The following is a 115343-nucleotide window of genomic DNA, read 5'->3' on the forward strand; positions in this document are numbered from 1 at the left end:
ATGGCCAGCGGTCATGAGTACCGCACAAGAAGGCCGAACACATGGCTGCTCCGACCAACGCCGCAAGTGAAGATTCTCCTTGCCAACCCGGAGCCGTCCACACATGGCCCATCCCTTTCGCTGACATCAGCCGCCGTTGGCCTCTGTGGTGACAAGATACTGTTAACCCCTCACAATTACCGTTTTAACTCGCAGAATACCAACATCATTTACGCGTTATTCCGGACTCTCTCCTAGCCTGGCCGCAGGGCGGAGAAAGAAATGGACCTCGGCAGAACCTCGAACTTGTTTTCGGTCGGACGCCTTACGACTCCGCTCGATCGGGCGCTGCTGGTGGAGCAATTCAAAATTCTCCGAAAGCAGGTGCCCGTTCTGTACGCGGTCCTGTTGCTGGACAGCTTCAGTGTGGCCTGGGTGCTTCCGCAGGAATGTTCACCTTGGCTGCGGTTTGCGCTGCCTGCAATTCTCATGGCCATCTGCATAGTGCGAATGGCGCAGTGGGTGCGGATGCGTTCGTACGAGGTCAGTCCGGAAGACGCTTTCAGCAACCTCTCGAGAATGCGGATTTTTACCGCTCTTCTCACAGGCGGGTTCGTGTGCTGGATATTGGCGCTTATGGAGACTGTGGAGCCGGCCCTGCGCGCTCCTTTGGCATTGCTGGTGTTCCTCGGCTGCATCGGCACGTCTTATTGTCTGGGCAGCTTCCCAGCTGCCTCTCGGCTGACAATGTTGATCGCGGGCTTGCCGATCTCGGGGCGGCTGCTGCTGTCCGGTGATCCACTGCAGCTTTGCTTGGGGCTGAATCTCGCAATGCTCCTGGTCTTGCTCGCGCGAATGCTCAACATCAATTTCCGCAACCTTGCAGGGCTGATCGAGGAGCAGGCCATCTCGGCGGAAGAAGGCGAGCGCGCGCGGGCGGCGGAGAAGAGTGCGATCGCGGAGAAGTCGAAGGCCGACGAATTTGCAGACCGATTCAACACCGCGTTGAACAACATGTCCCAAGGTCTTTGCTTTTTCGATGGGCAACGGCGCCTCATCGTATGCAACCGCCAGTATCTAGAGATCTATGCCCTGAGTCCGGAAAGCGTGCGACCCGGCATGCTCTTGGAAGAGATCGTCCAACTCCGCTACGGGGTCGGCACTGCGCCGAAGATGTCCAGGGAAGAATACCTAAACTGGCGCACTAGCGCCAGCGTGATCGACCAAACCTCCGACACGACTGTCGAGCTGGCCAACGGCCAAATCGTTCGCATTAGGCATCGCCCGCTGGAGGACAATGGTTGGGTTGCCACCCACGAGGATGTCACGGAGCGGTATCGCACTGAACAAGCGCTCGCCGCGGCCAAGGGAGCCGCAGAGCGGGCAGAAGCCGCTGCACGGGCAGCTCACACCCATCTAAAGGAAGCGCTCGACGTCGTTCCGGAAGGACTTGCTGTTTTCGACAAAGAAGACCGACTGGTTCTGTGGAATCGACAGTACGCCGACTTCTACACGGCCAGCAACGATGCGCTCGCGCAGGGCGTTCGGTTCGAGGACATTCTGAGGGCGGGCCTTCAGCGCGGGCAGTACGCCGAGGCGCTGGGAAGAGAAGACGAGTGGCTTACTGAGCGCCTCGCTCGGCACAACCTACCGCGGTCCTCGCATGAGCAGCGGCTTCCGGGCGACAGGTGGCTGCGCGTCGAGGAAAGACGAACGGCAGATGGCGGTACTATCGGCGTCCGCATCGACATCACCGAGCTCAAGGGGCGGGAGGCGTCCTTTAGGCTGCTTTTCGAAGAGAACCCAATTCCGATGTGGGTGGCGGAGGCCGGGTCGCAGCGATTTCTTGCGGCGAATGCGGCGATGTGCAGCCATTACGGATACAGGCAAGACGAGTTGCTCGGGATGACTGAACTTGATCTTAGGAGTGGCCAAGTCGGGCACTCCTCGGATGGAGAGCAAAAAGCCGCGAGTCACTGCACACGCGCCGGCGAGGAACGGGAAGTGGTCGTTGAACGTCGTTCTTTGACGTACGACGGCAAACTTGCACAGGTCGTGGCTGCATTCGATGTGACAGAGCGCAACCGAAGCCAACGCAGGATCGCTCATCTCGCGTCCCATGATGCCCTTACCGAACTGCCGAACCGGACCGCGCTTGACGGAGCCCTGAATGCTGCGATGAACCGGGCCCAGGAAATGGGCAGCAGCGTTGGGGTGCTCTGCATCGACCTCGACCGCTTCAAGGACATCAACGACCTGTTCGGGCATTCAGTCGGAGACGCCGTGCTGCGAGAGACTGCTCGGCGGCTGAAGGAAGTTGGCAATGGAGCGTACGTTGCCCGCGTCGGGGGCGACGAGTTCATGGCCATCACGGAGCAACTGCCGTTGCCCGGCGCTGCCGAGCTCTTGGCTAAAAAGATGCGCCAGGCGTTCGCCGTTCCGATCGAGACGGACGGCCATTGTCTAGAGCTCGATCTTTGTGTCGGCATCGCACTATTTCCAAGGGACGGGGAAGATGCCGACTCGCTGCTCGCCAATGCCGACGCGGCACTCTACCGCGCAAAGCATGACGGGCGAGGGGCCATCCGCCTGTTCACCAGTGCAATGGATCAGCAGCTGCGCCAACGACGTGCGGTCGAGCACGATCTGCGCTCCGCGGTCGAAGAAGGTCAGCTATTCCTCCATTATCAGCCGCAGGTGGATCGCCTCGGCGTGATAGTTGGCCACGAAGCGCTCGTCCGCTGGCAGCATCCCGTCCGAGGCGTTATTGCGCCGGGCGAGTTCATTCCGATTGCGGAAGAGAGCGGATTGATCGCCAAGATCGACGAATGGGTCCTGAGGCAAGCCTGTCGCACAGCGGCTTCTTGGAGCAGTCCACTCAGGATCGCCGTTAACATCTCTGCCGCTCAATTTCGCCGGGAGAACCTCGAAAGACAAGTGAAAGACGCTTTGAAAGAAAGCGGACTTGCGCCGGACCGCCTGGAACTGGAGATCACAGAGGGCGTACTGATTGAGGACGTAGGGCGTGCAAGAGAGACGCTGAACAGACTCAAACTGCTGGGAGTCATGATTGCCTTAGATGATTTCGGGACGGGTTACTCCTCATTGTCATATCTGGACGCCTTTCCCCTGGACCGCATCAAGATTGACCGCAGTTTCGTAGCGGCGTTGGGGACGAGCGAAAAGTCGATAGGGATTGTTCGCGCGGTGATCGGCCTAACCCACAGCTTTGGCATTCCAGTGCTCGCCGAAGGCGTCGAGACGGAGGAGCAGTTCGCAATGCTGGCGTCGATGAAGTGTGACGAAATGCAGGGCTATCTGATCGGACGCCCTCAACGTCTGCCGCCGGACGGAGTGATTGACCTTTGTGGCCCGCGCGTTCACGCGAGCGCCTGATTGCGATTTGAACCATTCAACTCCGCCTCCGGACTGTCAGGAACGAGCGTGCCTACGCAGTTGAAACATGGAAACGACTTGCGCGATGACTCAGCTGGACGATCTCGAGCCGGAGCACGCCATCACGGTCTCAGGGAAGCCTTGCGGCTGATGCAGCAGCTGAACGTTCCTCTATTGCCGCCAACTTCAGCGTCTGGTTCGCTTTCGTTCTGGGCAGATCAGAAGTCCGGCGCACAACTATTGACGGATTCGGATTACATTCCGCTGGCTCATCTTGCGCGAGTTTCGCAAGGTACGCGTCACACTCGAGTCGATTCACGCCGAACTAACCCTCTTCTGCCGAATGTGCGCCCCCGCGAGAAATATTAACAAGCAACCAAGTTGACCCCTGTAATTTTGCGTCATGCAATTAGGGCGAAAGCAATGACGTTTCTCGCGCAATACATCTATTGGGCATGCGTGGCATTGTGGGTCACGGTGCTCTCAAGCGTCATCTATTTCTATGTTCGCAACCCCCGCGCTTTCGGCCACACGCGGCAGCTGCTAACGGTGATAGGTATCGATACCCGCCCGAAATATCCCAGAGAAGACGTACTTCGGTTTTTACTTCGGCGGTAAGTATGGTCTGTTTCCCGCATTGATCACTGATGTTCTTGGTCGGCCTGAGTTGATCATCCTTCCGAAGGTGACCAACGTGATCGCAGGCTGCGTGGTGTTGGGGTTGCTGCTCTTCCACTGGTTGCCTTCCGCCGTCCGAGAGTGGAAGAAATCGGAAGGAGCGAACGCGAGACCTGCAAAACCTTGCCGCGGTCGATCCCTTGACTGGATTGTTCAACAGACGACACTTCGAAGGGCTGGCGCGCGACGAGTTGGCGCGTTCGCATAGGTACATGCGACCAGTATCATTTCTCATGATTGATATCGATCATTTCAACGGGTCAATGACAGCTACGGCCATGAAATCGGAGATTGGGTTCTAAAGATGGTTGCTAAGACCCTGTGGTCCACCAAACGCGATCCAGACCTGATCGCGCGCTTTGGAGGGGAAGAATTCATCATGATGCTGCCGGAGACCCCCTCGGCCGCCAGCGGGGTGGCCGCAACCGGATATGTCTCGCCAAACTGCCGGTCAGCCAGCTTGCTGCTGCCGCGGAGTGATGACAAACGAGCGGTGAGTTACAGCGGCACTGGCTAGGACGGGGACGCGCGCCGGCAAGACAGAACCCGCCGTGGGCGGCCGGACAATCTGCACAATATCCCTTTGCAACTGGTGGCGCGCAAGCGCTGCCGTGATGGCGAGCCGTTAAAGGGCTCTTCCGCGAAACGCGAGGTAAGACCGTGTTGCAACGTCGGCATTTACAATTGGCACCTGACCACAGATGAATTGGTCGCCGCGATCCCGTAGATCAGCGGAACGATCGAGCGGCTTTGGAAATCTCCTCCGCCATTGCCGCGGCCGTAAATGAGCAGGTGCCGTTACGCAGGAAATCTCCCGAACGCGCAGCAGGCGGCGCGGGGCAGGCACGCGGGAGGTCTCAACCAAGATCACCGATGTACCGAAGGGGCGCAATACAGCTCGACATGTTCCAGTTGCTGTCGGCTGCCGAGTCCCTGTCGAAGTATGGCCCCGGGTGGTGCCTCCTCCGCATCTAGCCTCGAAACACTGGTGTCAGCGCTTCAAATGCCTGGAACCTTTGTTCCATCTGGGCATTTTCCAGGCAGCTGTATCGGCTGCTGGGAGAAACAAATGGCAGAAGCATTTCGAGAAGACGCACAGGTCGGAGTGGTTGAACCGTCGGTAGCGGGGGTTTCCTGGGCTGCCGTCTTGGCGGGGGCCGTTGCGTCTCTCGCCCTTACGCTCGTGCTTCTATCCTTTGGCGCAGGCATGGGTTTCTCTGTGGTGTCACCTTGGGGCAATTCGGGTGTTTCGGCGACGACTTTCAAAATCGGAACCGGCCTGTATTTCATCGTGATGGCGATGATCTCGTCCGCGGTAGGTGGTTATCTGGCCGGCCGTCTTCGTACGAAGTGGGTCGGCGTGCAGGCGACAGAGGTGCACTTCCGGGATACCGCGCATGGCTTTTTGGCTTGGGCAGCCGCCTCCGTTCTCGGCGCTGTGTTGCTGGCCGCTCCAGCAACCACGTTGCTGGGGGGGACGCTTGCTGGAGCCACGCAGGGCGCGGCAAACGCCGCACAGAATTCGCCCATGAGCGGCTACGTCGACACGTTGCTGCGCTCGGATAACCCGTCCGGCCAAGGCCAACAGACTGGCGACGGCTCGCGTGGTGAGTTGGTTCGCCTGTTCACGAACAGCTTCCACAACGGTAACGACGTAACTCCTGCCGACCGCACCTACGTTGCCAAGGTGGTGTCAGCCCGGACGGGATTAAACCAGGCCGATGCCGAGAAGCGGGTCAACGACGTCATCACTCAGGTGAAAACGGATCTCGACGCTGCAAGAAAAGCCGCCATGCAGATCGCGATCTGGCTGACGCTTTCACTGTTCATCGGAGCCTTCTCCGCTTCGCTGGCCGCGACCGAAGGTGGCGGGCTTCGCGACGGCACTTGGGGCAAGAAGGGCTACGCCCCCGCAATCAATCGCTAATCCATCGAAAACGAAAGGAGAGACATCATGCCGATTTTGCTTTGGCTCGTCGGGATCCCGATCCCCCTGATCATTCTGATTATGCTGCTGCGCTAAGTACGCCCACTATTCGCAAAACGGAGAAGGACGCATGTCCAAATACCTCGTCGCCGCCTTGCTCACTACGGCATTGTTCACGTGCTCTGCATCGGCGCAAACCGCTTCGACCAAGCCCGCCGGTGATAATGCCGCCTCCTCGCATAAACAAGGCGAATGGCGGGCTTCCAAACTCGTCGGCGTCAACGTCTACAACGAAGCCAACGAGAAGATCGGCGACATCAACGAAGTTATTCTTGACAAGTCCGGCAAGACTGCGAACGTCATCCTGGGTGTTGGTGGATTCCTCGGTATGGGCGAGCACTATGTTGCTGTAACCTATGACAAGCTGAAGTGGGTCAACGAGCCCGTTCGCACGTCGGCGACCACGCCGCCCACCGACAGGCCCACGGTAGGCGTCAACAATGGTGGTGCCGCGACGGGAGAAGTCAACCGCTCCAACCGGCCTGTGCGTGCAGCCGACGAAAACTGGTATCCGGATCATGTCGTCTACAACGCGACCAAGGACCAATTGAAGGCGATGCCGCAGTTCAAATACTAGAGGGCAAACACGCCGCCTCGGACACCCGTTCGAGGCGGCGATTTGTGGCACGCTTAGTGGCGGCCCTTCGCCTCACGCGCAACGTCGAACACCGACCCTGCAGGTCGCGTCACCGACGTACCTTCATCCTGTGACGGCCCAGACGTGTACTCATGAACGTCGGCTTATCGGGGCAAAGCGAAAGCGGCCACCTTCGGCGTAAGGGCGGTTTGTGACCCGACGCGGACATCTATCCAAGTTAGGTTGGTCAACAAACCGCGAATCTCGATCAAGCGGGCGGCTGGACGCAGGTGATAGGCTTTGCCTGGGAAAGATACCTACAAGAGCCATGGCGGAGGAAGCGTGTTCCAAGTGACGGCTGGCACATTGCAGGCCTATCTCGAATTTGATCCGGAGCGGAAGCATGATCTGCTCAACCTCGACAAGCTAATCGCCCGGGCGGCTCCAGCGCTCAAGCGTTTTTTCCATGCAGGGACGCCCGTGGGAGAAGCGGGTATGCGCATGAAGATGATCGGCTATGGGAAATTCCGCTACGCGATTAAATCCGGGAAGAGAACGGAGTGGCCCGTGATTGGTGTCGCTCTTCAAAAAAATTACATCAGCGTATATGTGTCGGTCACCAGGCAAGGTGCGCCGATCGTCCCCAGCTACGCAGGTCGGCTTGGGGAGTTGCGCGTCGGCGCCAACAACTTCAGCTTCGAGAGATTTGATCAGCTGAAACAGAATGCGGTATCGTCGCTCGTCGCGGAGATTGAGCGCATCTTCACGTCCGATCCAGAGAACCCAATTCGATACATGCAAGGATGATGACCTCCTGGCCCGCCAGGTCGCTGTTGGCCCATAGCCGACCTGCCGGAAGCAGCCCGGCCAGGACTGCTCGTGACCCGAGCCGGACTTGAGGCCTACGACCGCTGCTAAGTGCGTTCAGTCCGACCATTCCAAACGGAACGGAAAGCAGCGATTGTTGCACCTCGGATTCTTTGTACGATAGCCCAGGTTGCTGCGAACCAATCCAGCATCAAAAGCTTGGGTTTGACGATCCTAAAGAGCCGCTCAACGATAAGAAGACTCGCTCCGTAGGCGACTACTATTATCGCTATGCCAGAGAGCCAATGACCCTTCCCCGCGACGAGCAGGGCAGCCATCTTCAACGGCTCAACAAGTGTCAGAGGCATCAGAAGCACGAGAAGAGAAGGGTGCGGCTTCAAACTTTGCATACGGCGGCGCAATCTCACCAAAATTGGCATGGGACGCCTAATACGTGACCGGGTGAATAGAGGCATGGGTGAACCTCGTCGGACGCCGAACAATGCTCTTTTGGACTTGGTTGCGCCGCAAGGGTCACTAGCGCAGCCCGAAGAACGACAAACCGAATCCCGATCACAGGGATCAAGCCGACGATATAGATGGATCCCGTTCATTTCCTCGGCTTCACTGCCCAGGTGCAATAGAGCGTCCCTAGGGATGGTTCCCAGTTCCGACCCAGTAACGGAGTCGATTGGGAAACCTTTCAAGGAACGAGACGAGACGTTCCGAGCTTTAACGGATCGAAGCCTCGGAGAATGCCATGAAACTGACCGCTCTTCTCATTGCAGGAGCTCTCACCTGCACTAGCACCTTGACTTTTGCGCAGAGCAGCGGAGGGGGAGGGTCTGGTGGTGCTGGTTCTTCGAGCGGAGCAGCCGGCTCCGGCAGCACGGCAGCGGGATCGATGTCGAGCAACGGTATGGTGAATGGTACAGGAGGTTCGCCGGGACCCAATACAAGCAATGCTCTCAGGCACGGCACAACAGGAGATCGGCCTGGCAACCCGAGTGCTTCCGAGAACGCCTCTTCGTCGGCATCAAGCGGCTATGTAAACGATAGTACGATGAACAAGGCTGTACGGGATCTGGGAAATACAAACACGGGCATTGTGGCGCCCAATCGCTAAGCCTCCGCCCGGTCGTCAGGTTTAACAAAGCTTCGGGTGAGCCCGCGGCTGCATCGGCAGTACGCCATTTCACAGCGCAAAGACGGCACGTCCTGCGCCGCCCCGCGGATGTGATTAGCAGCACATATATCAGAGGTGAGGCACGGTATTGCTCTTCTGCAATCAACCAGCCAGAAGGATATTCACCCATGAAAACCACCCGCACCGCTCTCTTAGTCTTAGCCGCCATAGTTGGAATAAGTGCGTTCGGTACCTCGACGCAGGCATCTTACGCTGGCGGCCTGGGACTGGACTGGCTGTCGAACAAACCTTACGTCGAGTGTATTAAGCAGGCACGGCTGTTTGCCGACGTCAGTAGTATTGTGAGAGGCCCCGTGTACCGGGAGGCTAGCTTTGAGCAGGGGCGTCACCAGTGCAATCGACAGTACTACGGCCATGAATAGGCCGACCGCTCACCGCGAGGGCGCTAGCGCCAGGCCGGCGTGTGCCCTCTCCCAAGTTTCTGGTTTCGCTTGGCAGATGTAGGGAGGAGCTACCAATGCGCTTTTTATTCGCCGGCTTAATTCTGATGTCGATAAGTCTCGGAATGCTTCTTTCGGTCGTGCTCGATAACTGGCTTAGAGGTGGCGTTTACGGTTGGTGGCTCTTGCTCGCCCTTCTCTTGTCGTTCGCGATTCTATGCGTGAGTATTACGGTGTTGACCAGGCTCAGGTGAGCCTCACGAAACTGACGAGTGCGTTTCGCAACTCATCCCTCTTGTTCTGACTTGGGATTTGTGCACGCAAAGCTGCCTTGCCGACGGGCGTAATTTGATAACGCACACCGTGAGACCCCACTGCACTCTCGATCCAACCCTTAGCTAACATTGCTGCCACTGTTTTTCTGCCTGCTGGATACAGCTCGTTCAACAGCAACGGCGGGGACGCGCGGCCATGAACGCGACCTGGCGTAATGGCATTGCGGCCGGCGATCCCGTGGAAGTCGTGGCGGACAAGGTGGTGCAGGCTGCCACTGAAAAGGTCCCCAGCATTCGCTATACGCCCGGAAAAATCGCCGGCCGTCTCCGCCTGATGCGGCGCTTCGTTCCCGAAAAGACCTTCGACAAGAGCTTCCGCAAGCAAATGGGCGTGGCTGATTGATCTCTCAAGTCGAGCGATCGCCAAGCCAACAGATGCGTCTCTTTTATTCGAGGAGCGACCGATGAAGTACTACCTCTGCAAGTATATTCCGCCGCGCCCGGATTTTCTGGCAACCATGAGCGCCGACGAGAAACTCTGGATGAAGCAGCACGGCGCGTTCCTGGATGATTTGCTCGCGAAGGGGCAGATCGTCGCGCACGGCCCCGTGATGGACCGGAGTGGCGGTTATGGCGTGTCGCTCTACGAGATCGCGGACGATCTCGACATCGAGGCGATCACCTCCGAAGACCCTATCGTCAAGAACGGCGCCGGTCACTATGTACATCATCGGATGCTCCATTTGAAAGCGCGCGGCTGACGTCCCGCCTGGATCATTTTAACAACACTCATTGAGGGAACATCCATGACGACCGCACTCATTACCGGCGCATCGAGCGGCATCGGCGCCCTCTATGCCCGCCGCCTGGCCGCACGCGGGCACGATCTCGTGCTGGTCGCTCGCGCGACCGACAGGCTCAATGCCCTCGCCACGGGGTTGCACAATGCGCATGGCATTGCGGTCGAAGTCATCACGGCCGACCTGGTCGTCGAGGCCCAGCTCGAACCGGTTCTCCGACGCCTCCGCGCCGAGCCGCCCATCGACATCCTCGTCAACAATGCCGGCGCGGCCTTGATCGGTGATTTCGCGACCGCCGATCCAACCAAAATGGACGAACTGCTACGGCTCACGTGCTCGCGCCGACGTTGCTCGCCTCCGCCGTCGTCGGCCGCATGGTCGAACGCGGCAGCGGCGCGATCATCAACATCGCATCAGTATTGGCCCTGCTTCCTGAATACTCCCGCGGCATCTACCCGGCGACGAAGTCGTATCTGATGACGCTGTCGCGAGGCCTAGCAGCCGAAGTCGCGTCGAAGGGCGTCTACGTGCCGGCCGTGCTGCCTGCGGCTACGCGCACCGAGATTTACGATCGAGCGGGCGGCGACGCCAGCCAGGTGCCCAACGTGATGGAGGCCGAAGATCTCGTGGATGCCGCCCTCGTCGGCTTCGATCGCAAGGAACTGGTGACAATTCCGCCAGTGCCCGATGTGGCGGCGTGGGACGCTTTCGAGAAGGCGCGCGGCGTTTTGGCTGCGGGGTTCAGCAACTCCAAGCCCGCAGCGCGTTATCGGTCCTGACGCCAGCGTGCGCCATTCGCGCAAACTCAAGAGTGGGCCGAGTCCTAAGCTAAGGTCCGAAAAGCTCCGGCCGCGCCTTCTCCTTCGAAGCTCCGCCGATATGCTTGTCGAGAAGCTTGGCGGCCCGCTCGAGCGCGCCGTTCTCCAGCAGATCCACCGTGAGATTGCTCAGCGGATTCTGATGCCGCTCCCATGACCTGGCAGTTCGGCATCTTCGTTTTCTTGGTGCTCGCAATCTATTACCTGCCGGTGGCGGCGCGGTAGCAAGTCCAGCTTCTCGTGGTAGCCAGCCTGTTCTTCTACGGGTACGGACAACCGGAACTCCTGCTGCTCTTGGGCGCGGCTGTACTCGGAACGTCTGGCCAGAACCGAGCCCCCTACTCGTAAAGCAGCCGACGCATTGGCGGGGGCCGACACCGAACAGCTTTACCTAAAGCTCGCGGAGGACCGCTTGCGAGGAAAGCTCGCGGACTCTGTCACGGAAGCGGACCTGATGCGTCGCTACGGAATTCCACGCCACACCAGAAACGTCCACCCGTGTCCGGTACGCCGCTGCATCCAGCCTTCATTGACGATCCGCGACAGGATGCGGTGTTGGTGAAACCGAAGCGACTGCCGGCGCTTTCCGGCAGATCGTGCGGGACGAGTGGACGGCCTTCCTCGCGCATGCACGCTGAGATGAGAGGACAGGCGGGCGGGTCAAAGCGGCGGTTCGACATCCCGGCCGCTTACTTCCGGTTGAGCACCGTGAGCGGACATGACCAGTGTGGGTCGGGGAGGCCCGAAGATGAGCCAGAAGCTGCCCTGAAGGCTAGCCGCGGCCGTCTCTACCATTTCGCGCTGTTAATTCCTGGTCCAGCTCCTTCAAGCGGACGAGTAGATTTTCCACTATGTCCATGCAATCGGAATGCCTCAACGATTGCACGCCCCGCGCCGCCAACTCGCGCTCCAATATAGTCGCCATGATGCTTTGGATGCTCACAAATTCTCCTGCCGAGCCATTGCTCCCCAGCTACGGCCTAAAAAGGAATTGGGTTCACTCAACGAAAAGCCGCAGCGCGGTTCCAGCCCCCGCTGCGGCATTCCGGATGAAGTAAGAATTGGTGCTCAAATCTCGCCCATGTTCCGATGGTAGAACACCCCGTTCCGAAAATGGACTCCGGACAACTACCGGAATCCGGCTTGTACGCGTTGCCGATATAGGGCGTGGCATCGCTTGGCTTCCAGCCCCCAATGCTCCCGGCTGCCGATTCAATTGCGGATCAGAGGGCCGGAGCCTCGAAAGTGAAGGTCGCAGGAACGGCTGAGAGGCTGCTCCTGCGACCGACGCCGCGACGTTCCGCACGATCGGCGCGGTACCGGTGGACTAGCACAGCGCGTGCCAGCATGAGCCGGCTTGAGGCGGGGGACACAAGAATGAACACGCCGCGCCGGAATGGCCTTGGCCCATCCCGAACCGGAACACCGCGGGTTCTATTTCGCCTTGAGCAACTGGCGTCGAAAGCTGCCCTTCGGCCCAAGTCTCCCCCAAGCTGCCATGCAGAAGCGCGACGTATCCTCATTGTATTGTCGAAGTAGTTCGGCTTCGACTTGGCGACGAAACGTCGGCGCTTCTGGGTCGTCGGAAAGTTCGCTCAACCGAGCCGCGCGGGCCTCGTCTTCAATTTCCTTCTGCATGACTGCGTATCGCGGACATGAGTTCGTTAAGCTGACAAGCGACGCCATTGTTATCGCCGCTATGGCATCCTTTTGGGTGTTGTTCAGCGCACCTGCGGGCGACATCCATGACAATGCTATCAACGCTGCAGTTGCGGGCTTCCCAACGAACACGTCTGCCCCCCGTTACGATGATTGGTAGGCCAGCCGTCGTGAGCCGGCGGCCGTGGCTCAACTTCACCATAGTTCGACCGACAGCGTCTCCGCCAGTGGTGTGTTGCCTTCCTTCTACGCTGACGCGTCATGCGAGAGCTTACCTTTCACTCGGCGGCTTCCGCTTTGCCCAAACCATTGCGACGCTACAGGCGAGCAGAACAATGGACACGACTAAACCCTCTGGCCGCAAAACGGCCAAGAGTATGGCAGTGACTAGGTCGGCCGGGACGTGAGTTGGGCCCAAGAGTAAGACAAATTAGACCGCTACTCAAAGGAAAGGAGGCCACTGGCGCCGCGCCGCGTTTTGCGTGCGGCGGATGCGGTAACCGGCGCCCTGAAGTCAAGCAGGATTTCAGCAGTGGCTAGCCGCCTTAATTTGCGGTGCCGAACGTACGTTAGGCGCTCGGTAAATCGCCAAGCGTCCCCTAAGAAGGGAGGGCGCCTGCCGGCACAAAAGGGCGGGCTAGGACAGCTCAGTTTCGCGTGCAATTTCCAGAAAGAGTCTCGACGGGTCCAACACATCTGGGCGGAGCATGGCGTGGCGCAAAAAGCAGGAATCCCGCACAGACCGCGGCGCTGCCGACAAGAAGGGGGATGTCACGCTTTATCATCAGGGCACCAGATTAGGGCCGCGCGCCGAATAAGACAGTCGCTAAATGCTGGCCTGCCCACGCAAGCTCACCAGTCTGAACGAAGGCCTAGCCGACTTTGTGAGCCGGCGCGAGTTTGAAGCTTGATCAGCGACCGGCATCCGATTCTCGCCAACATGTTAGCAGAATTGGCTAGCAGCCTGGCAAATGCCTCTGTGCGCGCCAGCGCGCCCATCTGAGCCGCTGGAGCGCTCATATGGCAGGCTTTAAGTTGTTAATTGCTTGATGAAGGAACGACCCGGGGCTCGCGGGGCTGGCAGCGGACGCGCCCGGGGGATTGCTCCCGCTCCGCGGTTGCGCCTAGATAGGTTGGGAGGAGATGAAGATGAGCGAGCGGGCCAATTTACGGGAGTTTGCAGCCATCGCCGGCCTCATTCTCGATCAGCTTTTGGAGCAGCACCCCATTCGAGTGAACATCAATGATTTGCCGGTGATGCTGATCATGGGAGTCAATGACCCGACCGAAAAGTTAGAATCTGGTCGCATGTTCAAAGAGGTCTTCGGCGCGACGCTGCAATGGCTCAACGAAGAGGAGTTTGTACATAGCGCAGGGCTTACTCCACGCGAACGCCTCCGGTTGACGACCAAGGCGCTCGCCGCTCTCAACGCTATGCCGCCGAACTTAGGCGGCAAGTCAATTGGAGAATCGATCGCGGAAGCAAAGGATACGTCCGAAGCGCGGAGCCGGATCGCTACGTTCTTTGGCGACTTCGTGGGCTCAGCCGCCGGATCTTTCACAAAGTCAGTTGGTTCGGGGTAGCGGCGCGATGAGGAGCGGCTCAGGCATCCAATTTGCCATCGCAGCCACTGTCTGTTTGGCGGGCTGTTCGTCCACTGCCGATCCGCCGCAGTTAACCCAAACACCCGCCCCGAATCTATCTGCGCCAAGTGTAGTCAGCGGTCTTAAGACGGCAGCAGCCCAGGCCAAGCTTCAGCCACCGCTGGAAATATCGGCGCCGATCCCAGCGCCTCCGAACTCGTCAGTACCATGGATTGTCTGCCTGAGAAGCGGAGCTAACGAGCAAACAAAACGCTGGGCTTACAGTATTTTCTTTAATGAGAACGAACTAAAAAACTTTCGATATTCAGCCACCATCGAGCATTGCGAGTCGCAAACCTTCCGCCCGCTCTAAATGGCAGCTTGCGGATCTGACCTCAGGCCGGATTTCAGCAGCGTCAAGCCGCCGCAATTTGCGACCTCGAACGCGCTAAGAACGTCAGTGAGGAGAGACGATAGCCGCGACGCCAAAGGCCACCAAGCAGGCGGCTGCTAATGACCACAACGTTATCCTGATCTCTCTAGGCATGTCCGATAACGCCGAAACTGGAACCGAGTTCCTGAGAAGAAACCTCGCTCCTATTGAGGAGTGTGCCCAGCTCTCGCCAGCGCGGCCCGTAGAACATTCGCCCACTGAAGCGGCCTCAACTGAGAAAACGGTAGCTTCCTCAATATCTCCCGTGCGCGGCCGTGCTGCCGCCACTCCGTAGTGTCCCTTGCTGCGGCCCATTTACGTGGTGCCCGCTGCGGCCTCCGGTAACGCCTGGGTGAACGAAGCCATTTGCCGCGCCGAGCGAAGCACTCCCGAAATGCTCCGGGTCTAGCCTTCGATCATTAACGAGGGGATTTCAGATGATTGCGCTCAAAGCAATTACGCTTGTTGTGGGTGCCGGATTTGTCTTCGCAATGTATTCGGGTGAGTTGGGTGCTGACGTGGTTCTCGCCGTCATCGCCTGCCTCTCGTAGCGAGGACCACGGACTTACACCACGCCGCCGAAGTCGATGCCTTCCTTGGCAAGTGCCTCAGCTTCCTCAGCGGACGCGGTGGGTTTCGTTTCGATATATGAATGGTCAGAAGCCGGCAGGATTGTGCGGATCTTCTGGCCATCGGTTCGGGTGATACGCGCCACCCAACGCTTGGGCCCGTGCTCAAATCGCTCGATGTGGTACTGCTTGTATGTAATCATAACGCTCAAAACGCAACTGTTACTGACACCGCGATTATTCTAATCCAGCATGGCATCGCCGCACAACGATTTCTTAAGGTTAGGTTAAGGGCCGCCAGCGGGGACCGGCGGGCCTCCACCTCGGTCTTGTCAGTTCACGCCCAGAGGCTCTCTGAGACAATCTCGACGCGCGACATCGTCCCGTCGAGGTAAGTTGGCGCGTCGAGAGGCAGCGGAGAGTGAATGTCCCCGTATGCCTTCATAGGGTTTTCCTTGTTGAAGGCGGCAACCAAGCGTGTCGCGCACGCCGGGACGTCGGTCCGACTAACACGACGCTCCGAAAGCTCGATCCAAAGCTCTCCTACAATATCATCGCGAGCGCTTTTCCGAAGGTATCGCGGCGTGAGACTGTACAGCCACTCGTAATCGCCATCTTGCGGCATGTAGAGCGGAATGTCATTCCGAACGAAATCAGCCGGCATATTGAGTGACAATCTCTTACTGTCGGCAGACATGGTCGCAATTTGTGGCTCATGAACGGATCGGCGGAACACGTGCACCAGATCGAAACCAATGACCTGATCGAGGCCCGGCGTAGCCGCTACGCCCAATATCGAGGACTAGTTGCCACTCTGACGTTTGGCCGCGGGACGGTGAGAGGCATAGTCAGATCAGTCAAGGAAGACAGCTCTTGTACCCCAGTTTGATGGCTGATCACCATCGCGTCAATTACGAGAAGTGATCGGCTCCGAATGACAACCAGCGCGCCCGCCCGTCTCATGGGTTCACCTAAGGTGCCGCAAACGAGAGACCTGAGTACACCGAGGACGGTAGTCGCGAGCTGGCAGCTCCTACAGGAACATGCGCGCGAATTGTGGCTCTATGGCTGCCTTGCTGAGCCTTTCTCGTGCTATGTCAGCTAGCCGACCGCCTAAGTCCCGACAGACCTCCGAACGAGCCTGCCATACATGCATTCGGCCCCAGGGGGGCCGGCATGAGCTCTGGCGCCTTGTTAAGAAGCCCTACCGCTAACCCCGGCGGCAAACCTTCACTATCACCCGAGCGGACCTGCGCGGTGCGTGCCGCGCTTCTCGGCCGCCGAGGGTTTCAGGTCTGCTGTGAGAGGCAAACCGGACGCCGATCAGGCTTGGTGTCTACCGCCGCTTTTGACCCCATAGCGGACCTGGGGCCAGCGCGTTAGATTTAGACCGAAGAGGGCGTCGATGATGCCCTGCGGCCCGGCCCACTCCTTGTAGAAGCGCGTCTTGAGGAATTCGTCCCTCGGGATGAGGTCGTCCGAGCAGTACACCACCCCCGCATCGACGAAAGTGGCGACCGGAAACGCGGATTCAGCGGCATGTATAAGTCGAAATACAGCAGCGTGTAGTGCGGGTCCTCATTGAACAGATTAAGCACAGAGCTTTCACTTGCGGCGTCGTGCCAGAACAGGGCGAGGAAATCCCTCCGACGAACCTGCAGGAATTTTCCAGCGCGCGTCCACAATGTCGGATCAAGCGCGGCGTCGTAGACGTCGCTGATCAGCCTTGAAAGTGCGAACTTCGGACGTCGTGTGGAATGCTCAAGGGTGTTGATCCCCAAGCTCGGATCAGGTGCCGGATCACAGATATCTTCGATCAGGTTCGACAGGGGCGGGGGATTCGGGCGTCACGACAATCTGGTATCCACTGCTGAGGCCTGCCGCGGCTCGAAGCCGGCGACCAATTTCACCAGTTCGCTTTGGCGGCTGGTGCCGGTCTTGCGAAAGACGTTATGGAGATGCGTCTTCACCGTCGCTTGCGACAGTCCCAGCAGATCAGCCAGCCCCCGCACGCCGCTGACCCTCATGACACCGTCGAGGACGCGGACCTCACTCGTCGTGAGCTTGTAGAACCTTGTCAGCGCTTCCAGCGGCAGCGGACTCGCGGGTGACGTCTTGCGAACGAATACGGCGGCGACGGCGGAATGGAGCGAGCCGACCTTCTTCTGGCGATCACCCGATGTCAGCGGCAGGACATGCGCGAACCAGCGTCCGCGCGGAGACGTCGAAAGCGGAATCGACATGCCTCTCCGGCCGGCCGGCGTGTCAGCATTTTCTGCGGCCAGGAATATGTCCCGCAGCATGCGCTGCGCCGCGGGTTCGACCGCCGCAAGCGCGTTTCGGCTCTCGCGCAGCAGCGTACCCTCGTCGAGCATGACTCGACCAGGTGCGTTGGCGAAGACGATATGGCCGTTCGGGCCAACCAGAAATATCCCAGCCTCGATGTTTTCGAGCGTTTCCGTAAGCACCGCCTGGGTTGCCCTCGTCTGATCAAACAGTCGGCCGATCGAGGCCGCACGCTGAAAATGAGGAACGATTAATGCGGCGCGGCGTCGCATCTCCTGATCGACGTTCCCTTGCTCCTCGTTTCTTCGGATCGTCAGCACCGTGGAACTCGCCGCACCTTTTTCAAGATTCGAGGCGACACAGCCAACGATCCCCTGAGGCCTCAGCCACTCCTTGTAAAACCGGGTCTCGGTGAGTTCGGCCTGCGGGATCATTTCGCTGGGCGTGTAGACGACGCCGCGCTCCACGAATGTCGCAGCCGGAAACACCGGATTCATCGACCAGTATTTCTCGACATAGAGCCGGGTGTAGTACGGGTCATCGTTGAAGGGATGCAGTGCGGCCGAATTTTCGCCGGCAACGTCATGCCAATGGAGCAACGCCGAAGAGGCGCCCAGGAACGCGCAGGAACGGCCGAGCGCCACCCTCCATAGTGCGGGCTCCAGTGCGGCGTCATAAATATCGCCGATCAGTTCTGAAAGCTCCGATGCTTCGAAGGTCATGGCCGGCTCGTACCGTATCGAACATGCATTGGGCATTCTGTATCACGCGAATGCATTGCGAATTTCGCAACGACCCATGCGGGAATAAAATCGATTACGCTCATGTGCTGCCTCCGCGGCAGCACGAATGCAATGCCTCGCGCATGGCGATATTTCGACGCTGACGATGTGACATGCGAGAACCAGCGTCGGGACCATGTTCCAAGCCAGAGACAGATCGACTTCTCGCAGGGGATGTAATTCGGCAACAGCGAACGGGAAAACGGCGGCACGGGTGAAAGACCCTCCGACTTCAACCGAACGGTTGATGTGCGATCGGCGCTCTTGCTCCAGCTTCGCGCAACGTCGGACGAACGAGATGAGCAAGACGTTATTCGTCCGGCATGCCAACCGACGGGTCACTGCCGGCCAATGACCTTCTAAAGCTGTGAGCACAAATGCCTAGCCTCGTCACTCAAGCGACATTCAATCTGGTCAGACCTTGCGCACGCGCCGCCACGTCTCCGCGGTCAAGGCGATCATCCATCGTCATCGCGGTTGCGACTCTCTCCGCTGCTGTCTCGATGTCCATCCTGGCGCTCGCTCCGGCGCCGGTCGCTGCGCAGGCGGTCTGCGGCCAGGCCGGGACGGGAAGCCCCCTCGGTTCCGCGACAGGCGTGGCAAGCTTAGCCTGTGGAGGCACCGCAAATGGCCTCGGCAGCACGGCGGTGAGCGTGTTCAGCACTGCAAGTGGCGCGTCAAGCACGGCGGCCGGCTTCTCCAGCTCCGCGAGCGGAGACTATAGCAGCGCGTATGGGTCCCTCTCGGAGGCCACCGGCCTTGCCAGCACAGCTATTGGCGGGGGCGCGGCCCTTGCTGGGGGTCCTGGACCTCAGGCGTCCGGCGCTTATAGCGTAGCGATTGGAGGTGGCGGGAGCGGAACTGCTGGTGTTGGCGCCCACGCCAGCGGCGCTCAGTCCATCGCGATCGGTCTCAGCAGTTCAGCGGCGGGCGCGTCATCGACGGCCATCGGCAGCAGCGTGAACGCCAGCGGCACGAATTCCTTCGCGGCCGGCAACAACTCCAGCGCGACGGGGGCAAGCGGCGTCGCAATCGGCGACGGCGCGACCGCCGGCACTGGCGCGAATGCCATCGCCATCGGAACCGGCGCCGTCGCCACCGGTTCCACCGCGATCGGCGCGGGTTCAGCGGCGGGGCTCGGCAACACCGCGATCGGCGATGGCGCCACCGCGAGCGCGGCCGCCGGCAGCTCCGCCTTCGGCAACGGCGCGGTCGCGTCTTCGACAAACAGTACCGCCCTGGGCACGGGCGCCGTTGCATCGGGAACCAACTCGGTCGCACTTGGCGCCGGATCGGTCGCCACCGCCGCCAACACGGTTTCGGTCGGCTCGGCGGGAGCCGAGCGTCGTATCACCAATGTTGCCGCGGGAATCAACCCGACCGATGCCGTGAACGTCAGCCAGCTCTCCGGCATCACCACCGGCTTCCAGAGCCAGATCACCAACTTACAGAGTCAGGTCACGGACAATCTGCGCGAGGCGCGCGCGGGCATCGCCCTGGCGCTGGCGGCAGGCGCGCTGCAATTCGATCAGCGGCCCGGAAAAGTCTCGGTCGCGGGGTCGTACGGCTACTTCAAGGGTTCGTCAGGCCTTGCCGTCGGCGTCGGATACGCCGTCACGGACCGTTGGCGGTTCAATGCAACGTTCTCCGGCTCGCCCGATCAAAACGCCTACGGCGGTGTCGTATCCAGTTCGTTGACGTTGAACTAGCCGCGAGATCAAGGTTGGGAATAGTGCATCTTCATACTGCACGCCGGTGGCGGGGAGCCGTCGGAGTCCTGGTGTGCGTCGTCCATTGCGGCACACTGGCGCGGGTTGAGGCCAGGCCGATCGGGCGCACTCTGCTCGTGCAAGCGCCAACTCAGCCGGAACGGCCGCCAGGCCCGAACGGCCCATGGCCGCTCGCGGAAGCGGTACCGAAGCCGCAGTCAAAGGCGCCGCCGAAAGCGGCGTCGCACCCCGCGCCAGCGGCACCGCGTCCCGCAGCATCAATCCCGGTCAATCCCGATGTCGGGAGTCTCAGTCTGCCAGACAAGCCGGAGCCTGTGCTTCACGCCAGGAAGGCCGGTCTCGGTCCATGCGTCGGCGCCGTCGAGCGCGGATCGAGGTCTGCAATCGAGGCGCCACACCGCGCCTTTTCGAACTGGAATGCCGGCGCGCCCAACCTGCATGTCTTCGAATCCATCGCCATCCAAGCATATCCGAGCGCGGTTGCGCCGCGCGCGACATCGGTGATTTTGGCGAGCCCTTCCGCCAATGGTTGCGATGCGACCGCCGTTCAGGTGTTTCCGTCGGCGCGTACCTGCAGCGACGTGGAGAAGGACATCCTGAAATCGTCCGCTTTGATCGGCAAACTTTCAGGACTTCCCTTGTACCGGAGCGGCGCCAACGAACACCGGGTTCTGATGCCCACGGCAGGCAACGGATGCGTGATCATCGGCATCAGCATCCAGTATGTGGCGGGGGTGACCACAGAGCCGACGACGGCCCAACCGTTGCCTGCGCCGATACCTTCACCGCCGTCTTCAACGGGCGCGGTGAAATGACTCTACGTGGCGCCGACGTCCCGCCTAGTTCAAGTGCGATCTCCTGGCCCGCTAGTCTGCGACCACGGCTTCCGAGCCGACGGCGACGCCTGCGTCAAGATCACTTTCCACGCGGGCCTCCGCGTCAATGACGACAATGAGTGCGAGAAGGTGCACGACGAAAAGCTTGCTCCGCCGTTAGAATCTAAACGAGACGTCGAACGTAAAAAGGTCGAGTCTACGCCGCCAAAACCGCAATCGTCAGGTCAGATATTCTGCAGCAGCGTTGTGATCCCCAAACTGACGTCAGGCGGCGCGGCATGTCAGCATCCCTTTAGCTGGGTTCCTGTATAATGCTGTCAACGTCGGCCGGCTCCCCTCCCTGGTGCTGTCAATGCGAAGGCCTATAGCAGCCCCGCTGAGCCGTCTCCTCAGCTAGCTGGCCCGACACCACGGAGCAATCGGTAAAGTGTCTGCACGAAGCTGCCATAGCGGCGCAATGTGCCTCAACTCAACGCCGTCTTCCCATTTGGGGTACCGGGTCATGGAGTTTGACAAGCGCCCGCCAGTTAGTCCCGTCCCATTGCTGATATGCGACAAGCCGGTGAGTTGGACCAAGGCTGTCGCAAGTCCCTCGCCCAGCAATCTGCTTGCAATGGGAGGCGACGGTCTTGCGACAACACGCCTCAGAGATTTGGGCCGGTGCTAGTGAACAACGAGGCTGATCCACGTCTCCGATTTTCGAGGCAGTCAATTCGGGCTCTTCGCCTAATGTATCTCGCCAGCATTTAACGTAGTGAACGTGTCCACAAACCTCTAACGGTGGCGTACCGGTATCTTTCCCGAACCCTCCGCACCACCGCCCGCAATTGGCGGACTTTATCCCTCTCCCTGGGTTGACTGGGTAGTACCATTCCGGGTTGCTGGTCCAGGTGTACAGCGGGCTGCGCACGAACATCTGCCAGGCCCCGAGGAAGAGTGCGAGCCCGAACACGGCCAACGCTAGCCAGAAATGCGCGAGGACGAGCCTTCTATTCACCAACACAGCTCAGCCTCCCGCCGCTCTTCGCCTTGGCGGCGAATTCCTCTTTGCCGATCACCTTGACCTTGCCCTACGTGCCTTCGTGCCGAAGCTGCAGAATTCCCTGGGACGGCATCAGATAGTCGCCGGGTTTCTCGAAGCGCATCAATTGCTCGGAGACGTAGCCTGGCACCAGCATGGTGTTGACGTTGGTGCCCTGGACGATGATCCCATGGACCACGTCGGCGCTGGTTGCGCGCAACGTGATCGGCGTTTGGGCCGGCACCAGGATGCAGCCCGGCGTAAAGGAATACTGCTGGCCGATGGCACGGACCGTCAGCGCGCCGTTCGGCTCCAGCACGCTGCCGAGATTGGATTCGACGAACTCGCCTGAGAGGCGCAGCCGCGTCGGATCGATGGTCTCGACGCGCGGCTGCGGCACCGTGACCTGGTGGATGCCGGCGAAGGCCGCCAGTACAGCAAGCACCACGATGATGATCACCGAGATGGTCGCCCAGCGGCGCTCCGTGCGCGCGGCGACCTCGGCGCCGCGAGGGGCATCATGGATGGTCATTGCAGGGCCCCGCGAGGGAGAAAGACGAAGAGGTAAAACGCGAACCACATCCCGACGACCAGTGCCGTAGCTATCCCGGCCACCGTCAGTGCCCCGCCTGGTCCGGCCGCCACGATGCGATTGACCCGCTCATCAGCGGTAGTCTCGGTCTGCTCGGGGAGCTCCGTGTTGATCATCTGGGCCTCAGTTCAGGGCGCGGAGCGTAGTTCGTTGGCGTCGCGCACGCTGACCGGGCGCCGCGATTGCCCCATGCGGTGCGGATGTAGGAGACCACGCCGGCGACCTCGTTGTCCGAGAGAAGCCCGGCAAAATGGCGGCATGCCGTAGGGGCGAGGATTGCCTTCCGTGCCCGGCGGATATTTCAGCACCATCCGGATCGCGTTGACGGCGGACTCCATCTTGATCGACTGGTTGTTAGCGAGCGGTGCCAGTGTGGCGGCTTGCCCTCGCCTTGAGCGCCGTGACAGCTCGCGCAGCGCGCGTCGTAGACCGTCTTGCCGAGGCTGATCAGGAGACTGCTCTCGGTGGTCGGCAAAGTCGCAAACGCTGTCGGCGGCCGCGACGCTGGTTCGGCGATGCTCTTCAAGTACACCGCCATCGCGTTGGTATCTTCGTCGGTCGTGGGAGCTTCGGTTCGTGGATGATCGTTATCCCGCGTTAGCCTTCAACCCCGAGGCCTGGATGCCCGCTATCGCGCACGCCTCGTCATTGTCCGACGTGTCGCCGGAGACGCCGACAGCGCCAAACAGTGTCGTGCCGTCCATGATCAGCACGCCGCCGGGGACCGGCACCAGCGCGCCCTTGGCCATGGTGTTCACGGCGTCGATGAAATAGGCCTGCTCCTGCGCGCGCTGAAACAGGGCGCGTGAGCCCATGCCCAATGCGAGCGCGCCATAGGCCTTGCCGTGCGCGATCTCGGCGCGCATCAGGCTGGTGCCGTCCTGCGCCGCGGCGATCTTGAGCACGCCGCGGGCGTCGAGGACGGTGACGACGAGCGGCTTCAGCTTCAGCTCGGTGGATTTCGCGAAGGCGGCGTCGAGGATTTTGCGGGCGGTGTCGAGGGTGAGGTCAGCCATGGCTGGTTTCCTTTGCAAGGGGAGTGGTTGTGGATTGGGTCTTCGCACGATCAATGCTCATCGCCAGCACGCGCGCGACGTGAAGCGCCTCGCGCTGGGTGCCGTCGTGGATCTGGTGTCGGCAGGAGGTGCCATCGGCGACGAGCAGCGTATTCTGATCTGCGCGCCGCACCGCGGGTAGCAGCGAGAGCTCGGCCATTTCGATCGAGGCATCGTAGGTGTCCGCGCCATAACCGAAGGCGCCGGCCATGCCGCAGCAGCTCGACTCGATGGTCTCGACCTTCAGGCCGGGAACGAGGCGCAGCACCTGCTCGACCGGCTTGTGCGCGCCGAAGGATTTTTGATGGCAATGGCCGTGCACCAGGGCTTTGTCGGCGATCGCGCCGAGCGGCAGTTGCAGCCGGCCGGCCTCGGCCTCGCGCACCAGGAATTCCTCGAAGGTCAGCGCGTGGGCGCCGACGGCCTTGGCATCATCGTCCTTGCGCAGCGAGGCGAGCTCGTCGCGCAAGGTCAAAAGGCAGCTTGGCTCAAGCCCGACGATCGGCACGCCGCGCGCGGCGAACGGCGCGAAGGCAGCGACAAGACGATCGAGCTCGGACCTGGCTTCGTCGACGAGACCAGCGGACAGGAAGGTCCTGCCGCAACACAGCGGGCGGCCACCGCTTGCCGGCTTCGGCAGATGCACGCGATAGCCGCCGGCCGAAAGCACGCGCAGCGCGGCCTCGAGATTTTCGCGCTCATAGATGCGGTTGAAGGTGTCGGCGAACAGCACGACCTCGCGGCCGGTTTCCGGCCCAACGCTGTCCGCGGGCGGCACGAACACATCGCTGCGGAAGGCGGGCAGGGCCCGTCGCGCGCTGATGCCGGCAAAGCGCTCGAACAGCTTTCGCAGCAACGGGCTGCGGTTGCGCAAATTTGCCAGCGGCGCAAAGCGCGACGCGAGGTCGGCATAGCGTGGGAGGTAGCCGACCATGCGGTCACGCAAGGTCAGGCCGTGCGAGGCCGCGCGCGCGGCGAGCACCTCGATCTTCATCTTGGCCATGTCGACGCCGGTTGGGCATTCGTGGCGGCAGGCCTTGCAGGACACGCAAAGCTTTAGCGTCTCCATCATCTCGTCAGAGGAGAGCGCGCCCGCGCCAAGCTGGCCGGAGATCGCGAGGCGCAATGTGTTGGCGCGGCCTCGCGTCACGTCCTTCTCGTTGCGCGTCGCGCGGTAGGACGGACACATCACACCGCCCTCGAGCTTGCGGCAGGCGCCGTTGTTGTTGCACATCTCGATCGCGCCCTGAAAGCCGCCGCCGGCCCCGGGATAAGCCGACCAGTCGAGTTTGGTCTTGAGCTCAGCGACGCGATAGTCCGGTTTGAAGCGAAACAGCGAGCGGTCGTCCATCCTGGGAGCGTCGACGATCTTGCCGGGATTGAGCACGCCATCGGGATCGAAGCGTTGCTTCACCTCGCGGAAGTCGGCGACGAGGCGCTCGCCGAACATCGTTGCGTGGAATTCGGAGCGCACCAGGCCATCGCCGTGCTCGCCGGAATGCGAGCCCTTGTATTCGCGCACCAGTTCGAAGGCTTCCTCGGCGATGGCCCGCATCGCCTTGACGTCCTTCTCCAGCTTCAAATTCAGCACCGGCCGCACATGCAGGCAGCCTTCGGAGGCGTGAGCATACATCGTGCCGCTGGTGCCGTGCCTGGCAAACACCTCGCTCAGCCGCGCGGTGTAGTCGGCGAGATGCGGCAGCGGCACGGCGCAGTCCTCGACGAAGGAGACCGGCTTGCCCTCCTGCTTCATCGACATCATGACGTTGAGGCCGGCGGCGCGGAAATCGGCGATCCCGCTCTGCAGCGCGGGCTCGGTGATTTCCACCACGCCGCCCCATTTGCGCTTGTCATTGTTCCAGCCGAAGCCGAGATCGCCCATCAGCTCGCCGAGCTGCTTGAGGCGCAGAAGATTGTCCGCCTGGTTCTCTTCGGCGAATTCGACCACCAGCACGGCGTCGGGATCGCCCTTGATCGCGGTGGAGATGATGGGCCGGAACATCGCGATGTCGCGGCCGAGTGCGAGCATGGTGCGGTCAACCAGCTCGACCGCGATCGGCTTCAGCTTGACCAGATGCTGGGCCGCGTCCATCGCCTCGTAGAAACGGCCGAAATGGCAGATGCCGAGCACCTTGTTGCGGATCACAGGCCACAGCTTCAGCTCGACCTTGGTGGTGAAGGCGAGAGTGCCCTCGGAGCCGACGAGAAGGTGTGCCATGTTGTTGCGGGCATTGCGCGGCACCAGCGCATCGAGATTGTAGCCGCCGACACGGCGCTGCACCTTTGGGAAGCGCGCGGCGATCTCCCCGGCCTCGCGGGCGCCGAGATCGAGCATGTCGCGGAACAGGGCGCGGGCGCCGTCGTTCGCATCGAGGTCGGAGAGATCGCGCGACACCTCGCCGTAATGGCTCAGCCTGCCATCGGCGAGCGCGGCCTCCATCGACAGCGTGTTGTCGCGCATGGTGCCGTATCGCAGGCTACGGCCGCCGCAGGAATTATTGCCCGCCATGCCGCCGATGGTTGCGCGCGAGGCCGTGGAGACGTCGACCGGAAACCAGAGGCCGTGCTTTTTCAGCTGGCGGTTGAGGTCGTCGAGCACGATGCCCGGCTCGACCACGCAGCTGCGGTTTGCTACGTCGAGCGAGAGGATCCGGTTCAGGTGCTTCGAGAGATCGACCACGAGGCCGTCATTGACGGTCTGGCCGCATTGCGAGGTGCCGCCGCCGCGCGGGGTAACTTTCCGTCCGTCGTCCCGGGCGATCGCCAGCGCCCGCAAGGCCTCGTCCATGGTCCGGGGCACGACCACGCCCGCGGGCACGATCTGATAGAACGAGGCGTCGGTGGCGTAGCGGCCGCGGCTGAAGGGATCGAACAGGACGTCGCCGGTCATTTCCGCGCGCAGGCGCCGTTCGAGCGAGGAGGCGTTTGTCATCCTTGGTCCCGGACTGATCCAGCGAGGCGTGTGGCCGGACTGGAGTATTCATTCTTGTTTCTAGCCGATTATGTTATGAATTCAAAATGAGCAAGCCGGCTGCCCTCAAGGGGAGGCCGGAGCGTCCTCTTGGGGCTCGGTCAGGTGCTCGATCGCGGCCGTCCGCTTGTTGCGCAGGTGCTGGAACAGGATGTCGCTGAGCTCGCTTTCGGCACGGCGGCGCAGCGCATCGAGGATGGCCTCGTGCTCGCGCATCGCTTCCGCCCAGCGCTGCCGCTTGCGGGCGAAATTGGCGGAGTAGCGGACGCGGCGGATGCGGCCCGCAAAATTGGCGTAGGCGGTCTTCAGCGTCTCGTTGCGCGCGGCCGCCACGATGCTCTCGTGGATGCGCTGGTTGATCTGGAAATAGCCGTGCATGTCGCGATGCAGATAGTGGCCGTACATCTCGTAATGCAGCTGCTCGATCGCGGTGATTTCCGCATCCGTAATGGCTTCGCAGGCAAGCCGCCCGGCCAGGCTTTCCAGCCCCGCCATCACGTCGAACAGCTCCTCGAGGTCGCGCTGGCTGAGCTGGCGGACCCGCGCGCCGCGGTTGGGCAGGAGCTCGATCAGGCCCTCGGCGGCGAGCACTTTGAGTGCCTCGCGCAGCGGTGTGCGGGAGATGCCGAGCATCTCGCAGAGCTGCCGCTCGGGAACGCGCGCGCCGTCGGGAATGTTGCCCTCGACCACGTAGTCGCGCAGCCGCAGCAGAATCTCGCCATGAAGCGAGGCCTCCTGGCGCTCGCCGCCAGGGCCGGCGGGCGGGGCAATCGGAGCCCCGTTGTCGGGAATCGTGGACTTCATTTGCAGCACAGTAGTTTGCCCGTTTGGTTGCGTCGATCTCCACAATCGAATACCAAAAATCGATTGAAAGTACAAAAAATGAATGCAAAATAGACCGCACAGCTGGCCAGAATCGCGACCGGGAGGTTTCATGCATCAGGGACGCCATTTCCTTCAGATTCCGGGCCCAAGCCCGGTCCCCGAGCGCGTCCTGCGCGCCATGGACATGCCTGTCATCGACCACCGGAGCGCGGAATTCGGCGAGCTCGGTCGGGCCGTGCTCGAGGGCAGCCAGAAAATCTTCCAGACCGCCGGCCCGGTGGTGATCTTCCCCTCGTCGGGGACCGGCGCCTGGGAGGCGGCGATCGTCAACACGCTGTCGCCGGGCGACAAGGTGCTGATGGTCGAGACCGGTCATTTCGCCACCCTGTGGCGGCAAATGGCGGGACGGTTCGGCATCGAGGTCGATTTCGTTCCCGGTGACTGGCGCCGCGGCGCCGATCCGGCCGTGATCGAAGCAAGACTGACCGATGACACCGCGCGCGCGATCAAGGCCGTGATGGTCGTGCACAACGAGACCTCCACCGGGGCGACCAGCCGCATCGCCGAGATCCGCGCTGCGATCGATCGCACGGGCCATCCGGCGCTGCTGATGGTCGACACCATCTCCTCGCTCGGCTCGGTCGACTACCGCCACGACGAATGGAAGGTCGATGTCAGTGTCAGCTGCTCGCAGAAGGGTTTCATGCTGCCGCCCGGCCTCGGCTTCAACGCGATCTCGGAGAAGGCGCGCACTGCTTCGAAGACCAACAGGATGCCGCGCTCCTATTTCGACTGGGAGGAGATGCTCAAGCCTAACGCAAACGGCTTCTTCCCCTACACGCCGGCGACCAACCTGCTCTACGGTCTGCGCGAGGCGATCGCGATGCTGCTCGAAGAGGGGCTCGACAACGTGTTCGCGCGGCATCAGCGGCTGGCGGCTGCGACCCGTGCCGCCGTCAATCATTGGGGCCTCGAGATCCTCTGCCAGGAGCCTGCCGAATTCTCTCCCGTGCTCACGGCAGTGCTGATGCCGCCGGGCCATGACGCCGACCAGTTCCGCAAGATCGCGCTCGACAATTACAACATGTCGCTCGGCTCGGGCCTGTCGAAGGTCGCCGGAAAAGTCTTCCGCATCGGCCATCTCGGCGAATGCAACGCGCTGACGTTGCTCGGCGCGCTCACCGGCGTGGAGATGGGCCTTTCGGTCGCGGGCGTGCCGCACCGTTCTGGCGGCGTCGATGCCGCGATGAAGCTGCTGGAGCAGCGCCCGCAGGGCAATACGTCGCCGCATCTGAAAGTGGTCGGCACTTAAACCGCGCGGGGACACGCGGTCGACGACCACAAAAGATAGTCAGGGAGGGGTGGAGATGAAAATTCGGTTCAAGGCCACGCATGTCGTGCTGGCGATGCTCTGCGCGATGTATTTCATCACCTATGTCGACCGGGTGAACATCGGCACCGCGGCGAGCGAGATCCAGAAGGAGCTGGGTCTGTCGAACACTCAGCTTGGCCTCGTGTTCTCCGCCTTCGCTTATCCCTATCTGCTGTTCCAGGTGATCGGGGGCTGGGTCGGCGATCGTTTCGGGCCGCGCAAGACGCTGTTCTGGTGCGGCATGATCTGGGCGGTGGCCACCATCTCGACCGGCTTCGTGCATGGCCTTGCCGCGCTGTTCGTCGCGCGTTTCGCGCTCGGCTTCGGTGAGGGCGCGACCTTTCCGACCGCGACGCGTGCGATGCAATATTGGACGCCTGCGAACCGCCGCGGTTTTGCGCAAGGGCTGACCCATTCCTTCGCGCGGCTCGGCAATGCCGTGACGCCGCCGGTGGTGGCGCTGCTGATCCTCTGGCTGACCTGGCGCGGCGCGTTCGTCGTGCTCGGCTTCGTCAGCCTGATCTGGGGCGTCATCTGGGTCTGGTATTTCCGCAACGAGCCGAAGGAGCACGCCTTCATTACCGAGGCCGAGCTCGCCGCACTGCCGCCGCGCCCGACCGGCGAGCGGCCGCAGGTGCCATGGGGCCCGCTACTGGGGCGGATGTGGCCGGTGACGCTGACCTATTTTTGCTACGGCTGGTGCTTGTGGCTCTATCTCAACTGGCTGCCGCTGTTCTTCAAGAACAACTACAATCTCGACATCAAGAATTCGGCGCTGTTCGCTTCCGGCGTGTTCTTTGCCGGCGTGATCGGCGACAGCGTCGGCGGCGTGCTGTCCGACAAGATCCTCGACCGCACCGGCAATGTCCGCCTGGCGCGGCTGAGCGTCACCGTTACGGGATTTGCGGGGGCGCTGCTCTCGCTGTTTCCGATCCTGTTCGTCCACGACATTACGATCGTCGCGCTGTGCCTGTCGGCCGGCTTCTTCTGCGCCGAGCTGGTGATCGGCCCGATGTGGTCGATCCCGATGGACATCGCCCCGAAACATTCCGGTACCGCCTCGGGACTCATGAACACCGGCTCGGCCTTTGCCGCCATCGTATCCCCGCTGGTGGCGGGCTTCGTGATCGACGCGACCGGCAATTGGTACCTGCCGTTCCTGATGTCGATGGGCCTGTTGCTGCTCGGTGGCTTCTCCGCCTTCCTGATGCATCCGGAGCGCCCGTTCACGGAGGCCGAGGGGGGCCTGCCGTCCGGCAAGGTGCTGGCCGCGGAGTAGGGGGCGGCAGCCAGCCCGTTATGCATGTGAGGCGCCTTTAGGAGAGGGGACAAGCCGGTCAAATGGTGCTATTCGGCGGCCATCAAAATCAAGGCAAGACCGGGAAGGACGCCGATGACCGTGCATACTGGAAGGCATTTTCTCCAGATTCCAGGACCGACCAACGTCCCCGACCGCGTGCTGCGGGCGATGGACATGCCGACGCTGGACCATCGCGGTCCGGAGTTCGCCGAACTCGGTTTCGCCGTCCTCGCCGGCATGCAGCGGGTGTTCCGCACCAAGCAGCCCGTGATCATCTTCCCCTCGTCCGGCACCGGCGCCTGGGAAGCTGCGATGGTCAACGTGCTCGCGCCCGGCGACAAGGTCCTGATGTGCGAGACCGGCCAGTTCGCCGTGCTGTGGCGGGGCATCGCCGACAAGTTCAAGCTCGAGGTCGACTTCATCCCGAGCGATTGGCGCCACGGTGCCGACCTCGCGGAGATGGAGAAGCGCCTGGCGGCCGACAAGCAGCACACGATCAAGGCCGTCTGCGTCGTTCACAACGAGACCTCGACCGGCTGCGTGACGCCGCCGCTGGAGGTGCGCAAGCTGCTCGACCGGGTCAAGCATCCCGCGCTGCTGATGGTCGACACCATCTCCGGCCTCGGCTCGATGGAGTACGAACACGATGCATGGGGCATCGACGTCTCGGTCGCCGGTTCGCAGAAGGGCCTGATGCTGCCGCCGGGCCTCGGCTTCAATGCCGTCTCGGAGAAGGCGCTCGCGGTGGCCAAGGCCAACCCCGGCATGCGCTCCTATTGGGACTGGCAGGAGGTCATCTCCTTCAACAAGCTCGGCACCTTCCCCTATACGCCCGCGACCAATTTGCTCTACGGCCTTCGCGAGGCGATCAAGATGCTGGAAGAGGAGGGGCTCGAGAACGTCTGGACCCGCCACAAGCGCCACAGCGCGGCGACGCGTGCGGCGATCAAGGTCTGGGGCCTGGAGACGCAGTGCACCGATCCTGCCGCGCATTCGCCAGCGCTGACCGGCGTGCGCGTGCCTGACGGCCATGACGCCGATGCCTTCCGCAAGGTGGTGCTCGAGGCCTTCGACATGTCGCTCGGCACCGGCCTGAACAAGGTCAAGGGCAAGGTGTTCCGCATCGGCCATATCGGCCATTTCAACGACCTGATGTTGATGGGCACGCTCGCCGGCGTCGAGATGGGCCTCGATCTTGCAAAGATCCCGCACCGGAGCGGCGGCGTGTTGGCGGCCATGGACGTCCTGAAGGGACGCGACGTGGTGCCGATGACCAAGGCTCAGGTGGCCTGAAGGCCCAGGTTGCCTGAACTAACCTAGAGAAAAGAGAGCGCGCGATGAACGCACCGACGACCGCCAACGAAGACCTGCTCTACTCCGTCACGGACGGCATCGCGCGGATCACCTTCAACCGCCCGCAGGCGCGCAACGCATTGACCTTCGCCATGTACGAGCGCATGGCGGAGATCTGCCAGGAGATCAACGCCGACCGCTCGATCAAGGCCCTGATTCTGACCGGCACCGGCGACAAGGCGTTTGCCTCCGGCACCGACATTTCTCAGTTCCGTGCGTTCAAAACGGCGCAAGATGCGCTCGACTATGAGGCCCGCATCGACCGCGTGCTCGGCACGCTGGAGCAGTGCCGCGTGCCCGTGATCGCGGCGATCGCGGGGGCATGCACCGGCGGCGGCGCCGGAATTGCGGCTTGCTGCGACCTGCGCATCGGGACTGAAACGACGCGCATCGGGTTTCCGATCGCGCGCACGCTCGGCAACTGCCTGTCGATGTCGAACATCAGCCGCGTCGTCTCGCTGGTCGGCCCCGCCCGCACCAAGGATATGATCTTCAAGGCGCGTCTCGTCGAGGCACCGGAAGCGCTGGCCCTCGGCCTCCTCAACGAGATCGTCCCTGATGTCGAGACGCTGCAGCGCCGCGCCGACGAGACCGCCAGGCTGGTGGCAAGCCACGCCCCCCTGACGCTTGAAGCGACCAAGGAGGCAGTGCGCCGCATCCGCCGCACGCTGTCGCGCGAAGAGGGCGAGGATCTGATCCTCAAGGCCTATATGAGCGAAGATTTCCGCGAGGGAATGGACGCCTTCCTCAACAAGCGCACGCCGAACTGGAAGGGCAAGTAGCGCGGCCTCTGCCGATTGCGCCGTGCAACTATCAATTGGTTCCGGAATCGCAATTGCGCGCTTCTCCCTTTATGCGAAGCCGGCAGGCCGTTCCCGTTCGTCGACCAGCTCGACGTCCAGGTGCCGCAGACCACGGCGCTGAGTGATGCGGCCAGCGGCCGCGTCAGGGTGATTTTGGGCGTCTCCGGCCAATGGCAGGCGGGGAAGTAGGGCGGCCTCGTCAACTCACGACGTTCGGCTCACCAAGCGTACTTGAACACGCCCTTGCCGGAATAGCTGGCGACGTTGCCGGAGAACTCGCCGTCGAAGGTACCGGCGATGGAGAAGCCGCTCAGCCATTTCATCTCGGCGCTGGCGCTGACGAGCGCGGAGTCGGCGTCGACCCGGGCGCCGTTCACGACGAAGCTGGTGCCCGGCAGGGTCTGGAACAGCGCGGTGACGGCGCGGCCCGGATTGTAGTCGTGGGCCCAGGCGGCGCGACCGCGCAGCGTCAGGACGCCGTTCTGCATCGCGTACGACTTGTCGGTGCGCAGGCCGAGCTCGGAGCGGGTGTCGGTCAGCGATTGCGAGGCATAGTTCAACGCGAACAGTCCGCCGCCATTGAGGCTGACTTCTGAGTAGTTGGGCAGGTTGACGTTCGTGACCTGCGCGGCCGCATAGGGGGTGAGGCCGATCATCGGCGTCGCGAAGCGGTAGCCGCCCTCGAAGCGGGCCGAGAAGCTGTCGGCCTTGAAGCGGCCCTGCAGCTGGTCGAAGCCGACGGGCGCCACGGTGCGGTTGGTGGTGACGTCGTGCCAGCCATAGGCGAGCGCGGCGGAGATATAGGCCGGTCCGAAATTGTGCCGGCCGTAGACGCCGGCCTGGAACAGGTCTGCCGAGCCCGAACCCATCGCATTGGCGAGCGAGTAGCTCAGTCCACCGCCGCCGAGCGCGAAGCCGACCAGCGTGTCCACCGAAACCCTGTAGTCGGCGCCGGCCGCGCCGCCCCAGGCCCGTGCGGTCAGGTCTTGCGAGCCGACCGGCGCATTGCCGCCGACTTGCGCCGATCCGCCATAGCCGGCGGTCCAGAGGCTCCAGCGGCTGGCCGGCTGCGAGACGAGCAGCGGCGCCTTGGTTGCCATCGCATAAGCCTCGCGCTCGCGCGCGTTGGCCGGGCGCATGGACGCATAGGCGGCCGCGTCGCCGCTCTCGGCGAATTGTGCGACGCTGCCGGCCTTGGCGAAACCGCCCGAGCGGCCGATGACGGTCGGGTCGAGCATCAGATTGAGGAACTGCCCGTCGGCATTGATCGCGGACTGGATGATGCCGGTGCCGAGCTCGCCCGAGGCCGTCGTCAGTCCGGCCGGCGTCAGCGCTGCGAAGGCCGCCGGAATGCCGCCGGTCGAGTTGAAGAAGCTGGTCAGCGTGTTCGCGACGTTTTGCTGGTTGACGGTGAGGCCGCCGCCGCTGGGCGCGAAGTTGAGACCGATGTTGAGGAACACATTGTTGGTGCCGTAGCTCAGCGACGCGTTGATCGTCGGTATGTTGGAGACGACGGCTGCGTTGAAGGAGGTGCCGCCGAAGCCGCCGGTCGACGACAGGATCGTGGACTGCTTCTTGATCGTGCCCGAGCCGAACATCGCGCTCACCGTCGCGTTGCCGAGCGTGGCCGCGCCGTTGACGTTGGCGAGGCTGGCATTGCCGGAGGAGACCTGCACGAGATAGGTCGAGGCCGCCGTGAAGCTGAGGGGGCCGTTGATCGTTAGCGGCGCGAACGAATTCGTGCTGCTGCCGGGCGCGAGCGTGCCACCATTGATCGCGACGTTGCCGACGACGCCCTGGCCAGGCAGCGTACCGCCGCCGGCGAGTGTGCCGCCGGCATTGACGGTGATTGGGCTCAGGATCGAGCCGTCCACGACGAGTTTGCCGCCGTTGATCGTGGTGGCGCCGGTATAGGTGTTGGCGCCGGACAGTGTCTGCGTGCCACCGGTCAGCGTGAGGCCGCCGCCCGCGCCGCCGTCGTCGATGACGCCCGCAAAATTGCCGATGCCGTTGGTGATCGTCAGCGTGTTGGCCCCGATGTTGACGTTACCGGAGCCCGCCAGCGACTTGATCGAGGTGCCGGCGCTCAGGGCCGAGATGTCGAAGAAGCCGTTGGCGATGACATTGCGCGAGGTCGCGATGCTGCCATCGCTGCCGCCGAAGTTGATGAGATCGAGCTCGCCGCCGCTCGCGATGGTCGTGGTGCCGGTATAAGCGTTGGTGCCGTAGAGCTGCTGGGTGGCGCCGTTGGCGATGACGACGTTGCCGCCGGTGCCGCCCGCAATGCCGCCATCCTGAATGACGCCGCCGAAGAAGCTGCCACTGGTGATTGTCAGTGTCTTCGATCCAAGTGCGACGATGCCGCCAGCGGTCAACGAGAACAGAGCGTTCACCGACGTGCCGGAGGTTGTTTGCGAGATGTCGAACGTGCCGCCTGCGCCTGGCGTGAACGTCACGCTCGCCGAGTTCGCGATCGATCCGCTGCCTTTCAGCGCTAGCATCGCGCCGGCATCGATCTGCGTCGTATTGGAGTAAGTGTTCACACCGGAGAGGGTCTGCGTTCCGCTAGCGACGTCAAATCCACCGGTGCCCTGGATCACGCCCGCGAACTCGGTCGAGCCGTTGGTGATGAACAGTCCCTTGCCGCCCATGTTCACGACGCCGCTCGAGCTGCCGGCGAGCGTCGTGATCGCGGCGGATGCCGGGGCTATTGCCGAGATATCGAGCGTCGCGTTCACCGTGACGACGCTGGAGCTCGCAATGCTGCCGAAGCCCGAGATCGCAAGCGTCCCCGCCGAGATCGTCGTCGCGCCCGTGTAGGTGTTGGTGCCAGTCAGCGTCATCGTGCCGGTGCCGACCTTGGTCAGTCCGCCGCCGTTGCCGGAGATCACGCCGTCGACCTGGGTCGAGGCGTTGAGGCTGCCTGTGGTGAGGGTCTTGGCGCCGAGCACGTAATTGCCGGCGCCTTCGATCGAGCCCGCGGTCATGCCGGTGCTGGTCAGGCCGGAAATATCGACCGTGCCTCCGACATTGTTGACGAAACGCGCGCTGCCGCCCGTGCTGGAGCCGTCGAAGTTCACCGTTCCGTCGTTGGTGATGGTCGAAGTGGCGGCGGTGGTGGTGTTGTGGAAGTTCAGCGTCGCCGAAGCGAGGTTGTTGATCGTGGCGCTGCCAGCCGAAGCACTGGTGAAGAAATCGATCTGGCCGCCAGCGTCGTTCGTGATGATGACGGCTCCGGCCCCGACACCGCCGCGCGCGGTGCTGCTGTTCTGGAACGCCAGATTGTTGCCGGAGGTGACTTCGAAATTCTGCGTCGTCCCGGAATTGTTGACAATGCCTGCCGCGTTGACGGTGAACGGCTTGCCGATCGTGATGGAGTAGGCCTGGGCGATGCTCGTGAACTGGACCGTGCCAATGACGACGACACCGTTGTTGTTGTCGACGGCCGTGCTTCCGGTGTTGGTGAACGTTGCGGTTCCGTCCGGCACGACCGGGTTGGTTGACCAGTTCGTGCTATTCGTCCAGTCGCTGGTGCCGCCGGCCCAGGTGCCGTCGACGGCTCGCGCGGCGACGACGCCGAGCGCAGTGGTCGCCAGCAGGGTCGCCAAAAAGTGGCGCACGACGGATCGCAGCCCGTATCCGATCCGCTCACCAGCCATCGGTCCGGCCATCCAATATTCTCAATCAACAATGAAATTATCGCGAGCGCGCGACCGTGACCCGTACGGGTGCTCGGCAGTCCCGACATGATCTCATGGGGCCGCAACGGCCTGCAATGAATGGCTATCCATTTGCGCCGGGTTCGGGCCTGTGCCGCTGTGCATTTTCAGCCACCGTGGCCATTGGGCAACATATCCACGTCGCTCGCCACGCGCTCCCGCGGGAAGCGACAGGAGAACCGGTGCGCCATATCCGTCGCAGACGGTCGCGCGAGGAAGGCGAAGATTTCCGCAACGGGAATGGACGCTCTCCTCAACAAGCGCACGCCCAGCTGTAAGGGTAAGTAGCGCATCTCCGGCTCAGCTTCGTCAGCCGAAAGTCATAGGCGGCGCGATGTCCGTGTGCTTGAACTCGTAGGCATTAGTCCGCACAATGCGCCATAAATTCCGGGCAAACAAAGCCAACAATAACCAGGGGACGAAGCTCGTGCGAATTCTAGTGAAAGCTGCTGGCGTTGTAGCAGCGCTGTCGTTCAGCACGCCGGCCTTTGCCGGCTGGGAGCCGACCAAACCTGTCGAGATCGTGGTTGCGGCGGGCGCGGGCGGCGCCTCCGACCAGATGGCGCGGATGATGCAGGCCGCCATCCAGAAGAACAATCTGATGAAGCAGCCGATCGTGGTCTCGCTCAAGGGCGGGGCTTCCGGCGCCGAAGCACTGATGTACATGAAATCCAGCGAGGGCGACCCCAACAAGGTGCTGATCGCCTATTCGCTGATCTACATGCTGCCGCTGTCGGCAAAGATCCCGTTCAACTGGCGTGAGCTGACCCCGGTTTCGGTGATCGCGCTCGACCAGTTCGTGCTGTGGGACAACAGCGCGGGTCCCAAGACGGTGAAGGAGTTCGTCGCGGCCGCGAAGGCGGCAGCCGCGCCGTTCAAGATGGGCGGCACCGGCTCGAAGCGGGAGGATCATGTGCTGACCGTGTTCCTCGAGCAGAAGACCGGCGCGAAATTCTCCTATCTGCCCTACAAGTCCGGCGGCGAGGCCGCGACCCAGCTCGTCGGCAACCACACCGAATCCAACGTCAACAATCCATCCGAAAATCTCGAGGTCTGGCGCGCGGGCCAGGTGCGTCCGCTCTGCGTGTTCGACAAGGAGCGAATCTCCTACACCAGCAAGGTGACGGAGACGCAGTCCTGGGCCGACATCCCCACCTGCAAGGAGGAGGGTGTCGACGTGCAGTATCTGATGCTGCGCGCGATGTTCCTGCCCGGCAAGGTCACGGCGGAACAGCAGGCGTTCTACGTCGAACTGTTCCACAAGGTGACGCAGACTGCGGAGTACAAGGACTACATGGAAAAGCAGGCGTTGAAGCCGATCTTCCTCACCGGCAAGGACATGGTGCAATTTCTCGAGGAGGACGATGCAGTCAACAAGTCGCTGATGACGGAAGCCGGATTCGTCGCGAAGTAGCCGTCTTTACCTCGCCGCACTTGCGGGGAGAGGTCGCATCGGATCGAAGAAGCGATGCGGGTGAGGGAGACTCTCGCGAGTCCGTCTATCACCGTCCTCGTGAAGACTCCCCTCACCCCAACCCTCTCTCCGCAAGCGGGGAGAGGGGATTGGCCACAGCGATTGTTGTTCGTTCATGCCCCAAACCGATCTTGAAATCGTCGTCGACGATCCGACCGCGCCCGAAGACGACTCGCCTTCCGTCGTCTCATCCGGCACGATCGAGATATTCGTCTGTCTCCTGTTGCTCGCGCTGGCCGCCACGCTCGGCTACGACAATTGGCGCACCGGCGCCTCCTGGGATTCGACCGGGCCGGAGCCCGGCTATTTCCCGTTCTACCTCTCCGTCGTTCTCGGTGGTGCCTGCCTCTACGGCCTGATCGTGGCGCTGGTTGCGCACCGCGGGGCACCCGAAACCTTCGTCACGCGCGCGCAAGCCCGCCGCGTGATGGCGGTGTTCGGGCCGACGCTGCTGTTCTGCCTGGCGACGCAGTTTCTCGGACTCTATGTCGCGAGCTTCCTGCTGATCGCGAGCTTCATGCGTCTTGTCGGCAAGATCGCGCTGTGGAAGTCGCTGCTCACCGCTGCTGTATTCACGGCAATCATGTTCGTGACCTTCGACATCGCCTTCGACGTCATCATGCCGAAAGGGCCGCTCGAAGCGGCCTTCGGCCACTGAGGCGGGTCCGCGATGGAAGCTTTCGGTCTCTTGCTTCACGGCTTTGCGGTCTTGCTGACGTGGAAGACGCTCGTGCTGATGATGGTCGGGCTGGTGCTCGGCATCTTCGTCGGCGTCTTGCCCGGGCTCGGCGGACCCAACGGCGTCGCGATCCTGTTGCCGCTCACCTTCACGATGGATCCGACCTCGGCGATCGTGATGCTGTCCTGCATCTATTGGGGCGCGCTGTTCGGCGGCGCGATCACCTCGATCCTGTTCAACATCCCGGGCGAAGCCTGGTCGGTCGCGACCACTTTCGACGGCTATCCGATGGCGCAGCAGGGCAGGGCGGCGGAGGCGCTGACGGCGGCGTTCACGTCCTCTTTCATCGGCTCGCTGGTCGCGGTGCTCCTGATCACCTTCCTCGCCCCGATGATCTCGTCCTTTGCGCTGAAGTTCGGTCCGCCCGAGTTCTTCGCGGTATATCTGCTGACCTTCTGCTCCTTCGTCGGTCTCGGGCGCGAGGCCAAGCACAAGACCGTCATCTCGATGTCGCTGGGGCTGTTGCTCGCCGGCATCGGCATGGACACGGTGTCTGGCAATCTGCGCATGACCTTCGGCTCGTCGGAGCTTTTGCGCGGCATCAACTTCCTCGTCGCCGTCATCGGCCTGTTCGGCATCAGCGAGATCCTGCTGACGATGGAGGAGCGCCTCGCGTTACGCGGACACGCGGCGAGCATTTCGCTGCGCGTCGTGCTTGCTGTGTGGAAGGACCTGCCGAAATACTGGGTGACGCTGCTGCGCTCCTCCTTCATCGGCTGCTGGCTCGGCATTACCCCGGGCGGCGCGATCGCGGCCTCTTTCATGGGCTACAATCTCGCCAAGCGTTTCTCCAAGGACCCCGAGAGCTTCGGCAAGGGCCGCATCGAGGGTGTGTTCGCGCCGGAGACGGCGGCGCATGCCTCCGGCACCGCGGCGCTGCTGCCGATGCTGGCGCTCGGCATTCCCGGCTCCGGCACCGCTGCAATCCTGCTCGGCGGCTTGATGGTGTGGGGGCTCAATCCGGGACCGCTGCTGTTCGTCGAGCACAAGGACTTCGTCTGGGGCCTGATCGCCTCGATGTATCTCGGCAACGTCGTGGGCCTCGTGCTGGTGCTGACGACGGTGCCGATCTTCGCCTCGATCCTGCGCGTGCCGTTCGCCGCGGTGGCGCCGATGATCGTGGTGTCTTGCGCGATCGGCGCCTATGCGATCCAGAATGCCATGTTCGACATCTGGCTGATGCTGGGCTTCGGCGTCGTCGGCTACGTCTTCAAGAAGATCGGCATTCCGCTTGCGCCGTTCACGCTGGCGCTCGTGCTCGGCAACCGCGCCGAGGATGCCTTCCGTCTGTCGATGATCGGGGCCGGCGGCGACCTCAAGGTGTTCTGGTCGAACGGCCTGGTCGGCTCGATCACGACCTTGGCGATCGTGCTGCTGTTTTGGCCGGTACTCGACCGTCTCCTTGGACATCTAAAATCGAGGAGGCGATAGAAAACCGCATGGTCTTCTACTCGCTTATTGCCTCGCGACTAGCGCGGTTGCCGCAACGAGTGCGGCGAAGGCGGCCTGGGACACGATACCAATCTGCCAGTTCAGCCTACGTTTAGTGTGTATCCAGACATGGAAGCGTTGAAGCGTCACTAGCGGTTCTCGCTTGTAGAGGCTATGCGCGAACTGGAGCGGGTCGGGCAGCATGCCGGCGGCTGCCCCCAGTGCGATCAGCCAAATCGGCGCGCTTGGGTAAAATAGAAGGATCGCCAGGGCGAATCCAGTCGATGCATCGGTCGCAATCGTAAGCAGGTCCATCCACAACCGACGATCCGCCTTCAACAGTCGGTTATCGGCATTCTTGCGAACTGAGATTGCTTGAAGGGGATAGTCCCAATGTGGAATTGCATCGATCACAAAATGGCTCGCAAATCCTGCGACAGCGACCACGATTGGATGGGAGGGCAACATATAAGCGATGGCGCCGCCAACAATCGCGTGTGTACTTAGAATCATACCGGACCGTACCGCTCGAGCATCCTCCCCACAAAAGCACGGCCTCACCCAGAAGCACAAGGCCGCACATTCCAAAGATGCGCCCCCAGAGAGCACCGGATCGCGCATTCCGCTAATGAGCGTAACCCTCGTTCTATTCATGTTAGCCTGTCGGCAATGGTGCACTCGTTGCGGCCTTTGGCAGGAAGCCCGTGCGTGATCGCGTTCACTCCACGGACTGAAACGAAACGTGCTTGCGCATGCATTTTCATTTTAAAGTTTCCGTGCTCACCTGGAATTCACACGACTCTCGCCGCCCTAAGAGCTAAAATCTCTTGTAGATCAAAACCGAATTCGGCGACCAATTCGTCGGTCTGCTCGCCGAATTCCGGCGGCCGCGCCACCATACTGCTCGGCGTGCGCGACAGCGTCACGGGCTGGCCGACCAGACGGATATGGCGGCCCCCATCGTCGGCACGTCCTGCGCGATGCCTAGATGTTCTACTTGCGCGTCCTCGAGCATCTGGTCCGATGGCGTCGATCGGTCCGCAAGGCACGCCGGCCTCGTTGAGCTCGCGGACCCAGGTTTCGGTGATTTCGTCACTGTGCGCTTCTCGATCTCGGCGTTGAGCGCGTGCGTGAGGCTCCGCGGGCCGTAACGAGCTCCGCCCATGGCATCACATCCCGGCCTTGGTTATATAGGGCATGTGGGCGCCCGCGGTCGCAATGTCTCATTGACTCTGCTCGATGAGGGCACATCGGTCTGTAAATAGTTTAGTCTCGCTTTGCTTGGTCGCCGCAACCCGCGGCGAGACAGGCAAACATGCAGCAAGCATTTTGGCGTTCTAGGATATCATATTCGTAGGGAACCTCCAGTTTCACGATCTCACAAGCAAGTGCTCTCTGGCTCGTCGAAATCACCCGGCCGCAGGGCACGTCCAGAGCTGAGCAAACGATGAGAGAAGAGCGTCTTCGCCACCTAGTCTTGGGCAGTCTACTCAGGTCTCGTAGAGCGTTGGAAGGTTAGGCGTATGTCGCTGGTTTGTCCAAGCTGCCTCAAGCGAGCCTCAGAAGCAACCTCGCGGCGGGGACGGTTGCTGGTGGCCGAGAAGAGCCTGCATTGCGACGCATGCGGCACCGCCAGCGACATCGCGGTATGGCGCCTGGCAGCGGAGTACCAAAAACGGCGCGAGAGGTTTCCCGATCTGTCTGGACGCTAGAAGGTCTCTTTCGCTTGCATCCGGATCGACTTGGCTGAGTTTCGGCAGTTGGTCAACTAGGAACGATTCCGTGATCGGCGTTGCCGGAATAGAAGGTCGGCATTCCATTCTGGTCTTCTATTCTTCTCGATAGGGATCGTCCGCCAAATTCGTCGCTCTGCTGGATGATACGCCCTGCTGCGAGACTAACACCGATCACATAGATCCAGCCCGGCACAAAATCGAACAAATGCGAGTTCAATAGCGAACTAACCGCATTCTGTACGACGACGATGAAACCAAGCCATGGATAAAAGCCGGAACCCCGAAAAAGGCTAAGATGACCAATCCACATTGCGTACAGGGCGACACATCCGATCAACCCCCACTGCACGGCTACGTTGAGAGTTTGATTATGTGGATTGCTGACCGTCTCCGCGCTAAGCCCGGTTTGGCCCAGTGCGGCGCGATCAAATAGCATTTGGGTAGATCCTGTGCCGTGCCCAACGACTGGAGCTGCGCCAACGAACCTGAGAGACTTGCGCCAATACTCGAGCCGCAATCCAGTCGACGTTATATCATTGCCGGCACCGTACTTTGAATATTCGAGCAGGATACTATTCGTTCGATTTTGTAGATTGGGTGAGGCAAACCAAGCAGACCCGGCAAGCAATATGCAAATTGCAATCGCTCCATAAAAAAGTGAGCGCGGCAAATAAAACGCTCCGAATAGAAATAACATGATCGGAACGTATACTAGAGCTGTCCGAGCGAGTACCACGAAAGACAGATTGGCAAGAAATCCCATCGATAGCACGAGCAGAGGCAACGCCAAATGGATCTTTCGGTCTTTGATCAACTCAAAAATCGGCCAAGCTAATACCACAGCGCACAACGCAAACGATTGGCTCTGATCGATGTAGTTCTTTACAGGAACGCCGGGCTGCAAACTTGCAGTCGGGGTGAGATTCGGCACAAACGCTGCGACCCACGACAAGCCCAGGAGAACAGTGCAAGATCCAAGGAATGCCAAGAGTATCCAAACTGATCGCGATGACCTTCGAAAGTAATATACTAAGAATGGCATTATAAGAAACTTTAGCGTAGGATTTACGCCCCGCAGTCGAGCGGTCCAAGAGACGTCAGTCGCCCACAGAGTACCTATCGCGGCTAGCGCGAACAGCGCCACCGCAAAACCGCTTCTGGAGCGGCCTACCAAATTAGCAAATTCTCCGAGTCGTATCCTTGGGAATACGCTAAGTACCCAGAGGGCGCTGAAGATAGAGGTGATGGTTGTAGACCACGGCAGCGATGCGACCGTGATCACAGCGAGAACGTCGCTCATGACTGTCGAGTTCAACAGGGTCGGAAAGCGCCAGGAATTTCGAGCCAAGCTGTACAACTTCTTGTCTCCCGTAGATGAGCTAAGCTCGCTGTCCATAATCCCTCGATTGGCTTGCTAGGCAACGCGTGTCAAGCTCGCTCAAGATCGCAGCTCAGGTCAGAGAGCGAGTCAGACGATGCGGGCTTCTCTCAGGCTTGCGATTTCGGTCGCGCTGAATCCGAACTCCTTCAGCACCTCGTCGGTCTGCTCGCCGAATTCCGGCGGCCGCGCCACCATCCTGCTCGGCGTGCGCGACAGCGTCACGGGCTGACCGACCAGGCGGATCTGGCGGTCGTCTTTGTTCGGCACGTCCTGCGCAATGCCCAGATGCTTGACTTGGGCGTCCTCGAACACCTGGTCGATGGCGTAGATCGGCCCGCAGGGCACGCCGGCCTCGTTGAGCTCGCGGACCCAGGTCTCGGTCGACTTCGCCACGGTGTGTTTCTCAATCTCTGCGTTGAGCGCGTCGCGGTTCTTGGAGCGCGCTTGCGCGGTCGCATAGTCGGGATGGGCATAGAGCTCGGGCGCGCCGATCGCCTGCGCGCAGCGCTCCCAGATCCGTCCGCCGGTCGTGGCGATGTTGATGTATCCGTCCGAGGTCCTGAACACGCCGGTCGGGATGCTGGTCGGGTGGTTATTGCCGGCCTGCTTGGCGACCTCCTTCTCCATCAGCCAGCGCGCGGCCTGGAAGTCGAGCATGAAGATCTGGGCCTGGAGCAGCGAGGTCTGCACCCATTGGCCTTTGCCCGAGACCTCGCGCTCCAGCAGTGCGGTGAGGATGCCCATGGCACAGAATAGACCGGCGGTGAGGTCGGCAACCGGAATGCCGACCCGCATCGGCCCTTCGCCCGGCGCGCCGGTGATCGACATCAGCCCGCCCATGCCTTGCGCGATCTGATCAAAGCCCGGCCGCTTGTGGTAGGGCCCGTCCTGGCCGAAGCCGGAGATGCTGCCGTAGACGATGCGGGGATTGATCGCGGCGAGGCTCTCATAATCGATGCCGAGCTTCTTCTTGACGTCGGGCCGGAAGTTCTCGACCACCACGTCGGCCTTGGCGGCGAGGCGCTTGAACACGGCAAGCCCGCGCTCGTCCTTCAGGTTCAGCGTCATCGCCCGTTTGTTGCGGTGCAAATTCTGGAAGTCGGAGCCGCGCCGCGGCCCGCCCGGCTGCTCGCCGCCAGCATCCTCGGTCAGCGCGTCGATCTTGATCACCTTGGCGCCCCAGTCCGCAAGCTGCCGCACGCAGGTGGGCCCGGAGCGGACCCGGGTCAGATCGAGCACGGTGAAGCGCGACAGGGCTTCGGAGGCATGCGGAAAGGGCATCTCGAAGAGCTCCTAGATGGCGGGGCTACCATAGTGCCGAAAGATCATGCGGCAAGTCGGCTCGGCGCCGATGCTGCCTGCCAAAATGCGATGCCTCGTGTGGCCCTTGCCCGGCGGAAAGATCAGCGCGGCAGGCGCTTCAACTCGGCGCGCGCCTTCTCGGCCAGCGGATCGTCACCATGGCGGGCGATGAACAGCTCGAATGCCTCCGCCGTGCCCTTGGCGGGCGCCACGCCCAAGAACGGCGGGTTCGGCGGGCTCTGAGCGAGCGGCTTGAGCGTGATAACGCTTCAGGGCCTTTCATGCTGGAGGCGCTGTTTGGTTTCTTCGTCGAACCCGAGATTGCGAATGGGTCTTTGAGTTGGCCGTGCGCGAATCGATCTCATCCCAAAGTCATAGCGTTTGCGACGCCGGCGGCTCGAACTGGCCCGCAATCGCGGGTTGAGAACCGATAAAGCCCGTCGAGATCGTGGTGGTGGCGGGGCGGGCGATGACTAAGTCGCGGCAGCGTTCAAGGATATTGCCGAAATAAAGCTGGTTGTCCTGGCGTCAAGGACGTGAAACAGCAAGTGGTCGGTGGTGGAGCGACTGGCCTTTATTGGTTTGGGATCTTCGCATCGGGTGGCGCGGCGAGTGTTCGCCGAATATCTCAACATTCCGGTATGACTTGGGCGGCATTCCGGGGTGAGCTGCTTGACATGGCGATCGCCGGCGGTAGCTTGATGCTTTGCATAGCGATCGCCAGCCTGCTCGGTGAGTTACGCCAAAAGTAAGATCCGCGCCAAGCGATCTTCCGGCATTTAAGAGGAAAGAATGTCGATGCCATCGACTCGTACAATGCTTTAGCGACCAAGCAGGCGATAGGATGCGCCGTAGAGCAGGGGAGTCCATCTGTAGGCGCCGAGACGCCAGAGAAGGCGGACCGCTGCAGGCTGATGCAACCCGTAGGGCATGCCCCATGTTCCCTTCATGGTGCGCCGTCGGACTTCATCGAGGACAAGAACACCGATTGACGACGCCTCAATCGAGCGCACCGCGCCTGCTCGCGCGGCGTGTTCTGAATCGCGCCGGCGAAGCTCGATCCAGTTTGGCCCTGGATTTGGCAGCGCACTCTCATAGAAAATATCGTCACCGCCCAAGCCGGTGAAATAATTATAGTCCGTGCGACCTGGGAGAAGATTGTGACTAGCGACAATGCAAACATGCTTAGTTAACGCTGCGGCCATCATCGAGATCGCTTGAGGGCCCTTCGGTCCATCGACCAGAAAAGCGGTTCGCGCTTCGGATTTCAGTGCGTAACGCCCGAACTCTGTATAGGCGTTGCCCGCGACCAACTGCAATGATTTGAAATTTGCAAGGCGATTGCGGCACGCCTCTGCACGGTCTTGATCAGTCTCCAAGTCGATGGAAATGGTCTTCCTGCCGGTACGGTCACCCCATTCGCCAAGAATCGCAGTAGAATAGCCATCCTGACGTCCACTTTCGATGATTTGCTCGATTCTTTCTACGTCACAGACGGCCAAAAAGAATGCCATCTCGCTCGGGAAAATTGACCCCTCAACCCATCTCTCGACGTGATCGCCGTCAAGGATTAGTTTCGATGCAGACTCTGCTGCCTCTACGAGGTTGGGACTCGAAGTTCTCATAACTGGCCGAGCTTTCAAATTTTAAATTCGTCGGCGACCAGCCATAAACAAAACAGGGAAAAAACAAAAGCCGCAACTAGGAGCAACGTGCCGAGGTCGTCCGGAATACTCGGCGTCCGAAGCCTTCTCGGACCTCCTGCGCTCATTGAGCGACTCCACCATAAGTTCTTGTGCACGTTGTGGCGAGCGAGTGACGGACCAGGGGAGCGGAGCCGTCAGTCGATCCCTTCCTCACAATCGTCGATCTAGCCATCTGGTCTTCTTAAATCGTCGAAAAGGATCATCGGAAACAGCCAACCGGATGGGCCCCAGCCGTGCTGGCCTATGATCTCATGGTCTCGCGAGGACCCGCAAGGATTGGCGGTGAATTTGCGCAAGTTCCTGCGGGTTTCCTTTGCAATTTCAATGGATCGTGGCAGTTGAGCAACAATTTGCTGCGCTGCAGCATCTACGGCGGGACGCGTTTTGAGTAGGTCGAAAGCGGTGATGTCCGACGCCGTCGCCGACGGCCCCGCTGGTCGCATAGGGCGCCGCGGGATCAGGCCGATCGCCCCGTAAGCGCCGTCCGGAGCAAGCCGCTGCCGATGACGCGCAACAACAGCCGCCCCCACGGATGGCGGCAGCGTGCTGACGATGCCGACGGGATGTGATCCGGAGGCCATTGCCTAAGCTATTTTAAACGCCAACTTCTCGCGCTCTATGGATGAGAAATTCAACGTGACAAGCGCTTCAGCTCAATCCGTGCCTTATCGGCGAGCGGATCTTCGCTGTGCCGAGCGATAAAGAGCTCGAACGCCTCTGCTGTGCCCTTCTGCCGGGCGATCTCGTATTCCTCGGCGACCGCTGCCGAAGGTGAGCGGGCTGGCGGAACCGAGGGCGCGCGCGCCTTGCCGCCGTCGTCCGCGTAGGCTTTTCCGACCATGACAGGGAGTCCTCCCGGGGGCAGATGATCTGGAGCTGATAGCGCCATCAGGGCGCAAACCAAGCTGGCTGCGAGCAGATGTCGTTTCATGATCTCCCTTGTAAATCACGACGGGCTGGGGGAACCGTCATCGTGGGTCGGGTCCGTATGATTACGGGATTTGATGCTAACACGACCTTGCGGAGGAAGTTGGTCCGCTTCGCCAAACTTTAACCAAACGTATGTTTCTGAAGATAGAATCACTGGCTCGGACCTCGAATCAAATGGGCCTGCTGCTTCGGAGATTCCCTTGGCGACCGCTGTCAACATTAGTGCGACCAACAACGCAGACATTGATGGCATGCTGGCCGGCGTCAAATGGTCCGGCACGATCAGCTATAGCTTCCCTACATCGGCCGGCACCTACGCCAATCCTTACTTCGGCGGTGATGGCGAACCGACAACGTCGGGCTTCGCCCCCGCGCCGACCCAGATGCAGGCGGCGATCAACTACGCCATCGCGCTGATCAAGGGCTTCACCAACGCCAGCATCACCTATAACGGTGCGGGCAGCTCCGACATCATGGTCGCACAGTCGCCGGCAGCCAATCCGACGTCTTATGCCTATTACCCCGCTAATTACGCGTCGGGCGGCGACGTGTGGTTCGGCACGCAGTACGACTACACGCAGGCGCAGCTCGGCAATTACTACTTCACGACCGCGCTGCATGAGCTCGGCCACGCTTTTGGCCTCAAGCACAGCCAGGAGACTGGCGGCGTCGCCAACGTCGCGGTGCCCAGCGCGCACGACGACAGCGAATACACCGTCATGAGCTATCGCAGCTATGTGGGCGGACCCCTCACCGGCTACACCAATGAGGCCTACGGATATCCGCAGACCTACATGGCCAACGATATCATCGCGCTGCAGACGCTATATGGCGCGAACTACAACACCCAGAGCGGCAACACCGTCTACACCTGGAGCCCGACCACTGGGCAGGAGTTCATCAACGGCGTCGGACAGCTTACGCCGGGCGGCGGCGTCGGGGGCTCGGCCGACCGCATCTATGAGACGGTCTGGGACGGCGGCGGCGCCGATACCTACGACCTGTCGAATTACACGACGAATCTCACCGTCAATCTCAATCCCGGCGCCTCGTCGGTGTTCTCCGCCACGCAGCTGGCCTATCTCGGCAATGGCCATTACGCGGCTGGCAACGTCTACAACGCTTATCTCTACAATGGCGATGCGCGTTCCTACATCGACAACGCCACCGGCGGCTCCGGCAACGACATCATCATCGGCAACGCCATCGCCAATATCCTGAAGGGCGGCGGCGGCAACGACACGATTACCGGCGGCGGTGGCAACGATACCATCGACGGCGGCCCTGGTACGGACACGGCGGTGTACTCGGGGAACGAAGCCAACTACAGCATCTCGTACAACTCGGCGACGCAGACCTTCACGATCTTCGACCACCGCTCGGGCTCGCTCGATGGTACCGACACCGTCATGAATGTTGAGTACTTTCAGTTCGCCGACGGCGAAGTGGTTAGTTCCACGTTGATGAGCAATTTACAGCCTTCGGGGGCAAGCTGGATTGCTACCATCACACAAGACTTCGACCATGATGGACATGACGATATTCTCTGGCTTCAGCCATCAACCGGTGCCGGAAAGATTACCTATCTCGCTGAAGGCTCCGTAACGAGCTCGGTGCAGTTTGCGACTCTTGGTCAAGGGTGGGCTGTGATTGGTCATGGGGACTATAATCACGACGGAAATACAGATCTCCTGTGGCAAAATCAAACAACCGGCCAGGCCAGCGAGAGCCTTCTTTCCGGAGGACAGATCACCACGACTTTCAATTTTGGCGTGATGGACTCAAATTGGCAGCTCATCTCCTCGGGCGACTTCAGTGGAGATGGAACCGATGACATGCTTTGGCGAAACAAAATTACCGGGGAGGGACTTGAGTGGTTTCTTCACAACGGGCATGCAGACGCTTGGAAGAAGTTTGGCGTGATGAGTCCCGATTGGAAAGTGGCGTCAACGGTCGATCTCAATCACGATGGAACGACTGATATTCTCTGGCAGAATACGAACACGGGAGAGGGGATCGAGTGGTTCTGCCAAAACGGCAACGCGGTAGCTTGGCAAAGATTCGGAACAATGGGAGCAGGGTGGGATGTCGTCGCAACGGCCGACTTTAATGGTGATAGCCGTGTCGACCTACTGTGGCAGAACGAAACCAGCGGCCGGCTGATCGAGTGGTTTATCAATGAGCAGGGATATGCCTTTGACTGGAAAGACCTCGGAACTCCCAATTCTAGTTGGAAGGTCGCAGGGCTATTGGATTTGCATGGCTCGGGTGGACCGATGATTTTGATGCAGAATGCTGCAACAAACGTCACCACCGAAATATCGAGTACGACTGCGGGAGCCACGACCGGGTTGGCTGCGCCATCTGCCTCACCGAACGCGGTTCCGTCGCCTGCTGCGAGCAGCCAGTCGATCGCGGCCAGCACCAGCAGCCCTTCTCAGGATCTAGCGGATGATTCTCATTTGCTGCAGAGCCATGACGCCACCAACTTTGTGGCCCACCTACACAATTTCATGCTGTCTTAACGACGTGGCGAGCAATTGCTGATGTGGTAGCTTAAGCTAAGAGGGACACGTAGACAGGTCTTTGTTCTTCATCACGACCATGTCACACCTCGGCGAATTTCGCGTGCCCAAGCCGAAGCCAGGATCGGTGTAGCGGAGCTGGCTTGGAGGATAGTGCGCTCCCTGACCGGGACTCTCAATACCGGGAAGGGCACGTACCTCAGACCTTGATAGCAGAACTGTATAGGCTGACGCCGGAGATCCTGCGGCAGGAAAGTCTGAAGCTCCACCCTCATTCGCCTTATGCTGCAGAAAGGAGTTCTGCGGCAATGAATCGCGATGAACTTCCGGGGCGCATAAAGTAAAGGAAGGTGTTTAAATTCCAGGAATCCAGTTCGCAGCGAGACCTTGTGAATTGCTAAATCGGGTCAGGATCGTGTCACATCGCGATGGGCGTTACCCGGACTACGTAAACGGCACAAAATCTTTCGCATCAACGGGCTCGATGTCTTTGTGTTAGCAACGGAAGAGCGCGTGCCACGCGAGAATTTATTGAGATCGCCTCTGCGCGGCCTCCTGATTTCGCTCCGCGTGCGGTCTGGCGGAACAAGTTGCGATGCGATATGAGCAATGCAGACAAGCTGCGGTGTCACGATTTGGACCCTGCGTCTGATCGAAAGGGCCTGCATCAAATGATTTGTGCTAATCAGAAAAAACGGCAGCCGCTCGAGGTCGTAACCGTTGCCAGGCTGGCTAAGCCAAGCCATGTCGGTACAGCGCGCCGTCTCATCGTCCGGACAAGCTGGCTGCCGGCGGTCGTCGTTGATGGAATCGATCGCTTCGGTACTGCGCTTCAGAAAGTTGCGAACGTCCTGCGCTTCGAGCGCTTTTGGACTGAAAGGATTGCGAATGACCCGCGCGTCCTCGTAGTGCCGACATTCAACAAGAAGATTGGCAAGCACCCGATCTGGAATGTCGCGATCAATTGGATCCACGATAATGCGCCGGCGGGGTCTGTGGTCGAATTTGGAACCAACAATGGGGGTTGGCTCAAATATTTCGTCGATCGCTTGCCAGCGACGATTCGTCTCTGCGGCTTCGACTGTTTCGAGGGGTTGCCTGAGGCTTGGGATGGTCTGCCCGCAGGCTCGATCAAAGGATTCGGGGCTCCAGTGGCGCTTTGGGACGATCAACCCGAAATACGCCAGAGAATCATTGACGATGCGGCTCGTGGCTTGCCGTTTCCGCCGCCGCCGCAGCCCAATGTCAGAATTGAGTCCGGTCTATTCAGCGAAGCATTGCCTCGTTATTTGAAGGATGAGGGGCTTGATGACCTGCGTCTTGTTCACTTCGATGCTGATCTCTACACGTCGACGCGTCCCGTGCTGGACACGGTGTGTGGTCGTCTCAAGCATCGCTATCTAATCCTTTTCGATGAGTTGTATTCTGCGAACCATGAATTCAAGGCGTGGCGCGAATTTCTCGCGCTCTACAAGTTAACGGATTGGCGAGTGTTGGCTGCCAGCGCGGATGGCTCTCAGGTTTTGATAGAGGTGAACACGCGTGCAGCGGTTAATGCTGCATAAGTTTCCGCCGCTCTCGTGCGAAAAGGAAACACCTTGTCGCCTGCGTCAAAATTCGATTCCGGCGCATCGCAGGCAATGTAATTATTCAGTCGTTGGGGCGCTGCCGTGATGCGATCATCAAGGCTTAGCTGGATGCGTAAGCTCGTTGCTTTGATGAGAGGGCGGCTTGCCGGGCGGATTCTTTTTTTTCTGATCGCGACTGGGCTTCAGATCGTCCTGGCGATCGCAATTCTGCCTCTCACAACTATCGTCCTGACTCCGACGGATTTCGGCTATTTTGCGCTGATGATGTCGCTCGCCGCTTTCGTAAATGCCGTCAGTGACGGAGGCGGCTCAATGGCCTTGCATGCGCATTACGGCATTGCCACGCCTGACGAACGTCCGCGCATGATTGCCAGCTTTCTGTGGGTTGCATTCTCATTGAGCTCGATCCTTGCTATTACTTTTGCATTGGTGTGGCCATTGTTGGCGCCATTTATCGTCGGGACCCATGCAGAAGAGTTCTCATGGACCATTGCTACTCTTACGGCAGCTTTCATTCCGTTGCGGTCGCTTTCAGTCATGGCAACCGCGATCTTGTCCGTTGGCGGTCGAGCGAACGCAATTGCAGCCCAGATTGCCGGTCAAGCCCTTGCGACTTTTGCAACGACATTGATCTGTTTGTTCGTTCTGAATTGGGGGCTTTCATCTGTTTTTGCTGGAGCCGTCGCCGGACAATTGGCGTCGTTGACAGTCGCGGCCATCGCTCTGGGACGGGAGCCCTGGACGCGGCCCAGTCGACGTTGGCTGACTATCGTGCGGGATCATGCGCCAATCTCTGCATTCGCCGGGTTAAGCGACGGCATTCGTAGCGTTGGCGAGAACAGCGTGATTGCGGGAAGCCTCAGCGTGGCGGCTGTGGGCTTTTATAGTCACGCGCGTCTGTATTACGGAATGCTCATGACGACGACGAACGCTGTCTCCCATAATATGTGGTCGACGTCCCTTGCTGAGGCTCGTGATGAAGATGGCCAGTTTACAAAAACCGTCTACATATGGACGTGGGTGCACATCGGCCTTACTCTGTTTGGAGTCGGCGCCGTATGCTTCGGCAGTGACGTCGTCAAGTTGCTCACCAACGGGCGATTAACGCCAGCTGCCGCGATGATACCTTGGCTGGTCAATCTTTCACTCATTGGCTTGTCTGGACGCATCCAGAATGCGGTGGTTTTCGCGCGGGGCGGAGCAAAAGCCGCGAACCAAGTGCGGGCCCTCCTATCCTTGGCAGCTTTGGCATCCCTCCCATTCGTAATGAATCCTAATTTCGGAATCGGGTTCGGATTGTCAGGGCTGATCGCGGTACTATTAAGCGAAGCTGTGTTGTTCCGCTTATATCTGCGGTGGAAGGCGCGGGAATTTGTCAAATCTCTGGTTTTTCACGATCGGTGGGTAGTTGTCGGTCTCTTCGCAATATCGACTCTGTGCGTGATGAATCGGTTCTCCATGTGGTCTTTTGCGACACGTAGTGTCGTATTTGGTGCAGTAGTCGGGTTGGTCGTCATCGTGGAACGTGCCCGTGTTGCGTCGCTTTGGCGCTTCATCGGAAAAATATAAGCAATATGAGGCGCTTGAGGGCGGCCTGGCTGTCGCGATTCGGTGCTTATCGTGCAACAAGGAGCAGGAATGGCGCTTGATTGAGGCGTCTCAGTTGGGTTATGTGCGGCAAGTTTCCTACAAAACCGCTCTGAAAGCTGCAGTGCTCATGTTCGCTGGCCGCCTAAACCCATATATTATAGCTGAAATCGGGTCGGTTCACGATGGCTCGTTCGGCAATGCCTGCCGGCTCCTCGAAGTTGCAGCCGACTGTGGTGCGGATGCGGTGAAGTTCCAGACGCACATTGCTGAAGCGGAGACGCTTATGGATGCGCCGTCGCCGTCTTACTTTTCGGCGGAACCGCGCGCGGGATATTTTAGGCGAACGGGTTTTTCGCGCGAGCAATGGGCAAGTCTTGTAAAGGCCGCCAAAGCGCGCAACGTCGATTTCCTGTCGTCGCCGTTTTCACTAGAGGCCGTAGATCTGCTCGAAGCTATTGGCGTCGGTACCTACAAGATTCCATCCGGCGAGGTCAGTAATATTCCGTTGCTCGAACGTGTGGCCAAAACCGGCAAACCCGTCTTGCTTTCATCGGGAATGAGCAATTGGGACGAGCTGGATGCTGCCGTTGCTGCGTTGCGACGAAGTGGCAACCTCACGCTGTTGCAATGCACGTCGGTGTATCCGTGTCTGCCTGAGCAAGTCGGGCTCAACGTCATGTTGGCTATGAGGGAGCGCTACCGGCTGCCGATCGGATACTCCGACCATACGCTGGGTTTCAGTGCCCCCATCGCCGCAGTGGCGTTGGGTGCAACCGTGATAGAGAAGCATTTTACGTTTTCTCGCTTGATGTATGGTAGCGATGCAAAGCACAGCATGGAGCCGGATCAGTTCCGTCAGCTTTGCAGCGAGCTGAAGGACACTGGCCGCATGATCGCGCATCCAGTCGACAAGGATGATCTTTCTTCTGTTTCAGGCATGAAGCTGATCTTCGAGAAGAGTATCGTCGCTGCCAAAGATCTTTCCGCCGACACGATGATCGAGATGCATCACTTGGCGTTCAAGAAGCCAGGTGATGGCATTTCGGCTGCCAGGTATCGGGATTTTATCGGTCGGCGCATCGTGAAAGCTGTTTCGGCAGACCATAAGTTCGTGAATGAGGACTTCGCGTGATGCAGAAGAAGATCTGCGTCGTAATTGGTTCGCGAGCAAACTACAGCTCGATTAAATCTGCAATGCGTGCCATCCAGAGCCATCCGGCATTGGAGCTGCAACTTATCGTCGCGGCGTCAGCCGTTCTCGATCGTTATGGATCTGTGGTCAATCTGATCGAGCAGGATGGCTTCAAACCCCACGCGCGGGTGACGATGCTGATCGAGGGTGAAACACCTACGACGATGGCCAAGTCAACCGGCCTTGGGTTGATTGAGCTGCCGACGCTTTTCGAACAGCTCGCGCCTGACGTTGTTCTGACCGTCGGCGATCGTTTCGAAACCATGGCGACGACGCTGGCGGCTGCTTACATGAATATTCCTGTTGCCCATACGATGGGTGGCGAAGTCAGCGGAACGATCGACGAAAGCATTCGACACGCAGTTACCAAGTTCGCTCACATCCATTTTCCTGCGAGTGAAGGTGCGAAGGAGCGTATCATTAGGCTCGGCGAACTGCCGCAGCACGTGCATATGGTCGGATGTCCGCGCATCGATCTCGTTGCCGACATCTTGGCCAATTCTAGTGGGAAGCTAAGCGATCATCTCTTCGATGTCGGTGTCGGCGAGCGTTTTTCCATCGATGAGCCGTTTGTTTTGATCTCGCAGCATCCTGTCACGACCGAATATGGAGCGGGTGAAGAGCAGATCACAATGACGCTAGAGGCGGTTCGGGAGCAAGGGCTTGCCGCTATCGTTCTGTGGCCTAACTCGGATGCTGGATCCGACGACATTTCGCGGGGCCTAAGGAAATGGCGCGAGCGGAAGCTCGACGAACGAATGCACTTCTTTAAGAATTTGCCGATTGAGATCTATGTCAATCTCATGCGCGCGACGGCTTGCTTGGTCGGCAATTCCAGCAGCGGCATTAGAGAAGGCGCCTTTATCGGAACACCGGTGGTTAACATCGGCTCACGTCAGAACATGCGCGATCGCGGCGAGAACGTGATCGAGGTTCCTTATGGAAAGGACGCGATTTCCAAGGCGATCGCAAAGCAGGTTGTTCACGGCCGCTATGCGGTGAATCCGATTTATGGGGACGGCACTGCCGGCACTAGGATTGCCGATATTCTTGCGACCGAGCAGGTGGATGTCCAGAAGTGCATCACTTATTGACGGATGACGCTCATACTCTCGGTTCGTGCCGATGACGCTGGTGGCGCTCATTCCTGCCCGCGGCGGTTCAAAGGGAATCGTTGGTAAGAACTTGGCTCGTTGCGGTGAGCGCTCACTGCTGGATTGGACAGCTGAAGCGGCGCTCCAGTCGGGTGTCATTGACCGGGCCATTCTTTCGACCGACGATGAGGCAATCGCTGCGGCTGCAGCGGCCTTGGGCCTGGAGGTTCCATTCAGGCGTCCGGCCGATCTTTCTGGTGACCATGCACTGATGCTTGGCGTTATGCAGCATTGCTTGGCTGCTCTCCGCAACGAAAAGGCGGATGTCGAAGCGCTTGTGTTACTGCAGCCAACATCCCCTTTCCGACGCGCTCATCACGTTCGCGAGGCGGTCGAGAAGTTTCGTGCTCGTAGTGCGGCGACGCTTGTGAGCGTGGCTCGGGTGCCTCACTGTTTCGTTCCAGAAGCGCAAATGCGAGAAGAGAATGGCAAGCTCGTTCCGTATCTCGGCGGCGAGGTTGGTCGCACCCGGCGGCAGGACAAGGAAATTTCTTTCGGTCGCAATGGTCCTGCAGTGCTGATCGTTCGTAGCAACGTGCTAGATTCGGGGGTGTTGTATGGCGATCCCACTGTCGCTTACGAGATGGATCACCTTGCATCGATTGATATCGACACGCCGGCGGATTTGCGCCTGGCCGATCATTTAATGAAGACGGGCTACGCATGATGCGACAGCTGCTCGATCGGGTCCGTCTCACTCCGCTTGCCGGCCCCGTAGCGGACCTCGCGGCGCTTGGATCGTCACCGCGTCGTACACTTCGGCTGCTGAATGATACAAAAAAAACAGCCGCTGACGTTGAATTCCTCCGCCGCCTTCCAAAGCCGTCGTCGAGCGCGCGTCGCTTGCTGATTCTGAGCATGACTAATTCTACTTACAATGCGAAGGTTGAAGGAATGCTCGCATTGGCCATGCGGCGTCGCGGGTGGCGGGTCCAGGTTGTTACATCGTCGCTTTACACACATGCAAAAAGAATCTTCCGTGCGTTTGGGGTTGAGGAATTTGTCGACTTCGAAAAGCTGATTTCTGAAACTGATGCCGTGAGCGCGAGTGCGGCAGAGGTTGATCGGCGCAGGAGCGAGCCCACGGATTTTCAGTCGGTCCTTGAGTGGACGTATAGAGATGCGTGGATCGGTCCGCAGCTCTTATCGTCGATCTCCCGCCGGCAATTTGATGGAGCGCCAGATCCGCGTGACCCTGCAACCAGAGAACAACTTTTCAGTCAGCTTCTTCAGTCGGTGAAGTTTGTCTGCGCCGCAGAGCAAACATTCGCCCGAAGCAAACCGGATTTGATACTGGTCAATGAACCGAACTATCACGTTCTCGGCCCATTCGTGGACGTAGCGATCGCGCGCCGTATTGCAACGATCCACTTCATCCAACCTTCACGCGAGGATGGTTTGGTGTTGAAAAAGCTGTCGACGGAAACACGACGCATTCACCCCAATTCGATTTCTAAAAGTACGCTGGAGCATCTGGTCAGTTCGCCGTGGGGTAAGGTGCAGGAAGCTGAACTCGACGAAGAGTTCCAGCTGCGATATGGCGGGGTGTGGAAAATCCAGGCACGTAATCAGCCAGACACGATCGACGTGTCCAAAAGTCAGATTGTCGATGAACTAAACCTAGATGCGTCTAAGCGTATTGCGGTGTTGTTCTCGCACGTGTTATGGGACGCTAATCTATTCTATGGCCGCGACATTTTTGAGAACTATGGCCATTGGTTCATCGAGACAGTCAAGGCGGCCGTCGCGAATCCGCGGATGAACTGGATCATCAAACTGCATCCCGCCAATCTATGGAAGCGCAAGCTATCTGGCGTCACCGCTGAATATGGCGAGATGCGTCTGATTAGGGAGCAAATCGGCGAATTGCCGGCACACGTCAAAGTGTTAAAGGCCGATACCAAGATCAGTACGCTCTCCCTGTTCAAGGCGATCGACGTTGGCATTACTGTGCGTGGCAGCATCGGTTATGAGCTACCCTGCTTTGGGGTACCCGTTGTAACTGCTGGTACGGGCAGGTACTCCGGTTTTGGCTTTACTGAAGACCATGAAGATTTGGAAAGCTATCTGAGAACGTTGGCGGGCTTGGAGCACATGGGACGTCTTGATGAGACGCGCACCCACCGCGCTCGTGTCCATGCGCACGCATTGTTCGTGCGTCGTCCCTGGATTTTTAGTAGTTTCGAGACCCACATCGGCAGGAATGTCTCGGATCCGCTGTATCAGAATCTGACCGTGAGGGCGGGATCGAATGCAGACATCGACAAGATCGGAGACCTGGATCGGTTTGCCGATTGGGCCGAAGCGCCTGATGAGCTCGACTACCTTGCTCCGGTCCGTTGACGAAGCGGGCGGCCTTCTCTCAATTCAGCGTGTCATGGGGCGCAACGATACAGGCGCATTGAGATGAAAGGTTTGTCCGTCGTTCATTTGGCCCAATCCGATAACGAAGGCGGCGCAAACAAGGCTGCGTACCGAATTCATAGAAGCCTTCAATCGATCGGCTTGCATTCCACATTTCATGTCGGACGAAAGCATCTTGATGACAATTCAGTAGTAGCTGCGCATCTGCCCGGTGCGAGCCTTCCGGTGAGCGATGTCATCGCTTATTTGAACTCGCGGAAGCTCAAGAACTATCCGCACAAGAGGCCAACTCCCTTCTCACCTATCGGATTGCGATACGGGCAATTGAACGCCAGGTTGATCGCGGGGGCTGATGTGATTTGTGCACATTGGATCGCCGGCGCGTTCCTCAATTTCAAGCAGCTTGAGGCGGTCAGGAAACCGATCGTCTGGCGTCTCTCGGATATCTGGCCATTCAGCGGAGGCTGTCATTTCCCCGGAGGCTGTGACCGTTTCGAGCAGGTCTGTGGCTCTTGTCCGCAGCTTGGCAGTGACGCGGATCAGGATCTCTCGCGTGCGGGTATCGAAGCGAGAAAGAGTGCATTTGAGCGCCTTGATCTGACTATTGCGGCGCCGAGCCGGTGGATCGCTGGTCTGGCGCGGCGCTCCAGCTTGTTCGGCGAGCGACGGATCGAGCACATCCCGACCGGGGTCGACTTGAACGTGTTTCGCCCCCGGGACGGGATGGAGGCAAGGCGGCGATTGGGCTTGCCGGAAGACGGCCAGATAGTACTGTTTGGCGCGTTGGGTGCGACGGAAGATCCGCGGAAAGGGTTCACCCACTTTGTTCGTTGTATCGAAATCCTTGGTTCTACCGGACCTCGCAACCTGATCCCCGTAATATTTGGTGGGGCAACCAAAGGCGTTTCGCCGATTGCGGGAATTCCTGCCTTCCATCTTGGTCGAATCCAGACGGAGGAAGGTATGGCACTAATTTACTCTGCGGCCGATGTGCTGGTTGCTCCGTTTCTGGAAGACAACTTGCCCAATGTGATCCTTGAAGCTATTGCGTGCGGGACGGCCGTTGCCGCATTCGCGGCTGGCGGCATTGGGGATGCTGTTGAAGATGATGTTAGCGGCTCTCTTGCGCAAATCAGCGATGATCAAGGCTTGGCAACGAGCGTGGCGCGATTGTTAGAGTACACATCAGATCCCGCATTTAGGCATGGCGTTCGGTTGTTTGCCGAACGGAGATTTGATCTGGGGGAGTGTATTCGTCGTTACGCCGATCTCTTTGAAGATGTAGCTCGTTCCGAGAAGTAAGCCATGTCGACACTACTGTTTTCGTTGGTTGTAGTCGGCTATTGAATTGTGAGGCGAGAGCAGGATGACGACTGCAACGAGGCCACCGGTCACAGTAATAACTGTGGTCTACAACGCTATGCAAAATATCGAGGGTTGCATCGAGAGCGTCCTCGCGCAGCAAATTCAAGGTCTCGAGTACCTTATTATCGATGGCGGCTCGACCGACGGTACGTTGGAGATCATCAAGCGCTACGAGGGAAAGATTACACGTCTTGTATCCGAACCGGATCGCGGTCTCTACGATGCTATGAACAAGGGTCTAGAGCTTGCAGCGGGTCGCTTCGTACATTTCCTCAATTCGGACGATCGATACGCGTCGGCGGACGTGCTGGCTTCTGTTATTCCAAAGCTCGACGCTGGGGCGGTATGTTATGGACAAATGCACTATGTCGACGGTGACATGCCTTTGAAGCTCTTGGGGCGCCCGTTCGAATGGCGCAAGGAGCTTCGGGCCTCAAGCGTTCCGCAGCCGGCGATGTTTGTTTCGCCAGAGTTGTATCGACAGGTGGGCGAGTTCGATACTTCACTGAAGATTGCTGCAGATTACGACATGGTTCTTCGCTTAGCGAAGCGCTTTCCTGTGAAGTATATCGCTGAGCCTGTTACGAGAATGTATTCGGGTGGCCTTAGTTTTACGCGGCCGGACCTTACATTTTCAGAAGCTATGAGAATATCTCAACGTCACGGTTTAAACGCCACCGAAGCGCGTTTGATATATTGGGTCAGGCTGTTGAAATGGAACCTCAAAGACGTATTGCGAGCTGTTTCGCAGAAGACCAGGCGACTCCGGCGGCCGTTATGACAATTACCGTGGCCCATGTCATGAGAACCTATGGTGTCCATGGCGGTGAACGCCAATTAGGGCAGCTCTTCCGAACTAATGCCGGCGATAGTTTTCGCGACATCTTTCTATTCGTTTATCGCGATGACGCTTGCAGAAATTATTTTGAATCTATTCCCAATTTGACTCTCAAGGCATTGCTGCCGCTGAGAGCGCGGTTGTTTCCCTCACTGGCGTTGGAGATGCTAGTCCTACTGATGATTCTTCCTGTACTTCAAGTCCGTACGATTTGGATGTTGCGCAAATTGGGCGCTGCAGTTTGCGTAGCACATGGCTTGCAGGGCGCGCTGACCTGCTGGCTTGCAGCTTGTCTTCTCCGAAGTGTTCGTTTCGTCTACGTGCACCGCGGAACGAAATCGAAGGCCGGGTCGAACTGGATGTTTCAGTTTCTATATCGGCCTTATGATGCTGTCGCCGGAGTGTCTCACGCATCAGCTCTGTCCCTGAATCCTATGCTTGGAAATCGATCCGCAATTTCGCTGCCGAACGGCATCGACTCAGAAGCGGTCCAGGCGGAGGCTAAAGACTGCGCCCGGCGAGTGGGCAAAACCGTGCGTATCATTTCGGTGGGGCGGCTCATGTCAGCCAAGGGGCAGGCCTTGATCGTGAAGGCCTTTTCTATTGTGGTCGATTTGTGTGGACAAGATATTGAGCTAGTCCTGGCCGGCGATGGACCGGACGCAGATCGGCTTAGAAGGCTGGCTGCGGAGCTGAACATATCCCATAATATCAGACTTGCAGGATACGTTTCGAGGGTCGTGTGCGAAATGATTGACTCAGACATTTTTGTTCATGCGTCTGAGACCGAGGGGTTAAGTAACGCCGTGCTTGAGGCAATGGAGTTGGGCCTGCCGAGTGTCGTGATTGACGCTCCTGGCGTTACGGAGTGCCATGTGGACGGTCAAACAGGATACGTCGTCGAACGTGATGTTCAAGCATTGGCGTCTAGGCTGACTACTCTCGTCAAGGATGTGGAGCTTCGAAAGATGATGGGCGGTAGGGCAAAGCGGCGTGTCCGCGAAGAATATTCGATGGTCGCTAATCTGAACCGGTATCATGCGCTTTACGCTAAGCTTCTGGCGGGTTGCTGATGTGTGGTCTGGTCGGCGGAATTTGGAGCGATGGTCGATTGCTGGCAACAGATATCGTCGCCGCTGCATCGCGTTCGTTGGCCCATCGAGGGCCGGACGCCGAGGGTGATCATCTCGAGCCCGGCGTCTTTCTTGGTCACCGACGTCTGAGCATCATAGACCTTGATGCGCGGTCTACCCAGCCGATGCATGCCGGCTCGCTGACTATCGTGTTTAACGGGGAGATATATAATTATCGCGAATTGCGGGCGTCTCTTAAGACACGTGGTCGTGTTTTTCATACTGAGTCGGACACGGAAGTCTTGCTTGCGGCTTTTGCCATGGATGGATTGGCTGCGCTGCCGACCTTCGAGGGTATGTTTTCATTCGCCATTTGGGATCGAGAGGCCCGGCGATTGACGCTTGCGCGCGATCGCTACGGCGAAAAGCCGCTTGTATGTCTCGAGGATGGGCAGCGGCTGCTGTTTAGCTCTGAGATTTCTGCAATCGGGATCCTCGCGGAGAATGACCTCAAAATCGAGCGAAGCAACCTACCGTCATTCTTCCAGTTTTCGTATTTGCCCATACCGTTGACCCCATATCGAAACGTGAAACAGTTGCGCCCAGGCCATTGGCTGCAACTCGACGTGGACGATTGGGCAGTTCGAGAGGGGCGCTATTATCAACTCCCTGGTCCCTCTCAGAAGACTAATACTATTTCGTTTGCAGATGCGAAGAAGGAATTACGACGACGGCTGATTGCGTCTGTTGAGCAGCGTCTGGCTGCGTCCGATGTGCCAATCGCCACTTTTTTGAGCGGCGGCCTGGATTCGTCGATTATCTCAAGTATTGCAGCAAGGGTATCGGGGCGCAAGATTGCCGCATACACGATAGGCTTTCCGAATGATCCTACCTTCGATGAATCGCCATATTCGCGAATGGTGGCCGCCCGATATCCCCACATCGATCATCAAGTCATCAATGTCACTGAAGAGGATCTGACCGAGTTCACCAACAAGACGTTGGCATTCTTAGGGGAGCCTCACGGTGACGCCTCTATTATCCCGACAGCGTTTCTCTGTTCGCATGTGAAAGAGAAAGTCATTCTCGGAGGCGATGGCGCAGATGAGCTGTTTGGAGGATACGGCGTCTATGCTGCGATGATGATGAGCGCTCGCATTCCGCGTTGGGCTAAGCATCTGGCACAGGTACTTCCGATGCATCGGAACCCGGCAAGAATCGAAAATCCGCTTCTTCGAGCGGCCGCATTCTTTCGAATGCATTTGCGACCGACAGGGGTAGAAGAGTATCTGTCTTGGCGATCCTATGCGTCCCAGCAACAGATCGAGAGTTTGGGATTTTCGGGCGATTTCACGGAGAAGTTGCCCGTAGAGTTACGAGTTCGCGACTTGCGCAAGCTCCAGGATATTCTTCGAATGGATATCGAGTTCAATTTGCCAGGCGATATGCTCAAGAAGGTCGATCTTGCGAGTATGCAACACGGACTGGAAGTGAGACTGCCTTTTCTCGATTCGGGCTTGGTGGAATTCGCCTTGAGTTTGCCTTCGGAATTTCTCATCAGACGAGGTGTACGGAAGTACATTCTGCGAGAGACGTTCAAAGATGACTTGCCGTCGGACATTTTGACACGCGGCAAAAAGGGCTTCCTGCTCCCGATACGTAAGTGGATGAAGTCGGGCAGGATGCGTGAGGAATTGTTGGAGTTGGCTCGGAGGCAGACAATGCTAAATTGGCGATCTATCGAAGCTTTTGCCGACGAACATCGTCTTGGCGTTGTCGATCATTCGATGTTGCTCTGGGCTGCCTACGTTTTCCTGAAGTGGGATACTAAGCACACTGTGCAAATGACGACATCACCAAGCCTCAAGAGCTGTTTTGGCTGAATGGCGCGCCGATAGATACGTTGGGGTTGGCTATGGTAGCGGATTCACTGGGCGCCCAGTTTGCCGGGACGAAAAATCGCGTTCTTGATGGCACAAAAGCGAAGGCGTTCACGGCACTGTATCTGTTCTCTGTCGCAGTGATCTGGTGCTTCGTTAGATCAGCTTATGTCGATAGCGGGAATACCGGATTAGCCGAGGACGTCGTTCCGGTGGGTGTAAGAATCGGATTCTTCTTTGCGTTATCTATACCTGCTTTGTTGTTTGTTTTAACCCGGTCCTCTCTGGCTTGGTTAGCGGGGCTGTCTGCTGCACTCGGTTTTTTGCCTCGTGTGCCGCTGCTGCCATTTCTTCATGAGTACGCCCATGTCGTCGTCGTGTTGTGGTCCCTTGTATTGCTTGTTGAGTTCTTGCGCGGCGCAAAGAGGAGCAAGACGCCACTTCATGCGACACTGTTCGTGTTATTTTGTATGACCGCAATCTTCTCGACTATTATTAACTATGCGGTCTATGCCAACTTGTGGCAGTTGAAAGTTGGGGTTGCGTTCACTCTGCTGTTTGGCCCTGTCTGCTTCGTGATTTATGCCTTGGCCGTCAAAGCAGACGGCTGCGAAGTTGATTTCGATCGGCTGCTTGACGGGTTCGTCTGGGGCGTACTGGCGCAAGGTGTCATCGCCTGTTTTGCAGTGCCACTGCTTGTCCATTCGTCTCAATACGACGGAAATGACACAATCTTTGGGTTGGGATACTACTACCGATATAAGTCGACGTTTTCAGGGCCTGTATCACTCAGTTTCTTTTTTCTAGTCTCGGTGCCGTTGACGTTGCTTTGGTTGCATCGCAGGGGGAAGCCATCTTTCTGGACCTCTGTATATTTTCAGATTGTTCCGTGGCTCTTGATGGCAACCGCGAGCCGGACTGCCCGCGTCGCAATGCTCATACCGTTTGCGATGTTGTTGATTTTGAAGACAACGCGGCGGACCATGATATTGATGCTGCCGTCCGTGATTCTCGCGTACTTGGTGTGTTTCTCCTATGTATCTCTGCCCGCCGCTTTGACGGTGATGTTGGGCGGTAAGATTGATCCAAGCCAGGATATGCTCGAACGTTTTTTTGTCACGAGCGATCGCGTTGATTTAGTACGGCAGACCGCTTTGGAAATGTCACATGCTTCCTTCGTCATGAAGCTTTTTGGCTTTGGCCCCGGCGTAGGGGGTTACGACGCAAGCGGATATCCCACACCGCATAATATGTTGATGAATCTGTGGGTCGAGACCGGTGTTCTCGGGTCTGCGATCTTTGTCGGTTTTCTCATCGCGTTGTTCTGGGCCGTTCTTCGCCATGCAATTGCGCGACGGACCGACTCTATTTCAGCTTGGCTGCTGGTAATTGCGCTGCTTTCGTTTGCCCTCGTCAACGCGGCATATCAGACGAGCTACTGGGGATATGCGCTGATCTTAATCTTGTTGGCAGTCCGCGGCGCTCGGTTGTTTGACGCTGGGGAGGCCAACGTGCCAATCGATCCATCGGGCTAGTTTTAATGCGTATCAGAGTTTCGGCGGCAATTTCAATTCTGGTGGCTTAGTTTGCAGAATTTGGGGCTTTGTTATGGGTCCGTTTGACAACTCGAAGAGTGATGCAGCCTCGCGTATTAGGGGCCGAAAAATGTCTGTCGTCTCCCCCTGGCTCACCTTGGTCGAACGCGAGGTCTTGGACGGACGCGGAGCATCCATAGGCAATTTCCACGGGCTTGCTCTTGCAGATTATGTCTCTGCGATTGCCATCACGGCCGACGGGACACTGCCGCTGGTTCGGCAGTTCCGTCCTGCGATAGAACAGTGGACGCTGGAGTTCCCAGGCGGGCTTCTAGATGAAGGCGAGGAGCCGGAGCGCTGCGCGTTACGGGAGCTCTCGGAGGAGGTAGGTTTGTATGCTCCGCAAGCCATCAGTCTGGGAGAGCTGCTCCCGGACTCGGGAAGGCTCGGTAATAGGCTATGGGGCTTCGTTGTACCTCTGGCGGAAAAGCTGGCCAATTGGGCACCTGAGCCGGACCTAGAGATTTGCTGGGTGAGCCTGACGTCGTTGGAGGATTCTATCCGTGACGGCACCTTCAACCATGCCCCGCATCTGGCGCTGTTCGCCGTCGCCCGGTTAAGGGGCCTGATCTAGCGAGTGTCAGACTATTCGCTGCGTCCATGGGCGAGACCTCCGCGGTAGATGGCCTCGGCGTCAGCAAAGCGCGGCCTCAGGGACCACCACGAGTCGCCATCTTCCTGGTGCCCACCAAGTGCCCTGCAACACGAAAATTCGAGCATTTCTAGGGGCTTGGTACAGGTCGTAGCGAGCGCTTTCCTCGCTCGCTAGGTATCAACAAACAGCAAGACATAGGGAGCCGTATCGTCTATTGGGAGGCGAGAAATCTGCTCTCTCGATGGGTAAAAGACCTCCGCCATGCTCGTTCCCCGCTCTTTCGCCGACCGATCCGTCTGCATTTTGGGCCTCGGATATGTTGGTCTTACCCTTGCTTCAACCATGGCTGCCGTCGGATTTCGAGTCTGGGGCGTCGAGGTCCGCGAGGATGTGGTGGAGCTGTTGCAGCAGGCACAGCCACATTTCCATGAGCCCGGACTGGCTGACCAGTTGGCCCGCGTTTTAAAAAGCGGCGCATTTTCGGTTCATGCAAGTGTACCGCAGGATTGTGATGCGACGGTTTTCATTATCACAGTAGGAACGCCGCTGGGTGCGGAAAAGCGTGTACGCACGGACATGATCGAGCATGTCGCGGGCGAGGTTGCTGAAGCGATGCCAGCAGGAGCCCTCATCGTTATGAGATCTACCGTGCGGTTGGGAACCACGCGCTCGATCGTTGCCCCCATTCTTGATGCTGCCAACAAGTCCTACGATTTGGCTTTCTGTCCTGAGCGAACGCTCGAAGGTGTTGCCATTCAAGAATTGCGTATCCTTCCACAAATCGTCGGTGGCGCTTCGGAAGATGCGACAGTACGAGCAGGGCAGCTATTTCAGTTCGTCACGCCGACAACGGTGCGTGTACGTGATCTTGAGACCGCAGAGATGATTAAGCTAGTAGACAACTCCCAGCGTGACGTGCACTTCGCTTTCTCCAATGAAGTAGCGTCGATGTGTGACGCGATCGGAGTGAGCGCCGCGGATGTGATCTCTGCCGGAAAGCTTGGATATCCACGCACAAATCTGGCAATGCCAGGGCCGGTCGGCGGTCCCTGTCTCGAAAAGGATTCCTATATCCTAGCCGAAGGACTGGAGCATCGCGGCGTGTCGCCAGCGATTGTGCTGACCGCGCGGAAACTGAATGAAGCTCAGCCCGAGCAAGCGATCGCAGCATTGAAGCGGGCGACTGGTCGCATCAATGGTTTTCCAGATGCACCGATAGTGACTGTACTCGGCCTTGCCTTCAAGGGTGCGCCCGAAACGGATGATCTGCGTGGCACGATGGCGCGTCCTATTTTCGCAGCGCTACAGCGCCATTTTCCGAATGCGCGGTTCAGGGCCTTCGATCCGGTTGTCTCGCTGGAGGCTATTCGAGATTTCGGGCTAGATCCGATTCCGTTTCTAGAGCAAGCGCTTGATGGCGCCAATGTTGCCGTCATTACCAACAATCACAGCCGATTCCGCTCCATGGCGATCGAAACGCTGTCGCATCGGATGGCTTCGCCTGCGATGTTTTACGATTTTTGGAACTTCTTCAACGCCGATTACCTGCTTTTGGCGCCGCATGTCGGCTACATGGCGCTTGGCAGCCACGGTCGAGCGAAACTTCCGAGGGGGCAGGGTCTATGAGCCGTCGATATCTTGTCACGGGAGGTACCGGGTTTCTGGGAGCGGCTTTGGTCCAGAAGCTGGTGGGAGCCGGGCATTGTGTGCGTGTGCTGGACAATAACTGGCGCGGTGATCCAAGGCGGCTTGCTGGAATTGAAGATCGGATAGAGCTGCATATCGGCGATATCCGGGATCCGCAGGCGGTGCGCCGAGCGGTCGATGGTATGGACTGTGTGGTTCATATGAGCGCGATCAATGGAACTCGGTATTTCTACGAGCAGCCTGAACTGGTGGTGGATGTCGCGATTCGCGGGATGCTGACCGTGATCGATGCGTGTCGGGATGCAAAGGTGCGCGAACTCGTCGTTGCATCGAGCTCCGAGGCCTATCAGTCGCCGGATCAAGTGCCGACTCCAGAGAACGTTCCGTTGGTCGTGCCCGACATCCGCAACCCGCGATATTCTTACGGTGGGTCAAAGCTCGCATCCGAATTGATCGCGCTTAATTATGGCCGTACCCATTTTGACCGCGTGGTCGTTTTCCGACCTCACAACGTCTATGGCATCGATATGGGGTTCGAGCATGTAGTTCCTGAATTTTCGGTCAGGGCGGCAGAGTCGGATTTGGTGACGAAACCGGGATTGCCTTTGATTTTTCCTTTGAAGGGCGACGGCGCCCAGACGCGTGCTTTCATTCGTGTCGACGATTTCACGGATGGTCTGGCGACGGTCGTTACACGCGGCGAGCACCTCAACGTTTACCACATTGGAAACACAGAAGAGGTGACGATCCGACGTGTTGCGGAATTGATCGTTGCAACCTTCGGTCGGGAGGCGGTCATTGAGGCTGGTCCCGCGCCCTTGGGCGAAACGCAGCGCCGCTGTCCGGACATCGGTAAGATCCAGGCTCTAGGTTGGTCCCCCCGCATTTCCCTGCAAGACGGTCTACCCACCGTTGTTCGCTGGTACCGAGACCATCCAGAATTACGGCCATTACGAAGTTTAGGAGACAGCAAATGACAGCGCCGGCGCAATCCAGGCCCATCCTCGAGTGCCAGATCTGTGCGAGCAGTGAACTCACGCCAATTCTGTTTCTCGGCTATGTCCCCCCGGTGAACACCATGCCTTTAGTAGGAGAGCGCGCGCTTGAGCAGCCCGCTTTTCCGCTCGAGCTGTTCCGATGCGAGGAATGTAGTCTGGTCCAGATCGGATTGGAGGTCCATGCGGAAATTCTCTTCCCATATTCCTATCCGTATCTGAGCGGCACGACCAAGATCTTGCGCGAGAATTTCGCTGAGCTCTATCGCGAGGCTTCATCGCTCATCAAGATTTCGGCAGATGATCTCGTGGTGGACATTGGTTCAAATGACGGATCGTTACTGATCAATTTCAAGGACGGCGGCCATCGTATTCTTGGCGTTGAGCCATCCCGCGCTGGTGAAGTCGCGCGCGGGCGCGGCATTGAGACGTTGACGGACTATTTTGGGGTGGGGCTCGCAACCCGGCTGCGTGCCGAACGCGGCGCCGCAAAGGTTATCACTGCGGCAAACGTGTTCGCGCATATCGGTGATGTCCACAATGTTACGAAAGCCGTTGCCGAATGGCTCGCCGAGGACGGTGTATTCATCTCGGAGTCGCACTATCTGCTCGATCTCGTCGAGACGCTTCAATACGACACGGTCTATCACGAGCATCTTCGTTACTACGCGCTGGGCGCGATCGAGGCGCTGTTAGCACGTCATGGACTGGAAGTCTTTCACGTTAAGCGCATTCCGACACACGGTGGCTCTATTCGAGTTTATGCCTCTCGTCCTGGACAGTACCAGATTCAGCCATCAGTTGCCGAGCGCCGCGCGGACGAGGAGCGCTTCGGTCTCGCCGATGGCAGTGCGCTGAAGACTTTTGCCGCACGAGTCGTTCGTTCTAAACTGGATCTGTACAAGTTGCTTGCCGGATTGAAAAAGGATGAGACCAGAATTACTGGTATTGGTGCTCCGTCACGTGCATCTACGTTGATCAACTATGTCGGTCTCGACGACGGAATCCTGGACTCTGTGATGGAGGTATCAGGCTCGCACAAGTTGAATAGGTTTATTCCGGGCACGAGAATTCCCGTGATCGACGAGGCCGCGCTGTACAGCGATCAGCCGGATTTCGCGCTGCTGCTATCTTGGCACATCGCCGATGAACTCGCGGCCAATCTGAGAAAGCGTGGTTACAGGGGAAAGTTCATTGTGCCCTTGCCCGAGCCGCGAATCATTGAGTGATTTGATGGTGGCGAAACGAGCGCTCAGGCTCGGGGTTGTGGGGCTGGGATTTGGTGCCGACGTGCATGTCCCAGCTTTTGCTTTGCTGCCGGGCGTCGAGATCGTTGCCTTGCTTGGCAGAAACGCCGACAGGGCTGCAAGCGTGGAAAGCCGTCTTCAGATTCCTGTGTTGACGGACGCTCACCGTTTTTTCACGTTGGGCCTCGATGCGGTGAGCGTGGCGGTGCCGCCAGGAGAAGTCGAGACCATCCTAGAACGCTGCCATGCGCGCCGCCTTCCTGTGCTGTGCGAAAAGCCGCTCGGTGCCAATATGCTGGCCGCGGAGAGATTGGCACAGAAGTACAGTGATCTGACGACGGCGGTGGATTTCGAGTTTGCAGAATTGGCGGCATTTTCAGCATTGCATGAGATGATCGGAGCACGAGAGCTCGGGGATCTCCGGCACATTCAGGTGACCTGGCTCAACGAATCTTGGGTGCATCGAAGCGGAAGTTGGTCGTGGAAGACTGATGCCCGCCGCAACGGCGGCGTGCTAAATCTTTTCGGGACGCATGTTCTGTACCTTATGGAATGGCTTGCGGGTCCAGTGGTCGCTTTGTCTGCACGCCTGGATTCGCGAGTTACCGCGCAGCTGAAGCCAAATGACGGTGCAAGTGCAGCGGAAGATCTAGTCCATGCGACGTTTGACCATGCTTCCGGTGCGGTAACGTCAATTACAATCGGCAATGCTAATCCAGGTCTAACGACGCACCGCTGGACGGTGGTGGGGAGTGCCGGAACGGCAGTGATCGATAATTCTACGCGAGACTATATGGGGGGGTTCAAATTGGTCGCGACGAGCGCCAGTGGTAAGGTATTGTCGGAAGTTTCCGAGCCTATCCCCGATGGGGATGGTCGTCTGCCTCCCTTCAAACGGCTTGCCGAGCGCTTCGTTGCCGCAGTAAGGGCAGGTACCACTTGTCATCCTAGTTTTGGCGAGGGGGCACGCGTACAGCAACTCGTCGATGCCATTAGGCAAGCGGCGGTCGACAACCGAGCCATCAACGTCCGGAGACCGGTGTGAGGCTCGTCATCGTCGCATCGAACCGGCCCTTTCCCGGGCATACCGTTCGCGCTGCGAATGTGGTCGTGTTTGAACTTACGCGTGCCCTGGCGACGCAGCCCGGAATGACTATCGGGTTTCTAAAGGTCGGTCTGGAAGGGGAGCCTGGAGCTGACGCTGAAGAGATTGCAGGTCTTGCCGCTCTGGCCGAATTCGGTGTCGACATTCTGCCGGAAATCGTATTGCCCATGCGAACGACTCAGGGCTCGCCATTCATCAAATTACTCAGTCCGAAGCCGGAACATTTCTATCCCTACGTCAGCCAGGGAGATGCGATTGCGCGGGCGCTGGCATCCTGGAATGCTGACGCGCTGTTGGTGCCTTGGAGCGAATGGCTAACCGCCGCTTGTTCCACCGTGCCCGTTCTCAAATTCGCGTACTATGGAAATCCGGACCACAAAACCGGCTATATGCGTGCATTGCATGATCGAAGACTGAATGGCTTGAGCCTTGGCCATCTGCGATTGCGCCTCGGGTTGTCCCGTCTCGAAAAAGTGCATAACCAGATCATGCATCGTTATGAAATACTCGGAGACGTCGCTGCCAACGATGCAAGTTATTACGCTCGGCTTGGGCATCCGAACGCATTTTATATCCAGAACGTCTGGATTGACCGCTTCGGCGAGGGGTGGCGTGAGCGTAGGCGCGCGCTCGAAAAGCCCAGCCCACTTGTCATCATCGGCAATGTCGGAAAGTTAGGCGGAACCGCCAACCGCTTTGGGCTCGATTATCTTGGTCGCGAGCTGCTCCCCGAGCTACGGAAGCGCATGGCGCCAGGGACATTCAGGATCGAAATTCTCGGGTCCGGCGAGCTCGAGTCGGGCATTCGTGCCCCTCTCGAGGGGCAGGATGTCGTGTTTCGTGGATTCGTGCCGGATATTGACGAGGCTATGCTGGCGGCGCATGTGTTCCTGTGCACTAACAATGCAACCCCGTTCAAGGTTGGTCATACTCGATATCTTCACGCTTGGACTCTCGGTTCCTGCGTCGTAGCCCATCGCGATGTGTCTATGTCGATGCCCGAAATCAAACACGAAGAGAATGCTTTGCTTGGGCGTGACGCCGCTGATATCGCACGTCTGATTGTGCGAGCAGGGCAGGATCAATCGCTACGTGACCGCATCGGAAGTGCGGGTTGGGAGACCTATTTGAGCAGGTTCAGGGCGGAGACAGTTGCGGAGGATGTTGTCGAAAGGTTCAATCGCTATAGCGATCGCTAAGTTTTTCAACCTAAGAAGCGATAAGTACGGACAAGGCCGACCACGGTTGGGGCCGCTTCGAAGAAAGCTTCGGTGCGGGTTTGTACCAAAGCGCTGGCGCAAGCGGAGTTGCTTGACTAGATCGGCTCGATAGATAGATCGTCGACAAAGTGAGAAGAGATGGAAGAGTCCGATCGGTCCTAGAGTCTGACCGCGGCCTTCGTCCGGTACGATCGTCGTTGTGTAGCGAAGCTCTAGACTGACCGTCGGAGCTGGTGGAGCCCGTACGGCAGGCGCCGGGGAGCCTGATTCGCGCGGAACCGCCGGTCGTTCAGTCTGCTGTTCGCTTGTTCGGCTACCTCAATGCCACTATAGAAGCAGCTTCAGTGGCGAGATATTCCATCTCCCGTGGCGAGCCTTAATCGTGGGAATGGTATCCGATGAACTATAGCGGAAAATCGGCCCTTTCTTCACCAGCAGCATTTTTTGAGTGGTGCCTTCATTCTGTCGATCAGGATAAGATACCTTTTCGGGCCAATTATCCTCAATATTTTGGCAATTCGGCGCCCTATCTCTGGAAGGCCTATGACCGGCGCTTGGCTGATGTGGTTGCGCTCGTCCGTCCTGGCTTGCGCGTCCTTGAGGTCGGCTGTGGTATTGGTTCTGACCTCCATTGGCTAGCGCTACGAGGGGCAGATGCCACAGGTATTGATGTGAAGTCCGAATGGACGGACGCTGCGCGCGAACTGACGCGGCATGTTCGTGACAAGATCGGTCCGGTCACGGTTAAGATCGAGCGCATTAATTTGCTTGATCTCCCTGATGTCCAATACGATCTCATCTACATGAAGGATACCTTTCATCACTTGGAGCCACGCGATCACATCGTCGCAAAGATCGCGTCGTTGCTTGCCCCCGGAGGCAGAATAGTGATCGTCGAACCTAACGCATGGAATCCTGCGATTCAGTATAAGATGTTTCGGATCCGCGGTTTCAACACGATCATCGATAAGATCGATAAAGCGACGGGCGAGCGCTTCATTTATGGGAATGAGCGCCTCGTTACCGGGGGAGCCATTGCAACCGCTTTTGCGCGGTACGGTATCGAGGGTTCTTCGCGCTTGTTCCGGCTGGTGCCGACTGCGTTGGCGTCGAATCCGTTCTTTGTCAAAGTGGCCAACCTGCTTGAGAAGCTTCGGATCGAGGCGTTATTGGTGCCTGCCTGCATTCATAGTGTTTATTCGGGGACCATGCCCGATAGAGGCATTCGGTCAAAGGAACGAGATCACAAGTCCGGCACATTATAACCTTTTATGCCTCTATTACGTCAGTTGCGGAATCATGCAGATTGTCCGTTTAGGTGCGATCCAAAGAACGTTGGTCTTTGTCAGAATTGACGAACAGAATCTATGGAACCACGCCCAGCAGCAAATAGCTGGCGGCATTCATGCCGGCCGAGGTCTGCCTAAACGGGACTCGAAGAATATCAGTTCCTCGATGCCCCTTAGAGAGCGGATCTGTCGACTAGCACTGCAGGTGGACGCTCTAAATCATGCGACCTATCGTTTTAGGCGCGCGCTGCCACGCACGTCTCAGTCGCTGGAACGTCCAAGCCGACGAAGCAGCCTTCTCGATCTGATCGATCTCCCCTTCGGTATTTAGCCCAGCGTTCTCCAGCAGAGACAATGCAAAAGAGACAAATCCAAAAGACATTGAAACCGCCGCTAGCCGCTGCAGCTTGTTAGGAGTCAAAGAGACACGATCAGGATCAACACAAAAAATAGCATCGCCCGACATAAAGAGGCGACGGTCAACCGTTTCTGACATGTCGCGTTTGCCCCTGCGATAGGTTGGGTGTCCGAGATCAAGATCGAGTAAGCGATACTTCAGCGAGTTTAACAAGGCGTGCTGGTCGCCTAGTACGCCGTGCTTATTGTAGTAGGGGAGCGTTTGAAACTCCGAGTAGACAAACAGAATGTCATGGTCGTTGAGAAGCCTGGAAGCGCCTTTAAGGCATTCGACTTCGCCGCCCTCGACATCGAGTTTAAGAAAGTCGACGGTCCTGCCGGCCGAAATAATGCTGTCGAGTGTGTCGCATTGAACTGTTGTGGTTTTCACCACTCGGGTGGCAACGTCAAAATAAGAGATGGTGCGACGGGAAACAGTATCCAGGTACATATCTTTTGTTACGTCTAGGGGCTCTCCCAAAAGAGTGCAGGCGCCAGGGCCGGTGGTGATAAAAAAAGTTCGTTCGCCTTTCTCGCTCCAAATTGCAACCGGATGATATTCGGAATATTTGAAGTCGGGCAAATGCGCTCCGAGGGCCGCTGCATCTGTCGAGCGAGACGCCAATTTAGCGTATTCCTCTGGATTGGGCTCAAACCCCACAATGGTTGAACGTCTAGCAAACGAAGCGGGGAACATGCTCATACCGTTTCTAGCTCCGACATCGATAAGCACCGGCGACTCGTCGATGTGCGAGAATATCAACTCACCAATTGTCGGTCCTTTGGCGGTTTTGAAATCGAGAGGATTGCGCCGTAGATACCGGACAGATTGTTTCAGCATACAGGGGATCCTTGCTTGGACATTCGCGCTAGGACAAATATAGATACCTTCATCATTCGTCTGTCGAAAAATCAGCCATCGATGATAAATAATACCTTCATTCCCTGGGCGTCCAAACTCGTCTGGAGAGAGGCCAACTCGATCGTTCTGGCGGCGAGATGCTCGACATCAGCGGATTTGGAGAGGCCTATGCCAATATTGAGGTAAAGCTCAAAGAAAGTCGTGAACGGCGCTATTCCTCAATGTGGTTCGGTCCAGGAAAGCCGTCCCAAGTGGCGATGCGTCCCTAAGCCGCTTCGCGACCTCGCTCAGATATCGAGGCGTTGGGAACTCTGTGTTGACCAACTGAGGTGAGGCCTTCTCCCGTTCGCAAGGCGCGTCGTTGGGACGTCACCAACGCATTTCTCTCAATCAAACAGCAGCTCTTCATCGACATGGGGCCCCATGTCGAATATTGAGGCTGGAGACGTCCATATTGAGACCGTCGGCACAACCATTTGAAGAGGTCCCGCCGCACTAAGCTTTCGAGGCATAATGCGCGGTGGTATAATAATACAGCGATGAAGGCAGCCTCAGCTCAGAGCTCTATGATGGAACCGAAGCTTTCTCAAGGAGCCCGTAAGGTGCTCATCTGGCATTGGGGGCGGCGGGGCGGCGGGGTAAGGTACACCTATGAGTTGGTGCGCGAACTCAGGAAACATCCGGAGCTCGAGCTGCACCTGTCGCTCTCACGGCAAGGGGACATCATTGCCGATTTCGACGCGCTTGGGTTGCCAGGTTATAACGTCGACACCTACACCAATGTTTCGTCGGCTATTCTCGCGCTGCTGCGTCTGCCGTTTGTTCGACGTCGCCTCTGGCGTTATGTGCGCGAGCATGACATATCCGTAGTGGTCTGCACGATGAGCCATTTATGGAACGTTCCGACCTTGTGGCGGAGACCACGGGACATTGCCTACGTGTTTGTCTTGCATGATCCAAAGCCGCACGCCGGCGACGACATCGCTATCCGCAAGTGGATGCTGGACACCGAAATCGCCGCAAGCGACGGCATCTTTGCGCTGACCGAGTACACGCGACAATCGGTCACGACGAACAACGACTTTCCCGCCGAACGCGTGTGGATCGCCCCGCTGGGGGTCTTCCCCTATGCCGAGACGAGAAAACAGGCTCCCACACGAACCGGGCGCAAAATCCAAATGCTCTTTTTTGGACGCTTATTGCCCTACAAGGGGCTAGATATCCTTCTGGACGCTTACAAGTTCATGAAGCGCGAGGGAAAGGATGTGGGGCTTCGGATTATCGGCCCGGGGGATATCGAGCCGTATCGGGCGCAGATTGCCGAGCTCGAGGACGTCTTCGTTGACAACCGATGGATACCTGAAGAGGATCTCGGCGAGATCTTCGAGGGTGTCGATATCGTCGTTGCGCCATATCGTGGAGCAAGCCAGTCTGCTGTGCTTGCGACGTCGGGCATCGCCGGAATTCCGGCCGTCGTGACGCCGGTTGGCGGTCTTGCCGAGCAGGTCTTGCACGAGCGGACTGGTCTGGTTGCGTCGGATTCGACGCCGGCTGCGCTTGCTGTCGCACTCAGCCGGCTCGTCGATGACGAGGCTTTGCGGCTGCGTTGCGGGGAGGCGGCGAGGGCCCATGCTGTGAGTGAGCTGTCCTGGTCGGCCATCGCGGCGAAGTTCGCATCCGTTCTCGCATCGATTACCCCACGCCGGAAGCCCGAGGCGCGATAATGTGTGGCATAATCGGAATTGCGAGCAGCAAGCCGGGCCGGATAGATCGCCAGACTTTAGGCCAGATGACAGATGCGATTGCGCATCGCGGCCCGGACGGAGACGGCCACTGGATCAGCGAGGACGGCTGCGCAGGGCTTGGCCATCGCCGGCTTTCGATCATCGATCTGTCGTCCGCAGGCGCGCAGCCGATGATTTCGGCGTCCGGCCGCTATGCGTTGACTTACAACGGCGAAATTTACAATTTCCGCGACCTGCGCCGCGAGCTCGAGGCCACGGGCCATCATTTCAATGGTCACTCGGATACCGAGGTCGTCGTTGCTGGATTCGAGCGTTGGGGTATCGACGAGACGATCTCGCGGTGTGCCGGCATGTTTTCGCTCGCCGTTTGGGACGGAAGTGAACGCACCCTCGTGCTCGCGCGCGATCGGCTCGGTATCAAACCGCTGTACTATAGCGTTGTGAACGGAACGCTCGTTTTCGCCTCGCAGCTGCGCCCGATCGTGGTGCAACGTCGTGAGCTTCCCTCGATTTCACTGCCGGCTTTGTCCGAATTCCTGCGGCTCGGCTATGTTCCGGCGCCGTTCAGCATTTTCGAGGGCGTGTACAAGCTGCCCGCAGCGACCAGCCTCAGGTTTCGCGACGGTCATGCGAGCGAGCCGACAGCCTACTGGTCGATTCCGGAGGTCGTCGCGCGAGGCATGTCGAGGCCGCGAGCGAACGAAGAGGAGGTGCTAGAAGAGCTTGACCAGCGCCTCCGCGGCATCGTTGCCGAACACATGATTTCTGATGTACCGCTGGGCGCGTTCCTGTCCGGCGGCATTGATTCCAGCTCGGTCACAGCCATCATGCAGGCCGTGGGCGGCGCTACCACCAAGACATTCTCGATCGGTTTTGACGACCCGAGCCACAACGAAGCCAACTATGCGGCCGAGGTCGCAAAGCACCTTCAGACTGACCACACGGAGCTCTACGTCTCGGATGCCGATGCGATGGCCGTCATTCCCTCGCTCCCCGACATCTATGACGAGCCCTTCGCGGATATTTCGCAGATACCGACCTATCTCGTCTCGAAACTCGCGCGGCAGCAGGTGACGGTTGCACTATCCGGCGACGGTGGCGATGAATTGTTCGGCGGCTACAACCGTTATCTGTTCGTGTCCGATTACTGGAAACGTCTGACCAGGATCCCCCATGCATTGCGTCGCATGGCCGCATCCGGTCTAGCCTCGGCATCGCCAGCGAGCTGGGACGCTGCGTTTCGCGCCCTGAGCTACGTTCTACCGTCCCACCTGCAGCCCGCGCTGCCAGGGCAGAAGATCCACAAGGTTGCGTCGGTGCTAGCCTCCTCGACCTTGTATGAGCTGCAGAGCAGGCTGGTGTCGCAATGGGCGAACCCCGAAACCGTGTTGCTCGCGTCTAACGGTGTCGCGCTTGCGAGATCCGCGCCGCCGGCGTTCGCGCCTGACGTGCCCGCGACTGCGGAGCAAATGGCCTGGGACATGTCGACGTATCTCGTGGATGACATCCTGACCAAGGTCGATCGCGCGAGCATGCGCGTCGGGCTCGAAGCGCGTGTGCCGCTGCTGGATCACCGGTTGGTCGAGTTCGCCTGGGAAATTCCGATCTCCCTGAAGTTCAGGAATCATTCCGGAAAATATATCCTCCGGCGTTTGCTAGAGCGTTACGTGCCGCGCGATCTGTTCGAACGTCCCAAGATGGGTTTTGGCATTCCGATCGACAACTGGTTGCGTGGCCCGCTGAAGGGCTGGGCATCCGATTGGCTATCGTCCGGCAGCAACGAGTTTTTCGATCGCAAGGCCATCGCCGACAACTGGCAGCAACACCAAATCGGTCGGGTAGACCGCGGCGGCCAGCTCTGGACCGTGCTGATGTTCGACCTGTGGCTTGAGCAGGCACGGCGATGGGTCTGAGTTCTTACGTGCCGTGGTGGGCCAAACTGGGCATCAAGCTCGGGCTCGCGCGCCTGCCTGTCCCTTACGCGCTCTGGAAACGGCTCGGACTCTTCCGTCATGGCGAGATGATGGTACCGGAGCGCGCGATCTCCGCCTTCGAGAGCCATTTCCAGTCAGCGGTGGAGCATGGGCACCTTCCTGAGAGGTACCGGTGCCTCGAGCTTGGACCGGGGGATTCGGTGCTGTCGGGCTTCGTTGCCCGTGCCTTTGGTGCTGAAAAAGCTTGGCTGGCGGATGCAGGGTCGTTTGCTGAGACTGACATCGCCGTTTGCCGGGAGCTTCTTGCCCTTCTTGCCTCGCGCGGGAGAGCGCTTGCACCGCTGAAGTCGGCGACCCTGCAGGACGCGATGACGGAGTTTGACGTCGTCTACTTGACAGAAGGCACGAGCTCGCTGCCGATTATCCCGGACCAGTCAGTAGATTTCATCTGGTCGCAGGTCGTGCTAGAGCACATCTACCGCGATGAATTTCTGACCCTCATGAAAGAACTGCGCAGGATTGTGGCTCCGAACGGGATCGGCGTTCACAGCATCGATTTCCGCGACCATCTCGGAGGCCGCCTGAACAACCTTCGCTTTGGAGATGACGTCTGGGAGACCAAGGCTTTCCGAACCTCAGGATTCTACACCAATCGCATCCGCCCGCGAGAAATGATCGAGCTGATGAGGGAGGCAGGCTTCAGCGTCGAGGTGCTCTCGGAGCAGCGATGGCCGGGCCTGCCGCTTCCTCGCGATCGGATGGCGCCACAGTTTCGGCCGTTCGCGGATGAGGACTTCATGGTTTGCGAGATCCGCGTGATCATGAGGCCGGCGTGAGCGAAGTCTCCGCTGTTCTCGCTCAGAAGCGGTTGCTGTTCGTCGTAACCGAGGACTGGTACTTCGTGTCCCACCGCCTGCCGATCGCCCGCGCGGCGCTGGCCGCCGGTTATGAGGTGTTGGTGGCGACGCGGCTCGGCGAAAAGGCCGATGCGATCACCTGTGAAGGCTTCGTGCTGATCGGCCTCGAGCGCATGCGGCGTTCCGGTCGAAATCCGTTTCGCGAGCTGGCAAGCATCGTTGAACTGGTGAAGCTTTACCGAAGCCATCGCCCGAGCATCGTTCATCACGTGGCGATGAAGCCTGTCCTATACGGTTCGATCGCGGCGCGGATCTCGGGCGTGGCTGCAATCGTCAACAACGTCGCCGGACTGGGGTTCGTATTCTCGTCCAAGGCGGTCTATGCGCAGACCCTCCGTCGCGTTATCGCACCGTTGCTAAGGTTCGCGCTGAGTCAGCGGCACGCTTTGACGATTGTCCAGAACAGGGATGATGCACGGGCCCTGGTCGATGAGATCGGCGTCGCGCCGGAGAAGATACGCCTCGTCAAGGGATCCGGGGTCGATCTCGCGCAGTTCTCGCAAATGCGGCGGGAAAGCTCTCCGCCGATCGTGCTCCAGGCATCGCGGATGATCAAAGAGAAGGGCGTCGAGGATTTTGTGCTCGCTGCTGCCCGGCTGCGGGCCAAGAACGTGGCTGCAAGGTTCATCCTTGCCGGCGCGCCGGACCCTGAAAATCCGCACTCCATTCCTGAAGCCGTGCTCAGGCAGTACCACGAAGATGGCCTTGTCGAGTGGTGGGGACATCGCGACAATATCCCGGAGATCATCCGTGAGGCGGCGATCGTCTGTCTTCCGACCACCTACGGGGAGGGAATACCCAAGACCTTGATCGAGGCCGCTGCCGGCGAATGTCCCATCGTCACCTATGACGTGCCGGGCTGCCGGGAAATCGTGATCGATGGCATCAACGGCATGCTAGTCCCGGCCGGCGACGTCGACCAACTCGCCGAGGCTATCGCGCTGTTGCTGGAAAACCCGGAGCAACGTAGGCTTATGGGCGCGCACGGCCGAGAGCTGGTCCAGAAGGAATTCTCCCAGGAGATCGTCGTCGCCCAGACACTTGCGATCTATTCAGAGCTTTTGTCGCAATGAAGGTTCTCATCGTCGGAGCCTCGGGGTTCGTCGGCGGGCATCTTATCCGCCGACTTGTTGCCGACGGAATTGCTTTTCGCGCAGCCGTCCATCGCAATCGCGCAGATTTGCCAGCTGGGATCGATTTTGCCGAGAACGTTGATCTCGGAAGTGTCTTCGATTGGACATCTGCAATCGCGGGATGTGACACCGTTGCGCATTTGGGAGCGCGTGTTCATGTCATGCGCGAGCGCAGTGCAAATGCGCTCGACGCCTATCGCCGCGTCAATGTGGATGGGACGTTGTCTCTTGCGCGTCAGGCTGCAGCTGCCGGTGTTCGCCGCTTCGTGTTTCTCAGCTCTGTTAAGGTGTGCGGCGAATTCACCCCTACCGACGCACCCTTTGTCGAAACCGCAACGCCGCGTCCGCAAGATCCATACGGACTATCGAAGCTCGAAGCCGAACGTGGCCTGCTTGAGCTTGGTCGCGCGAGCGGCATGCAGGTCGCCATCCTGCGGCCACCGCTGGTCTATGGGCCGGGAGTGCGGGCGAATTTTCTATCTTTGATGCGTTGGTTGCGGCGCGGAGTTCCACTGCCGCTTGGCGGCATAGAGAACCGCCGTAGCCTGATCGGTGTCGGCAATCTAGTCGATCTGATCTCCACGTGTCTGCGACACCCGGCAGCGGCTGGAGAGGTCTTCATGGCCAGCGATGGCGAGGACCTGTCAACGCCAGAGCTCCTGGAAAGGCTGGCGGCAGCTCTGGGCACCAAAGCGCGCTTGCTACCCGTTCCCGTCGCTCTGTTGGAGGGCGTGGCCGCGCTCGCAGGGCAGCGAGCGATGGTGCAGCGGCTCTGCCTCTCGCTTTGCGCCGACAGTCGGAAGGCCCGCAAAACGCTCGGCTGGCATCCGCCCTTCGGCGTCGACGAGGAGTTGAGGCGGACCGCGCGAGCGTTTCTGCAATCTCGCTAACACAGGCCAGCCAGAATTCGCGGAACGCTAAGCCCCCGCCTTCGCTGCGCGATATTCGAGTTCGCCGTCTGCCAACCGCCTGACGACGTCTTTCATGAAAATTTTCGCTTCCCAGCCAAGAATTCGTTTCGCCTTGGCCGGGTTGGCCGAATTGCACTTGAGGTCGATCGGACGAAGCAGCTTTTCATCAAAGTCGATGTGTTTTTCCCAGTCAAGTCCGAAATAGCTGAACGCCTCCCGAACGAAGTTCTCGAGCGAGTTGGTTTGTCCGGTTGCGATCACGAAGTCCTCGGGCGCGTCGGCCTGGAGCATCATCGCCATAGCCTCAACATATTCCGGCGCCCAGCCGAAGTCGCGGGAGATGTTCAGGTTTCCAATTCGCAGACTATCCGTCTTCTTTTCGGCGATATCGGCGGCGCCCGCCACGATCTTTCGGGTGACAAAGCGCTGCGGCCGCAACGGTGAGTCATGGTTGAACAAAAGCCCTGAGCATGCAAACATCCCATGTGCGTCTCTGTAATTTGCCACTGTCCAAAATGCCGCGGCCTTTCCGACACCATAAGGGCTTCGCGGACCGAACGGGGTGGTTTCGTCTGCCGGCAAGTCAGTATTGCCGAAGCATTCGCTCGAGCAAGCATTGTAGACGCGAGAGCTTAGTTTCAGCCGATGGACAGAATCGACGATATTGTGCGCACTGAAAATGGTGGATTCCAGCGTCTGGATCGGTTGGTCAAATGACAGGCCGACGGAAGATTGACTTGCGAGATTGTAGATTTCGTCGGGAGTCGTATCGGAAACGACGCTCAGGACGCTACCGAAATCGGCAGGATCGACAGAGTGCAGCACCACCCGATCACGAATACCCAGCCGCTGCAGGTTCGCGAAGATGCCGAGCTCCCTGTCGCGGGATGTCCCGTGGATCGCGTAACCGCGCTCGAGCAGATGCGCGGCCAATAACGAGCCGTCCTGTCCGGATATTCCGAAAATGAGGGCTTTTTGGGACATGATGAGCTGACTTCCGAGCCGCGGTTTGCGACACCATAGCTAGCTTTAAAGGCGGGTGGCCTCAAGAGCTAGCGGCTTGGGAAAGATAGGGGATTGCAACAGGGGGGCTTCCTAGCTAACGAGACGCTGCAGCGCGGTTCTGGCAGGAGCGGACAGGTTTGCCAACTATCCGAAAGATTGGCGTCATCGGCCTCGGCTATGTCGGGCTTCCAGTGGCGGTTGCGTTTGGTCGGGCTGGATATCGGGTCACCGGATTCGACATCAGCGCGGAGCGAATCGCAGAGTTGCGTCGAGGCCAGGACCGTACGCGCGAAATCGATGCGGCTGCTCTGGGAGCGGCGCGGATCGCATACACGAATCAGCCGGCAGACCTGGCTACGGCCGACTTCTTCATCATCACGGTTCCAACGCCGATCGACGGCGCCAACAAGCCCGACCTTCGCGCACTTTTGAGCGCATCTAGGTCCGTTGGTGGCGCATTGAAGAAGGGAGACATTGTCGTATACGAGTCGACCGTGTATCCCGGCGCGACCGAAGAGGAATGCGTTCCGATGCTCGAGCGTGCCTCCGGACTCAAGGCCGGCGTTGATTTCCACGTTGGCTATTCGCCCGAGCGAATCAATCCCGGAGACAAGGCGCATCGTTTCGAAACCATCCAGAAGGTGGTGTCGGCGCAGGACGCCGGATCGCTTAGGATCGTTGCCGACGTCTATGGTGCAGTCGTAACGGCCGGCATCTACGAGGCGCCATCGATCAAGGTCGCGGAAGCCGCCAAGGTGATCGAGAACACGCAGCGCGATCTCAACATCGCTTTCATGAACGAACTCTCGCAGATTTTCCATGCGCTCGATCTTGATACCGGCGACGTGCTGGCCGCCGCTCGCACCAAGTGGAATTTCCTCCCATTTCAGCCTGGTCTTGTCGGAGGACACTGCATCGGAGTCGATCCCTATTATCTGACCTATCGAGCCGAGATCGCGAAGTACCATCCTCAAGTTATCCTTGCCGGACGGCGCATCAACGACGATATGGGCGCGCGGATTGCGCGCGAGTGCGTCCGGCGCCTTCTTAAACGAGGATCGCGCGGCGGGGTCGTCACTGTGCTGGGCGCGACGTTCAAGGAGAACGTGCCGGACCTTCGTAACTCCAAGGTCATCGATATCGTCCGCGAACTGGAATCGTTCGGCATCAAGGTCCAGGTTAGCGATCCCTGGGCGGATCCCGCTGAGGCCCTCCGCGAGTATGGAATTGCGCTCTCCGACCACAACGAGCAGCAGCCGGCGGACGCCGTCATCCTCGCTGTTGCGCATGACAATTTCATCAATTTGGGGTGGCCGTTCTTGCAGACATTGTTGAAGGAAAGGCAAGGCCTAGTACTGGACGTCAAGTCCCGGCTGGATCGGGCGACCAAGCCAGCCGAGATCGAACTCTGGCGACTTTAGATTCTGAGCAGGTAACAGGGCGCAATGACTGACCAAAAGATTCTTGTGACCGGTGTCGCCGGTTTCATAGGTTTTCATGTCGCGCAGCGGCTCGCGTCGGCTGGTCGGGAGGTCGTTGGTCTCGATATCGTCAACGACTATTATGACCCTACGCTAAAGGAGGCGCGGCTTCGCGTGCTTGAGAAGCTTCCATCCTTCCGCTTCGTCAGGATGGATCTCGCTGATCGCGATGCGATCGCTCCATTTTTTGCCGAATCCCAGTTTTCCCATGTTGTGCATTTGGCGGCTCAGGCCGGCGTTCGATACTCCCTGGAGAACCCGCATGCCTACGTCGACGCGAACCTGCAAGGCTTCATGAACATCCTCGAGGGCTGTCGGCACACGCAATGTCGGCACCTTCTCTATGCCTCGTCATCCTCTGTGTATGGCTCGAACAAGAAGCTGCCGTTCTCGGTCCGCGATAACGTCGATCACCCGATTAGCCTCTACGCGGCGTCCAAGAAGGCGAACGAGTTGATGGCACATTCGTACAGCCATCTGTTCTCGCTGCCGACCACCGGCCTGCGGTTCTTTACGGTGTATGGACCTTGGGGTCGGCCCGACATGGCGATGTTCATTTTTGCAAAAGCGATCGTGGAGGGCAAACCCATCAAACTGTTCAATCACGGGCAAATGTCGCGTGATTTCACCTATGTCGACGACGTCGTAGAGGCCATCATCCGGCTGATCCACCGCCCCCCCACTCCTGCGCAGCGAGGTTCCGCGGATGCTCCTGACCCCGGGCGCAGTGTCGCGCCATGGATGGTTTACAACATCGGGAACAATAGGCCCACGCAGCTCATGGATGTCGTTGCTTTACTTGAGAAAGAGTTGGGGCGTGTCGCTGCCAAAGAGATGCTCCCCATGCAGCCCGGAGACGTGCCGGCGACCTACGCTGATGTCGATGATCTCATGCGCGACGTCGGTTTTAGACCTTCGACGAGCATCGAGGATGGGGTTAAGCAATTCGTCAAATGGTATCGTGGCTACTATCGAGATTGACCGAAGAAGGGGAGGACTGTGTCAAACACCATGTCACGCGACTTCTTGTTTGAAGGTGTCCCTTCTCAGTTGTCAGGATGTGTTTGATGTGTCGGCCTCTTATTCTAGCACGTGTGCGTGGTAGATTGTATTCGGACCGATGGGAACCAAAACGGAGGATCTCGTGGTCTCCCTCTACTGGATGATGGTAACAATTGCTGCCGTTGTTTACTCTGATCGGATTGGCTTTCGAAATGGAGAGGACATTGGCATCAGCAAAGTTGCCGATCTTTGGCCAATTGACCTCTCAGATTTTTCAGAGCCAAGCGGTCGGAAAAATCGCAAATAGTGATGTCGATATCAAGCAGATGCCGGGATGTATGTTGAAATGCCTTTCGAGGACGGTTTACTCGGTCGAAGCAAGCAGTTGCGAGCTAGAGATATTACTCCCGCTCGTTGTCTAGGTACCTTGCTGCTGCAGTCAATTGACCGGCGAAGAAAAGGGCAAAAAACACCACGCTTCCTAGTACTAGTGTCCCCACAATGACAACGATGTACATATGTGGCCTCGCCAATCCTTGCTAACCGCCTTACCGACATCCGTTAACATCGATGTTTTCGTCTAAGGCAGATCGTGATTGTAGCACGTGCTGGGATTCTACATAATACCCTGACGGTGTTGGAGCGCAGCGTCGCAGTATGGCTGCGAGCAGTCCTACAGCAAAGCATACAGGACTCCCTGGGTAACGTGGGAGAGTTGGCTATTAAAAAGCGACCCTAGCACGTTCTGAAGCACGGCGGCCTGTCCCAAAACTTGAGGAACACCGGGACCCCAGAAGCGGCGAATATGCGCTATCCACATAGCTACAAGAAGCGCTCCACCGACGAGATCCGCCTGTATCGCGATTGCGAAAATCTGATATGGGGATCGGGAAAGCTCTGTCTTTTTCCAACGAAGCATACAGCGACTTGGTACTTCCTGAGCCATGCCCCAAGATGGGCGCTTGGCCGATGAATTCGATTGCTTTTTTCCAGAAATCGAGTCGACTTGCAGTCGACATTGTGGGGAGCTGAAGAAGCATCCGATCTCTGTTTTTCGGGCATCGGGGAGCTGCGGGCGTTGATCTGAGGGACCGCCGTAGCGATAATCTTCGATTGATCAAGAGCGCGGAGATCAGTCCTAATCTCTTCGACCCGGCGTTGTGCTTCGCTGGAAAGAGTAACGGCTAAGCCGGCAATCAGGCACAAAGGAATCGTCACCGCAACACGGCTTCGCCAAGTGCCGATGTAGGCAAAGCCTTAAGGTAAGCGCCAGAGCGATTAGCACCCCTGTTTTCGATAGGGTGATCAGGAAGACATCTGTAAATAGCGCGACGGCCAAAAGGCCTACTAAAACTGCAGTCAATTGCTGTTTCAGCTGCAAAAGGCGAATTGAGTAGATTCCTAAGCCGAAAGCGCACAGCGAGAAACAGGTGCTTTGAGCCGCATTATCCTTCACTGGCACCCCGGGACCCTTAAACCATTCCCAGGGACCGGCGTGCCACGTTAACGAGGCGAGAGATAGAACTAGTAAGATAGTGCATGCTGCAGCAAAGCCATATGCTATGTGCATTGCCTGCCGGCTGGTGTATGCACCGGCCATGACGATGGGAATTAGCAAGAGCTTCACGTCGTGTGAGGCCCGCCTGGTCCAAACGGGTGAGGTGACCACAGCATACTGAGTGTAACAAGAGCGAATATAGCTAAAGGAAATATGGCAACCGAAGATCGCAGCGTCAGATGCCAATTGCTCGAAGCGATCGACAGTGCGCTGAAAATGATCAGGAGCGTCAGCGCGATGGCCGCGCCAGTAGTTGTTATCGGAACCATAGATGCCACAAGAACAGCGCTAAATTGACGCCCCACGTTCAACGAACCGTTCCATCCGCTTTTCAAATTCGCGCATTCGGAGCTTTGTTTCATCCCTTACGAGCTCCCCACGTCAAGAGCTCTCTCGTGAGCAACAGTGCAAGCGAAGCCTGGAGTTTCATTCAAAACTCGGCTAAATTGAAGGGACTGCTTGGACAAGAGCGAAGGGCCATTGATCCCAGGCTAGGGGATTGATCCTCACAGGAGCGCTCGGCCGCCCTGGTCAGATCAACTGTATTGAGCTTCTTAGTCGCGTCACGCTCCAAGTCAAGATTATCAGAATTGAAGAACGATGAAGCGCTGATGGATTGGGTGATTGCACTTATCGCGACCTTCCTGTTCGTGGGGGGGCAGGATGGCGGGGCTTTCTGGATCATGGTCCTCGCGGTGATCGTTGGTGTAGCCACTATCATTGCGCGCATTCGCGGTCATTATCCAGGATCAGGTTGGCTTCCGCCGAAGGTGCTGTCCGTGGTGGTCTTCTCGATTGCAGCGTTCTGGCTTGGCGTCAGATCCGCACTGCTCTGAGCTGTTCGACCAACGTCTTCGGAGCTTTAAACGCTTGCAAAGTGCTGAAGGCCAAAGAAGTCCCTTATAGGGATCGTGTAGAAACGATGGCGCGCGATCCGCCGAATTCAAACGGGTGCTGCAAAAATTTAACCGGGTGCTGCAAATAAGTGCACTCATTGAGAGGAGCGGTAACAGCTAGCCGCGACCGCAGCTAGACATTGTGGTGCGGCGACGCGCAGTTGCATATCCTCCGACAGCATGAGATGCGACGGATTCGCGTCTACGAACTGGAGCGAATTCTCGCTACCAAAGTCTGCTACTTGTAGCGTTCCCCATGATGTCGTTACGGTCGCAACTATGGTAGAGCCTTCGTCCAGCGCAGGTATTATCATATCTATCGTCAAATCGATTATGGGAAAACTTCCGATCGCTCGGCTGCGTTGGTGAAGTTGTGGAGTTGCCCGTGTAGCGAGCTCCATTACCCGGACGCCTGAGCCTGGAAGCTGAGGCGTAGAAGCCCGTGGTGTTGGCCTCCACATAGCCGATCCTCTCGATATGATTCCTGGCACCTGCGCGCCGACATTTGCGTTGAAACCCGTCTGACACCTGATGCTTTGCGTGAGACACAGTTGACAGCGACATTGACAGAGAGCGAGCCGTCCAAAGTCCCGGCCATAGGAGATGTTGCTGTGGGCAATGCCATAGGACATCCCAGTCGCCGTGCAGCCCGAGAAATCGCCATAGGCGGCACCGACCACCGAGTAGCCGTTGCGCGAGGCGCCGTTGGCGTAACAGTGGTCGAACTTGAAATGTTGCGACTTGCCAGTCGTGTTGTCCTCACCGCCGACATAGAAGCCGTCCCCCTCGCTATATCGATGATCGAGAAATGGTTCAAGCCAAGGATGTAGAAGCTTGCTGCTTGCCGACGCCGGAGCTCGCCGTCACAACTCCAGCTGCGCGCCTCGCCGGGGCATTGCCGTTACCGTTTGTTATCGCGCTTTCACTGCCAAAAGTCGCTTTGCCACCGCACTAGCTATCAACGTGATGGCTCGGCTTTAAGCCAGTAATCAGCGTTCGTCCCAGTTAGGGAGCTAAGGTCTAACATCGACAGCATGTCCTTCTCGCCCATCTCGGCATGGCCGCAACTCTGCCAGATGGGATGCTCCAGCACTTCGATATGGCTATCGCGCAGCACATGTGGGCCAGAGGATAAAATCGGTCATTTGGACGCATCCTTTCGGCACTCAAGGCTGTGGAAGCCGCCCGATAACCAAGGACGACGCCGCAATCTCCGATGGTTTTGGGTTTCAGCGGTGTGCTAAAAAGCTATGGAACTAAACGAATGGGAGGAACGCGACATGAACGTAACGACAGGCGAGCTACGTGGGCCAAGCCTTGCGACTGCTTACTTCGACCGCCCCGTCAAAACGCTGTTTGAACTATCGCAGTTCGAGGCGGACGACATTCGAGATTCACTCTCTAGAAATGGCCTCGCCGTGATCCGCGATTTCATTGATCCCACTACTCTTCAGGAGCTGCAGCAGTCGGCGCGTATTTCTACGGAGAAGGGTTTCTCATATGGGCGCGAAAACGGATGCAAGGTCCTCACTCAGGTAACGCCACATACACAAGAATTCAGCCAGCCGTTTCTTCTGTCCCGTGCCGCCGCACGTCTGGTAACATCGCCTGCGCTCCTTGATGTCATCGAGTCGGTAATTGGCGATAGGGCGATCATCCATCATGCCCTGTTTCAACGCTCTCTTCCCGCCGATGACATCGTTCTCGATTGGCATATCGATACTGGATCGAACAAAATTTTGAATGGCCGAAAGAAGTTTGCCGATCATCGGATCCGCATGATCGTCTATTTGAGCGATGTTTCGACCGGCGGGTTTAGCTACATCATCGGCAGTAGCAAAGACGCGCTCTCGGCGTTCTATCCACTGCCCATCGGCCAACTGTTCCCGGAAGCAGCAATCCCAAATGAACACCAGGCAGCGCGAGTAACGGTCAATGCGCCTGCCGGATCGATCGTCTTATTCGACACCCACGGGATCCACCGGCCGGAAGCACCAAAAACAGAGCGCATGGTGATCAACACATGGTTTGCGCGCCGCGACTTTTCCGCACAACTGCCATCAGTACTTGTATCAATCAACACGGTGCCGGCATCTCAACGCGACCGGGTCTATGTCTTCGACAACCAGCGCGGATTTGACCCTCTCATAACCGGCGTTAGCTCGGAAAAACCTCAGACGCTTGTGCGTCGTGCAGTCCGAAGGGTCGGGCGCGCACTGGCGAATTACTGACGCTGGCAAGCAGCAAACCTGCCGTGACATGCCGCTTTGGTGGGTGCGAGCTTCATCGTGTACCGTTGTTGCTTTAAACCCGAAAAAATAATGGTAACGGAGTGTGAGCCACCTGTGGTGGGTGGCGATCTATGGAATAATCTTCGCGTCGTTGCCTCTTGGATGAATGTTCGTTTATGGAAAAACGCTAAAGATGAACCCAAATGGTCTAGGGCACGTATGTTGGATTCGTTGCTGATCGCCGGGTATTCGCAAGCTTGGGGAATGTCTCGCTCGAGTTTGAGAGCTCTCGGCCTTTTCGCATGCGCAATGGTTTGTCTCTCCAACATCATCGCCTATTTTTCGTGGAGCGAGAGGAGAGCCATCTGCGACGATATCTGTTATCTGCGTCAAGCCCCGCCTCTTTCAGCGCTTTGGGTTTTCCGGAATTGATGCGAGCCTGGCTCGCGAGGATGGCAATTTCTTTCGAAATGCCGAACGGGATCTTGGCATAGACCACGCCGATGATCGTACGCAAGCTGCGTGCCACACAACTACAAAGTTAGGAAAAAGAGTAGTTCGGTATCCTCCTGGCACCGGCTTTGTCATGTCTCTATTCACAGAAGTACGTCAAGCGGCAGGGGCTACTGGAGCAGCACAGACTCAATGATCGTGTACTCATCCCTTCGGGGCGCCGCAGAGAGCGGAGGGTCTTGTTGTTTGAGGTGAATCAGAGTATGTGCGGTCTGAATCCTCGGATTAGTGCTGCCATCCAGAGCTGTGCGGGAATTTCGATGTTAGTAAGTCTTTGCTCGGCCGTAGCATGAATCGACAGCCTGTCGTCCGGGCAAACTGGCCCTGTCGTGCAGCCTAGAGGAGCAAGCTAGTGAACGTCGCGTTTCGCGGCAGGCTCAGAAGATGAGTAGACTCTACCATTGGTTGTACAATTTGGCCGAGATTGACTTCGGCACCTTGTTCTTACTGCGGGTATTGCTCTGGCGCCGTTCGACGCAAACAGGAATTCGTGCTCGCAAGCGTGCACGAGAAATTGACGGAGCTCAATCTAGTTCCGCCGCGATTGAAGTGGGAACTTAGGTCGCTGCAGGTTATGCCGGGCTTCTGAAGGTCGACATTTTCATTGTTCTACAGCGTATCGCCGATTCGGGTCCGTTGGGCAGGGTCCAACGCGCGCTCGCGTTGCTGAAACGACGGGAACAGCTTACGGTAATTGTAGAGTTCTTGTTAACCACTAGCAAATCATTGTGACGTTAACTGGTTCGGCTGCGTCCGTCGGCACGGCTCGCGTTGGAGGGACGGTGAGGTCATTTGTCTTTGGCGGAAGCATCGCCGCTCTCTTGCTAACAGCTTTCGCGGCTGGATTAACCGCAGAACGTCCGAGACTACCTACGTGTGACGCCGAGATAGTAAGGAATCTCATCAACAAAGAAGTGGGTGAGGCCGCTCCTAAACTCATTCTCAATGGTTTGAGCGAAGTTGGCGGCGAGATGCGCGACGGTAGCTGGCACTGCATCGCTAGGCTTTCGACCAACCGAGAGGCAATCCCTATCAGATATTCAGTCAGTTTGATCGGCCCCGGGCGGCTAAACCTATCGCTGGCGGCATCGCTGCCTCGATAGGCTTGGCGATGATCTGTTTCTTTAGGCGGATTATCTTCTGGACGCTCTCGGTGATCGGATGGAGTTATCGTAATTGCAGGTTTGACGATCGGAGCGAAGCTTGAGATGCAGGCAGAGGATCGAATCAGCCCTATTGCGGCAACCAGAGTGCTCAATGCTCGCGGGCGAGGCCGATCCCGTTTAAGCGCAATTGCAAATTGCATAATCGTCGGTTTGAAGAAGCTAATTATTGCAATCAGGCGGGAAAGAGCCGGCAGATAAGATTTGGCAGTGGTGAACCGCGCATTGAAGCCGTTTCATCGCGGGTCAACCGTCCAAGCAAAGTGACGGCATCGTGTAGCCGACCTACATGCGTTGGTCGAGATCCATAGAAACACGTATGGCGTCGGGAAGATTGCCTGCGTCCGCACAGGCCCGCGCGCCTTAGCAATTTGGTCCGTCGCGTTCAGCTTATTGTGGATCTCGCTAAGAAGGAGTGGTGAAGGTCGATCCGACCTATTTCCGCCCCACCGAGGTCGATCTCCTCGTCGGCGACGCCAGCAAGGCGCGCGAGGTGCTTGGCTGGACGCCGAAGCGAAGCTTTGCAGAGCTCGTCGCGGAGATGATGGCAAGCGATCTGGCAGACGCAAAACGGGACGCGGCCAGTGGCAAACGCACCATTTGAGCTGAAAGGCAAAAGCGTCTACGTCGCCGGCCATCGCGGCATGGTCGGCAGCGCGCGCTTGCGCGCCGGCTCGAACGGGAGGACGTCAGGCTCGTCACGGTGGACCGGCGTGCGCTCGATCTATGCAACCAGACGGCGGTGTTCGACTGGTTCGCGAAGCGCGACCGCAGGTGATCTTCCTCGCCGCCGCGAAAGTCGGCGGCATCGTTGCCAACAACACGCTGCGGGCCGAGTTCATCTACGACAACATCGCGGCCAACGTGATCCAGGCCGCGCATCGGAACGGCGCCGAGAAGCTGATGTTTATGGGCTCGTCCTGCATCTATCCAAAAATGGCGTCGCAGCCATTGCGAGAAGATTCCGTCCTGACGGGCCCGCTGGAGCCGACCAACGAGCCCTATGCGATCGCCAAGATCGCCGGGATCAAGATGGCCGAGGCCTATCGCAGCCAGTACGGATGCGACTTCATCAGCGTGATGCCGACCAATCTCTACGGCCCCGGCGACAATTGTCATCCCAAGCTGAGTTACGTGGTCGCCGCCCTGATCCGCCGCTTCCGCGAGGCCAAGGTTTCGGGCGCAAAGAATGTCGTCGTCTGGGGCACAGGGACGGCGCGGCGCGAGTTCCTTTATGTCGACGACATGGCGGATGACTGCGTGCATCTGATGAAGGCCAATTCGGGTGCCGAGTTGGTCAATATCGGTACCGGCGAGGACATCACCATCGCAGAGTTCGCGCGGGTGGTTGCCGAAATCGTCGGGTACAGCGGCGAGATCAGTTTCGACAGCTCGCGGCCTGACGGCACGCCGCGCAAGCTGCTCGACGTCAGCCGCCTCGCCAGGATTGGCTGGCACGCGAATACCTCTCTTAAGGATGGCGTTCGCTGCGCTCACGCAGCTTACTTGTCATCGGCTGAGAAGCTCCACACCTTAAGAATTGATTGATCGCCAACCGATTCAGAAGCAGGTCCGACTAGGGGTCGACCGATCGGGCACCGCTATTTCGGTACGTGGCCACAGCATCCAGCCGCTTCGTTAGAGTTCATTCTTCCAAATCGCCAAAACAGGCAGTCGGCTGAGGGCATTCCCAAGGCCGGGCCTGAGTGGACTATTCAGGCAGCGCGCCGTGAGCGGTAGGCGCACAAACTTGTTCGAAATTTTCCCGGCGCCGCCGCAGCTGCAGGCACGATCGCCGAGCGATGACCGTTCGGGATGGTTGCAAGCCCAGGGGATGCTGTTCATGCCACGCCATGCGCCACGCAATTGTGCTGGTCCCGTCGAGGTTCTTTTCGAGGACTGTACACGTTAGGCCGCCTCTGTGGGCGGCTTTTTTATTCCAGCGCTGTATCAAGTCGGCCTCCGGGGCTCTTGTTGAGGCTTCTTAGAGATTGCTGCTGTGTCGGTTCTTCCTCGATCTCCTGGAGCGGTAGCGTAGCATCTCCCAGGAAAATTCCGCGATGTCGAATGCGAGCAGCCACTCTATTGGCGACCGAGGATTGATATTGCGCAGGATGGCGGCTTGAAGGCTATGATAGTGGTCGATACCGTCACGTCTTATCGACGGCACTTCGTTTCACGGCGGGCTCGTCATGCGCCGCAAAAAAGGCGCTGGCGACTGGGAATATCGCCTCTTACTCCCGAAGAAGTAGGAGATTTATATACGTAACGAGATCTGGTAGCTGTACGTTTGCCAGCTCAACCCCGGCAGCCGTCCGGACCGTCTCTCTCCAGCTACGGATGCCACGGCCGCGGTTTTAACCTAACTGGCCCAACCCTTCAGCTCTGCTGAGGTCAAAAATGGAGGCTGCCGTGAAACTTGTTGTAATCGGATGGATCGCATTTGCCATCTGCTGTGGGGTGGTGCTGAAAATCAATATCGAGCAAGTCAAGGAGTACGAAAATTCGACTGCGAAGGATCGGAAGTAGCGTCAGGCTCCGCCCGTGTTCTTGGTGTCAAAAACGCTCGGCGTCCTATCCATCCTGCCAAATCTCCTGGCGGCCCTCGGCCTGGCCGGTTGTCTGCTGCTCCTGACGCGCTTTGCCTCTGCTGGTCGCAAGGTCGCCGTCCTTTCCCTGCTTGCCCTCGCAACATGTGGGTTCACGCCGGTGGGCAGCCTGTTACTGCAGCCTCTAGAAGATCGCTTTCCGGCGTGGGTGCCAAGTGCGGATCCGCCGACCGGTATCATCATTCTCGGGGGAACGACCAAGCCAGAAATCTCGGCCGCCCGAGGACTCCCGGTTTCCGACATAGGAATCGATCGACTAATCACAGGCGCAAGGCTCGCCCGCCGTTATCCCACGGCTCGCGTCATCTATTCCGGGGGAAGCCCTGAACTCCGGCCGAACGAGCTGCGAGAGGCAGATTACGCTCTGCAAATCCTCAATGAATTAGGGATTCCGAAGGATCGCGTACAGATAGAAGCCGACTCGCGCAACACTGTCGAGAACGCGTCTTTTTCTAAGGCGATCGCCTCGCCGACTGCCGGTCAGCGCTGGTTGCTCGTTACTTCCGCCTACCATATGCCTCGAGCAGTAGGACTGTTTCGTGCCTCTGGCTTCCCGGTAGAGCCGGTCCCTACTGGCTGGCTCACCGCTGAGCGCAGTTCCTGGCTCGACTTCGGCAACTTCGCCTCGTCGATTCTCCTGGTGCATATCGGGACAAGAGAGTGGGTTGGCCTTGCAGTCTATGGAGCGCTGGGCAAATCGGACTCTCTATTTCCAGGTCCAACCCCGTAGTTCGCACACGATTACTCAACAATAGAATGGAACCGGCCACCTGCAGCGTTCGACACATCATCGTGTAGGAGGTCTCAGACGAATCGTTGATGATCACCGCTGCAAACCTTAGACACCTAACGCTGCGAGTAATGAGCGAATGGAAGGTCAAAGACAGAGCTCGAGGACTTACCTCGCGATGAAAACAATCAAGGGAGAGTCGTTGGATAAACCGTCAACGGCGCGGGTATTCTGGATTGAATGGGTAGCTCTGGACATCTTTATTCGGTCGCCTGATCCGTTTGTTCCAGCTGCTGGTTGAAAATTGGCTCAGCCTGCATCACAACAGCGGCGTTACTAGCCGTTACATAGCGACTGAGCACACCGGCGGCGTCACTCGCACACTGACTTCGAGGGCATGTTCGATGTCGCTTTCACGATCTCGCTGCCTCGCTGGATTGGTTCTGCAGCAGCGGACTGTACCTCGTTCTTGATCGGACCTTCGGTTGACCGCGGACGAAGCTAGCCGGGTCCTGCATTCGGCGTCGGCTAACGATCTCCTTGAGCAAGAACAGCCGTCTTAGCTGTGCCGCGTTCATTAACGTCTCGAACAAGGTGAGGATCTCGCGAGCCTACACGTAAACTTCCACGCTAATGGTGTGCTGATCGAAGTCATATGATGCCAGACGTGCTTCAATCTCGACTGCCGCGATGCGGTCCAGCCGCCAATCGAGCGCGTTCTGAATGATGTAGCGTTCGACGTCATTTCTAAGTTGGGCACGATGGCGGGCACGTCTATCCGACGAAGCGTCATCTCTCTTGCCTTTTGTTGATGTGTTCCAGCAGCTTGTGCCGCGGAATTCGGTAGCGCTGCATCTCCCAGGAGAGCTCCGCAAGATTAATGGCAAGCAGCCACTCGCTTGCCCATTGGGGGGCTATGTCGCGGAAGATGACGGTCTGGAGCGCGCGATAACGGTCGATGCTTTCTCCGGGCAGAAGTTGCGGAGCGGGACACAAGGCCTGAAATTTGGCCGGAATAGCGGATGTGGTTGCGGGAGTGGCGTTGCTGAAGGGGCCATTCATTCCCGTGTGACCTCCGGCCGGCCCTGCGATGTAGTATCGAAAGTGGCCACAGTAGGATTGTCGTGGTCATGAACAGGACTCGCTGCCCATAACTCGCTCGCGAGAGGCAAGGGCGATATCTGCATATCGACCCACCATGCCTTTTCGTTGCCATGGCGATGGAGAGCCTGATGGTGAGAGCGGCATAACGGGACGGTGTATTCGTCGCTGACCTTGCGCCCTAGTGTTCTCGGCTGGGCGAACTTGAGGTGGTGGGCATCGGATGGAGCCTGCTTGCAGACCAGGCAGGGCTGCGCCCGGACAAAGCAAGGTGGGCCTTGCTCCGCTTGCGCGGGGGCTCTTTGGGGAAGGCGAGGTCGGTCCCTGACTGATCCGCCGGCCCGTCCGAGCTTGAGCCCGGGATAGCAGCTTGGGAGAGGGAAAGTTCTTCCGCCGGTTCCTGTCCGGGGGGCGCGCTCAGCCTCGGGTGGTGGTAGATCAGCTTCGGTCTCTGGCCGGGCCGTCTCCCCGAGCCTCGCCTGATAGGCCGCCTCAGCGCCCGGGCGTCGGCCCCCAGAAGGGTGTTCTTCAGGGGAAGGCTGGCTTTGGCCCAAGCCAGGAGGTCGTCGCTGTTCCCCAAGGCTGCCGCCAGCTCCGCCAGCAGCCGCTCCCGTAGCTCAGCCGATTGCTGGGGCTTCAGGATAGCCTGTCGGTTCAAGACGCCTTTGGCGGGCTTTGCTCCCGGCCCGGGAGCCATTTGCGGCTCAGCAGCCGCGGGAGGTCCCGCGATCGCATCGGGGGCATCGAGGTCGTCCTCACCGGCAATGCCAACCAGAGCAAATAGGGCGTAGCGGGGGGCGTAGGTCAATGAGGCTCCCATCCGATGCGTTGCCTCGACCTCCTTTGCGGGGCAGACCGGCCAATCGCAGGAGATCCATTCGCCGGAGACATGGGCCAGCAGGGTCGTGAGACGCACTTGGCCGCTGCTGGAGTCGATCCGTGTGGTCTGGACGGTTGCGATCTCCTGCTTGCTGAGAGTCCTGCGGACAAGGTCCAGGCCGGAGGCCAAGGAGGTATAGCGGAAGGTCCGGACGTCCTCCCGCGGGAAAGGAGACCGGATTACCGCCGTCAGGGTCTTTTCCAGGTTGGTAAGCTCAGCTTGTGCCCGGGCAAGGGCACCCGCCATGGCCCCGATCCGCTCACTGGACTGATGCATCGGACCCCTCCAAGACGAGAGCGTCAAAGCTGATCGCGCCGGACTTGGAGTGCTTGGCCTTGATTCTGTGCCCGCTTGCCTCCTTGGCATCCTCGGGCACGAGCTTCTTCAACTCAGCTTAGAGAGCTCGTGCTCGCCGTGGGCGTCCTTGGTGCGGAGATAGGTTGCAGCGAACTCGCCCCAACCGTTGGACGAAGACATATCGACGACCCTAACCGCCTCCAGCCTTGGTCGCGGCGTTTCGATGTTGAAGAGCAGAGGCGCATCCCCGCTCTGGACGCAGCGCCAGAACTTCTTCTCGGCGGTGAGGAGCAGATGTTGACAGAGCGGGTCGGCGTGGATCTTGATCTCAACCCATTTGCCACCGCCGGTGATAATCGAGAGTACGGACGAGCGAGCGGCGACCACCCACATATTATGCTGCAGCTGTGCCATATGCTTTTCGGCGGCAGCCTCCTCCGTGAACGCCCAAGGCAGCATGAACTTGGCCTCGAACACCGCTCCAGTCTGCTCGACCATGCCATCGAGTGTTGCCGCCATCCATTTGGGCACGGGATGCCAAACCCGCTTCTGGATGTCCGAGATAGTTTGTCCTGTCGAGCGCTGGTACCAAGCGCGATTGAGGACCTCTGTTATCGTGCCGAGCTGGACGATGAGATTATCCGAGAGATCTTCTGGTGGCGACCTCTCCACGTTTCTCTGTCAAAGGCGGGTGAGCTTGTCCTGGTCGTCACCCATGATGACACGCGCATCCGAGCCGCCGATAAAGTGGCGGCGGTCATTGGGGCTGAACCTGATGATGTGATTGGGCGCATCAGCGCCATTTGTTTGAGCTGTGTCACCGGTATCTCCTACGCAAAAACAAGCGGCTTCAATTGCCGCACTGCTTGGCCCCGCTTCCGCAAGGCGAGATACCGGCACTACGATCGAATGTGGCGCCCGGTCGAATCAGTAACGCTCCAATCGCGGATGAAGGCCAGTCCTTTCTGCAGCAACAATCTTGCTCGTTTTTAGCGGCAGGAATGGCTCTTGTTCTCACGCTCTTAGGGCAAGGACTAGACGAGGCCGGCCGGTATGAAACCGACAAAACAAAGCCAATTCGCGCATGAACAGCGAAGACCTGGATGCAAAAGGCGCGCTCGCGGAGAACGAGGTTGTCCCGTCGCATGACATGTTGAAATGAAGCCGTGATTGTCGGAAGATCGGCGGGTATCCCCTCCGATTTGGGTCACTGAGATTTGAAGCGTCCGGCAGTATTTTTCGATCGCGATGGCGTTCTCAACGAGGACGACGGCTATGCTTTCGATCCCGGCAAGATTCGGTGGGTAAAAGGAGCCCCCGAGGCTGTCAAAGCAGTCAATGAAGCCGGGTATCTTGCGTTTGTCGTGACCAACCAATCAGGAATTGCGAGGGGGTTTTACGAGGAGCGGCATGTCCGCAATCTGCACGAATGGATGTCGCGTGAACTTGTTATGGTTGGTGCCCGTATTGATGCGTTCGAATTTTGCCCACATCACCCCGACGGCCTGATCGAGCGTTACCGTATCCTCTGCAGCTGCCGTAAGCCGCAGCCGGGGATGATTAGAGCCCTCCTTGAGCGGTACTCGGTGGATATCGATGCTAGCTTCATGATCGGCGACAAGCAGAGCGACCTTGCAGCGGCGCAAGCGGCCGGCATCGCAGCCTATCTGTTTGATGGATCAAACCTCCATACTTTCATTGCGCCGCTGTTGACCGATCGGTCGTATCCTCCGGATCAGCCACCGTCGCATCGTGGAGGAGCCGGAACCGAGGATTGAGGCGTGGTCTTCGCGACAAACGGATTGCTCCATTGCTAAGTAGAGAAATCAAGGAGGCAAGTTGGCGTCAAAGCGACAAATCGAAGCCAATCGCGCAAACGCAGCGAGGAGTACCGGGCCGCAAACAAAGGCCGGCAAAGCAGCATCGAGCCGCAACGCGTTATCGACATGGCTTATCTCGCTGAGACGAACCCGCCGGTTCTGGCTTCGATGCAGTCCTTGCAAAAGACCCGAAAGATACGGGCATGGATGTCGCAGTTCAAGATCTGGCTCAAGGTAGGAGTGGCCAGGATCGCCTGCGACTCTTAAGTTAATTCTGATCTCGGCGGTGACCGAGGGCGCGGAACCAAAGCAAATGAGATATTTGTCGAGCTTGGAACGGTATGAGAAAGCTGCTCTCTCGCGGCAAAGGCGGGGGCCCAAACATTGAAGCGGAATGCCGGATGAGAACCACGAACTGAGTAGGACATTGGCAGTGTAGGGTCTCAGGCCGGGGAGCGTCGAGTGGACGGGCTGCTAATGTTCTAAAGTCTTGGAGACTGCATGAACTAGTTTCCCACTGCTGGCTGTCGCGATCACCATCGGCCTGTTTGTGCTCTACGCGATGGTGCGGCTGAAGTTGCGTCGACCCCGCCGCGCCGATGAGGTTCCTCACTGGCCGGGCTCGAGTCTGAGATAGCGATCGGCCGTAGAAGCGTCCATCGTCATACGCAGGTCGCATCGAGAAATCGAAACTGAGCTTGCGCCGTCGGGCAAAGCAACAGATAGGGCCTCCTTGGAAGTAGCCGTTTTCGGTCGAGGAAGAGATGAAACGAGCTCTTGTCATCGTGATGATGCTAATCTTGCCGACCTCGCTGAACGCCGGATCAACGATCGTGGGCGCTGGCTCCCAATCTTGTACCGCTTGGCTGAATAGGAAGAAGAACTTAGTCGTAAAGGCAGCCTTTGAATCCTGGGTTGTGGGCTTCGTCAGCGGACTAAACGTGAGTGCCGAGAGGGATATTGTCGGCGGCGGCGATTTCTCCGCGATCGTTGCTTGGATGGACCGGCGCTGCAAGTCTAATTCTTCAGATCAAATTGGAGTTGCAGCTCTGGACCTAGCGATGGAATTGGCTGCTAACGCGGCGAAGCGCTGATCTGCTAGCAACGCAAGTTGACGCTAAGGCCGCTAACGTCCTGAGCCCGCCGTGAATCACGGAGACACATGTGCGGATCAAGCTACCCGAGACAGACCTCAAGTCAGGGAAAAGCTTTGGTAGCATTGAGCTCAAAGACGAAGGCGGCGGACACGTCGGCCAATACTTTTTCGGAACGGGACACGGACGCACCGTTTTCCTGTTTGGGAAGTACAAGGGCACGTTCAAGACCCACGCTGAGTGTCAAGCTTTCATCGATGGCGTGACCGCTGTCATTGATGACGACCACAGGTCCCGCAGTGAGGCAACTAGTTGACATGAGTTGAGCGATCGGAATCTTGCCGTCAGCTCTTGGGGCCCAATCGGACGTCCGCTGATTAACTAACGACCCTACGGTATGCCTGCGGCCAAGATCCATGTTTGCCGCACTTATGAAGAGACGATCAGCTCTACCGCTCGTCTGCGATCACCTTGCCGTCGTTCGGCAGCGCACCGGGCCTCACCAGTTCAACCTCGCCTCCGAGTTTCGTGACGGCGCGCAAGGTGCCTGCAATCTCCTCGCGCAACGCATCGTTCGCGACCGCCGTCTCCGCTTTCAGCGTCATTGCATCGGCCTCGCCTTGGCGCGTGACGACGAGGCGCAGCCGTCCGAGCGCGGGATGGCGGTTGCCGATCTCGGCGACCTGCTCGGGGCGGACGAACATGCCCTTGACCTTGGTGGTCTGGTCGGCGCGGCCCATCCAACCCTTGATGCGCATGTTGGTGCGCCCGCAGGGACTGGTCCCCGGCAGTGCCGCGGTGAGGTCGCCGAGCGCGAGCCGGATCCAGGGATGGTGCGGGTCGAGCGAGGTCACGACGATCTCGCCGACGTCGCCGGACGCCACGGGATTGCCGGTGCCGGGCTTGACGATCTCCATGATCAGATCCTCGTTCACGACCATGCCGTCGCGCGCGCTGGTCTCAAAGGCGATGAGGCCGAGATCGGCGGTGCCGAAGGCCTGGTAGGCGTCGATGCCGCGCGCCTTGATCTCCGCCTGGAGCGAGGGCGGGAATGCTGCGCCCGAGACCAGCGCGCGCTTGATCGAGGAGACGTCGCGGCCCGAGCTTGCGGCAGCATCGAGCAAGATCTTCAGGAAGTCCGGCGTGCCGCTGTAGCCGACGGGACCGTAGGCCTCGATCAGCTCGAATTGCTGCTCGGTATTCCCTGGACCAGCCGGGATCACGGCGCAACCGAGCGCGCGGGCCGACGCATCGAAGATGAAGCCGCCGGGGGTGAGATGATAGCTGAAGGTGTTGAGCACGATGTCGTCGGGCCGAAACCCGGCCGCGAACAGCGCCCGTGCGCCGCGCCACGGATCGGCCTGCCGCCCCTCCGGCTCGAAAATCGGCCCGGGGGAGGTGAAGAGGCGGGCGAACGAGCCGGGCGCCGTCGCGACGAACCCTCCGAAGGGCGTGGAGGCCTTGTGCAGGGCCGGCAGTTCCGACTTGCGCAGCACTGGGAGGCCCGCCAGTGCCGCCCTGGAGGTCACGGTAGCCGGATCCAGGCCTTTCAGCCGATCAGCATAGGCGGGCGCGGTCATCGCAGAGCGCAGCACGCCGGGCAGGCGGGCGAACAGATCGGCCTCGCGCGCGGCTTGCTCGCGCGTCTCGAGGGCGTCGTAATGGGCGGTCATGGCTCATCTTTCCGTGTTGGCATCCGTTGCGTGCCGCCGCCGGCATGGGTATCAGACGGCCATGGACGAGGTTTGAAGAGGACGCGATGGCGGACGAGGGAATCAGTGCGGCGGACGAGGCGTCGGACGTCGTGCCGCGCCTGAAGCGCCGCATGATCGCCGAGGCGCTGCCGTTGTGGTCGACGGTCGGCTGGGACCATGGCGCGGGTGGTTTCATCGATCGGCTGCATCGTGACGGCACGGCGGACAGCGCCGCGCCGCGTCGGGTGTTCGTGCAGGCACGTCAGATCTGGTGCTACGCCAAGGCTGCGCAGATGGGCTGGTACCCTGAGGGGCGCGCCATCGCACTGAAGGGCCTCGAGCATCTGCTCGCCAAGGCAAAGGCGCCCGACGGCCGGCCCGGCTACGTGCACCGGCTGACGCCGGAGGGCGCGGTGCTGGACGGCCGGCGCGACGCCTACGACCACGCCTTCATCCTGTTTGCGCTCGCGGCCGTCTATGCGCTCGACCAGGACGCACAAATTCGCACCGAGATCGACGCGCTGCTCGCCTTTCTCGACGGCCATCTGCGCTCGCCGCACGGCGGCGTCCACGAGGGCCTTCCGGTCTCGCTGCCGCGCCGGCAGAACCCGCACATGCATCTGTTCGAGGCGATGATCGCGTGCTTCGACGCGACCCACGATTTGTCGTTCCAGAACCGCGCCGGCGAGTTCTTCGCGCTGTTCCTCGCCAATCTCTACGACAAGCGGACGCGTGCGCTCGGCGAATATTTCGAAGAGGACTGGTCGAAGATCGCGCCGGTCAGCGTCGAGCCCGGCCACCAGGCGGAATGGGTCTGGTTGCTGAAGGGGTTCGAACGCATCACGGGCTGCCCGACCGGACAGCGGCGCGCCGAGCTGCTGGAAACCGCGCTGCGCTATCGCGACGAGGCCACCGGCTGCCTGATCGACGAGGGTGACGATGCTGGCAAGATTCGCCGCACTACGCGCCGGCTGTGGCCACAGACCGAGATTGCGAAGGCGTGGATCGCGCAGGCCGAATCCGGCGAGGCGGGCGCGGCGGACGAGGCGCGCGTGGCGCTGGCGCGGCTCGAACACCATTATCTCAGCCATCCCGTGCGGGGCGGATGGTACGACCAGTTCGAGCGCGACGGCAAATCGCTGATCGACACCATTCCTGCGTCGTCGTTCTATCATGTTCTCTGCGCAGTCACGGAAGCGGAACAGGTATTGGAAGGTTAAAGCCAGCGCTTGCGCCGCTTGAAGCTTTTGAGGTTCTTGAAGCTCTTGCGCTGGTCGCCGGCGCCGCCGAGGTAGAATTCCTTGACGTCCTCGTTGTCGCGCAATTCGTCCGCGGTGCCGTCGAGCACGACCTTGCCCTGCTCCATGATGTAGCCGTGGCTTGCCACCGACAGCGCAGCGCGGGCGTTCTGCTCGACCAGGAGAATGGTGACGCCGAGGTCACGGTTGATCTTCTGAATGATCGAGAACACCTCTTTCACCAGCAGCGGCGACAGGCCCATCGAGGGCTCGTCCATCAGGATCATCTTCGGGCGCGCCATCAGTGCGCGACCGATCGCGAGCATCTGCTGCTCGCCGCCGGAGAGATAACCGGCAAGCCCGGTGCGCTCTTTCAGACGCGGGAAATAATTGAAGACCATGTCGAGATCGGCACCGACCTCGCGGTCCCTGCGGGTGAAGGCGCCGAGCTTGAGGTTTTCCAACGAGGTCATGTCGGCGACGATGCGCCGGCCCTCCATCACCTGGAAGATGCCGCGGCGGACGATCTTGTCGGGGTCGATGCCATTGATCCGCTCGCCCTCGAACAGGATCTCGCCACGCGTGACTTCGCCGTCCTCGGTTTTGAGTAGTCCCGAGATCGCCTTCAGCGTCGTCGACTTGCCGGCGCCGTTGGCGCCGAGCAGCGCCACGATCGCGCCCTTGGGCACGTCGAGGCTGAGACCGCGCAGCACCAGGATGACGTCGTCATAGACGACCTCGATGTTGCGCACGGCAAGGAGAGGCGGTGCGGGTACGATGCCGGGGGAGGGACGAGCTGCTGCTTCGTGAATTTCGGTCATGCCTCATACTCCGCTGTCGTCGCCCGGCTTGACCGGGCGACCCAGTATTCCAGAGACGCCTGAGACTCACGGAGAGGCCCCGGCGTACTGGATCCCCCGCTCCAGTGCGCGCTGCGCACAAGGCGGGGGATGACATTTGTGTGTGAGGTGAGCGCTAAGCTCACCAGCCCAGCAATTCCGGCTTGCGCGGGAGCTCGACTGTCTTGACCTTCTCGAGCTTGATCGCGCCCTTGGCCATGAGGTCGTTGAGGTCGCCGTCGGTCGCGCCCGCAATCTTGGTGCGGTAGAGGTCGACCTTCAGCGTGCCGCGGTGGTCCTTGTCGGTCCAGGTCGAGGGATTGCAGACGCCTTCCATACCGGCCGGCACCCAGTCCTTCTTCTGGTAGAAGCCCTTGGCGACGTTCTCGCCGGTGGCGCCGCCGTTCTTGGCGGCCCAATCGATCGCCTCCTTCATGTAGAGCGCCGAGCAGACCGCCGCGATGTAGTGCACCGGCCGATAGACCTTGCCGGTCGGGTCGGACATCTTCGAGATCTCCATCACCGTTTTCATGCCGGGCGCATCGCCGCCCCAGCTCACCGCCGTGCGCAGCGGGAAGATCACGCCGTCGGCGGCATCGCCCGCGGTCTTGGCGGCGTTCTCGTCCATGCCCCAGACATTGCCCATGAACTGGATGTCGACGCCGGCGGTCTTGCAGGCCTTCATCACCGAGATGTTGGACGCGGCGGTGTTGCCGAGATAGGCGTAGTTGGCGCCTGAGGATTTCAGGCTCAGGCACTGCGCGCTGTAATCGCCCGGCGCGAGCGCGAACACCAGCGGCGGCAGTACCTCGAAGCCGAGCTCCTGCGCCATAGCTTCGCCGGCGGCCTTCGGTGCGTTCGGATAGGGGTGGTTGGCGCCCATGTGGACGAATTTCGGCTTGCCGGACTTGCCCTTGGCCTTCCAGTCTTCGGCTGCCCACATCAGCATCGCGCGCAGCGAGTCCGAATAGCTCGGACCATAGAAGAAATTATAGGGCGCGGGCTTGGCCTTGCCGCTGACACCTTCGGGATCGGTGAGAGCGGCGGCGTAGGAGCCCGAGAGGTCAGGGATTTTATCTTGTGCGAGGAAGCCGGTCAGCGCCTCGGTGTCTGCCGTGCCCCAGCCCATGATGGCCGCGACCTTGGAGTCCGGCGCCGACCACTTCTTGTAGAGCGCGATCGCGCGCGGCACCTGGTAGCCATAGTCGTTGGTGTCGACGTTGAGCTGCTTGCCGCCGACGCCGCCGTTCTTGTTGACCCAGGCGAAGGTGTCGGCGACGGCTTGGCCGTAGGGCGTGCCGACGTCGGACGTGCCGCCGGAATAATCGGCGAGATGCCCGATCGCGATCTGCGCCTGCGCGCCTGACGAGAATGCGGCGATCGCCAGCGCAAGTGACGCGGTGCTCAAAAAGGATTTTGTCTTCATTGGTTGCCTCCTCCTGTTTATTTGTTGGTTAGAGAGTTGCCCGCGCTCAATGCGAGAACGGGTAGAGTTTCCAATACGCCTTGATCTGCCGCCAGCGATGGGCGAGCCCGTCCGGCTCGAACATCAGGAACGCGATGATGATCACTCCGATCGCGATCTCGCGCAGGAAGGTGATGTTGTTGTTCAGCGACAGCGCCTTGTCGATCGCGCCGCCCTTCAGCGCCACGCTGAGGAACTCCATCGTCTCGGGCAGCAGCACCACGAACGCGGTACCCATCAGCGTGCCCATGATCGAACCGGTGCCGCCGATGATGATCATGGCGAGGAACAGGATCGAGCGTTCGATGCCGAAGCCCTCTTGCGACACCACGAGCTGGTAGTGTGCGTAGAGCGCGCCGGCGATGCCGGCGAAGAAGGCGGCGAGCCCAAATGACAACGTGCGATACTTGGTGAGGTTGATGCCCATGATCTCCGCGGAGAGATAATGGTCGCGGATCGCCACCAGCGCGCGGCCGTCGCGGGTGCGCATCAGATTGGTGACGAGGACGTAGCTTGCGACTACGTAGGCGAGTACGACGTAGAAATATTGCCTGTCGCCGCGCAGCGTGTAGCCGAAGATCGAGAACGGATTGGCACTGGCCGGCACCGAGCCGCCGGTGAACCATTCGGCGCGGGAGAAGAAGTCGAGCAGGATGTATTGTGCTGCGAGCGTCGCGATCACAAGATAAAGCCCCTTCAGCCGCGCCGCCGGGATGCCGAAGATCAGTCCGACCAGCGCAGTGACGACGCCCGCGAGGGGGATCGCGAAGAACACCGGGATCGATGTGCTGTTGGAGATGTAGGCGGACGTGAAGGCGCCGAGCAGGAAGAAGGCGGCGTGGCCGATCGAAATTTGGCCGGTGAAGCCGACCAGGATGTTCAGCCCCAGCGCAGCGATCGAGAAGATGCCGATCTGGATCAGGATGCTGAGCCAATAGCCGCCAAGGAATTGCGGCACGAGACACAGCGCCAGCACGCCGGCGATCGCAAAATTGCGGCTGGTCGTGGTCGGGAAGATCGTGGTGTCGGCCGCGTAAGAGGTGCGGAAATCACCAGCAGGGATGAGGGCGGGGCCGGCCATGGATTAGATCCGTTCGATGTCGTGGGTGCCGAACAGGCCGTAGGGCTTGATCATCAGCACGATGATGAGGACGTAGAACGGCGCGATCTCGTAGAGATTGCCCCAGTGAAGGTATTCGCTGTCGACATATTGCGCGATGTTCTCGAGCAGCCCGATGATGATGCCGCCGAGCACGGCACCGCCGACGGAATCGAGCCCGCCGAGGATCGCGGCCGGAAACACTTTAATGCCGTAGGCGGCGAGGCCCGAGGATACGCCGTTCACGACCGCGACCACGACGCCTGCCACCGCCGACACCGTTGCGGAGATCGCCCAGGCCATCGCGAACACGCTTTTCACGGAAATGCCGAGCGATTGCGCGACCTGCTGGTTGAACGCGGTGGCGCGCATCGCAAGGCCGTACTTTGACGCGCGGAAGAACCAGGCCATGCCGATCATCATCGCGATCGAGACCACGAGGCTCATGACATAGACGGTTTGGATCTGCAGCCCGAGCAGGCTGACGGACTGGCTCTCGAACACGCGCGGGAACGGCTGCGGATTGACGCCGAACATCCATTTCAACGTGGCCTGCAGCACGGTGGAGAGGCCGATCGTCACCATGATGACCGAGATGATGGGTTCGCCGATCATCGGTCGCAGGATCAGGACCTGCACCGCGATGCCGAACACGAACATGAACACCAGCGTCAGCGGCATGCCGATCCAGAACGGCACCTGGTATTTCGCCAGCAGCGTCCAGCACACCCAGGCGCCGACCAGCAAGAGTTCGCCCTGCGCGAAATTGACGACCTGGCTAGCCTTGTAGATCAGCACAAACGACATCGCGACCACGCCGTAGAGCGTGCCGACCACGAGGCCGTTGACCAGGAGCTGAATGAGGAAGGCGGTGTTCATGAAGTGGTGCTCGCTGACAAATCCGGCGCGCTCCTCCCCTCTCCCCTTGTGGGAGAGGGTGGCTTCGCGAAGCGAAGACGGGTGAGGGGTTGTCTCCGCAGTGAACGCGCGGAGAGAGGACCCCTCACCGAAGTGAGGGTGGAGCGGGCTGCGGAGATGCCCTCTCCCACAAGGGGAGAGGGCGCATGGATCCGCATCGCGCTCTCGGTTCGAAGTAGGCTCACTCGGCGGCCTCCGCCAAATGCCCCGGTCCGCCGAGATCCACCACTCGCAGCGTTGTCCGCACCCTTTGCGTGGTGCCGTCCTGGAAGCGGATCATGGTGTCGACAGGGATGTCGGCCTGGCCGCGGTAGATCGCGTCGATGATGCCTTCGTATTTCTCGTTGATGACGCTGCGGCGCACTTTTCGCGTGCGGGTGAGCTCGCCGTCGTCGGCGTCGAGCTCCTTGTAGAGCAACAGGAAGCGCGAGATGCGCTGCGCTGGCGGCAGCGTGGCGTTGACGGTCTCGACCTCCTTGCGGAGCAGTGCGTAGACCTCGGGCCGCGAGGCCAGGTCGCTGTAGGTCGTGAACGAGAGCCGGGTCTTCTCAGCCCATTTGGAGATGATGGAGTAGCGGATGCAGATCATTGCGGCGAGCGCGTCGCGCCCCGAGCCCAGCACCACGGCTTCCGCGATATAAGGCGAGAACTTCAACTTGTTCTCGATGAATTGCGGCGAGAAGCGCTCGCCGCGCGAGGTCTCGGCGAGGTCCTTGATGCGGTCGATCACCACGAGCTGGCGATTCGCGTTGAAATAGCCGGCGTCGCCGGACAGCATCCAGCCATCCCTGAGATCAGCGACGCTCGCCTCCGGGTTCTTGTAGTAGCCGAGGAACATGTTGGGATGCCGCACCACGATTTCGCCGACGCCGTGAACATCGGCATTGTCGATGCGGATTTCGACGCTGTCGGCCATCGGCACGCCGGTGGTGTCGGGATCGACTTTGCCCGCGGGATGCAGCGTGTAGGCCCCCAGCAGCTCGGTCTGGCCGTAGAGCGTGCGCAGCGGCACGCCCATGGCCTGGAAGAACTTGAAGGTCTCGGGCCCGAGTGCCGCGCCGCCGGTTGCGGCTGAACGCAGGCGGGTGAAGCCGAGGCGGTCGCGCAATGCACGGAACAGGATCGCGTCGGCAAAGCCGGAACGCTCGCCCTGTTCGAGCGCGGCAAGCCCGCTCTTCATGCCGATGTCGAACAGGCGCTGCTTGAACGGCGTTGCGTCCATCACCCTGGCGCGAACGTCGGCGGCGATCGATTCCCAAACGCGCGGCGCAAACAGGACAAACGTCGGTGCGATCTCGCGCAGATCGTTCATCATGGTCTCGGGCTCTTCGACGAAGTTGATCTTCATCCGGCACAAGAGGCCTTTGCCGAGTACATAGACCTGTTCCATGATCCAGGGCAGCGGCAGCACTGACACGTATTCGTCGTCCGGCCCTTTCGGGTCGAAAGCCAGATACGTCGCGCAGTGGCCGAGCACGCGGCCGGCGGCGAGCATCGCGAGCTTTGGATGCGAGGTGGTCCCGGACGTCGTGCAGAGGATCGCGACGTCCTCGCCCTTGGTCGCGTCCACCAGCCGGTCGTAAAGTTCCGGCTCGCGCGTAGCCCGCGCCCGGCCGAGTTCGGCAAACGTCTCCGCCGACATCAAGCGCGGATCGTCGTATTTCCGCATGCCGCGCGGATCGGAATAGATGATGTGCTTCAGCTTTGGGACGCGGTCGGCCAGGGTGAGCAGCTTGTCGACCTGCTCCTCGTCCTCGGCGAAAACGAGCTGCGCCTCACCATAATTGAGGAGATAAGAGGCTTCCTCGTCGAGCACGTCGCGGTAGAGCCCGAGGCTCAAGCCTCCGATCGCGTGGGTCGCGATTTCCGCCGCGACCCAGTCCGGCCGGTTGTCGCCGATGATGCCGACGACATCTTCGCGCCCAAGGCCCAGTTCGATCAGGCCGAGCGCGAAATCGCGCACCCGCGTCTGGTAGGCGTTCCAGGTGAACGGGCGCCACAGCCCGAGATCCTTCTCGCGCAGCGCGATCTCGTTGCCGTACTCCTTCGCATTGAGCCGGAGCATCTTCGGATAGGTGTCGGCCTGCGCGACGCGGCCTGCGTAATCCATCATGCCGCGCTCTCCTGCGCCGGCGGAGCATCGTCAGGGTCGACCAGCACCTCGTCCTCTTCGCCGAGATAGGCGCGCCTGACGTGGGGATCAGCGAGCACGGCGGCCGGATCGCCCTCGGCGATCTTCCGGCCGAAATCCAGCACCATGACGCGGTGGGATATGTCCATCACCACGCCCATGTCGTGCTCGATCATCACCACGGTCATGCCGAACTCCTCGTTGAGATCGACGATGTAGCGGGCCATGTCCTCCTTCTCCTCGAAGTTCATGCCGGCCATCGGCTCGTCGAGCAGAATGAGGCGCGGCTCCAGCGCCATGGCGCGCGCGAGCTCCACGCGCTTGCGCAGGCCATAGGACAGGGTGCCGGCCGGCGCCTTTCGTACCGACTGGAGATCGAGGAAATCGATGATTTCTTCGACCTTGCGGCGGTGCTCGAGCTCTTCCTTGCGCGCGCCGGTGAGCCAGTACAGCGAGCCCGTGAGAAAATTGTTCTTCAGGAGGTGATGGCGGCCGACCATGACGTTGTCGAGCACGCTCATGTGGTGGAACAGCGCCAGGTTCTGGAAGGTGCGGCCGATGCCGAGCGACGCGCGCGCGTTGGGCGTCAGGCCGGTGATGTCGCGGCCCTGGTAGAACAGCTGGCCTTCGGTCGGCCTGTAGCGGCCGGAAATACAGTTCACGATCGAGGTCTTGCCGGCGCCGTTGGGGCCGATGATCGAGAACAGCTCGCCTTCCCTGATGGCGAAGCCGACATCGGTCAGCGCACGAACGCCGCCGAATCGCAAGGACACGCCGCGCACTTCAAGACTGGTAGCCACCAAACAGATCCCTCCCGGTGATGGCGCATTCAGTGGCGCTCTTCGTCCGTTCTGTCGGGCGATCCTAGTACGGCCGTGCCGGTGAGGCCATGCAGCAGATGGTCTCGACCGGAGCCGCGCCACTCTCGTTCCCGTTGGGATCAAAAGCCGCATCGCCCGAGGTGGTCCTCAATAGGGGAAAGCGCTATTTTGAAATGTCTCCCGCCTGACAATTCTGCGACAAAGTTTTCGGATGGGAGCAACCTCCATCTTTGGTCGGATGGTGATCGAAACGGTTATGCTGCGTTGCAGCAGAGCAGGAGTGACGAACGGTGCGGCTGGCTTCGGGATCATGATTTCAGAGGATCAACTGAAGCGCGTCGCTGCCTGGTCGCGCGAGCTCACGCCGGCGGAGATCGAGGTCGCTCGCGCCGGGATCACGGAGCGGTCCTACGGCACCGGCGAGACGGTCTTCATGCGCGGCGACACGTTCGACTATTGGGCCGGCATGGTCTTTGGGCTTGCCCGGATGGGCGGGATCTCGCGCGACGGCAAGGAGACGAGTCTTGCCGGGCTGACGGCGGGGGCCTGGTTCGGCGAGGGCAGCGTGCTCAAGAACGAGCCGCGCCGCTATGATGTCGTCGCGCTGCGCAACAGCCGCGTCGCGCTGATGGAGCGTAGCGCCTTCATGTGGCTGTTCGAGAACAGCGTCGGCTTCAACCGCTTCCTGGTGCGCCAGCTCAACGAGCGGCTCGGTCAGTTCATCGGCATGCTCGAAGTCAACCGCACGCTCGATGCCACCGCGCGGCTTGCCCGTAGCATCGCCTCGCTGTTCAATCCGATCCTCTATCCGGAATCCACCGCGCATCTGGAGATCACCCAGGAGGAGATCGGCGCGCTTTCCGGCATGTCCCGCCAGAATGCCAACCGCGCGCTGAACCGGCTGGAGAAAGAGGGGCTGCTGCGGCTCGAATATGGCGGCGTCACCATTCTCGATATCGAGCGGTTGCGCGGTTACGGAGACTAAAGTTCCTCGTTCGTCATCGCCCATTGGCAGGGGCGTGCACCGGCCAGAGGTCGGCGCGCCAGCGCACGGCGATCGCCATCATTGCGATGAGCCCCGAGACGGCATAGAGCGACCCCGTCGCGGAATAGCCGATGACGTCGATCAGGCTGCCGGCCGCGAGCAGCCCAATCGGCAGGCCGTAGATCACCATCATGCGCACGCCCATGACGCGGCCGCGAAGGTGTGCGCTGGCCGTCCGCATCAGGATCACGGCAGCTGATATCATCGACATGCTCTGGGCGATGCCGGCGAGCACAAGGCAGGCCATCGCCACCGGCATGGTCCTGATCTCGACGAACACCAGCAGCATGGCGTACCAGGCCAGCGTCGCGCCGATCAGGAGCCGGGCAATGCGCAATCCGCTGACGAGGCTGAGCGTGATGGAGCCGATCAGCGAGCCGACGGCGAAGCTCGCCGAGAGATAACCGAGGCCGGTCTGGTCGGTGTGAAAGATGTCCCGCGCGATGTAGGGCAGCAATCCGCCGGTGAAAGGAAAGGCGGTCAGGTTGGCCAGGAAGGCGACGCATAGCGCCGCGCGCATCCCCGCGCCATTCCAGGCGTAGACGATCCCTTCCTTCAGATCGCCCAGCAATCTCGAAACGGCGCGGCTGTCTGCCGGAAGATGAGTTGTGGCAATGGTCCGTTCCGGCCGGGTCAGGCAGAGCATGAGCAGGGCGGCCGCGAGATAGAGGCAGACGATCACCACGTAGACGAGGCCAATGCCGAGGACCGCGAACAGTCCGGCGCCTGTCAACGCGCCGGCGATGCGCGCGCTGTCTTGGGTCGTGCGCGCAACGCTGATGGCGCCCACCAGTTGCTCGGCCGGCATGATCTCGGCAAGCAGCGCGCCGCGAACGCCGAGGTCCGAGGGGCGAATCAGGCCCATGATTGCGACGATGATCATGACACCTGGCGGGGTCAGGTGACCGGTCAGCGCCAGAGTCATGATGGTCGACGCGAGCACCATATAGGCAAGACGCATCGCGACCAGGAGATCGCGATGACCGATGCGGTCGCCGATCATGCCGAACACCGGTGCCACCAATGTCCCGACGAACTGGAGCGATGCGAGCACGGTGAGCAGCAGCACCGAGCCGGTCTCAACCATGATGTACCAGCCGAGCACCAGCGTCTCGATCTCGAACGCCCAGGAGGTGAGCAGATCGGACGGCCACTGGAAACGATAATTGCGGATGCGAAATGGCGCGAGCGCGGAGGGGCGTGCGGGTGTGCTCAAGTCTCGACGACGGGTATCACGGCGATTCCCTTGCCTTGTTGTTTCTTCTTCTGTGCGAGACCGTAGCGCCGGTGACGCTTGTGTCAATCGGGGGCAGCTGCAGGCCGCTCCCGCGCTCTGCTCCTAGCTCGCAGCGGTTCTCGATTTCCGCTCCAGGAGCGCAGTGGCCATCGCCGAGATCAGCGGCCGCATGAAGTAGGCTTCATCGGCAGGCGAGACGTCGGTCCGTAGGCCGTGCGCCGCGAGCTCGCCCGAGACAGCAGGTCCCACTGACGCGATCAGCGTCCGCTCAAGGCCTGCGCGCAGCTTCGCTTCGCTGCCATGTGCCTTCGCGGCCTCAATCAGGCGGCGCACCTGGCCAAGATTGGTCAGCGCGATGGAATCGATCCGCCCTTCGGCCATGTCGTCGATGGCGGTGACGATGTTGGCATCCGCCGCCTTGGAATCGTAAGCATAAGGCAGCACACTATCGACCTCGGCACCTTGCGCGGCAAGCGCACCGGTCAGCGCGCTGTGATCCTTGTCGGGATAGAGCTGAAGGCCGAGGCGGTGCCCCTTCAGATCGAGCTTGCCGAGCATCTCGATCACGCCCTCGGTGGTTGGCTTCTCCGTGGTCTGCTGCGCCTCGAGTCCGATTTCGCGCAGTGCCTTGCCGGGCTTGGGGCCGCGGGTGAATTTTCGTGATCTGGCAAGCGCCGCCACGAGAGCCTGGTCGAGCCCTCGCGCGACGGCGAGCTTCATGATCCGCCGCAGCCCTTCGCCGGTCATCAACACCAGATCGTCGAAGGGCTTGTCGATGGAGCGGCGGATCCAGGCCTCGACCGGGGCGGGGTCCGGTGCATCCTGGATGGTGAACATCGGGCATTGCACGACCTCGGCGCCTTGCTCGGCCAGCAGCTTCGAAAACTGCGCCTCCTCGCGCGTTTCCAGGATCAGGATTCGGGTGCCGTTCAAGCGGTCGGCCATGAGCCTACTCCGGTCAGTCAAAGCAATGGTGCGTTCATCCTGACTCCACGGTCGGGATTGGCGCAAGGTGGGGAGGGTGATAGAGCAGGGCGCAAATCGCGGGTCGTTCCGCAGCCGCTGCCCCAAACCTTCATCAAGGCCCATTGTTTCAAAGACCATGCCCGATCATCAATATGTCCTGACCCTGTCCTGTCCGGATCGTCCCGGCATCGTCTCGGCGGTGTCGACCTTCCTGGCGAATTCCGGACAGAACATCCTCGACGCCCAACAGTTCGACGACACCGAGACCAACAAGTTCTTCATGCGGGTGGTGTTCACCGCCGCCGATCTCGCCGTGGAGCTGTCGGCGCTCCAGACCGGCTTTACCGCGATCGCCGAGCGTTTCGGCATGGAATGGCAGATGCGCGATCGGGCCGCGCATCGCAAGGTGATGCTGCTGGTGTCGAAGTCCGACCACTGCCTGGTCGACATCCTCTATCGCTGGCGCATCGGCGAGCTGCCGATGACTTTGGCCGCAATCGTCTCCAATCATCCGCGCGAGGTCTATGACGGGCTCGATTTCGGCGGGGTTCCGTTCCACTACCTCCCTGTTACGAAAGAGACCAAGCGCGAGCAGGAGGCGCAGATCCTCGATCTCGTCGCCAAGACCGGGACGGATCTCGTCGTGCTCGCCCGCTATATGCAGATATTGTCCGACGATCTCTCGGCAAATCTGTCGGGACGCTGCATCAACATCCACCACTCGTTCCTGCCGGGTTTCAAGGGCGCAAAACCCTATCACCAGGCTCATGAGCGTGGCGTCAAGCTGATCGGCGCCACCGCGCATTACGTCACGCGCGACCTCGACGAGGGCCCGATCATCGACCAGGACGTCGAGCGCATCAGCCATCGCGACACGCCTGAGGATCTCGTCCGCAAGGGCCGCGACATCGAGCGCCGCGTGCTGGCGCGCGCGATCCGCTACCATCTCAACGACCGCGTCATCCTCAACGGCCGCAAGACCGTGGTGTTCGTGGATTGATTTGTCCCCACCTCTCGCCGCAAGCGGCGAGGGGGCGCGACTTAATGCACCGCAGCGCCGGACGCTGAGCCCGTTGCGCCCTTTTGCGCCTGCTCTTCCTTTTCGCGATCCGCTGCAGGCATCAGCCGCTTGCGCTCGCGCTCCTTCATGAAGGCATCGTATTGCGGCGTGCCCGCCCGCGGCGGGGCGTCCGCCGGCAAGCCGCCGGCCCATTGCGGGACGTAGTCGCCCATGCCGGACGAGAGCTTTTCGTTGACGGTGCCGCAGCCGGACAGGCCCGCGGAGAGCGCGAGGAGGATCAGGAGGGAACAACAGGATCTGGGCATTGTACGGGGGCGCGAGGTCAGTCGTTTTGGACGCCAAGTCAGGCTGTCGTCGGGAGAGTAGCCTTCAACAGGTAAAATAGACTTATTCGAGGTAGGTAATTTGATACCGGATTGTGCCGACTCTGGCCTTGCCGATGTTCAAATTCTGCAAACAAAAGACGAAATCCTCCATCCCCTCGGCTGACAGCGTTTCTAGACTGCGGCAAGGGCCTAGCGACAAAAGTGGTTTGATCGGAGATAGGGTTTTTTCGTTGACAGGTCCATTTTGTTTGTACAATCGTACAAAAGATCGCGGCCGCAATCGTGATGCCGGGGTTACCCGGACGTGACCGATATCGCTTCTGCCGTCGGCAATCGGAAGGCTCGGCTTGCGCCGAATGGTCGCCAAACGTCCGATTGACAATAAGGGCGCGAAAGACGCCATGTGGCGCGCGACATCACGCGTGCGTGAGCTCGACTTAAGACAAGGACCGGGCACTCGGTCCGGCGCACAAGAGATCAGGAATGAAGGGGAGGGACATCTGATGTTCGAACGCAAACAACTGTCTCGTACGACTGTTTGGGCCGCAGCAGCTACCGCCATCGCGGGCCTGGTGGCCATCGCTCCGGCCAAGGCCGAGGACAGCGTCAAGGTCGGCCTGATCCTGCCGATGACCGGCGGCCAGGCCTCGACCGGCAAGCAGATCGAGAACGCGATCAAGCTCTACATGCAGCAGAAGGGCGACACCGTCGCCGGCAAGAAAATCGAGATCATCCTCAAGGACGATGCTGCGATTCCCGACAAGACCAAGACTGCCGCGCAGGAGCTGATCGTCAACGACAAGGTCCATTTCATCGCCGGTTTCGGCGTGACCCCGGCCGCGCTCGCGGCGGCGCCGCTGGCCACGCAAGCCAAGATCCCGGAGGTCGTGATGGCAGCCGGCACCTCCATCATCACCGAGCGCTCGCCCTATATCGTGCGCACCAGCTTCACGCTGGCGCAGTCCTCCACCATCATCGCCGACTGGGCGGTGAAAAACGGCATCAAGAAGGTGGCGACGCTGACCTCGGACTACGCACCGGGCAATGACGCGCTCAACTTCTTCAAGCAGAACTTCACCGCCGGTGGCGGCGAGGTGGTCGAGGAGGTGAAGACGCCGCTTGCCAATCCGGATTTCGCACCGTTCCTCCAGCGTATGAAGGATGCCAAGCCCGACGCGATCTTCGTGTTCGTGCCGGCCGGTCAGGGCGGCAACTTCATGAAGCAGTATGCCGAACGCGGGCTCGACAAGGCGGGCATCAAGGTGATCGGACCGGGTGACGTGACCGACGACGACCTCCTCAACAACATGGGCGACGCCGTGCTGGGCACGGTCACCGCGCACCTCTATTCCGCGGCGCATCCCTCGCAGATGAACAAGGATTTCGTCGCGGCCTACAAGAAGGCGTACGGAAACCGGCCGGGCTTCATGGCGGTGAGCGGCTATGACGGCATTCACCTGATCTACGAAGCGCTGAAGAAGACCAATGGCGACACCGACGGCACCAAGCTGGTCGAAGCCATGAAGGGCCAGAAGTGGGAGAGCCCGCGCGGCCCGATCTCGATCGACCCCGAGACCCGCGACATCGTGCAGAATATCTACATCCGCAAGGTCGAGAAGGTTGACGGCGAGCTCTACAACGTCGAGTTCGCGACCTTCGAGGCCGTCAAGGATCTCGGCAAGACCAAGAAGTGACGCGCGAAAGCGCGTCATCCCCGCGCGCATTAGCGCGCATCGGGGATCTCGCCCACCACTCTCGTCATGCCCGGGCTTGACCCGGGCATCCACGCGAGAACCGAACCAAGAACGTGGATGGCCGGGACAAGCCCGGCCATGACGCCCAACTCCAAGCTGAGACGATGACCTCAATCCTCACCAACCTGTTCGATGGCGTTGCCTACGGCATGCTGCTGTTCGTGCTGGCTTGCGGGCTCGCGGTCACGCTCGGCTTGATGAACTTCGTCAACCTCGCCCATGGCGCCTTCGCCATGGCTGGCGGCTATGTCTGCATGGTGCTGGTCAACCGGATGGGCTGGCCATTCTTCGCTGCATTGCCGCTTGCCTTCGTCTCCTCTGCTGCGATCGGCATTGTGCTCGAGCGCACGCTATATCGACACCTCTATGCGCGCAGCCATCTCGACCAGGTGCTGTTCACGATCGGCCTCACGTTCATGTCGGTCGCGGCCGTCGACTACATCCAGGGCTCCTCGCGGGTCTTCATCAACTTGCCGACCGCGCTCCAGGGCCAGTTCGACCTGTTTGGCGTCGGCATCGGCCGCTACCGGCTGATGATCATCGTGATCTGCGGGCTGCTCACCATTGCGCTTCAGATGGTGCTGGCGAAGACGCGGTTCGGCAGCCGCCTGCGGGCCGCGGTCGACGATCCCCGCGCCGCGAGCGGCCTCGGCATCAACGTGCCGCAGGTGTTCGCCTTCACATTTGCCTTTGGCTGCGGCCTGGCCGGTCTCGGCGGCGCGCTGAGCGCCGAGATCCTCGGCCTCGACCCGTAC

86 protein-coding genes and 7 pseudogenes (1 of these 93 running past the window's edge) are annotated in these 115343 nt (G+C 59.5%); 60 read left to right on the top strand and 33 right to left on the bottom strand.

The genetic code is table 11. The features are described from left to right. The first annotated feature begins 261 nt into the window (after window positions 1-261). The 9 genes and pseudogenes from AC0L3J_RS27750 (at window position 262) to AC0L3J_RS27790 (ending at window position 10865) form a co-directional block, all read left to right on the top strand. Window positions 262-3375, top strand: a complete 3114-nt coding sequence (locus AC0L3J_RS27750; protein WP_473349033.1) for an EAL domain-containing protein — start codon at window positions 262-264, stop codon at window positions 3373-3375. A gap of 827 nt (window positions 3376-4202) precedes the next feature. Further along, window positions 4203-4570 (top strand): annotated as a pseudogene (locus AC0L3J_RS27755) (GGDEF domain-containing protein). A 552-nt stretch (window positions 4571-5122) separates the two neighbouring features. Continuing rightward, a complete protein-coding gene (locus AC0L3J_RS27760) occupies window positions 5123-5980 on the top strand; it encodes a hypothetical protein (RefSeq protein WP_473349034.1) in 858 nt (285 codons plus the stop codon). 130 nt (window positions 5981-6110) lie between these two features. Then, a complete protein-coding gene (locus AC0L3J_RS27765; protein ID WP_473349036.1) occupies window positions 6111-6617 on the top strand; it encodes a PRC-barrel domain-containing protein in 507 nt (168 codons plus the stop codon). A gap of 342 nt (window positions 6618-6959) precedes the next feature. Next, a complete protein-coding gene (locus AC0L3J_RS27770) occupies window positions 6960-7424 on the top strand; it encodes a hypothetical protein (protein ID WP_473349038.1) in 465 nt (154 codons plus the stop codon). A 2058-nt stretch (window positions 7425-9482) separates the two neighbouring features. Continuing rightward, entirely contained in the window at window positions 9483-9689 is a 207-nt protein-coding gene (locus AC0L3J_RS27775; RefSeq protein WP_473349039.1) for a hypothetical protein, read from the top strand. A 61-nt stretch (window positions 9690-9750) separates the two neighbouring features. After that, window positions 9751-10047, top strand: a complete 297-nt coding sequence (locus AC0L3J_RS27780) for a YciI family protein (protein WP_473349040.1) — start codon at window positions 9751-9753, stop codon at window positions 10045-10047. A gap of 45 nt (window positions 10048-10092) precedes the next feature. Further along, window positions 10093-10563, top strand: a complete 471-nt coding sequence (locus AC0L3J_RS27785; protein ID WP_473349041.1) for an SDR family NAD(P)-dependent oxidoreductase — start codon at window positions 10093-10095, stop codon at window positions 10561-10563. Continuing rightward, the gene (locus tag AC0L3J_RS27790; RefSeq protein WP_473349042.1) at window positions 10461-10865 is read left to right on the top strand and encodes an SDR family NAD(P)-dependent oxidoreductase; all 405 of its coding nucleotides are present in this window, start codon (window positions 10461-10463) and stop codon (window positions 10863-10865) included. The genes AC0L3J_RS27785 and AC0L3J_RS27790 overlap by 103 nt, the downstream gene beginning before the upstream one ends. A 1473-nt stretch (window positions 10866-12338) precedes the next feature. On the opposite strand, the gene AC0L3J_RS27795 is transcribed toward AC0L3J_RS27790, so the two are convergent. Then, entirely contained in the window at window positions 12339-12542 is a 204-nt protein-coding gene (locus AC0L3J_RS27795; protein ID WP_473349044.1) for a hypothetical protein, read from the bottom strand. 1170 nt (window positions 12543-13712) lie between these two features. On the opposite strand from AC0L3J_RS27795, the gene AC0L3J_RS27800 reads away from it, so the two are divergent. After that, on the top strand, window positions 13713-14147 hold the full coding sequence (locus tag AC0L3J_RS27800) for a hypothetical protein (RefSeq protein WP_473349045.1): 435 nt from the start codon (window positions 13713-13715) through the stop codon (window positions 14145-14147). A gap of 998 nt (window positions 14148-15145) precedes the next feature. Here the strand turns inward: AC0L3J_RS27800 and AC0L3J_RS27805 are convergent. Together AC0L3J_RS27805 and AC0L3J_RS27810 are read right to left on the bottom strand one after the other, a co-directional pair. Continuing rightward, on the bottom strand, window positions 15146-15352 hold the full coding sequence (locus AC0L3J_RS27805) for a hypothetical protein (RefSeq protein ID WP_473349047.1): 207 nt from the start codon (window positions 15350-15352) through the stop codon (window positions 15146-15148). 1644 nt (window positions 15353-16996) lie between these two features. Next, a complete protein-coding gene (locus tag AC0L3J_RS27810; protein ID WP_456769008.1) occupies window positions 16997-18157 on the bottom strand; it encodes a helix-turn-helix transcriptional regulator in 1161 nt (386 codons plus the stop codon). A 563-nt stretch (window positions 18158-18720) separates the two neighbouring features. Here AC0L3J_RS27810 and AC0L3J_RS27815 point away from each other — a divergent pair. The 3 genes and pseudogenes from AC0L3J_RS27815 to AC0L3J_RS27825 all read left to right on the top strand — a co-directional run. Beyond that, window positions 18721-19164: pseudogene (locus AC0L3J_RS27815) on the top strand (adhesin); the annotation flags it as partial. 12 nt (window positions 19165-19176) lie between these two features. Next, a complete protein-coding gene (locus AC0L3J_RS27820; protein ID WP_456769854.1) occupies window positions 19177-19926 on the top strand; it encodes a YadA family autotransporter adhesin in 750 nt (249 codons plus the stop codon). Between the two features lie 335 nt (window positions 19927-20261). Further along, window positions 20262-20762: a hypothetical protein gene (locus AC0L3J_RS27825; protein ID WP_456769009.1), complete on the top strand. Its 501-nt coding sequence runs from the start codon at window positions 20262-20264 to the stop codon at window positions 20760-20762. A gap of 1010 nt (window positions 20763-21772) precedes the next feature. Here AC0L3J_RS27825 and AC0L3J_RS27830 read toward each other — a convergent pair. From AC0L3J_RS27830 to AC0L3J_RS27855, 6 genes and pseudogenes are all read right to left on the bottom strand, one after another. Continuing rightward, window positions 21773-22336: pseudogene (locus AC0L3J_RS27830) on the bottom strand (cytochrome C oxidase subunit II). Further along, the gene (locus AC0L3J_RS27835) at window positions 22333-22512 is read right to left on the bottom strand and encodes a hypothetical protein (protein WP_456769010.1); all 180 of its coding nucleotides are present in this window, start codon (window positions 22510-22512) and stop codon (window positions 22333-22335) included. The pseudogene AC0L3J_RS27830 and the gene AC0L3J_RS27835 overlap by 4 nt, the downstream one beginning before the upstream one ends. Before the next feature lie 12 nt (window positions 22513-22524). After that, window positions 22525-22955, bottom strand: a pseudogene (locus AC0L3J_RS27840) (c-type cytochrome); the annotation flags it as partial. Window positions 22956-22983: 28 nt separating this feature from the next. Continuing rightward, window positions 22984-23412 carry a GlcG/HbpS family heme-binding protein gene (locus AC0L3J_RS27845; protein ID WP_456769011.1) on the bottom strand — a complete coding sequence of 143 codons (429 nt, stop codon included), beginning with the start codon at window positions 23410-23412 and terminating at the stop codon, window positions 22984-22986. Then, window positions 23405-26383, bottom strand: coding sequence for an FAD-binding and (Fe-S)-binding domain-containing protein (locus AC0L3J_RS27850; protein ID WP_473349049.1), 2979 nt, complete (start codon window positions 26381-26383; stop codon window positions 23405-23407). Before AC0L3J_RS27850 ends, AC0L3J_RS27845 begins: the two co-directional genes overlap by 8 nt. Before the next feature lie 105 nt (window positions 26384-26488). After that, the gene (locus AC0L3J_RS27855; protein WP_456769013.1) at window positions 26489-27226 is read right to left on the bottom strand and encodes a GntR family transcriptional regulator; all 738 of its coding nucleotides are present in this window, start codon (window positions 27224-27226) and stop codon (window positions 26489-26491) included. Between the two features lie 130 nt (window positions 27227-27356). Here AC0L3J_RS27855 and AC0L3J_RS27860 point away from each other — a divergent pair, with 130 nt between their 5' ends. The 5 genes from AC0L3J_RS27860 to AC0L3J_RS27880 all read left to right on the top strand — a co-directional run bounded on the left by AC0L3J_RS27860 (window position 27357) and on the right by AC0L3J_RS27880 (window position 32264). After that, complete coding sequence (locus AC0L3J_RS27860) at window positions 27357-28559, top strand: pyridoxal-phosphate-dependent aminotransferase family protein (RefSeq protein WP_456769014.1); 1203 nt, start codon at window positions 27357-27359, stop codon at window positions 28557-28559. 55 nt (window positions 28560-28614) lie between these two features. Continuing rightward, window positions 28615-29898: an MFS transporter gene (locus AC0L3J_RS27865; protein WP_473349051.1), complete on the top strand. Its 1284-nt coding sequence runs from the start codon at window positions 28615-28617 to the stop codon at window positions 29896-29898. A gap of 114 nt (window positions 29899-30012) precedes the next feature. Beyond that, window positions 30013-31212: a pyridoxal-phosphate-dependent aminotransferase family protein gene (locus AC0L3J_RS27870; protein ID WP_473349052.1), complete on the top strand. Its 1200-nt coding sequence runs from the start codon at window positions 30013-30015 to the stop codon at window positions 31210-31212. Between the two features lie 44 nt (window positions 31213-31256). Continuing rightward, the gene (locus tag AC0L3J_RS27875) at window positions 31257-32054 is read left to right on the top strand and encodes an enoyl-CoA hydratase/isomerase family protein (protein WP_473349053.1); all 798 of its coding nucleotides are present in this window, start codon (window positions 31257-31259) and stop codon (window positions 32052-32054) included. Window positions 32055-32069: 15 nt separating this feature from the next. Continuing rightward, complete coding sequence (locus tag AC0L3J_RS27880) at window positions 32070-32264, top strand: GspMb/PilO family protein (RefSeq protein ID WP_473349055.1); 195 nt, start codon at window positions 32070-32072, stop codon at window positions 32262-32264. A gap of 29 nt (window positions 32265-32293) precedes the next feature. Here the strand turns inward: AC0L3J_RS27880 and AC0L3J_RS27885 are convergent, their stop codons facing one another. After that, window positions 32294-35746: an autotransporter domain-containing protein gene (locus tag AC0L3J_RS27885; RefSeq protein WP_473349056.1), complete on the bottom strand. Its 3453-nt coding sequence runs from the start codon at window positions 35744-35746 to the stop codon at window positions 32294-32296. Window positions 35747-36221: 475 nt separating this feature from the next. Here AC0L3J_RS27885 and AC0L3J_RS27890 point away from each other — a divergent pair, with 475 nt between their 5' ends. From AC0L3J_RS27890 to AC0L3J_RS27900, 3 genes are all read left to right on the top strand, one after another. After that, window positions 36222-37208, top strand: coding sequence for a Bug family tripartite tricarboxylate transporter substrate binding protein (locus AC0L3J_RS27890; protein ID WP_473349057.1), 987 nt, complete (start codon window positions 36222-36224; stop codon window positions 37206-37208). A gap of 175 nt (window positions 37209-37383) precedes the next feature. After that, a complete protein-coding gene (locus tag AC0L3J_RS27895; protein WP_473349059.1) occupies window positions 37384-37926 on the top strand; it encodes a tripartite tricarboxylate transporter TctB family protein in 543 nt (180 codons plus the stop codon). 12 nt (window positions 37927-37938) lie between these two features. Continuing rightward, a complete protein-coding gene (locus AC0L3J_RS27900; protein ID WP_473349061.1) occupies window positions 37939-39438 on the top strand; it encodes a tripartite tricarboxylate transporter permease in 1500 nt (499 codons plus the stop codon). A gap of 24 nt (window positions 39439-39462) precedes the next feature. On the opposite strand, the gene AC0L3J_RS27905 is transcribed toward AC0L3J_RS27900, so the two are convergent. From AC0L3J_RS27905 to AC0L3J_RS27930, 6 genes are all read right to left on the bottom strand, one after another. Beyond that, entirely contained in the window at window positions 39463-39951 is a 489-nt protein-coding gene (locus AC0L3J_RS27905) for a hypothetical protein (RefSeq protein WP_473349063.1), read from the bottom strand. 278 nt (window positions 39952-40229) lie between these two features. Next, window positions 40230-40487: a hypothetical protein gene (locus AC0L3J_RS27910; protein WP_473349064.1), complete on the bottom strand. Its 258-nt coding sequence runs from the start codon at window positions 40485-40487 to the stop codon at window positions 40230-40232. A gap of 715 nt (window positions 40488-41202) precedes the next feature. Then, window positions 41203-42105, bottom strand: coding sequence for an O-antigen ligase family protein (locus AC0L3J_RS27915; protein WP_473349066.1), 903 nt, complete (start codon window positions 42103-42105; stop codon window positions 41203-41205). 537 nt (window positions 42106-42642) lie between these two features. Further along, entirely contained in the window at window positions 42643-43836 is a 1194-nt protein-coding gene (locus AC0L3J_RS27920) for a CaiB/BaiF CoA transferase family protein (protein ID WP_473349068.1), read from the bottom strand. A gap of 842 nt (window positions 43837-44678) precedes the next feature. Continuing rightward, the gene (locus AC0L3J_RS27925) at window positions 44679-45371 is read right to left on the bottom strand and encodes a hypothetical protein (protein WP_473349070.1); all 693 of its coding nucleotides are present in this window, start codon (window positions 45369-45371) and stop codon (window positions 44679-44681) included. Between the two features lie 823 nt (window positions 45372-46194). Then, on the bottom strand, window positions 46195-46494 hold the full coding sequence (locus AC0L3J_RS27930; RefSeq protein ID WP_473349071.1) for a hypothetical protein: 300 nt from the start codon (window positions 46492-46494) through the stop codon (window positions 46195-46197). Between the two features lie 199 nt (window positions 46495-46693). On the opposite strand from AC0L3J_RS27930, the gene AC0L3J_RS27935 reads away from it, so the two are divergent. From AC0L3J_RS27935 to AC0L3J_RS28025, 19 genes are all read left to right on the top strand, one after another. Next, window positions 46694-49018, top strand: a complete 2325-nt coding sequence (locus AC0L3J_RS27935; protein WP_473349073.1) for an FG-GAP-like repeat-containing protein — start codon at window positions 46694-46696, stop codon at window positions 49016-49018. Between the two features lie 602 nt (window positions 49019-49620). Continuing rightward, window positions 49621-50583, top strand: coding sequence for a TylF/MycF/NovP-related O-methyltransferase (locus AC0L3J_RS27940; RefSeq protein WP_473349074.1), 963 nt, complete (start codon window positions 49621-49623; stop codon window positions 50581-50583). A gap of 132 nt (window positions 50584-50715) precedes the next feature. After that, window positions 50716-52176 carry an oligosaccharide flippase family protein gene (locus tag AC0L3J_RS27945; protein ID WP_473349075.1) on the top strand — a complete coding sequence of 487 codons (1461 nt, stop codon included), beginning with the start codon at window positions 50716-50718 and terminating at the stop codon, window positions 52174-52176. Next, the gene (locus AC0L3J_RS27950) at window positions 52139-53329 is read left to right on the top strand and encodes an N-acetylneuraminate synthase family protein (protein ID WP_473349077.1); all 1191 of its coding nucleotides are present in this window, start codon (window positions 52139-52141) and stop codon (window positions 53327-53329) included. The genes AC0L3J_RS27945 and AC0L3J_RS27950 overlap by 38 nt, the downstream gene beginning before the upstream one ends. Further along, window positions 53329-54483 carry a UDP-N-acetylglucosamine 2-epimerase gene (gene neuC / locus AC0L3J_RS27955; RefSeq protein WP_473349079.1) on the top strand — a complete coding sequence of 385 codons (1155 nt, stop codon included), beginning with the start codon at window positions 53329-53331 and terminating at the stop codon, window positions 54481-54483. Before AC0L3J_RS27950 ends, neuC begins: the two co-directional genes overlap by 1 nt. A gap of 31 nt (window positions 54484-54514) precedes the next feature. Then, window positions 54515-55210 carry an acylneuraminate cytidylyltransferase family protein gene (locus tag AC0L3J_RS27960; RefSeq protein WP_473349080.1) on the top strand — a complete coding sequence of 232 codons (696 nt, stop codon included), beginning with the start codon at window positions 54515-54517 and terminating at the stop codon, window positions 55208-55210. Then, entirely contained in the window at window positions 55207-56886 is a 1680-nt protein-coding gene (locus tag AC0L3J_RS27965) for a hypothetical protein (protein ID WP_473349081.1), read from the top strand. The genes AC0L3J_RS27960 and AC0L3J_RS27965 overlap by 4 nt, the downstream gene beginning before the upstream one ends. Window positions 56887-56949: 63 nt before the next feature. Further along, window positions 56950-58209 (top strand): glycosyltransferase, encoded by a 1260-nt coding sequence (locus AC0L3J_RS27970; RefSeq protein ID WP_473349083.1) that lies wholly within the window; start codon window positions 56950-56952, stop codon window positions 58207-58209. Between the two features lie 64 nt (window positions 58210-58273). Then, window positions 58274-59053: a glycosyltransferase family 2 protein gene (locus tag AC0L3J_RS27975; RefSeq protein ID WP_473349084.1), complete on the top strand. Its 780-nt coding sequence runs from the start codon at window positions 58274-58276 to the stop codon at window positions 59051-59053. Further along, the gene (locus AC0L3J_RS27980) at window positions 59050-60183 is read left to right on the top strand and encodes a glycosyltransferase (protein WP_473349086.1); all 1134 of its coding nucleotides are present in this window, start codon (window positions 59050-59052) and stop codon (window positions 60181-60183) included. The genes AC0L3J_RS27975 and AC0L3J_RS27980 overlap by 4 nt, the downstream gene beginning before the upstream one ends. Continuing rightward, window positions 60183-62066, top strand: a complete 1884-nt coding sequence (asnB, locus tag AC0L3J_RS27985) for an asparagine synthase (glutamine-hydrolyzing) (protein WP_473349087.1) — start codon at window positions 60183-60185, stop codon at window positions 62064-62066. Before AC0L3J_RS27980 ends, asnB (AC0L3J_RS27985) begins: the two co-directional genes overlap by 1 nt. Before the next feature lie 32 nt (window positions 62067-62098). Next, window positions 62099-63598 (top strand): O-antigen ligase family protein, encoded by a 1500-nt coding sequence (locus tag AC0L3J_RS27990; protein ID WP_473349088.1) that lies wholly within the window; start codon window positions 62099-62101, stop codon window positions 63596-63598. Between the two features lie 130 nt (window positions 63599-63728). Continuing rightward, window positions 63729-64232 carry an NUDIX hydrolase gene (locus AC0L3J_RS27995; RefSeq protein ID WP_473349090.1) on the top strand — a complete coding sequence of 168 codons (504 nt, stop codon included), beginning with the start codon at window positions 63729-63731 and terminating at the stop codon, window positions 64230-64232. 282 nt (window positions 64233-64514) lie between these two features. After that, entirely contained in the window at window positions 64515-65879 is a 1365-nt protein-coding gene (locus AC0L3J_RS28000; RefSeq protein WP_473349091.1) for a nucleotide sugar dehydrogenase, read from the top strand. Continuing rightward, on the top strand, window positions 65876-66877 hold the full coding sequence (locus AC0L3J_RS28005; RefSeq protein ID WP_473349092.1) for an NAD-dependent epimerase/dehydratase family protein: 1002 nt from the start codon (window positions 65876-65878) through the stop codon (window positions 66875-66877). The genes AC0L3J_RS28000 and AC0L3J_RS28005 overlap by 4 nt, the downstream gene beginning before the upstream one ends. Beyond that, window positions 66874-68124: a methyltransferase domain-containing protein gene (locus AC0L3J_RS28010; RefSeq protein WP_473349094.1), complete on the top strand. Its 1251-nt coding sequence runs from the start codon at window positions 66874-66876 to the stop codon at window positions 68122-68124. The genes AC0L3J_RS28005 and AC0L3J_RS28010 overlap by 4 nt, the downstream gene beginning before the upstream one ends. Beyond that, a complete protein-coding gene (locus tag AC0L3J_RS28015) occupies window positions 68117-69187 on the top strand; it encodes a Gfo/Idh/MocA family protein (RefSeq protein WP_473349096.1) in 1071 nt (356 codons plus the stop codon). The genes AC0L3J_RS28010 and AC0L3J_RS28015 overlap by 8 nt, the downstream gene beginning before the upstream one ends. Beyond that, complete coding sequence (locus AC0L3J_RS28020; protein ID WP_473349097.1) at window positions 69184-70446, top strand: glycosyltransferase family 4 protein; 1263 nt, start codon at window positions 69184-69186, stop codon at window positions 70444-70446. Before AC0L3J_RS28015 ends, AC0L3J_RS28020 begins: the two co-directional genes overlap by 4 nt. Window positions 70447-70865: 419 nt before the next feature. Continuing rightward, window positions 70866-71732: a class I SAM-dependent methyltransferase gene (locus tag AC0L3J_RS28025; RefSeq protein WP_473349099.1), complete on the top strand. Its 867-nt coding sequence runs from the start codon at window positions 70866-70868 to the stop codon at window positions 71730-71732. A 238-nt stretch (window positions 71733-71970) separates the two neighbouring features. Here the strand turns inward: AC0L3J_RS28025 and AC0L3J_RS28030 are convergent, their stop codons facing one another. Beyond that, the gene (locus AC0L3J_RS28030; protein WP_473349101.1) at window positions 71971-72993 is read right to left on the bottom strand and encodes an FkbM family methyltransferase; all 1023 of its coding nucleotides are present in this window, start codon (window positions 72991-72993) and stop codon (window positions 71971-71973) included. A 623-nt stretch (window positions 72994-73616) separates the two neighbouring features. Between AC0L3J_RS28030 and AC0L3J_RS28035 the strand changes: the two genes are divergently transcribed. From AC0L3J_RS28035 to AC0L3J_RS28055, 5 genes are read left to right on the top strand one after another with little or no spacing between them, the layout of a single operon-like run. Further along, window positions 73617-74738 (top strand): glycosyltransferase family 4 protein, encoded by a 1122-nt coding sequence (locus AC0L3J_RS28035; protein ID WP_473349103.1) that lies wholly within the window; start codon window positions 73617-73619, stop codon window positions 74736-74738. Then, entirely contained in the window at window positions 74738-76672 is a 1935-nt protein-coding gene (asnB, locus tag AC0L3J_RS28040; protein WP_473349105.1) for an asparagine synthase (glutamine-hydrolyzing), read from the top strand. Before AC0L3J_RS28035 ends, asnB (AC0L3J_RS28040) begins: the two co-directional genes overlap by 1 nt. Next, window positions 76663-77529, top strand: coding sequence for a class I SAM-dependent methyltransferase (locus AC0L3J_RS28045; RefSeq protein WP_473349107.1), 867 nt, complete (start codon window positions 76663-76665; stop codon window positions 77527-77529). Before asnB (AC0L3J_RS28040) ends, AC0L3J_RS28045 begins: the two co-directional genes overlap by 10 nt. Then, complete coding sequence (locus AC0L3J_RS28050; protein ID WP_473349109.1) at window positions 77526-78683, top strand: glycosyltransferase family 4 protein; 1158 nt, start codon at window positions 77526-77528, stop codon at window positions 78681-78683. Before AC0L3J_RS28045 ends, AC0L3J_RS28050 begins: the two co-directional genes overlap by 4 nt. Beyond that, window positions 78680-79633 (top strand): UDP-glucose 4-epimerase family protein, encoded by a 954-nt coding sequence (locus AC0L3J_RS28055; protein ID WP_473349110.1) that lies wholly within the window; start codon window positions 78680-78682, stop codon window positions 79631-79633. The genes AC0L3J_RS28050 and AC0L3J_RS28055 overlap by 4 nt, the downstream gene beginning before the upstream one ends. Before the next feature lie 27 nt (window positions 79634-79660). Here AC0L3J_RS28055 and AC0L3J_RS28060 read toward each other — a convergent pair whose 3' ends face one another. Further along, window positions 79661-80638: a GDP-mannose 4,6-dehydratase gene (locus tag AC0L3J_RS28060; RefSeq protein ID WP_473349112.1), complete on the bottom strand. Its 978-nt coding sequence runs from the start codon at window positions 80636-80638 to the stop codon at window positions 79661-79663. A 167-nt stretch (window positions 80639-80805) separates the two neighbouring features. On the opposite strand from AC0L3J_RS28060, the gene AC0L3J_RS28065 reads away from it, so the two are divergent. From AC0L3J_RS28065 to AC0L3J_RS28080, 4 genes are all read left to right on the top strand, one after another. Next, the gene (locus tag AC0L3J_RS28065; RefSeq protein ID WP_473349163.1) at window positions 80806-82080 is read left to right on the top strand and encodes a nucleotide sugar dehydrogenase; all 1275 of its coding nucleotides are present in this window, start codon (window positions 80806-80808) and stop codon (window positions 82078-82080) included. A 24-nt stretch (window positions 82081-82104) separates the two neighbouring features. Then, the gene (locus AC0L3J_RS28070) at window positions 82105-83121 is read left to right on the top strand and encodes an NAD-dependent epimerase (protein ID WP_473349113.1); all 1017 of its coding nucleotides are present in this window, start codon (window positions 82105-82107) and stop codon (window positions 83119-83121) included. Window positions 83122-85290: 2169 nt separating this feature from the next. Continuing rightward, entirely contained in the window at window positions 85291-85536 is a 246-nt protein-coding gene (locus tag AC0L3J_RS28075; protein ID WP_473349115.1) for a hypothetical protein, read from the top strand. A 1340-nt stretch (window positions 85537-86876) separates the two neighbouring features. Next, window positions 86877-87827 (top strand): phytanoyl-CoA dioxygenase family protein, encoded by a 951-nt coding sequence (locus AC0L3J_RS28080; protein WP_473349117.1) that lies wholly within the window; start codon window positions 86877-86879, stop codon window positions 87825-87827. A gap of 328 nt (window positions 87828-88155) precedes the next feature. Here AC0L3J_RS28080 and AC0L3J_RS28085 read toward each other — a convergent pair whose 3' ends face one another. Then, window positions 88156-88344, bottom strand: a complete 189-nt coding sequence (locus tag AC0L3J_RS28085; RefSeq protein WP_473349118.1) for a hypothetical protein — start codon at window positions 88342-88344, stop codon at window positions 88156-88158. A 1574-nt stretch (window positions 88345-89918) separates the two neighbouring features. Between AC0L3J_RS28085 and AC0L3J_RS28090 the strand changes: the two are divergent. The 3 genes and pseudogenes from AC0L3J_RS28090 to AC0L3J_RS28100 all read left to right on the top strand — a co-directional run. After that, window positions 89919-90107, top strand: a pseudogene (locus tag AC0L3J_RS28090) (GDP-mannose 4,6-dehydratase); the annotation flags it as partial. Further along, a pseudogene (locus AC0L3J_RS28095) lies at window positions 90088-91051 on the top strand (GDP-L-fucose synthase family protein). The pseudogenes AC0L3J_RS28090 and AC0L3J_RS28095, both read left to right, overlap by 20 nt. Before the next feature lie 996 nt (window positions 91052-92047). After that, the gene (locus AC0L3J_RS28100; protein ID WP_473349120.1) at window positions 92048-92842 is read left to right on the top strand and encodes a YdcF family protein; all 795 of its coding nucleotides are present in this window, start codon (window positions 92048-92050) and stop codon (window positions 92840-92842) included. Window positions 92843-93631: 789 nt separating this feature from the next. Here the strand turns inward: AC0L3J_RS28100 and AC0L3J_RS28105 are convergent. The 4 genes and pseudogenes from AC0L3J_RS28105 to AC0L3J_RS28120 form a co-directional block, all read right to left on the bottom strand. Then, a complete protein-coding gene (locus AC0L3J_RS28105) occupies window positions 93632-93904 on the bottom strand; it encodes a hypothetical protein (protein ID WP_473349121.1) in 273 nt (90 codons plus the stop codon). After that, window positions 93901-94188: a DUF968 domain-containing protein gene (locus tag AC0L3J_RS28110; protein WP_473349164.1), complete on the bottom strand. Its 288-nt coding sequence runs from the start codon at window positions 94186-94188 to the stop codon at window positions 93901-93903. Before AC0L3J_RS28110 ends, AC0L3J_RS28105 begins: the two co-directional genes overlap by 4 nt. After that, a complete protein-coding gene (locus tag AC0L3J_RS28115) occupies window positions 94125-95099 on the bottom strand; it encodes an ERF family protein (protein WP_473349123.1) in 975 nt (324 codons plus the stop codon). The genes AC0L3J_RS28110 and AC0L3J_RS28115 overlap by 64 nt, the downstream gene beginning before the upstream one ends. Further along, window positions 95083-95837 (bottom strand): annotated as a pseudogene (locus AC0L3J_RS28120) (YqaJ viral recombinase family protein). Before AC0L3J_RS28120 ends, AC0L3J_RS28115 begins: the two are co-directional and overlap by 17 nt. 500 nt (window positions 95838-96337) lie before the next feature. On the opposite strand from AC0L3J_RS28120, the gene AC0L3J_RS28125 reads away from it, so the two are divergent. The 3 genes from AC0L3J_RS28125 (at window position 96338) to AC0L3J_RS28135 (ending at window position 98350) form a co-directional block, all read left to right on the top strand. Then, window positions 96338-96898, top strand: coding sequence for a D-glycero-alpha-D-manno-heptose-1,7-bisphosphate 7-phosphatase (locus AC0L3J_RS28125; protein WP_473349124.1), 561 nt, complete (start codon window positions 96338-96340; stop codon window positions 96896-96898). Between the two features lie 806 nt (window positions 96899-97704). Next, a complete protein-coding gene (locus AC0L3J_RS28130; protein WP_473349125.1) occupies window positions 97705-98034 on the top strand; it encodes a hypothetical protein in 330 nt (109 codons plus the stop codon). 70 nt (window positions 98035-98104) lie between these two features. Then, the gene (locus tag AC0L3J_RS28135; protein ID WP_473349126.1) at window positions 98105-98350 is read left to right on the top strand and encodes a hypothetical protein; all 246 of its coding nucleotides are present in this window, start codon (window positions 98105-98107) and stop codon (window positions 98348-98350) included. 133 nt (window positions 98351-98483) lie between these two features. On the opposite strand, the gene AC0L3J_RS28140 is transcribed toward AC0L3J_RS28135, so the two are convergent. After that, complete coding sequence (locus tag AC0L3J_RS28140; RefSeq protein ID WP_473349128.1) at window positions 98484-99707, bottom strand: phenylacetate--CoA ligase family protein; 1224 nt, start codon at window positions 99705-99707, stop codon at window positions 98484-98486. Window positions 99708-99793: 86 nt separating this feature from the next. Here AC0L3J_RS28140 and AC0L3J_RS28145 point away from each other — a divergent pair, with 86 nt between their 5' ends. Continuing rightward, the gene (locus AC0L3J_RS28145; protein ID WP_473349129.1) at window positions 99794-100948 is read left to right on the top strand and encodes an AGE family epimerase/isomerase; all 1155 of its coding nucleotides are present in this window, start codon (window positions 99794-99796) and stop codon (window positions 100946-100948) included. Here AC0L3J_RS28145 and AC0L3J_RS28150 read toward each other — a convergent pair. The 6 genes from AC0L3J_RS28150 to AC0L3J_RS28175 all read right to left on the bottom strand — a co-directional run bounded on the left by AC0L3J_RS28150 (window position 100945) and on the right by AC0L3J_RS28175 (window position 108218). Further along, window positions 100945-101787 (bottom strand): ABC transporter ATP-binding protein, encoded by an 843-nt coding sequence (locus tag AC0L3J_RS28150; protein WP_354129500.1) that lies wholly within the window; start codon window positions 101785-101787, stop codon window positions 100945-100947. The two genes, AC0L3J_RS28145 and AC0L3J_RS28150, sit on opposite strands and share 4 nt — an antisense overlap. A gap of 160 nt (window positions 101788-101947) precedes the next feature. Beyond that, on the bottom strand, window positions 101948-103231 hold the full coding sequence (locus tag AC0L3J_RS28155; protein WP_007601959.1) for an ABC transporter substrate-binding protein: 1284 nt from the start codon (window positions 103229-103231) through the stop codon (window positions 101948-101950). Between the two features lie 46 nt (window positions 103232-103277). Then, entirely contained in the window at window positions 103278-104351 is a 1074-nt protein-coding gene (locus tag AC0L3J_RS28160; protein WP_473293913.1) for a branched-chain amino acid ABC transporter permease, read from the bottom strand. 3 nt (window positions 104352-104354) lie between these two features. After that, the gene (locus AC0L3J_RS28165; RefSeq protein ID WP_007601961.1) at window positions 104355-105248 is read right to left on the bottom strand and encodes a branched-chain amino acid ABC transporter permease; all 894 of its coding nucleotides are present in this window, start codon (window positions 105246-105248) and stop codon (window positions 104355-104357) included. Between the two features lie 220 nt (window positions 105249-105468). Further along, window positions 105469-107400, bottom strand: coding sequence for an AMP-binding protein (locus AC0L3J_RS28170; RefSeq protein WP_473349131.1), 1932 nt, complete (start codon window positions 107398-107400; stop codon window positions 105469-105471). Beyond that, on the bottom strand, window positions 107397-108218 hold the full coding sequence (locus tag AC0L3J_RS28175) for an ABC transporter ATP-binding protein (RefSeq protein WP_473349133.1): 822 nt from the start codon (window positions 108216-108218) through the stop codon (window positions 107397-107399). The genes AC0L3J_RS28170 and AC0L3J_RS28175 overlap by 4 nt, the downstream gene beginning before the upstream one ends. A 331-nt stretch (window positions 108219-108549) precedes the next feature. On the opposite strand from AC0L3J_RS28175, the gene AC0L3J_RS28180 reads away from it, so the two are divergent. Continuing rightward, the gene (locus tag AC0L3J_RS28180) at window positions 108550-109224 is read left to right on the top strand and encodes a Crp/Fnr family transcriptional regulator (protein WP_473349134.1); all 675 of its coding nucleotides are present in this window, start codon (window positions 108550-108552) and stop codon (window positions 109222-109224) included. Window positions 109225-109237: 13 nt separating this feature from the next. Here AC0L3J_RS28180 and AC0L3J_RS28185 read toward each other — a convergent pair whose 3' ends face one another. Both AC0L3J_RS28185 and AC0L3J_RS28190 read right to left on the bottom strand, forming a co-directional pair. Further along, a complete protein-coding gene (locus AC0L3J_RS28185; RefSeq protein ID WP_473349136.1) occupies window positions 109238-110500 on the bottom strand; it encodes an MFS transporter in 1263 nt (420 codons plus the stop codon). 123 nt (window positions 110501-110623) lie between these two features. Further along, window positions 110624-111466, bottom strand: coding sequence for a uroporphyrinogen-III synthase (locus tag AC0L3J_RS28190; protein WP_473349138.1), 843 nt, complete (start codon window positions 111464-111466; stop codon window positions 110624-110626). A 157-nt stretch (window positions 111467-111623) separates the two neighbouring features. On the opposite strand from AC0L3J_RS28190, the gene purU reads away from it, so the two are divergent. Then, entirely contained in the window at window positions 111624-112487 is an 864-nt protein-coding gene (gene purU / locus AC0L3J_RS28195; protein WP_473349140.1) for a formyltetrahydrofolate deformylase, read from the top strand. A gap of 41 nt (window positions 112488-112528) precedes the next feature. Here purU and AC0L3J_RS28200 read toward each other — a convergent pair whose 3' ends face one another. Continuing rightward, a complete protein-coding gene (locus AC0L3J_RS28200) occupies window positions 112529-112813 on the bottom strand; it encodes a hypothetical protein (RefSeq protein WP_473349142.1) in 285 nt (94 codons plus the stop codon). 524 nt (window positions 112814-113337) lie between these two features. Between AC0L3J_RS28200 and AC0L3J_RS28205 the strand changes: the two genes are divergently transcribed. Together AC0L3J_RS28205 and AC0L3J_RS28210 are read left to right on the top strand one after the other, a co-directional pair. Then, complete coding sequence (locus tag AC0L3J_RS28205; RefSeq protein WP_456769070.1) at window positions 113338-114528, top strand: ABC transporter substrate-binding protein; 1191 nt, start codon at window positions 113338-113340, stop codon at window positions 114526-114528. Between the two features lie 164 nt (window positions 114529-114692). After that, on the top strand, window positions 114693-115343 hold the 5' portion of the coding sequence (locus tag AC0L3J_RS28210) for a branched-chain amino acid ABC transporter permease (protein WP_473349144.1). 219 nt of this gene lie beyond the right edge of the window; the window shows 651 of its 870 coding nt (coding positions 1-651); its start codon is at window positions 114693-114695; the stop codon falls past the right edge of the window.

The sequence above is a fragment of the Bradyrhizobium sp. Kon37 genome (assembly GCF_055807535.1).

Coding starts and splice junctions, on each gene's coding strand:
- AC0L3J_RS27750 (WP_473349033.1), top strand. CDS start 262: ATGGACCTCGGCAGAACCTCGAACTTGTTTTCGGTCGGACGCCTTACG.
- AC0L3J_RS27760 (WP_473349034.1), top strand. CDS start 5,123: ATGGCAGAAGCATTTCGAGAAGACGCACAGGTCGGAGTGGTTGAACCG.
- AC0L3J_RS27765 (WP_473349036.1), top strand. CDS start 6,111: ATGTCCAAATACCTCGTCGCCGCCTTGCTCACTACGGCATTGTTCACG.
- AC0L3J_RS27775 (WP_473349039.1), top strand. CDS start 9,483: ATGAACGCGACCTGGCGTAATGGCATTGCGGCCGGCGATCCCGTGGAA.
- AC0L3J_RS27780 (WP_473349040.1), top strand. CDS start 9,751: ATGAAGTACTACCTCTGCAAGTATATTCCGCCGCGCCCGGATTTTCTG.
- AC0L3J_RS27785 (WP_473349041.1), top strand. CDS start 10,093: ATGACGACCGCACTCATTACCGGCGCATCGAGCGGCATCGGCGCCCTC.
- AC0L3J_RS27790 (WP_473349042.1), top strand. CDS start 10,461: ATGGTCGAACGCGGCAGCGGCGCGATCATCAACATCGCATCAGTATTG.
- AC0L3J_RS27795 (WP_473349044.1), bottom strand. CDS start 12,542: ATGCAGAAGGAAATTGAAGACGAGGCCCGCGCGGCTCGGTTGAGCGAA.
- AC0L3J_RS27800 (WP_473349045.1), top strand. CDS start 13,713: ATGAGCGAGCGGGCCAATTTACGGGAGTTTGCAGCCATCGCCGGCCTC.
- AC0L3J_RS27805 (WP_473349047.1), bottom strand. CDS start 15,352: ATGATTACATACAAGCAGTACCACATCGAGCGATTTGAGCACGGGCCC.
- AC0L3J_RS27810 (WP_456769008.1), bottom strand. CDS start 18,157: ATGACCTTCGAAGCATCGGAGCTTTCAGAACTGATCGGCGATATTTAT.
- AC0L3J_RS27835 (WP_456769010.1), bottom strand. CDS start 22,512: ATGATCAACACGGAGCTCCCCGAGCAGACCGAGACTACCGCTGATGAG.
- AC0L3J_RS27845 (WP_456769011.1), bottom strand. CDS start 23,412: ATGGCTGACCTCACCCTCGACACCGCCCGCAAAATCCTCGACGCCGCC.
- AC0L3J_RS27850 (WP_473349049.1), bottom strand. CDS start 26,383: ATGACAAACGCCTCCTCGCTCGAACGGCGCCTGCGCGCGGAAATGACC.
- AC0L3J_RS27855 (WP_456769013.1), bottom strand. CDS start 27,226: ATGAAGTCCACGATTCCCGACAACGGGGCTCCGATTGCCCCGCCCGCC.
- AC0L3J_RS27860 (WP_456769014.1), top strand. CDS start 27,357: ATGCATCAGGGACGCCATTTCCTTCAGATTCCGGGCCCAAGCCCGGTC.
- AC0L3J_RS27865 (WP_473349051.1), top strand. CDS start 28,615: ATGAAAATTCGGTTCAAGGCCACGCATGTCGTGCTGGCGATGCTCTGC.
- AC0L3J_RS27870 (WP_473349052.1), top strand. CDS start 30,013: ATGACCGTGCATACTGGAAGGCATTTTCTCCAGATTCCAGGACCGACC.
- AC0L3J_RS27875 (WP_473349053.1), top strand. CDS start 31,257: ATGAACGCACCGACGACCGCCAACGAAGACCTGCTCTACTCCGTCACG.
- AC0L3J_RS27885 (WP_473349056.1), bottom strand. CDS start 35,746: ATGGCCGGACCGATGGCTGGTGAGCGGATCGGATACGGGCTGCGATCC.
- AC0L3J_RS27895 (WP_473349059.1), top strand. CDS start 37,384: ATGCCCCAAACCGATCTTGAAATCGTCGTCGACGATCCGACCGCGCCC.
- AC0L3J_RS27900 (WP_473349061.1), top strand. CDS start 37,939: ATGGAAGCTTTCGGTCTCTTGCTTCACGGCTTTGCGGTCTTGCTGACG.
- AC0L3J_RS27905 (WP_473349063.1), bottom strand. CDS start 39,951: ATGATTCTAAGTACACACGCGATTGTTGGCGGCGCCATCGCTTATATG.
- AC0L3J_RS27920 (WP_473349068.1), bottom strand. CDS start 43,836: ATGCCCTTTCCGCATGCCTCCGAAGCCCTGTCGCGCTTCACCGTGCTC.
- AC0L3J_RS27925 (WP_473349070.1), bottom strand. CDS start 45,371: ATGGCATTCTTTTTGGCCGTCTGTGACGTAGAAAGAATCGAGCAAATC.
- AC0L3J_RS27930 (WP_473349071.1), bottom strand. CDS start 46,494: ATGAAACGACATCTGCTCGCAGCCAGCTTGGTTTGCGCCCTGATGGCG.
- AC0L3J_RS27940 (WP_473349074.1), top strand. CDS start 49,621: ATGAGCAATGCAGACAAGCTGCGGTGTCACGATTTGGACCCTGCGTCT.
- AC0L3J_RS27945 (WP_473349075.1), top strand. CDS start 50,716: ATGCGTAAGCTCGTTGCTTTGATGAGAGGGCGGCTTGCCGGGCGGATT.
- neuC (WP_473349079.1), top strand. CDS start 53,329: ATGCAGAAGAAGATCTGCGTCGTAATTGGTTCGCGAGCAAACTACAGC.
- AC0L3J_RS27960 (WP_473349080.1), top strand. CDS start 54,515: ATGACGCTGGTGGCGCTCATTCCTGCCCGCGGCGGTTCAAAGGGAATC.
- AC0L3J_RS27965 (WP_473349081.1), top strand. CDS start 55,207: ATGATGCGACAGCTGCTCGATCGGGTCCGTCTCACTCCGCTTGCCGGC.
- AC0L3J_RS27970 (WP_473349083.1), top strand. CDS start 56,950: ATGAAAGGTTTGTCCGTCGTTCATTTGGCCCAATCCGATAACGAAGGC.
- AC0L3J_RS27975 (WP_473349084.1), top strand. CDS start 58,274: ATGACGACTGCAACGAGGCCACCGGTCACAGTAATAACTGTGGTCTAC.
- AC0L3J_RS27980 (WP_473349086.1), top strand. CDS start 59,050: ATGACAATTACCGTGGCCCATGTCATGAGAACCTATGGTGTCCATGGC.
- asnB (WP_473349087.1), top strand. CDS start 60,183: ATGTGTGGTCTGGTCGGCGGAATTTGGAGCGATGGTCGATTGCTGGCA.
- AC0L3J_RS27990 (WP_473349088.1), top strand. CDS start 62,099: ATGGTAGCGGATTCACTGGGCGCCCAGTTTGCCGGGACGAAAAATCGC.
- AC0L3J_RS27995 (WP_473349090.1), top strand. CDS start 63,729: ATGTCTGTCGTCTCCCCCTGGCTCACCTTGGTCGAACGCGAGGTCTTG.
- AC0L3J_RS28000 (WP_473349091.1), top strand. CDS start 64,515: ATGCTCGTTCCCCGCTCTTTCGCCGACCGATCCGTCTGCATTTTGGGC.
- AC0L3J_RS28005 (WP_473349092.1), top strand. CDS start 65,876: ATGAGCCGTCGATATCTTGTCACGGGAGGTACCGGGTTTCTGGGAGCG.
- AC0L3J_RS28010 (WP_473349094.1), top strand. CDS start 66,874: ATGACAGCGCCGGCGCAATCCAGGCCCATCCTCGAGTGCCAGATCTGT.
- AC0L3J_RS28025 (WP_473349099.1), top strand. CDS start 70,866: ATGAACTATAGCGGAAAATCGGCCCTTTCTTCACCAGCAGCATTTTTT.
- AC0L3J_RS28030 (WP_473349101.1), bottom strand. CDS start 72,993: ATGCTGAAACAATCTGTCCGGTATCTACGGCGCAATCCTCTCGATTTC.
- asnB (WP_473349105.1), top strand. CDS start 74,738: ATGTGTGGCATAATCGGAATTGCGAGCAGCAAGCCGGGCCGGATAGAT.
- AC0L3J_RS28045 (WP_473349107.1), top strand. CDS start 76,663: ATGGGTCTGAGTTCTTACGTGCCGTGGTGGGCCAAACTGGGCATCAAG.
- AC0L3J_RS28055 (WP_473349110.1), top strand. CDS start 78,680: ATGAAGGTTCTCATCGTCGGAGCCTCGGGGTTCGTCGGCGGGCATCTT.
- AC0L3J_RS28060 (WP_473349112.1), bottom strand. CDS start 80,638: ATGTCCCAAAAAGCCCTCATTTTCGGAATATCCGGACAGGACGGCTCG.
- AC0L3J_RS28070 (WP_473349113.1), top strand. CDS start 82,105: ATGACTGACCAAAAGATTCTTGTGACCGGTGTCGCCGGTTTCATAGGT.
- AC0L3J_RS28080 (WP_473349117.1), top strand. CDS start 86,877: ATGAACGTAACGACAGGCGAGCTACGTGGGCCAAGCCTTGCGACTGCT.
- AC0L3J_RS28105 (WP_473349121.1), bottom strand. CDS start 93,904: ATGAATGGCCCCTTCAGCAACGCCACTCCCGCAACCACATCCGCTATT.
- AC0L3J_RS28115 (WP_473349123.1), bottom strand. CDS start 95,099: ATGCATCAGTCCAGTGAGCGGATCGGGGCCATGGCGGGTGCCCTTGCC.
- AC0L3J_RS28130 (WP_473349125.1), top strand. CDS start 97,705: ATGAAACGAGCTCTTGTCATCGTGATGATGCTAATCTTGCCGACCTCG.
- AC0L3J_RS28140 (WP_473349128.1), bottom strand. CDS start 99,707: ATGACCGCCCATTACGACGCCCTCGAGACGCGCGAGCAAGCCGCGCGC.
- AC0L3J_RS28145 (WP_473349129.1), top strand. CDS start 99,794: ATGGCGGACGAGGGAATCAGTGCGGCGGACGAGGCGTCGGACGTCGTG.
- AC0L3J_RS28150 (WP_354129500.1), bottom strand. CDS start 101,787: ATGACCGAAATTCACGAAGCAGCAGCTCGTCCCTCCCCCGGCATCGTA.
- AC0L3J_RS28155 (WP_007601959.1), bottom strand. CDS start 103,231: ATGAAGACAAAATCCTTTTTGAGCACCGCGTCACTTGCGCTGGCGATC.
- AC0L3J_RS28160 (WP_473293913.1), bottom strand. CDS start 104,351: ATGGCCGGCCCCGCCCTCATCCCTGCTGGTGATTTCCGCACCTCTTAC.
- AC0L3J_RS28165 (WP_007601961.1), bottom strand. CDS start 105,248: ATGAACACCGCCTTCCTCATTCAGCTCCTGGTCAACGGCCTCGTGGTC.
- AC0L3J_RS28170 (WP_473349131.1), bottom strand. CDS start 107,400: ATGATGGATTACGCAGGCCGCGTCGCGCAGGCCGACACCTATCCGAAG.
- AC0L3J_RS28180 (WP_473349134.1), top strand. CDS start 108,550: ATGATTTCAGAGGATCAACTGAAGCGCGTCGCTGCCTGGTCGCGCGAG.
- AC0L3J_RS28190 (WP_473349138.1), bottom strand. CDS start 111,466: ATGGCCGACCGCTTGAACGGCACCCGAATCCTGATCCTGGAAACGCGC.
- purU (WP_473349140.1), top strand. CDS start 111,624: ATGCCCGATCATCAATATGTCCTGACCCTGTCCTGTCCGGATCGTCCC.
- AC0L3J_RS28200 (WP_473349142.1), bottom strand. CDS start 112,813: ATGCCCAGATCCTGTTGTTCCCTCCTGATCCTCCTCGCGCTCTCCGCG.
- AC0L3J_RS28205 (WP_456769070.1), top strand. CDS start 113,338: ATGTTCGAACGCAAACAACTGTCTCGTACGACTGTTTGGGCCGCAGCA.